This is a genomic window from Pseudomonas frederiksbergensis, assembly GCF_017114915.1.
Taxonomy (GTDB): Bacteria; Pseudomonadota; Gammaproteobacteria; order Pseudomonadales; family Pseudomonadaceae; genus Aquipseudomonas; species Aquipseudomonas frederiksbergensis_I.
Genome location: NZ_JAAUOE010000007.1, coordinates 112,227 through 198,113 on the forward strand (window position 1 = coordinate 112,227; position 85,887 = coordinate 198,113).

Here is an 85,887-nt window from a genome sequence, read left to right on the forward strand (position 1 = left end):
CCCATTGCTTCGCCGCCCCGGTCAAAGACCCGAACGGTGTGGCCATCGCGACCCTGTGCATCGTCGCTCCACGGGCCGATGCGAAGAACAATTACAACGACTATCGCCGGGTGCTGATCGACAGCGCCAACAGCCTTGCCCGGCGTATCAACGAATAACAGCGGCTGCCTGCGGCCGCGTGTGTGAGGAGATCGACCATGTACTCCAAAAATACTGCCGCCGTGGAAAAGGGTTTTGCCCACACTGGCGCCAACCTGGTGCGTGACGTCAGCCTACCGGCGCTGGTGCTGCACCGCGACGCGCTGGAACACAACATTCGCTGGATGCAGGACTTCGTCAGCCATAGCGGCGCGGAACTGGCGCCCCACGGCAAAACCAGCATGACCCCGGCGCTGTTTCGTCGCCAACTGGACGCCGGTGCCTGGGGCATCACTCTGGCCAGTGCCACGCAAACCCGCGCGGCTTACGCCCATGGTGTGCGCCGGGTGCTGATGGCCAATCAACTGGTCGGCACGCCGAACATGGCGCTGATCGCCGATCTGCTGGCAGACCCGACCTTCGAGTTCTATTGCATGGTCGATCACCCGGATAACGTCGCCGACCTCGGCGCGTATTTCGCCTCGCGCGGCGTGCGCCTGAACGTGATGATCGAGTACGGCGTGGTCGGCGGTCGTTGCGGTTGCCGCACCGAAGCCGAAGTGCTGGCGCTGGCCAAGGCGATCGCCGCTCAACCGGCGTTGGCGCTGACCGGCATCGAGGGTTACGAAGGGGTGATTCATGGCGATCACGCCGTCAGTGGCATCCGCGAATTCGCCACCTCCCTGGTGCGTTTGGCGGTGCAGTTGCAGGACAGCGGTGCGTTCGCCATTGCCAAGCCGATCATCACCGCATCGGGTTCGGCCTGGTATGACCTGATCGCCGAGTCGTTCGAAGCGCAGAATGCCGGCGGCCGATTCCTCAGCGTGCTGCGCCCCGGCAGTTACGTGGCCCACGACCATGGCATCTACAAAGAAGCGCAATGTTGTGTGCTCGACCGTCGCAGTGACTTGCACGAAGGTTTGCGCCCGGCGCTGGAAATCTGGGCGCATGTGCAGTCGTTGCCGGAGCCGGGTTTTGCGGTGATCGCCCTGGGTAAGCGCGACGTGGCTTATGACGCCGGTTTGCCGGTGCCACTGCTGCGTTACAAGGCCGGCGTGGTGCCGGCGATCGGCGAGGATGTGAGTGCCTGCAAGGTCACGGCGGTGATGGACCAGCATGCGTTCATGACGGTGGCGCCGGGGGTTGAGTTGCGGGTGGGCGATATCATTTCGTTCGGGACTTCGCACCCGTGTTTGACGTTCGACAAGTGGCGCGTCGGGTGTCTGGTGGATGAGCAATTGAATGTCATCGAAACCATGGAAACCTGTTTTTAAGAGCCCCCACAACATGAACAACATCAGCCCTCTGGGCCCCAACATCCCGCGCATCGCTCTGATCGGCGAGTGCATGATCGAATTGCAGCAGCGCGCCGACGGCTCTCTGCAACAAAGCTTCGGCGGCGATACCCTGAACACTGCGGTCTACCTGGCCCGTGAGTTGGGCGACGGCGGCTCGGTGGATTACGTCACGGCCCTGGGTGACGACAGTTTCAGCGATGCAATGTGCCAGAGCTGGGCCAGCGAACACATCGGCTTGGGCATGGTCCAGCGTTTGCCCGGTCGCTTGCCCGGCCTGTATTGCATCCAGACCGACGCGGCCGGCGAGCGGCGTTTTCTCTACTGGCGCAACGAAGCGGCAGTGCGCGATTGTTTTACCACCCCGGCGGCCGCGCCGATCCTGGCGGCGCTGCCGGATTACGACGTGCTGTATTTCAGCGGTATCACCCTGGCGGTGCTCGGTGAGCAGGGCCGGGAGAAACTGCTGGACACCCTGATCGAAGCCCGGCAGCGGGATGCGCGGATCGTATTCGACAATAATTATCGACCACGGCTGTGGGCCTCGGTCGAGGACGCGCGGGCGGCTTATCGCAGTGTGCTGCCCTATGTCGACCTGGCGTTGCTGACGGTTGACGACGAGCAGGCACTGTTCCACTTTTCCGATTGCGCGGCGGTGTTTGCCGCTTACGAACAGATGGGCACGCCCGAAGTGGTGCTCAAGCGCGGTGCCGAGGCGTGTCTGATTCGTTGTGGTGGTGAGTCGTTCGAAGTGCCGGCGCAGGTGGTCGAACGGGTCGTGGATACCACGGCGGCGGGGGATTCATTCAGTGCGGCGTATCTGGCTTGCCGGCTCAAGGGCGGTAGCCCGGTCGAGGCCGCAGAGGCGGGGCATCGGTTGGCGAGTCGGGTGATTCAGGTGCCTGGGGCACTGATCCCCAAAGATTGAAATGCAATCTTTGGGGTTGTTGTGTTTTTTGTGGCGAGGGAGCCTCACCCTATAGATAGAGCCAACCGATCAATCCCGGTAAAACACCTGCACCAGGTGATAGCCGAACTTGCTCTTGATCGGCCCGTGCACCACCCGCAGTGGTTTTTTGAAGATCACCGCGTCGATCGCCCCGACCATCTGCCCGGGCCGCACTTCGCCAAGGTCCCCGCCGCGTTTGCCGGACGGGCACGTGGAGTATTTCTTGGCCAGCACATCGAAGGCTTCGCCCTTGGCGATGCGTTGTTTGAGCTGCTCGGCTTCTTCCGAGGTTTTCACCAGAATATGGCGGGCTTGGGCTTTCATTGGGCGTACCTTGCAACGGTGGTGGCTATGTTGGTGCCAGCGTGGGGCGCGCGATTATGCCTTAACTCAGTCGGCTTGGCCGATCATCGTGCGAATCTTGTTGGCCAACAGGTCCATGGAAAAGGGTTTGGCCACCATGTCCATGCCTTCCTCCAGGAAACCCTGACGTTCAGCGGCTTTCTCGGCATAACCGGTAATGAACAACACTTTGAGCTCTGGGCGGTGCTGACGAGCGATTTCCGCCAGCTGTCGACCGTTCATGCCCGGCAACCCGACATCGGTCACCAGCAGATCGACCCGCAGGTCGGATTCCAGCAAGGGCAGGGCGCTCTGCGCATCTTCGGCTTCATGGGCGTGATAACCCAACTCTTTGAGCAGGTCGAGCACCAGCATGCGCACCGCCGGATCGTCTTCCACCAACACCACGGTTTCGCCGGCAACTGCTGGCGGAGCTTCACCGGTGACCGGCGTCAGCGTGTGTTCCGGCACCGCGACGTGCAACCGTGGCAAATACAGACGAACGCAGGTGCCCTGGCCCGGCCGGCTTTGCAGGCTGACATGCCCGCCGGACTGCTGGGCGAAACCATAGATCATCGACAGTCCAAGGCCGGTGCCCTGGCCGATGGGTTTGGTGGTGAAGAACGGGTCGAAGGCCTTGGCCAATACCGATGGCGTCATGCCGGCGCCGTTGTCGCTGACGGCAATCATCAGGTAGTCCCCGGTCCTGACCGGTTCCAGGGTGGTGATGTCGCTGCCGTCGAGGTAAACGTTGGCGGTTTCGATCAGCAACTCGCCGCCATCGGGCATCGCGTCCCGGGCATTGATCACCAGGTTGAGCAAGGCGTTTTCCAGTTGGCTGACGTCAGTGCTGACCGGCCAGACCTCGTCGGCCAGCTTCAGTCTGAGTTCGATGTGATCGCCCTTGGTGCGGCTGAGCAAATCTTCCAGGGAATGCACCAGCTGGTTGGCGTCCAGTGGTCTGCGATCCAGTGACTGACGCCGGGAGAACGCCAGCAACCGGTGGGTCAGGGCCGCGGCGCGGTGGGCTGAAGACACCGCGGCTTCGGTAAAACGACCGATTTCATCGGCGCGACCATTGGCGATGTAACGTTGCATCAAATCGAGGCTGCCGATGATCCCGGTGAGCATGTTGTTGAAGTCATGGGCGATGCCGCCGGTGAGCTGGCCGACCGCTTCCATTTTCTGCGCATGCCGCAAGGCGTCCTCGGCGCGCTCACGCTCGAACATCTCGTTCTGCAGTCGCTGGTTGGCTTCGGCCAGTTGTTGGGTGCGGGCGCTCACGCGTTCTTCAAGGGTTTCGTTGAGGTTACGCAGAGCCTCTTCGGTCTGTTTACGCTCGGTCTCGTCGATCACGAAGATGTAGAAACCATTCACCGCACCATCCGAGCCATGACGGGGCAGGTAGTTCATCAGGGCCTGACGGGTGCTGCCATCGCGATGTGAGGTGCTGATGCTGAAACAGCAGGTTTTGCCTTTCAGCGCCTCGGCGATGTGTTCGGCGCGCAGGGCATAGGCTTCATCGCCCAGCACGTCACGGATGGTGCGGCCGTAAAGCTCCTGGGGCGTCAGGCCATACCATTCCAGGTAGGCGGCATTGTTCAGGCGAAAGCGCTCCTCGCGGTCCACGTAACTGATCAGGATCGGCATGGCGTTGATGATCAGTTGCAGCTCGGTCTGGCTCTGGCGCAGGGCTTGTTCGATGTGTTTGCGTTCGGTCAGGTCCAGGGCTGCGCCGAGGAAACGGATCGGCCGACCATGGTGATCCTTGTAGCAACGGCCCCGGGCAAACACCCAGCGCAACTGGCCGTCGGCCTGCAGCAAGCGATATTCCTCGGCGTACTCGCTGCCATGGGTGATGCAGTGCTTGATGCTGCGGGCAATCATGGCGCGGTCTTCCGGGTGCACGCCGTGCAGGTATTCGCTGATGGGCAATTGGCTGGCCATGCCCGGGGCGACGCCGTGCAATTGCGCGAAGTGGGCATCGGCGATGAAGCGGTCTTCGCCAATGTCCCAATCCCAGGTGCCGACGGCATCGGTGGCGGCCAGCGCCAGTTGCAGACGCTGCTCGGTTTCTTGCTGGGCCTTGAGGCTGGCGGCAGAGCGTTGTTCGAGCTCCAGGGCAATGCGGCGGCGTTCATTGGTTTCGATGGCGGTGACCAGAATCCCGGCCACTTCGGCGCTTTCGTTGCGAATGGGGCTGTAGGTCAAATCCAGCCAGAAGTCGGAATCCCGACCGTCGCGCTGCAAGGTGAAGCGTTGTTCGCTGTAGGTCCGCACCTGGCCCTGTAGGACGGCGCTGTAAATCGGGTCGGTAAAGTCTTTGAGTTCCGGCCAGATCAGGTGCGTCGGTTGTCCGAAAGCATGAGGATGTTTACCGCCGGCGAGGAAGGCGAAACCGTCGTTGTAGATCTGGGTGAGCTGCGGGCCCCACAGCAACAGCATGGGCATCGGTGAGTGGATCACGATGTCCACGGCGGTGCGCAGGCTCTGCGGCCAGTTTTCAGCGGCACCCAGCGGGTTGTTTGTCCAGTCCAGTCGGGCAATCAAGGCCTGGGCATCGCTGGCGGTCGGTGGTGCGTTCATCTACATGTCCTGCGCGTGAGTCAATGTGGCGGCGTCTACTATCCTTGCTGGGTGGTAGACGCTGGATGACCCGCATGGGGTCATTTTTTCCTTGAATGCTTCGCGGGTGCTTTTTGCCATGGAAATCGATGCATTGTTGCAGATTCTGGCCAGCCGAAATGGCTCTGATCTTTACCTGTCCACCGGCGCGCCACCCAGCGCGAAATTTGACGGTGTGCTTAAACCCCTGACCGATCAACCGTTCAAGCCAGGAGAGGTGGCAGCCATTGCCGCATCCATCATGGACGCCGAACAGCGCCTGGAGTTCGATCGGGAACTGGAAATGAACCTGGCGCTTTCCCTGCCCAGGGTCGGGCGTTTCCGGCTCAATATCTTCAAGCAGCGCAACGATGTGTCCATCGTGGCGCGCAACATCAAACTCGACATTCCACGCTTCGAAGACTTGAAACTACCGTCGGTGCTGCTCGAAGCCGTGATGCTCAAACAAGGGCTGATCCTGTTCGTGGGCTCGACCGGCTCGGGCAAGTCGACCTCGCTGGCGGCGCTGATCGATTACCGCAACCGTCATAGCAGCGGCCATATCATCACCATCGAAGACCCGGTCGAGTTTATCCATCGGCACAAGAAGTCGATCGTCAACCAGCGCGAGGTCGGCGTCGATACCCGCAGTTTCCACGCTGCGCTGAAAAACACCCTGCGCCAGGCGCCGGACGTGGTGCTGATCGGCGAAATTCGCGACCGCGAAACCATGGAGCATGCGTTGGCGTTTGCCGATACCGGTCATCTGGTGATTTCCACGTTGCATGCGCACAACGCCAATCAGGCGCTGGACCGGGTGATCAATTTCTTTCCGGAAGAACGCCGGGCGCAGCTGCTCCACGATCTGGGTAATAACCTCAAGGCGTTTGTTTCCCAACGCCTGGTGCGTACCCGCGATGGGCAGCGTCGGGCGGCGGTGGAGGTGATGCTCGGAACGCCGACCATCGGCGACCTGATCCGGCGCAACGAGTTTGGCGAACTCAAGGGGATCATGGAGAAGTCTTCAGAGGAGGGAATGCAGACCTTTGATGGCGCGTTGTTCACGCTGTTTGCCGAGGGCGCAATCGATGAGGCAGAGGCGTTGAAACATGCGGACTCGGTGAATAACTTGCGCCTGCGGCTGAAAATGCACGCCGAAACCACGTCCAACCCCCATGCACCGCCGGGTGAATGGGGTTTGGTGGACTAGCGCCGGCGTCAGTCATTCAGTTCGGGGCGGTCGCGAAACTGCTCCAGTGCCTCGGGGTTGGCCAGTGCATCGGTGTTCTTCACCTTCTGGCCATGCACCACGTTGCGCACCGCCAACTCGACCACCTTGCCGCTGATGGTGCGCGGAATATCCGTCACCGCGACTATCTTCGCCGGCACATGCCGCGGCGTGGTGTTGGCGCGGATGACCTGGCGAATCTGTTGTTGCAGCGCTTCGTCCAGTTTGACGCCATCGCGCAACTTCACGAACAACACCACTCGCACGTCATCCTGCCATTGCTGACCGATGGCGACGCTGTCCAGCACCTGCGGGACTTTCTCCACCTGACGGTAGATTTCCGCCGTGCCGATGCGTACCCCACCGGGGTTGAGCACCGCGTCGGAGCGGCCGTGGATCAGCATGCCGCCGTGGGGCAGTTGCTCGGCGTAATCGCCCTGGGCCCAGATGCCGGGGAACAGGCTGAAATACGAGGCGCGCAGCTTTTCCTGTTGCGGGTCGTTCCACAATCCGATGGGCATCGCCGGAAAATGCCGGGTACACACCAGTTCGCCTTTTTCACCGATCACCGACTGGCCGGCGTCGTTCCAGACCTCGACCGCCATGCCCAGGCCCTTGCATTGCATCTCTCCACGGCGCACCGGCAGCACCGGGTTGCCGAGCACAAAGCACGAAACGATATCGGTACCGCCGGACATCGAAGACAGACACAGATCGGACTTGAACCCGCGGTAGACGTAATCGAAGCTTTGCGGCGACAGCGCCGAGCCGGTGGACAGTATGGTTTTCAGGCTGCTCAGGTCATGACTGTCGCACGGCTTCAAGCCATTGCTTTCCAGCGCGGTGAGGAATTTCGGGCTGGTGCCGAAGACGTTGAGGCGTTCGTCGTCGATCAGGTCGATCAAGCGCTCCGGGCCTGGATGAAACGGCGAGCCGTCATACAGCACCACGGCGCTGCCCACGGCCAGGGCCGAGACCAGCCAGTTCCACATCATCCAGCCGCAGGTGGTGTAGTAGAACAAACGGTCGCCGGGGCCGAGATCGGTGTGCAGGCCATGTTCCTTGACGTGTTGCAGCAGCACGCCGCCGGTGCCATGCACAATGCACTTCGGCACGCCGGTGGTGCCGCTGGAGTAGAGGATGTACAGCGGATGAGCGAAGGGCACGGCAACGAATTGCGGCTCACCGCCCGGGTCGTAGAAATCCTCCCACAGGGTCACGTTGGCCTGGCTGCGGAAATCCTCGATGCGCGCTTGAGGGCGTGCGTAAGGCACAACAATCAATTGCTGCAAGGATGGCAGTTGTCCGAGGATTTCATTGACCTTGGTGGTCTGGTCGATCTCTTTGCCGGCGTAGCGGTAACCGGCGCAGGTGATCAGCACTTTCGGCTCGATCTGGCCGAAGCGGTCGATCACCCCGTGGGTGCCGAAGTCGGGCGACGAGCAGGACCAGATCGCGCCCAGACTGGTGGTGGCGAGCATGGCCACCAGGGTTTGCCAGGTGTTCGGCATGCACGCCGCCACGCGGTCGCCGAGGCCGACACCGGCGGCTTTCAGGCCGTTTTGAAAACCGGCGACTTGGCTTGCCAGTTCGGCCCAGGTCAATTGTTCCCGTTGGCCGTTTTCTCCGATGGCCACCACCGCAACAGCGTCGTCGCGACGGCGCAGCAGATGTTCGGCGAAGTTCAGCGTGGCGCCAGGGAACCACCGGGCGCTGGGCATTTGCGCACCCTCGATCAGCACCGCGTCTGGCTGATCGTGAAAACGGATGTCGAAGAAATCGACGATGGCCTGCCAGAAGGCTTCCCGCTGGTCGATGCTCCATTGGTGCAGGGCAGGGTAGTCGGCGATCTCAAGGGTGTGTCGCTGATTGACGAAGCGCCGGAAGGCCTCCATGCGGCTCTTGCCGATGCGCTCGGTGCCGGGTTGCCAGAGGATGTCGGACATGGCTTGGCCTCTTCTTGTTTATGCATCAGATCGTTCCCACGCTCTGCGTGGGAATGCAGCCCGGGACGCTCCGCGTCCCAAGAGCGGACGCAGAGCGTCCATTGAGGCATTCCCACGCGGAGCGTGGGAACGATCAACGATCAGTGAGGGCGGCAGGTTACTGCGCCAACCACCCACCATCAATATTCCACGCCGCCCCACGCACCTGGCTACCGGCTTCGCTGCATAAAAACAGTACCAACTCACCCAGTTGCGGCGGCGTCACGAATTCCAGTGACGGCTGCTTCTCGGCCAGCAAATCATGTTGCGCCTGCTGCGGGTCGATCCCGGTCGCGGCGCGATCGTCGATCTGTTTTTGCACCAGCGGCGTCAGCACCCAGCCCGGGCAAATGGCATTGCAGGTCACGTTGGTCGTAGCGGTTTCCAGACCGACCACTTTGGTCAGGCCGATCACGCCATGCTTGGCCGCGACGTACGCCGCTTTGCCCACTGAACCGACCTGGCCATGCACCGAAGCGATGTTGATGATCCGTCCCCAGCCTTTGGTACGCATGCCCGGCAGGCTCAGGCGGGTGCTGTGGAACACCGACGACAGGTTGATCGCCATGATCGAGTCCCAGCGCTCCACCGGAAACTCTTCCACCGACGCCACGTGCTGGATGCCGGCGTTGTTGACCAGGATATCCACGCCACCGAACTCGCGCCCGGCATACTCGATCATATCGGCGATCTGCGCCGGGTCGCTGACGTCGGCCGGGTGATGTCCGACCTTGCCACCGAATTGCTCGACCTCAGTGATCACCGTCGACGCATCGCCGAAACCGTTGAGGATCAGGTTGGCGCCAGCCTTGGCCAGGCTCAGGGCGATCCCCAGACCAATGCCGCTGGTGGAACCGGTGACCAGTGCGGTCTTGCCCGAAAGAGTCGTCATGAATACCTCACACAATGCCAGTGGCGTAGAAAGTACCGATCACCACAAAAACAGCGAGTGTCTTGATCAGCGTAATACAGAAAATGTCTTTGTAGGCCTCGCGGTGGGTCAATCCGGTGACCGCCAGCAAGGTAATCACCGCGCCGTTGTGCGGCAGGGTGTCCATGCCGCCACTGGCCATCGCGGCGACCCGGTGCAGCACTTCCAGCGGAATATTGGCGGCGTGGGCGGCGCTGATGAAGCTCTCGGACATCGCCGCCAAAGCGATGCTCATGCCGCCCGACGCCGAGCCGGTGATACCGGCCAGCAGGGTCACGGTAATCGCTTCGTTGACCAGCGGGTTGGGAATGCTCTTGAGCCAGCCGGACAGCACCAGAAAACCTGGCAAAGAGGCGATCACCGCGCCGAAACCGTATTCCGACGCCGTGTTCATCGCCGCCAGCAGCGCGCCGCTGACCGCACTTCTACTGCCTTCGGCCAACTTGCCGCGAATCGCCTGAAAGCCGAACACCAGCACCATGATGATGCCCACCAGCAAGGCCGCCTGGACCGCCCAGATCGCCGTCAGCTTGGCAATGTCGGTGGTTACGGGAGCGGCCATGCCCGGCAGCGCGAGGCTGTGAGTTTTGCCGTACCACACAGGAATCCAGCGGGTGAACAGCAGGTTCATCAGGCCCACCAGCAACAGCGGCGACAGCGCGATCCACGGGTTGGGCAGCTGGATGTCCGGCGCGGTTTCCGGCTCGTTGCGCAGCGCCGAGCCATAGCCTTCACCGGTGCGCTGGGCCTTGTTGCGCTGGCGTTGCAGAAACAGCATGCCGGCGCAGAACACGAAAATCGTGCCGATCACCCCCAGCCAAGGCGCCGCCCAGGCGGTGGTGTTGAAGAAGGTGCTGGGGATGATGTTCTGGATCTGCGGGGTGCCGGGCAGGGCGTCCATGGTGAACGAGAACGCGCCGAGGGCGATGGTCGCCGGGATCAGGCGCTTGGGGATATTGCTCTGGCGGAACATCTCGGCGGCAAACGGGTACACCGCAAACACCACCACAAACAGCGACACGCCGCCGTACGTGAGCAGGGCGCAGACCAACACGATCACCAGCATCGCCTGGCGAGTGCCGAGCAGGCGAATCGCCGCCGCGACGATGGAACGAGAGAAGCCCGACAACTCGATCAGCTTGCCGAACACCGCACCGAGCAGGAACACCGGGAAATACAGTTTGACGAAGCCGACCATTTTTTCCATGAACACCCCGGTGAAGACGGGGGCCACGGCGGAAGGGTCGGTAAACAGGACGGCGCCGAGGGCGGCGATCGGGGCAAAGAGGATAACGCTGTAGCCACGGTAAGCAGCGACCATCAGCAGCGCTAGGGCTGCCAAGGCAATGATCACACTCATGGTGTGTCTCTCCTGGATTGTTATTTTTGTAGGGTGAAGCTTGGTGGAGAGGGCTATAGCGGGTTTCGTGCCAGATATCTAAATTGTTGAAATTTAAGGTTATTATTGGTTTGCGAGGTGTTTTTTTTTTGATTTTTGTCTCTGTATCGAGACTTTTTTGTGGTTGTGCTGACGCTTTCGCGGGCAAGCCCGCTCCTACAGGGTTGTGGTTATTTACGAAATTGCACGACCCGTAGAAGCGGGCTTGCCCGCGATGAGTCCCTATCTACCAATAGAGATCTATGTCTCTTTATGGAGACTCGGCAATCCCCAACGCCACCATCTTCTTGTACAACGTCGACCGCCCCAGCCCCAACCGCGCCGCCGCTTCAATGACCTTCCCGCCGCATTGCGCGAGGGCGGACTCAATCAATTGTCGATCAAACCGTTCGCGAGCCTCACTGAAGGTTTCATGGGCAATCGGTTCAAGGGGCAGAGACGCCGCACGCTCCACCGGGGTAAAACTGCCAATCGCCGCGCGGATATCCGCCGCGTTCAACATCAAGTCATCACTGAGCAACGCCGCCCGTTCCAGCACGTTGCGCAGTTCACGAATGTTCCCCGGCCAGGCGTGTTGCCCCAACAAATCCAGGGCTTCGCGGTTCAATTCGTGCTGACTGCGCAGCTCTTCGAGGATGGCTTCACTGAGAGCCGGCAAGTCGTCGAGGCGATCACGCAGGGGCGGGACCTGGATCGGCAGCACGTTGAGGCGGTAATACAAATCGGCGCGAAACTCGCCGCGTTTGATCGCCGCTACCAGATCGGTGGAGGTGGCTGCAATCACTCGCACATCACTTTGAACCACTTCGTTGGAGCCCACCGGTTCGAATTCTTTTTCCTGCAATACCCGCAGCAACTTGCTTTGCAGCGGCAGCGGCATGTCGCCGATCTCGTCGAGAAACAACGTACCGCCCTGGGCGATCTGCAACTTGCCAGCGCGGCCCTTGCGGTCGGCGCCGGTGAACGCTCCGGGGGCGGTGCCGAAGAACTCGGCTTCCAGCAGCGACTCGGGAATCGCCGCGCTGTTGATGCTGACAAAGGCTTTGTGCGCCCGAGGCGATGCGCCGTGGATCGCCTGGGCCAGCAGCTCCTTGCCGGTGCCGGTTTCACCGAGCAACAGCACCGGCGACTCGGCGCTGGCACTGCGTCGGGCACGGCGTTTGACCTCAAGGCTGGCAGCGCTGGTGCCGATAAAGTGCGCGAAGTTGTATTTGGTCTGCCGCGCCCGCAATAGCGAGCGGGTCGAGGCCAGTTCTTCCTGCATGCTCAGGTAGCGCTTGAGCATCGGCGACAGGCTGCGCAGCTCGTCGAACAGGGCAAAACCGATGGCACCGATCACCGCGCCGGCATCGTCGTGAATCGGCAGGCGCATCACGATCAGCGGTTCCTTGGGGGTGTCTTGCATGTCCAGCAGAATCGGTCGGCCGGTGCGCACCACCTCGCGCAACAGGCTGCCGGGGATCACGCTTTCGCAGGCCCTGCCGATGGCACCTGCGGCCGACTCCAGGCCGAATCGCCGGGCATAACGCTCGTTCATCCAGACGATGTTCGCGTCGCGGTCGACAATCACCGTGCCTTCGCTCGATTGCTCGATGATCTCGAACAGCGAGCGGATCGCCAGGGTGCGAACGCGCTGGTAGTCCTTGAGGCTTTCGGTGGTGTTCATCGGTGTCATGTCCAGAGTGTGTGGTGTCTGTGCGGGCCTCTTCGCGGGCAAGCCTCGCTCCTACAGGGATTGTGATCTGTAGGAGCGAGGCTTGCCCGCGAAGGCCGCGACGCGGTCCAACGGCATGCCGCCGATTATGCCAACCCCGGATGCGCCGCCGCCAACAGCTCCTTGGTATACGGATGCTGCGGCGATTCAAACACATCATGGCTGGCGCCGCTTTCCACCACTTTGCCGTCCTTGATCACGATCATGTCATGGGCCAGGGCGCGCACCACCGCCAGGTCGTGGCTGATGAACAGGTAGGTCAGGCCATGTTTCTCCTGAAGCTGGCGGAGCAGGGCGACCACTTGTTTTTGCACCGTGCGATCGAGGGCCGAGGTCGGTTCGTCGAGCAGGATCAGCGCCGGTTTTAGCACCAGCGCCCGGGCAATGGCGATGCGCTGGCGTTGGCCACCGGAGAATTCGTGCGGGTAGCGATGACGGCTTTGCGGGTCGAGGCCGACTTCTTCCAGCACCCGGATCACCTGGGCTTCGCATTCGTCCGGGGTGGACTGGCTGTGCACCTCAAGGCCTTCACTGATGATCTGCGCCACCGACATTCGCGGGCTGAGGCTGCCGTAGGGGTCCTGGAACACCACCTGCATTTTCTTGCGCCACGGTCGCAGCTGCTTTTGCGTCAAGTTGTCGAGCGCCTCACCCTGAAAGCGAATGCTGCCTTCGGAATCGAGCAAGCGCAGGATCGCCTGACCGAGGGTGGACTTGCCCGAACCGGACTCACCGACGATGCCCAGGGTCTTGCCGCGTTGAACGTTCAGGCTGATGCCGTCCACGGCGCGCAGGTAAGTCTTACGCTGGAACAGCCCGCCACTGAGGGTGAACCGCACTTGCAGATTCTCCACTTCCAGCACGTTTTCACGCTCGTCCCGGGGCAGGGCTTCACCTTCCGGCTCGGCGTTCAGCAGCACGCAGCTGTAAGGGTGTTTCGGCTCGGTGAACAGCGTTTCGCAAGGCGCCTGCTCGACGATTTCCCCGGCGTGCATCACGCACACCCGTTGGGCCATGCTGCGCACCAGATTGAGGTCGTGGCTGATCAGCAGCAGCGACATGCCAAGCCGCTGTTGCAGAGATTTGAGCAGCCGCAGGATCTTGCGCTGCACCGTCACATCCAGCGCGGTGGTCGGCTCGTCGGCGATCAGCAATTCCGGTTCGCAGGCCAGGGCCATGGCGATCATCACCCGTTGCCGCTGGCCGCCGGACAGTTGGTGCGGGTAGGCCTTGAGCCGCTCTTCGGGTTTTTGGATGCCAACCAGTTGCAGCAACTCAATAATCCGCGCTTGCGCCGCTTTGCCACCCAGCCCTCTGTGCAGCAGCAGGGTTTCGCCGATCTGCTTTTCGATGCTGTGCAGCGGATTGAGGGAGGTCATCGGCTCCTGGAAGATTATCGCGATCCGGTTGCCGCGCAGCTCGCGCAAGACGTTGGCGTCGGCGCCGATCAATTCCTGGCCGCGATAGCGAATGCTGCCAGTGGTTTGCGTGCCGTTTTCGGGCAGCAGTTGCAGGATCGAGTGCGCGGTCACCGACTTGCCGGATCCAGACTCGCCGACCAGCGCCAGGCATTCGCCGGGGCGGATGTCCAGGCACAGGTTGCGCACCACGGTCTGGCCGCTGAAGGCCACGTTGAGGTCACGGATTTCGATCAGGTTGTCAGTCATATCAACAGTCCGTCTCATGATCGGGAATCAGGATCGTGGATCAAAGGCATCACGCAATGCCTCGCCAATGAACACCAGTAAAGAAAGAATCAGCGCCAGGGTGAAAAACGCCGTCAGCCCCAGCCACGGTGCTTGCAGGTTCTGCTTGCCTTGACCGATCAACTCGCCCAGGGACGCGCTGCCGGTTGGCATGCCGAAACCGAGAAAGTCCAGCGCCGTGAGGGTGGAAATCGCCCCGGTCAGGATGAACGGCAGATAACTCAGGGTGGCGTTCATTGCGTTGGGCAGAATGTGCCGCACGATCACCTTGCGGTCGGTCAGGCCCAGCGCGCGGGCGGCTTTGACGTATTCCAGGTTACGCCCACGCAGGAACTCGGCGCGCACCACGTCCACCAGGGCCAGCCAGGAAAACAGCGCCATGATCCCCAGCAGCCACCAGAAATTCGGCTCGACGAAGCCCGACAGAATGATCAGCAGGTACAGCACCGGCAACCCCGACCAGACTTCCTGCAAGCGCTGACCGAGCAGGTCGACCCAGCCGCCGTAATAGCCCTGCAATGCACCGGCGGTGATACCGATCAAGGCGCTGATGAACGTCAGCGCCAGTGCGAACAGAATCGACACACGTGCCCCGAAAATCACCCGGGCCAACACGTCCCGGGCCTGATCGTCGGTGCCCAGCCAGTTGATCTTCGACGGTGGGCTCGGCGCTGGTTGATTGAGGTCGTAATTGGGCGTGTCGTCGCTGAACGGGATCGGCGGAAACAGCATCCAGCCGCCGTCCTTGTGAATCAGCTTCTGCACGTAGTCGCTGCGGTAATCGGCCTGAAAGGGCAGTTGGCCGCCGAACGCCTGTTCGGTGTGGCGTTTGAAGGCCGGGAAGTAAAGCGAGCCCTGATAACTGACCAGCAGTGGTTTGTCGTTGGCGATCAGCTCGCCGCCCAGGGTCAGCAGGAACAGGCCGACAAACAACCACAGCGACCACCAGCCCCGGCGGTTTTTCTTGAACCGTTCGAAACGGCGACGGCCCAGCGGCGAGAGCTTGAGCATCAGGCGTTCCTCGCGGCGAAGTCGATGCGCGGGTCGACCAGGGTGTAGCAGAGGTCGCCGATGATTTTTATCAGCAGGCCGAAGAGGGTGAAGATGAACAACGAACCAAATACCACCGGATAGTCCCGCGATACCGCGGCTTCGTAACTCATGCGACCCAGGCCGTCGAGGGAGAAGATCACTTCGATCAGCAGGGATCCGGCGAAAAACACACTGATGAAGGCCTGCGGAATCCCCGACACCACCAGCAACATCGCGTTGCGAAACACATGGCCGTAAAGCACCTGGCGTTCGCTCAAACCCTTGGCCCGGGCGGTGACCACGTACTGGCGAGTGATTTCATTGAGGAAGGAATTTTTGGTGAGGATGGTCAGGGTTGCGAAACCGCCGACCACCAGCGCCGTTACCGGCAGCACCAGGTGCCAGAAGTAATCGGCGATTTTGCCGACCGTCGACAGCGATTCGAAGTTGTCCGAAACAAGGCCGCGCACCGGGAACCAGTTCAACGAGGTGCCGCCGGCGAAGACCACGATCAGGAACATCGCGAACAGGAACGCCGGCATCGCGTAACCGATAATGATTGCGGTGCTGCTCCAGATATCGAAATGGCTGCCGTGGTGCACGGCCTTGCGGATGCCCAGTGGAATGGACACCAAATAAGTGATCAGCGTCGCCCAAAGTCCGAGGGAAATGGTCACCGGCATTTTTTCCAGGATCAGGTCGGTGACCGTGGCGCCGCGGAAAAAGCTTTTGCCGAAGTCGAGCCGGGCGTAGCTCTTGAGCATCAGCCACAGGCGTTCCGGTGCGGGTTTATCGAAACCGTATTGTTTTTCGATCTCCTTGATCAGCTGCGGGTCGAGCCCTCGGCTGGCGCGCGAACTGCCATGCACGGCTTCGCTGGAACCGCCGCCGACACTTGCGCCGCCGATGCCTTGCAGCTGTGCGATAGCCTGTTCCACTGGGCCACCGGGTGCGGCCTGGACGATGACGAAATTGACCAGAAGAATGATCACCAGCGTCGGAACGATCAGCAGCAAGCGCCGCAGTACGTAAGCCCACATCAGCGTGGCCCTCCGGGTTTGCCGCGCTTGATCAGTTCGGCGGTCATCTGTTGGTTGGTCAGGGGCGTGGCGCTGACTTCCCACCAACTCTCGATGGCTTCGTCATTGCTCGCTTGCACGGAAGGAATGCCGAAGCGGTTCCACCACACGGTCGAGCTGCCTGGCGGGTAATAGTTGGGAATCCAATAGAAGTTCCATTGCAGAACCCGGTCCAGGGCATGGGCATAGCGCAGCATGTCGGCCTGGGTGGTGGCGCGAACCAGGCCGTTGATCAGCGTATCGACCGCCGGGTTCTTCAGCGCCATGTAGTTGTTGGAGCCCGGATCGGTGGCCGCCGCCGAGCCAAAGTAGTTGTACAACTCGTTGCCCGGCGAGGTGGTGACCGGGTAGCCGGTGACGATCATGTCGTAGTCCCGGGACATCAGGCGGTTGACGTACTGGGAGGCGTCGATGCGGCGAATGTTCAGGTCGATGCCGATTTGTTTCAGGGTGCGCTTGTACGGCAGCAGCAATCGGTCCATGCCGTTCTGGCTGATCAGAAAGGTGAAGGCCAGCGGTTGACCTTGGGCATTGACCAGTTGATCGCCATCGGGTTTCCAGCCGGCCTGTTCGAGCAGGTCCAGGGCCTGCAGCTGTTTGTCGCGTATCACGCCGCTGCCATCGGTTTTCGGTGCTTCGAAGACCTGAGTGAAGACTTCGTCGGGGATCTGCCCGCGCAGCGGTTCGAGGATCGCCCGCTCACCCGCGTCGGGCAGTTGTCGGGCAGCGAGGTCGGTGTTGGAAAAAAAGCTCTGCTGGCGGATGTACAGGTCGCGCATCATCTGCCGGTTGCTCCACTCGAAATCCCAGAGCATGGCCAGCGCCTGGCGCACGCGACGGTCCTGGAACATCGGGTTTTGCAGGTTGAACACAAAGCCCTGGGCCGATTGCGGTGCCTGCGTTGCCAGGTGGGCTTTTTGCAGGCGACCGTCGCTCAGGGCCGGGCTCTCGTAGCCGATGGAGTAGGCGGTGGCGGAGAATTCGCGGTTGTAGTCGTAGGCGCCGCCACGCAGGACCTGACGGGCGACGTCGGTATCGCCGAAGTACTCGATGCTGAAATGATCGAAGTTGTAGAGGCCGCGGCTGACCGGTAAATCCCTGGCCCACCAGTCGGCGTTACGCTCGAAGGTGATGCTGCGCCCGGAGTCGACCTTGCTCACGCGGTACGGCCCGCTGCCCAGTGGCGGCTCGTACCCGCCACCGTCGGCGAAGTCGCGGGTCTTCCACCAGTGTTCGGGAAACACCGGCAAGGTGGCAATGTCGAGGGGCAGGGTGCGGTTTTCGTTGCTCTTGAAGTCGAACCGAATGGTTCGCGGCGACTCCACTTCGACGCCTTTGACATCGGCGAATTGCGTGCGATAGCGCAGGCTGCCCTGGGTCATCAGCAGGTCGAAGGTGTAGCGCACGTCCTCGGCGGTGATCGGCTGGCCGTCGGCGAAACGGGCTTTCGGGTTCAGGTAGAAACGCAGCGACAGTCCGTCGTCGGAGCGCTCCATCTTTTGCGCCACCAGGCCGTACACGGTATAGGGCTCGTCCAGCGAGCGCTGGGCCAGGGGCGAGTAGATCAGGCCGTCAATCTGTGTGACGCCTATGCCTTTGTCGATGTATGGCAGGATATGGTCGAAATGACCGATTTCCACGGCCGAGCGACGCATCGTGCCGCCCTTGGGCGCTTGCGGGTTGGTGTAGGCGAAATGACTGAAACCGGCGGGATACTTCGCCGGTTCACCGTACACGGTCAGCGCCTGTTGCGGTGCAGCGTTCACACTGGCGGCGCCCAACAACAGAGCCACGGCAGTGAACAACAAGGAGGGGAAAGCCAGTCGCATTGTCAGCCTTAGAGCCGGGTGATCGATAAGCACAATTTGTACGCTAGCGGCGCGTCCCTCGCCAGCCGTATCACGTAACGAAAACACAACGGCCCACCAAAAAGGCGGGCCGTTGTGTAGAAAAACTCAAGTGTTGATCAGTCCTGACGGCTGGTCACTTCCAGCAGGTGGTAACCGAACTGGGTCTTGACCGGGCCTTGCACCACGTTGATCGGTGCGCTGAAGACCACGGTGTCGAATTCCTTGACCATCTGGCCCGGGCCGAACGAACCCAGGTCACCGCCCTGGCGGCTCGATGGGCAGGTGGAGTTGGCTTTGGCAACTTCGGCGAAATCGGCGCCGGCTTCAATCTGAGCCTTGAGTTCGTTGCACTTTGCTTCGCTGGAAACCAGGATGTGACGGGCAGTGGCTTTGGCCATGGGAAATACTCCATTCAATGTTCAGTAAAGTGCGGAGCCTACCGGATTCAGGCGGCTATTTCTTCCACAAAGTTCCGTCCGGTTTCAGGGGCATTGCTTAAAGGCCGGCATTTCTCAAGCGTTCGGCATGCTGTACATACAGGGCGATCGGGTCGATGCCCTTGCGGACCTGACCAGTGGTCTGGCTGAGGCTGTCCAGATGATCCAGCGGATAGTCCGAACGGATCACTTTACCCAGATGGGAGCTGAATCGGCCGACCATGCCGTCATTCTGCTCGGCTTCGGTGGTGAAGTAGTGGGAGAAGGCCCGAAGGAACCCGTGCAGCGGGTTTAGCGCATAGAGCCCCTCGTCGAGGGTATTTTCCTGCAGGGTGCCGCTCCAGGAATAGTAGCGTACGCCATTCACCAGTTCGCGACCCTTGCCTCCCCAGGTTTTCGGCAATCCTTGAGGGTATTTGTCGTTGAATGCGCCGACGCCTTCGGTGGTCAGCGCGTTGAGCGCGGCGATGGCATTCTGCGGCAGGTGCCGGTTGCCACTGAGCAACGACAGGAAGTCGGCGAACAGGGTGGCCACCGCCCCGGCGACCTGTTCCGGCAGGCGTCCGGGCGTCAGCGCCTTACGCAGGAAGTCGGCCAGTTCCGAGCCATGGTTCGGCCCGCTGACCGACGTCACCGAAGCGACCGCCTCTGGCGCCAGCGCCCCCGCATATCGCGCAGCCAGTGCGCCCTGGCTGTGACCGATCAGGTTGACTTTGCTGGCACCGGTTCCTTGCAGTACCCGGTCGATCTGCGCCAGCAGTTGTTCGCCGCGGGCTTCATTGCTGTGGGTCGCGGACAGGTGCGGGATAAACACCCTGGCGCCGGCATCTCTCAGGGCCAGTTTGACATCATGAAACAGTTCCAGATTGCCGATGCGATCGAAGCCAAAGAGCCCGTGGACCAGCAGGATCGGATAGTGAGTGGTTGCATTCCGTAGCATGTGAATTCCTTTTTCGCAGTAGGTCAGGTGTGTGTTCAAGGGGGGCACTCTAAAGCACGCCAACCCCTCGGCGATGTATGAAAAAGCCGCTGTAACCTGATGAAAACGGAATAGAAAAGGTGCGAAAACTCGGATGAGCATGAGGTCTTGGTCGGAATATTCGGACATCTTTTTAACGATGGTCGAGCGCGTCGTCGCAATGACCTACCTCTGAAACGTCATTTTTCCGTGCAAACCGGAGCGATTGCCCGGCATCGCGGATTGGCCCCGCGGGTTTCAATAGGCTTCGTTCGATGTCGACCTTCGAGGCGACATCTATTCCAAGGACTGGAGCGTATGAATGACCATTTATGAAGCAGACAACCTGAATATTGCAGAGCAATACATGGCGGCACCACAGCTGGACCAAGCGGATAACTCGGTGCTCGATCCGGCCGAAAACAAGGCCGTCGTCACCGTCGCGCCTTACCCGAACATGGCCTGCGGAGACAAACTGGTCATGTCCTGGTCAGGTATCGATACAGAGGGCGTTGCGTATCGGCATGAGGTGTCGCGTTTTGTCAGTGACGCCCAAGTGGGCAAGGCGGTGGTCTTTTGCGTATCGGCTGTACACATCGCCGCACTGGACGGCGGGTCACTCGAGGTTTACTACACGCTCTACAGCGCGCGCCTTCGTAAACCTGTGGAGTCCGGGCGCTTATACCTGAACATCGGTGATGTCCGGCACGATTTGCTGCCAGCGATTGTGAATGATGCGGTGGGCGGCACGCTCGATCCGGACAGGGTCGCCGAGGGCGCGCGCGTAACGATCAGACCGTATGCCCGGATGGCGATTGGCGATCGGGTCGTGCTGTCCTGGGCGGGGGGTACGACTCAAGCGAGCTTCAATGACTCATTGAACATCGAATCCTTTGCAGTGGGCGGTGAACTGTCGTTCTGGGTAAGCGCCGACTGTATTGCGCCTAACCTCGGGACAGCCGTTACGATCAGCTATTGCGTCGAGCAAACGGGGCAAGAGCCTCGTCTCTCGGAACCTGCGCAGTTGTTGATCGGGCCGTTGAAACGAGGGCCGCTTTTGCCACCCTCCGTGCTGGAAGCCGATGAGGGTTGGCTGGATATGCAGGATGCGATCGACGGTGTCACCATCGTGATCGATAACGCCCAGGCTGAAGAAGGGGAACTGGTCTATCTGAAGTGTGACGGGGAGCATTCCAGTCACCGCGATGATCGGGAGATTTCCAGGGAAATGGCCGGTCAGCCGCTGGTATTTATCGTTCCCTACAGGTTCTGGCGCGAGCATCGGGACTTGACGGTCCGAGTCGCCTATTCGGTCGAACGTCTCGACGATGTGAGCCAGCAGTCCGAAGTCACGTTGGTGCAAGTGCAGTCTTAAACTGCATAAGCCGCCTTCCAGTGATCGATTCAGAACTGGAAGGCGGGCATGGATCACTCAGGCTGTTGAGTGCAGCGTTGTGCACGAAGTCGCTCGGTTGCCTGCAGCAACAATTGTTCTGTCCCGGTCCAGCCCAGGCAGCCGTCCGTTATCGACACCCCGTAACGCAGCGACGGGCTCAACGGTTGGCAGCCTTCGAACAGATGGCTCTCAATCATCATGCCGACCAACGAGCGATCGCCTTGCAGGCGTTGTTCCAGCACGTCGTTGAACACGGCGGGCTGACGCAACGGATCTTTACCGCTGTTGGCGTGGCTGCAGTCGACCATGATCCGTGCCGGAATCTTGAGTCTGGTCAAGTCGCTGTGCACCTTGGCAATGCTGTCGCGGTCGTAGTTCGGTCCGCGATGGCCGCCACGCAATACCAGGTGGGTGTCAGGGTTGCCCGGTGTCTGGATGATCGCAGGATGCCCCTGGCTGTCGACACCGAAATGGCGATGCGGATGGGCGGCCGAGCGCATGGCGTCGCTGGCGACCGCCACACCGCCATCGGTGCCGTTCTTGAACCCTACCGGCATGCTCAGGCCGCTGGCCATTTCCCGGTGGATCTGCGATTCGGTGGTACGAGCGCCAATCGCGACCCAGCTCAGCAAGTCGTCAAAGTAGCCGGCGGCCATCGGTTGCAGCAGCTCGGTGGCAACGGGCAGGCCCAGCTGGAGCATTTCGCGCATCAATTCGCGCGACAGCGTCAAACCGCCCGCCATGTCGTCGCTGCCATCCAGGTGCGGGTCGTAGGCCAGGCCTTTCCAGCCGACCGTGGTCCGGGGTTTTTCGACGTAGGCGCGCATGACCAGCAGCATCTGATCGCTGACTTGCGCAGACAGACGGGCCAGGTTGGCGGCGTATTCGAGCGCTGAGCGGGGATCGTGAATCGAGCAGGGACCGACAATGACCAGCAGACGGGAGTCTTCACCGTTGAGGATCGCGCGGACCGCCTGACGGTGGGCGGCGACTTGCCGGGCCAGGGCGTTGCTGAGGGGTAATTGTTGCTTGAGCTGCAATGAGCTGGGCAGACGCATGGTCAGCGCTTCATTGGCAGGGCTCAGGGTGGACAGTGGCAGAGCAGAGACGGACGAGTTCATATTCGGGCTTCCTGGGCTGGCGGCGGGTTCGTTTCCGCGCGCTCGGCCCTACTGGGGTGTTCGACAATTGGCCGGATTGGCTGCGTGTGTGTGCTTGCCACCTGTGGGTGACCGATCGGAGGCGGCAGGCTGTCCCGAGCGGAGGCTGGTAAATCGCCAGGCGGTAAAACTGTCGTAACGGTAATAAGTGGTGTTGTTCATGTCGTGAATCCTCAAATTGTCAGGTGTGACGCTAAAAAATGTTCAGGGCTGAAAAAACAAAACCCCCGGTCGGGAGGCCGACCGGGGGTTGAGAATTCTCTGGTGGCGACCCGTTTAAAGTGGGCGCCGTGTGGGTATCAGGCGCGCCAGTGGCTAAACCAATACCCAAAATAAAAGTTGACCGAAGCACAAACGCCCTTCACCCGGGCAGCCGCAACCGAGCGCGGGGCGCTGGCGGTACGAAGCTGTGAGAGGGCGTTGAGCATGGTCTGTCTCCGATGAATGCGCCGAGCTTACTAGAGGCCGGTACGCGGATTCAATCAGAAAATGCTATCGATGATCACGGGGTTTTCTATCGCTTGAGTACGTCAGGGTTTGTGACACACTTTGCGCTGCGCCCAAACCACTACGTCACAAGGACGAAGCATGACGACACTGACCATCGCCGCCGCTCAATCGATCTCCATCGCCGGTGATCTTGCGGCCAATGTTGCCTGGCACTTACGTTTCATGCAGGTCGCCGCGGAGCAGGGCGTGCAATTGTTGGTGTTTCCGGAACTGTCGCTGACCGGGTACGAGCACGGCCTGGCGGCGGAGTTGGCCATAGCGCCAGACGCCAGGGTGTTGCAACCATTGCGCGATTTCGCACGGGAAGTCGGAGTGACCAGTGTCGTCGGGATGCCGATTCGTCTGTCGGAAGATTCACCGGTATTGATCGGCGCTCTGGTATTGGGCGCCGATGGTTCGCTCGGGGTTTACAGCAAACAGCATCTGCACCCGGGCGAAGAGGTGTCGTTTGCCCCGGGAACGGGTGGCTCGACATTGAAGATCGGTACCGACACCGTCGCACTGGCGGTATGCGCCGATTTTTCTCACGCCAGTCACGCAGCCGCCGCGGCTCGGCAGGGCGCTGATCTTTATGCCGCGGGCGTGCTGATCACAGAAAACGGCTACGCTCCAGATACCGCACTGTTGCAAGGCTATGCTTGCACCCATTCGATGGCGGTACTGATGGCCAACCATGGTGGCGCAACGGGTGGCTGGGCGTCGGCAGGGCGCAGTGCAATCTGGGCGGCGGACGGGGCGCTGATTGCTGCGGCGCCGGGTACGGGGAACCTTATGGTCGTTGCTCGCCGCAATGCTGACGGCTGGAAAGGGCAAATCGTGGCTGTCGCGGAGGCTTGAATGGGTTTCGAATTGCGTCCGGCAACGTCTCGTGACTTGGACTTCGCTCGTAATCTGACTTGTCGAAATATGCTCCGCTACTACATTCAGCATGAGCTGTTGTGGCTGGATGAAGCTTTCGACGTTGCCTGGGAGGGACGTGAAAACTGGCTGATTGTGCGTGATGACACGCTGATGGGGTATGTCAGTCTGAGCCGTGACGGCAACGCCTTGTATATCCGCGAATTGCATGTGCTTGAGGCGTATCAGGGGCAGGGCGCCGGTTCCTGGGCGATCGATCAGGTATTCGCCATGGCATGCAAGGAAAGACGCCCGGCATTGCGTCTGACCGTTTTTGAAAATAATCCGGCAAAAATACTCTACGAGAGAAAGGGCCTGAAGGTGGTCGGTCAAGACCAGTGTTTCCTGAGAATGCAGCGTGATATCAATGGACTGCATCGCTGAAACACACTGGCGGCAAGCCTCGCAAGAAGAATTGACACTTTTTATATGCTGCTTTGCGCTAGGTCTGCCAGTCGCTTTTTGCTAAGGTGTCCGACAACCCAATAAGACCAAATCGCGAGGTGTCTGCTTGATTAGGGTGCTAGTAGTCGATGACCATGATCTCGTTCGTACAGGCATTACACGAATGCTGGCTGACATCGATGGCCTGCAAGTAGTCGGTCAGGCCGAGTCAGGGGAGGAATCCCTGCTCAAAGCGCGTGAGTTGAAACCCGATGTGGTGTTGATGGACGTCAAGATGCCCGGGATCGGTGGTCTCGAGGCTACGCGCAAATTATTGCGCAGTCATCCGGACATCAAGGTCGTCGCAGTCACCGTGTGCGAAGAGGATCCGTTTCCTACCCGGCTGTTACAGGCAGGTGCCGCAGGTTACCTGACCAAGGGCGCCGGATTGCCGGAAATGGTTCAGGCCATTCGCCTGGTGTTTGCCGGGCAACGCTACATCAGCCCGCAGATTGCCCAGCAACTGGCGATCAAGTCGTTCCAGCCAACCAATGATTCGCCCTTCGACGCCTTGTCGGAGCGGGAAATCCAGATTGCGTTGATGATTGTCGGCTGTCAGAAGGTGCAGATCATCTCCGATAAACTGTGCCTGTCGCCCAAAACAGTGAATACCTACCGTTACCGTATTTTCGAAAAGCTTTCGATCAGCAGCGATGTCGAGTTGACGCTGTTGGCGGTTCGTCACGGCATGGTTGATGCCAGCCTCTGAAAATGACTGAAATATTCGATTCAGGTGCTTTTCTGTCTACCGTCAGTGGACGGCCGGGCGTCTATCGCATGTTCGATAGCGATGCCCGCCTGCTGTATGTCGGCAAGGCCAAAAACCTCAAAAAGCGTTTGGCGAGTTACTTCCGCAAAGCCGGACTTGCCCCCAAGACCGCCGCGCTGGTAGGCCGTATCGCCCAGGTCGAAACCACCATCACGGCCAACGAAACCGAGGCCTTGCTGCTCGAGCAGACGCTGATCAAGGAATGGCGCCCGCCGTACAACATCCTGCTGCGCGACGACAAATCCTACCCTTATGTCTTTCTCTCGGATGGCCAATTCCCGCGCTTGAGCATCCATCGCGGGGCGAAAAAGGCCAAGGGCAAATATTTCGGCCCTTACCCCAGCGCGGGTGCGATCCGCGAAAGCCTGAGCCTGCTGCAAAAGGCTTTTTTTGTTCGTCAATGCGAAGACAGCTATTACAAGAACCGCACGCGACCTTGTCTGCAATATCAGATCAAACGCTGCAAGGCACCGTGTGTCGGGCTGGTGGAGCCCGAGGTGTATGCCGAAGATGTACGCCACTCGGTGATGTTTCTTGAGGGGCGCAGCAACGCGCTGGCGGACGAGTTGTCCACAGCCATGGAAGAGGCGGCGGTCAACCTCGAGTTCGAGCGCGCCGCCGAATTGCGCGACCAGATATCACTGCTGCGCCGGGTCCAGGACCAGCAGAGCATGGAAGGCGGGACGGGCGATGTCGATGTGATCGCGGCATTCGTCAACCCGGGTGGTGCCTGCGTCCACTTGATCAGCGTGCGCGGTGGCCGGGTATTGGGGAGCAAGAACTTTTTCCCGCAGGTGGGTATTGAAGAAGACGTTTGCGAAGTCATGGCAGCGTTTCTTGGTCAATATTTCATCAGCAGTCCCGAGCGCGACTTGCCGAGCGAGCTAATCGTGAACGTGGTTCACGAAGACTTTCCGACCCTGATCGCGGCCATCGAAGAGCTGCGCGGTCGAGAGCTGACTATCAGCCATCGAGTGCGTGGCACCCGAGCGCGCTGGCAGCAATTGGCGGTCACCAATGCCGAGCAGGCGCTGGGCGCACGTCTGGCGAACCGGCAACACGTTGCGGAACGTTTCGAGGCTCTGGCCGAAGTGCTGAGCCTGGACGAGCCACCGCAACGTCTTGAATGCTACGACATCAGCCATTCCAGCGGCGAGGCCACCGTGGCGTCCTGCGTGGTGTTCGGCCCGGAAGGCCCGATCAAGTCCGACTACCGCCGCTACAACATCGAAGGTGTCACGCCGGGTGACGACTATGCCGCCATGCATCAGGCCTTGACCCGACGCTTCAGCAAGTTGAAGGACGGGGAGGGCAAACTGCCGGACATTCTGCTGGTCGACGGCGGTAAAGGTCAGTTGTCGATGGCCCGTGACGTACTTAATGAACTGGCCGTTCCAGACCTGATTCTTTTGGGCGTGGCCAAGGGGGCGACGCGCAAGGCCGGTTTTGAAACCCTGTACCTCAACGACGCCGCCCATGAATTCACCTTGCGTGGCGATTCCCCCGCGCTGCATTTGATCCAGCAGATCCGCGACGAAGCCCACCGTTTCGCCATTACCGGGCACCGTGCACGTCGGGGGAAAACGCGCCGCACCTCCACGCTTGAGGGTGTCGCCGGCGTCGGGCCGACACGTCGACGCGATTTGTTGAAACATTTTGGTGGATTGCAGGAGCTGTCTCGTGCCAGCATCGAGGAGATCGCCAAAGCACCCGGGATCAGTAAAAAGCTCGCAGAGTTGATTTATGCAAATCTGCACAGCGAGTAGAATGCCCAACTCACCTCGTAGCCAGTTGTGCCGATGAATATCCCTAATCTGATTACCGTTCTACGCGTCCTGCTCATCCCGATCTTCATTTTGCTGTTTTACTTGCCTTACCACTGGAGCTATCTGGCGTCCGCTTCGGTCTTTGCCTTTGCCGCCGCGACCGACTGGCTGGACGGGTATCTGGCCCGTCGTCTGGAACAAAGCACACCGTTCGGGGCGTTCCTCGATCCTGTTGCAGACAAGCTGATGGTCGCCGTTGCGCTGGTGCTGCTGGTGCAAGAGCATGGCAACCTGTGGCTCACGCTGCCGGCTGCCGTCATCATCGGTCGCGAAATTGTCGTCTCGGCACTGCGCGAATGGATGGCCGAACTCGGCGCCCGTGCCCAAGTAGCAGTGTCGAACCTGGGCAAATGGAAAACCGCCGCGCAAATGCTGGCGCTGGTGATCCTGCTGGCCAATCCGTCGGATTTCAGCTTCTGGGTCCTGATGGGGTATGCGTTGCTCATGGTGTCCGCTGGCCTGACCTTGTGGTCCATGGTCCAATACTTGCGGGCCGCCTGGCCGCATCTGAAGACGGATGTGGAAAAGAAATAAACTTTTTTTGAATCAAAGGGTTGACGAGGGATCTGGATTCTATAGAATGCGCCTCACCAAGACGCGGGAATAGCTCAGTTGGTAGAGCACGACCTTGCCAAGGTCGGGGTCGCGAGTTCGAGTCTCGTTTCCCGCTCCAAATACAGAAAAAACGCCACTCATTGAGTGGCGTTTTTTTTGCGCATTATTTTTGTTGTCAGCATTGAAAAGAGGCTTTTGCCTCTTTTTTTTTTCCAGTGATTTCTACTGAAAACCACCCCCAGCCATGCTTTTTTTGTACATTAAAACGTACATCGAAATCCGGTCCCAGGACGTGCCAGTTTTCAGATAGATGATGCATTGCTGGAACCCGTACATCACTCCTCAATCGATCGAGACGAGGAGATGTACATATACCTTTGACTGATACGGCTGTTCGCCACGCAAAAAACCTCGGAAGAAATTACAGCCTCAAGGATATGGACGGCTTGTACCTGTTCGTCAGTTCGACGGGTGCCAAGAGCTGGCATTTTCGTTTCACCTGGCTAGGCAAGCCGGCTCGCATCTCCTTGGGAATGTATCCGCAGCTAAGCCTTAAAGACACTCGTTTTGCACGCGACAATGCGCGTACCCAAGTCGCGAAGGGGATCGATCCTCGAGCCGCTCAAAGACAGGATCGTCTCGCTGCCTTGGCTGCTGATGAGAATTCTTTTGCTGCAGTCTTTCTTGCCTGGCGAACCTTCAAGGCGGTTACATTGAAGCTCGGACGCCAAACCTCGCTTTCTCAGATTGATCGCATTTTTGCCAAAGACGTTTTGCCTTTGCTTGGGCCTCTACCTATTGCCGAGATTTCTCGTCAGCACTTGATCGAATTGCTGCGCAGAATTGAGAGTCGTCAGGCGTTCACTACCGCGGAAAAATGCCGGACCTGGTTCAACCAATTGACAAATTCTGGTCCGACCTGTCATTCCAGAAACTGCTTGGCTATTTCATGGAAGCCATGGGGCTGTGGATGGCCGTGGACTTCCTCAAGCAGAAGCTTGCCGGCAAGAACGAAAAACTGGAGAACGACAAAGCCAACGAGAACCAAGGCAAGGAGCCTTCAAGCGATCAGGTCGCGGACGCGCAGAAATCCGGCGAGAGCATTGGCGACCAGGCGCAGAAAGCCGACCAGAGCGCCGCCGATCGTGTGTCGCCGAACGAAAAAGTCGACGTGCCGGCCAACGATGCGGAGTTTTCCAGCGTGGTGAGCGAGGTACGAGCCAGTGGCTCCTCAGCCTTCAATCAGGTGGCCAGCGACAAAGTCGGCGGCGCCATCGATAGCGGTGCCGAGCAAGTCAGCGACCTGGCGCAGATCGAAATGACTGAAAGCCTGCAGGAGGCCGAAGGCAATCTGCTGGATGCCAAGGCGAGCCTGAGCGATGGCAATATTCCCGCGGCCAATGAGAGCATCGGCGAGGTGAACACGGCGCTGCCGGATATTGTCAACGAGATGGGTACGGAGATCAGTGCCGACCTCAAGGCGCAAGTGGAGGAGGCGGTGAAGATCCAGGAAGAAGCCTCCGAGATCTCCAAGGAGGCCAGCGAAAACTCCGAAGACACCGGCAACGGCGAAGAGGAGCCGTTCGAGGACACGACCATACCGGAGATCTGATCTACCGCATCTGACACGATGGTCGCGTGACGGCGGCCATCGTGTGTTCATTGCCTGTCCTCCGCGTTCATGGGGGACTCACCTTTGCTGTTCATGGCCAGTTAACCCTTTGGGCCAGGTCGGTGATCAGTCATTAGGCAAGTGCAACTGCACTTCCATGGCGTCATGAAGGAGTCTGACGACCTCGATCACGTCGTCGTTTGCCACACGATAGAACACGATATAGCGTGAGCTTTTGACCGTCCCAGGGGGGTGTTTGGCCTGCTGGCGTGAATAGATGAGGTGATAACTGCGAAGGCCTGGTGCAAGCTCATCGCGGTCGTGGCTGGGCGTGTCGGCAATCGCTTGCAGCGCAGCGAGGATCAGTGCCTGGTAGCGCTGGCGTGCTTGATCGCCGAACTGCGTCTGGGAGAGCCTGAGGATGTCGACAATGTCGACAATGTCGGCGCGCGCCGCGTTGGAAATCCGCGGCGGCATGCTCAGTGTTTCTTACGTGCGGGGAGGGTGGCCTCCAGGCTCAAGCCCTCGAGGTAGTGCTCCAGATCCCCTTCGTTCAACTGAGTAAAGCGCCCGTGCTCAAGGTCCATGATGCCGATCGAGGTCGCCTGACGCAGGGCCTCAATTTTGGCGGTGTCTTCGGCGACGCGCTGTTCCAATAGACGCCAACCTTCTCGCATCACTTCGCTGGCATTCTGATAACGGCCGGACTGCACCAGGTCCTGGATAACCTGTTCCTGGTGAGGGGTGAGCACAACGTTTCGCGTCGCCATAATTAGCTTCAGCTCTGGGCAAACGTGATCTTTCGATCATTGGCATATTATGCCATTTTGCCCATCGTTTGAGATTTGTATCTGACGGGCTCATCCGCCGCTCCAGACAGCGCACGCTGGTTCCGGAGGGTATGTGCAAACGCCCAGTGGAGTATGGTAGGCCGGGTAAGGGGCGGCCTTGATCGGTGTGGGCCTGGATTCTTAGTCTGGCAAAGCGGACATTTATAAGGTGATTTTTTGATTCCTCACCGGCTTCCTCATTGCTGCCCCTCAATCAGGATCCTTACCCGCTGTAGCGCTCAAATTGGAAGCTCCCAAGAAGTAAAACAATCCACCGGCAACAATGAAGAGCGCGAGCATGTAGAAGATGTAGTGGGGAGGCTGGGTCGCCAATACGACGCCGCAAAGCACCGGCCCCAGTGCCGCACCGAGGCTGGACAGGTTTTGCGCTCCGTAATACATGCCGCGCAGGTTGTCCGGAGCGATTTTGTCGATGAACATGTACTCGGCGGGGAAAACGATGATTTCGCCGACCGTGAAAATGGCCATGGAAATCACCCAGTGCAGAACAGAGGTCGACAGGGCAAAACCCGCCAACCCCATCATGAACATACTCAGTCCCGCCGCCAGCCACAGACGCAGATGTCCGTGAGAGATCTTCCTGCCTATGGAGTATTGCAAGCTGATCACCATCAGCGCGTTGGTCGCCACGACGGTGCTGATGATCTGGTAGGTGGATTCTGGCGTAGTCGTGATCACCAGATACTGCGAGAGATAAGCGGTAAACTGGCCGAAGACCACTGCGCTGAGCAACCCGCCAAGGGTGAAGCACACCAGCCGATAATCCTGGAGCAGCAGTTTTCCCACGGCCAGAAACGGTGCGGTTTTTCGAGCTTCATCGGTGGCTTTCAGTTCTCTTTCGCCCCAAACGAAATAGATGAAGAAGAATCCTGCCCCAAGCCCGGCAGACAGCAGGAATGGCAAGCTGATATCCAGCTTGGCCATTCCCGCCCCAAGAAATGGACCTACTGCATACCCGATGTTGGTCAGTGTGTATTTGATCGAGAACACTTCGCTGCGACCCGTGACTGGAAGCAGGCTGCCAAACCCTGATTTGATGGCGATATCAATGACGGCATAAGCCAGGTTGATCAACACCAGGCAGCTGTAGAACAACCAAAGCTCGCGAACAAGAAACGTCCCGAGAAAACCCAGCGTGAACAGACCGCTGAAGACCAGGATGAGCCGGTAACTGGACATTTTGTCGACCAGAAACCCTCCATAAAGGCTCAATAACGATCCGATGATCAGTGTGCTGCCAATGACCAGGCCGATATCGGCGACGCTCAAGCTGAACCTGTCGGATAGGTAGATGACCAGATAAGGCAGGGTGATGGCTCGCGCCAGGGTCAATATCAGGGACGCCGAAAGCAGCAAATTTACTGTCGTTGGATAGTTTTTTAGCGTGGTCAGCATCCTTGCCCTCGTCGTTAAGCCGGTAATTTTTATGGATTCGCTAGTCGCATAGAGTTGATTGGTGCGTTCGAATCCAAGCTTACTGGAGAAACTGGTTCTGACTTGTGATGGTTTTTATTGAATTGGCGGAACTGAATTCATGAATACGGAACGTCTATGTTTTCCTCCGAACGATTAAAGGGCATTGATGTATTTGTCAGCGTTGCGGACTGCGGCAGTTTCAAAGCCGCCGCCGAGCGGATGAGTCTGACACCTTCTGCAATTAGCAAAGGTATCGCTCGATTGGAGAGCAGGCTGGGTACTCGGTTGTTCCATCGCACCACTCGAAGTTTGTCACTGACGGATGCGGGGATTGCGTTCTATCGGACGTGCACAGGGGTGCTGGCGGACCTCGAAGAGGCTGAGTGGTCTCTACATGCCGAAAACACCGAGCCTCGTGGCAGGGTTCACATTGGCCTTCCGGGTGCCTTCGGCCGTTTGCAGGCACTTCCAGTCATTCTGCGGTTTGCCCAGGAGCACGCTCTGCTGTTACCGCACATCTCATTTTCCGACCGTTTCATCGACCCTATCGAAGAAAGTGTCGATATCGTCGTGCGCATCGGTGGTTCGGACGTTTGGCCCGACACATTGGGGCATCGTTACCTGGGCCGTGAGTGGCATATCTTTTGTGCGTCGCCCGCGTATTTGAGCAGCCATGGCACGCCCGTGACCGATCACGATCTGGAGCAACATCAGTGCATCGCATACGGCTGGGCGGATGGAACGATTAGCCCTTGGAGTTTTGCAGGAACGCAGGCAGGCGAAATTGAACGCAGGGCGATAGCCGCAAGGTTCGTCGTGGGAGATGGCGAAGGTCTGGTGATCGCTGTATCAGCGGGATGCGGGATCGCGCAGTTACCTTCGTGGTTGGTCAAGCGTCAGCTTGAAGAGGGGACATTGGTTGAAGTGCTTCCCCACTTGGCAACCGATGGCCTGGCGATCAATCTGGTTTGGGTCAAAAGTCGACAAGCGCTTCCCAAGGTCAGTGCATTGCTGGAGGCACTTGCCGCTGGGTTGGTGCCGTCTGGTAGCAAAATCCAATGACCACTTTTGGCGGTAGCGGTCTGTCAGGAAGTGCCCGCTTTCACCCAAAGCCCGTCGTAGCAGTTGGCCAAAAACCAATTCGACGAACATGGATCAACTTCCTCGCGGTGACGTTTCATCCAGCGCAATGACGTCCAGCATCACGCCCGTGCGCGCCACCACCCGGACCTGTTGGCCCAGGTGCAGGGGCGAGCGGCTCTGAACTTGCCATTTTTCGCCCTGCAGTTGCACCCAGCCGCTCATAGGCAGACCTGGCAGCAGCCCCGTCACCGTGGCCAGGCTGCCGACTAAGCCCGCATCGCCGCTGACCAAGGCACGGCGTCTGGCCTTGAGCGCCATGCCGACCAGAGTCATAAGCAACAGGGCGCTAATTAGTGCCATGCCGATGATCAGCGTCAACGGAATGCCGAAGCCCGGTACATCGGTGTCCATCAAAATCACTGCGCCAACTACAAAAGCAACCACCCCTCCGAAGCCGATTACACCGAAACTCGGTAGAAACGCCTCGGCGATCATGAAGGCGATCCCTAGCAGAATCAGTCCGACCCCGGCGTAATTCACGGGCAACAGTTGCAGGGCATACAGCCCCAGCAACAGGCAGATGCCGCCTAGCACCCCACCAACGCCCGCCCCAGGGTTCATGAACTCGAATATCAAGCCATAGACCCCGAACATGATCAGCAGCAACGCCACGCTGGGGTTGGTGATCACCGCCAGCAGTTGTGTGCGCCAATCAGGCGCATGGTCGATGAGCGCAACCCCGGCGGTGCTCAGTCTCAACGTTTGACCGGAGACATTTAGGCTCTTGCCGTTCAATTGCTTGAGCAGGTCTGCCACGTCATTGGCCACATAATCGACCACCTTGAGTTTGAGCGCTTCGTGGGCCGACAGGCTGAGCGATTCACGTACCGCTTGTTCGGCCCAGTCGGCATTGCGTCCGCGTAGTTGCGCAAGGCCACGGATGTAAGCCGCCGCATCGTTGATCTGTTTTCGAGTCAAGGTGTCCTGCAACTCTCTCGGAGAATTCTGGTCGGTGGTGGGTGGGCCCGACGGTTCGGGCGCGGTCCCGGGCAGGCCGCCGATCTGCACCGGTGTAGCGGCGCCCAGGTTGGTGCCCGGGGTCATCGCGGCAATGTGGCTGGCATACAAAATATAGGTGCCGGCGCTGGCCGCACGTGCGCCACTAGGGGCGACGAAACTGGCCACTGGCAAGGGGCTGGCCAGAATCGCCTTTACAATCAAACGCATTGAGGTGTCCAGCCCGCCGGGGGTGTCGAGGCTGATGATCACCAACTGCGCGCCCTCGGTCACCGCACGCGCCAGGCCGCGCGACACGTAGTCGGCACTGGCTGGACCGATAGCATCGTTGACGGTCAGTACCACGACACTGCCTGCTGCCGTCGTCGAACCCATCGGTAACCCGATCAGTATTATTAGCAAGAGCAGGCGGCACCACAAATGACTGTTCACGGGACCTCCCGGTTGCGGGTATGACAGCCTGCAACCCTGACTTAAAGCGTAGTTGAGTCAGTCATGGGTGATGCAGGCGCGGCGGTTAGTCCGTTGCCTGTGGAGATAGGGGCGATTCTGAACATGTCGAACGACATACCCTGTCGTCATTGGTTGGCAGATCGATCAGAGCGATCATGCTGCTGGTGAACTCGTCGCCGTTACACTGATAAGCGTCACGGCTACGGTTCACCTGGCTGGCTACCGAAGGTATTACAGAGGAGATCGTTCGATCGTGGAATTCTATCGAAAATATGGAGCGCTGCTCCCGAGGCAAATGGGGGGTGGGCAAAGCCGCACTGCGCGCTCTGAATGCTCGGAACCGCTTACAATCACTCTCGCGGTCGGGGTTCGAGCGATGGCCCGTCGCAATGTCATTGTTCGCCGCCTGCCTGCGATTGAACGTTGGGTTCGCCCAGACTCACCTCGTGACTCGGGCCGCTGCCTTGCGTGGTGCCGTCGGCAATCACCAGGACCTGATCGGCGAAACGCAGTGCCTGATTCAGGTCGTGGATGGCGATGAACACAATGACGTCGCGTTTTCGGGCCAGGCGGCGCATGAAGTTCAGCACCTGAACCTGCCGATGCATATCGAGGGCACTGGTCGGTTCGTCCATCAGCAGTATTTCCGGTTCGCCCACCAGGGTTTGCGCGATGGACACCAACTGTTGCTGACCGCCGCTGAGTTCACCGAGGTTGCGAAAGGACAATCCGGTGATGCCCAGCGCCGCGAGAATCTCATCGACCAGTTTCAATTCATCATCGTGAACGACCCAGCCCGGCGTCAGTTGCTTGCGCGCCAGCAGCACCGACTCGTACACCGTCAACCGGGCGCTGGCATTCAGCCCCTGGGGCATGTAACTGATGCCCGACGGGCCTCTTTTCGACTCTTGCAAGATCACCTGTCCGGGGCCGTCGATCAGGCCGGCCATGCGCTTGAATAGCGTCGATTTGCCGGCCGCGTTGGGCCCGACCACGGCGACCACCTGAGCGCAGAAGAACGTCGCCGTCGAGACACCACGAATGATCTCGCGCTGGCCGTAGCGGGCACCGAGGTTCTCCAGCAGCAGCTTCACCGTGAGTTTTTCTTCCCGCCGAGAATCAGAGATATGAAGAACGGTACGCCGATCAGCGATCGTGACCACGCACCCATCAGCCGTGTGCGCGAAGTGCTTAAACGCCTGTGCGACGAGGGCGTGATCCTGCTTCAGGCCGACAAGAACTGCCGTATCACCGACGAAGCCTGGGCGATGCTGAAGCAGTACCTGGATGGCTGAAAAGGTTCCAGCAGGCTCCACTCGAAACCACTACCAGCCGTAAGCGGACTGGCGAACACCGATTGAGGGGCGGGGCTGCTTGACTCGCTCTGAATAAGGGGCAAGTCCAGGCACTTACAGTGGCAAGGTATTGCAGTGCTTGATCTCCTTGAGCGAAAACCCGGTGTACATTTCCTTGATATTGCCGAGCGTACGTATGCGATGCATGGCGAGTTCATGGAATGCCTCCATGTCTTTGACGACGACTTGCAAGAGGTAGTCGTATTTCCCCGACACTTTGTGACAGGCAATGATGTGGGGCAGCGCCAGAACGCCTGCTTCGAAATGCTCCATGGCGTCCTCGGAGTGACTATCGAGGGTGACGCTGATGAAAGCAAAAAGTCCCAGCCCCACGGTCTTTGGGTTCAAGTGCGCGTGATACCCGACAATCACCTCCTCTTCCAGGCGCTTCAGGCGCTTCCAGCAGGCTGGCGCTGACAGGCAAACACGAACGGCGATCTCGGCGTTCGTCAGGCGACCATTCATTTGCAGAATTTCCAGAATTGAACGATCAACCTTATCCATTTCCGCCATGTGTTCTCTCCGTTTAACAATGAGTACGCGGTAGGGCGATTGGCCCCATCCCGCAGGTCCTTGATCAAGCATCCATTTCTAGAAGCGGCAAATATTAGAAAGAAAATTACATAAAGAGCACGTTTTGGATAATTAACGACTGAAAAAAAATCAAATACAGACCCGTTTCGAAAGCTAATTTTCGAGGCACTGAAATACAATTTCTTGTCGTTTCCGACACCCAGGCCACTGGCTCTGACAATAAAAATAAGTAACAACGGAGGCAATATTGAGCATTTTCAGAACAAAAGACCTGGACGCAATGATTGCTGCTGCCCGAGCTCCTGCCGGGTTGAAAAAAGTGCTGGGGCCGATGGATCTGGTCCTGATTGGTATCGGTGCAATCGTGGGGACGGGCATCTTTGTATTGACCGGAACCGGCGCATTGACTGCGGGACCGGCCCTCATGGTTTCATTCCTGATAGCGGCGTTGGCCTGTGGGTTTGCAGCGCTCTGTTATGCCGAGTTCGCCTCATCTGTACCGGTAGCAGGCTCGATTTACACCTACAGCTACGCGACGCTGGGAGAGTTGGTGGCCTGGATGATCGGCTGGGATCTGATGCTCGAATACGGACTGGCCAGTTCGGCTGTGTCTGTTGGGTGGTCGGGTTACTTCCAGTCCCTGCTGAGCGGGTTTGGGCTGAATCTTCCGGTTGTGCTTACGGCGGCTCCAGGCTCTTTGCCCAGTGTGGAAACCTGGTTCAATCTACCCGCGCTGGTGATTATGCTGGCAGTTACCTGGATGCTTTCCATGGGCATCAAGGAATCCGCGCGCGTAAACAACGTGATGGTGATTATCAAGATCGCCGTGGTGCTGCTCTTCATCGCCGTTGGTGTGCGGCATGTTCAGCCGGCTAACTGGCAACCTTTCGCTCCCTTTGGTGGCCATGGCATCTTGAGTGCTTCGGCCTTGGTTTTTTTTGCTTTTATTGGTTTCGATGCGGTTTCCTCTGCCGCCGAAGAAGTGAAAAAACCGGCGCGTGACCTCCCCATCGGTATTATCGGTTCCTTGGCCGTTTGTGCAGTGTTGTACGTTGCCGTTTCAATGATCATGACCGGCATCGTGCCCTATGCCCAATTCCTTGGCGTTGATCATCCGGTCTCATTGGCGTTGCAACATGCCGGTGAAAACTGGGTTGCCGGGTTCGTTGATTTAGGCGCAATCGTTGGCATGACGACTGTCATTCTGGTTATGGCTTACGGTCAAACCAGGATCATCTACGCGATGTCGCGCGACGGGCTGCTTCCCCAGCGCCTTTCCAGGGTTCATCCACGATTCGGCACACCATTTTTCGCCACCTGGATGGTCGGAATAGTCTTCGGGCTGATCTCGGCACTGATTCCGCTGAACGTCCTCGCCGAGCTGATCAACATCGGTACGTTGGCCGCATTCAGTCTGATCTCGGTGGCAGTGATCGTATTGCGCAAGACCCGACCCGATCTCCCTCGCGCATTCAGATGCCCGGGCGTGCCCGTTGTTCCGTTGCTCGCCATCGCGTTCTGCGTAACCTTGATGACCTTCCTCAAGCAGGCGACCTGGCTGGCATTTGCGGCGTGGTTGGCAATTGGCCTGGTGATCTACTTCGCCTACGCGAGGCGCCGCTCGTTGTTGCATTGATCCTGCGTTTCGTCAGGTCTCTTTGGAGTGTCAATCAACCTCCAATAGTTTTCAGGTGCGAAATTGTATTCCAGTTGCGCACCTGAGCACGAAGCTGATAGCGAGGACGTCTGCTGTTCTATCGCCAGGGCCGGGGCGCAGCGGGTTGGAGGGATGTGCACCGATGCGTTCGGTGCGCAATCGCCCGGATAAAGCCACGGATTCAGCTTCGGAATCTGAGCGTCGTTGAAGGTGCCTCGCCAAAACGGTTTTAATATTCCTGGGCAAAAGAAAAGCCGCGACCGCTGAAGGCGGGCCGCGGCTTTTTCCTGTTGCATCGATGAAGCCTGGGGCAGTTATTTCTGGCTAAGAGCAGCGATGGAAAGTCCTGACACGATGAAGGTCAATCCCGCGCCGAGGTTGAGTCCGTTAGCAAGGCGCGGGCGTTGACAAATGTATTGCGACAGGCGCGTGGCGAAGACGCCCATCAGCGAGAACCCCACGGCCGTCAGCAGGGCGAACCAGAACCCATAGACCAGCATCTGTAGAGTGACCGAGCCGAGCGTGGGATTGATGAATTGAGGGATGAACGCCAGTACGAACAACCCTGGCTTGGGATTGAGCGCCGCCGAAAGGAAGCCAGTGAGTAAAATGCTGCGCAGTGGCTGCCGCGCGGCGGGAGCGAAGGTCACCAGGCTTCTGGAGCGCAGCACCTTGACCCCGAGCCAGAGCAGGTAGGCGGCCCCCACCAACTTGACGACCCAGAAGGCGACTGTCGAGGTCTGGATCAATAGCGTCAGCCCCAGCGAAGCGGTGGTGACGTGAAACAGGATGCCCATGCCAGACGATAGGCCTGACACGATGGCTGCCAGGCGACCCTGGCTTAGTCCGCGCCCTATCGCCAGAAGATTGTCAGGGCCTGGAGACAGGACCAGCAGTAAGCAGGCTGTGGTGTAGGTGAGCCAGATATCCATTGGAAACACGGTGATGCTCCTTGTGAGGTATGAGTTGGGTCAACTGATGATGCCCAGGACGGCTGCCCTGACCACCGCTGCGGTTTTGTTAGTTTCGGCGAGCCAGCGCATCTTGAGTTCCTTGGCATTGAGTTCGGTCACATTCAGCGTGGAGCCGCTGCGGGCGAGCGTCAACATGCTCTGGTGACGCGAGGCAATAGGTGAATGAAACAGCCGGAGCGTGGGAAAGAAGGGGAGTGTGCCCCTCCTGGCGGATCACTGGCGCACGTGTTCCAGGTACTGGCTGATGATAAAGACGAAGCTATCGTAGGCATCGATCAGCAATACTTTCACAGTGCGATCTCCTTGCCGGTCACCGCCCGGTATACAGAACCCATCTTGTATAACGTCTCTTTCCACTCCATTTCGGGAACCGAGTCGGCGACTACCCCGGCGGATGCACGCAAGTGGTAGGTACCTTCGTCGAAGACCGTCGAGCGAATGCACAATGCGGTATTGACGCTGCCATCAAAACCCACCAGGCCCAGGGCTCCGGCGTAGATGCCCCGGCGGTTGCTTTCCATCCCCTCGATCAGCTCCATCGCTCTTATCTTGGGAGCGCCGGACATGGTTCCAGCGGGGAACGAGGCCTTGATCACGTCGTAGGCATCCAGGCCCGGACGGAGCAGACCGCGAACGTTCGACACCATGTGATAGAGGTGCGAGTACTCCTCCACCAACATGAACTCGTCGACCTCCAGCGAGCCGGCCTGGCACACGCGACCGATATCATTGCGACACAGATCGATGAGCATCAGGTGCTCGGCGCGTTCCTTCTCTGAGCGTGTCAACTCCAGGACCAGTTGAGTCGGATCGACGCCAGGTTTCTTGCCGACGGTACCGGCGATCGGACGCATCTCTATCAAATCGTCCTTGATCCTGACAAACAGCTCAGGACTGGCGCCGATCAGGTCGATACCGCCCACATGGGCCAGGTACATGTAAGGAGAGGGGTTGCGAAGGCGCAGGTTCTGGTACACATCGAACGGAGAAACCTGCGAGCGGATCCGAATCTCATGGCCGAGCTGGATCTGGTAGACGTCGCCGGCTCGGATGTGCTCCATCGCTACTTCGACACGTTCGAAGAATTGCTCCGGGGTGACCGTGAGGACTTCCTCGAATGTCTCTGGATACGGTGGCAGTTCCACCGCCTCGCAGGCTGAGGGGCTTGCCAGGAAAGGGTAATCCTCCAAAGTACGGGGCGCCCACAGGGAGTGGTTGTTGATCAGGGTTTCGACAATGCCATTGCTGTGGAAATAAACCAGTGTCTGATAGACCGACAGGGCGATGAGCGGGTAGCTGTAGGTCTGTTCGGCCAGATCGGGAAGCTGCTCAATCAGGCGAACACAGTCATAGGAGAAATAGCCGAAGAATGCCAGGCTGGAAGGGGCATTGGATGCAGGCTGGAACGTAACCTGGACAGCCCGGAGCAGGTTCCACGCGGCCTCGCTGTCCGGTAGATGGATCTTGTGCTCGTGATCTATCTGCACGCCCACTTGTCGCAGGCTGGCGGACAAATGTTCGCAAAGCGCAGGACAGCCTCGCAGTTGTGCCTGGCCCTGATCGATAAGAACTTCGAAAAGGGGATCGAGCCCGATGATCGTCGCCCGGCGATCACGGCGTGGACCGGAAAGTGATTCAAGAATGAAGACAGACTTACGACCCAGTTGCGCCAGTGCATTTGCATATATGCCAAGTGCATCCATAGATCGACGTTTCTCGTGGCGAAGAACATTCACGTTAATTAAATTTTTATTCACGGTTAATACCATTTTCAAGGTGCAACGATTCAGGCGCTTCATTAAGAAAGCGCCACGGAAATACAAAGTGCGCAGGCACTTTAAATAGGTATTGTCGGATGTCCTGAATGTTCGGGGCGGACGCTTTTCATGCCGCGCGCAATACAAGGCTTGCAACGGGTTGCAGCCAAGCGATGTGCAGGGCACAAGGCGCGAGCGCCTTCGATTTCATTGGAGAATGATCAGGACGTTGCTGGCAGGGCAGCAGACAGGCTCCGGTCTTCGCTTGATTAGCGACGCCAGATATTGCTTTTGAAGATGGCCAGAATGGCCCGGGAACAGCTGTTGAGGTAGCTGTGGGAAGAGCTGATAGCAGAAAGGTGATAGTACATTTTAGACATCCCAGTCTTGGCTAAGCACTGCAAGGGTATGATCGGCAGTTCGGCGAAATTACCAGTGTGCCCCGGGGGTGTCAACTTCTGTGCGGATATTAATCTTTTATTAATTTCTCAGTGTCGAGGGGCCAAGAACTATCTGCGCATGTCGCGCGTGCCTTTAACAAGAAGCTCGTGCGCGCACGACTGTGGGATGGCGCAGCTGGGTCTTTGTAACTTCTGTCTCTAACGTAGCGGCCGTTGAGTTCCAGTAACCCATAGAACCTGAGCGGCTGAAATGAAAGAACGTCTAGAGACATTCAGGAAACGGTGCGATCCGATTCATCATGCCTATTGGACCGACGTCCTCAGCGACACCGCACCGGCGGCATGGCGCCAGGAACACTTTCGAACCACCGTATCCCACGCTTTTTCTCCGTGAACCGAGCCTTCCTGACACAAGTGTATCTCTGTGTATCCAGGTTGTATGCCGAGACGGACTGTTTCTTTGTGGGCCGTTTTTGACACATCCGGGATACCTGATCGGCGTCAAATGAACCCCATCGAGACAGCACATGCCGTCTCACAGGATCACTCAACGTCTGGAGATGTCGTCATGAGCTGGAAGAACCTCAGCACCGCTTCATTGTTTGCCGTGCTCAGTCTTGGCGCCTTAGCGGCCAACGCCCAAGACAGCGTCAAATCTCACAGCTACATGTATGGCGATCACCTGGACATCGCCAAAGTGCTGTCGATCAACGAAGCATCGTCCTCGGGCTGTGGCGTCGTGGAGACTCGTATGACTTACCTCGACTCGCTCGGCAAGATCCAGTCTCTGAATGACAGCACGATTGCTCAAGATTGCGGCCAAGGCAGTTGATAGGTTGTGCAGGGCAGGCCGCCAACACTCCGGCTGACGGCCACGCTCGGCAGCATTACCAGGCGCGAGTACAGAACCGCGATTTTGTCTTCACGCGATTGGCTCAATAGTCCAACCCCCCAAGGAGTTCCCAATGAAAAAAGTCATGGCCGCTCTGGCCTGCACCGCCAGCCTGATCATCGGTGCCAACGCGTCGGCGCAAACTGAAAAACCTACAGTCGTTCTCGTGCACGGTGCCTTTGCCGATGCTTCGAGCTGGAATGGCGTGGTGAAGATCCTCGAAAAAGATGGTTACCCCGTTGTGGCCGCGGCCAATCCATTGCGCAGTGTGAAGAGCGATGGCGCTGCTGTTTCCGCATTGCTGGCAGGCATCAAGTCGCCTGTTGTTCTGGTCGGCCATTCCTACGGCGGCAACGTCATCAGCGAAGCGGCCAACGACCGTGCCAATGTAAAGGCACTTGTTTACGTCGCCGCCTTCGCACCCGAGGCGGGTGAAACCGTCGCCGGGCTAGCCGGCAAATTCCCGGGGAGTACCCTCGGCCCAGCCCTGGCGGCGCCGGTCGCGCTGGCTGATGGCGGCAAGGATTTGTACATCCGGCAGGATAAGTTCCACGACCAGTTCGCCGCTGACGTCCCTGCCGCGCAGGCGGCATTGATGGCGGCGACTCAGCGCCCGGTCACCGAAGCGGCGCTGAACGAGCAGGCAGGTACACCAGCCTGGAAGCATATTCCGTCCTGGTACATCTATGGCGACAAGGACAAGAACATTCCACCGCAGGCCATGGAATTCATGGCCAAGCGGGCTGAGGCCAAGGCGGTGAAAGTCGTTAAAGGGGCTTCCCATGTCGTGATGGTTTCACATCCGGAGCCGGTAGCCCGACTGATTGAAAAAGCGGCTGCGGCGATGTGATTCCTGCCCTTATTCAGGACGGGACAACAGCCATAAAAAAGGGCAGCTCAAAGCTGCCCTTTTCCCAACCTACTCCTTAGGCCGCGGTAAACAGCTTGTGCGGATCCATGACGAATTTCTTCGGCGCCCCGGCATCGAACTCGTGGTAACCACGCGGCGCGTCGTCCAGGCTGATCACCTGCACGCCGACGACCTCGGCAATGTTGATCCGGTCCCACATGATCGCCTGCATCAACTGACGGTTGTACTTCATCGTCGGGGTCTGGCCGGTGTGGAAGCTGTGGGACTTGGCCCAGCCGAGGCCGAAACGGATGTTCAGGCTGCCATGCTTGGCGGCTTTGTTGACCGCGCCCGGGTCTTCGGTGACATACAGACCGGGGATACCGATATTGCCGGCGACCCGCACCACACCCATCAGCGCGTTGAGCACATCGGCCGGGGCCTCGTGCTGCGCGCCGTCATGGCCGTGGCCACGGGCTTCGAAGCCGACCGCGTCGACCGCACAATCGACTTCCGGCTCACCGAGCAGATTGGCGATTTGCTCGTGCAGCGGAGTGTCCAGGGTCAGGTCGGCGATCTCGAAGCCCTGGGCCTTGGCATGCGCCAGACGCAGCGGATTGACATCGCCGACTATCACCACCGCCGCACCTAGCAGACGTGCGGAGGCGGCGGCAGCCAGTCCGACCGGACCGGCTCCGGCGATATACACCGTGCTGCCAGGGCCGACACCGGCGGTCACCGCGCCATGGTAGCCGGTCGGCAGGATATCGGAGAGGCAGGTCAGGTCGCGGATTTTCTCCATTGCCTTGTCGCGGTCGGGCAGCTTCAGCAGGTTGAAGTCGGCATACGGCACCAGCACGTATTCGGCCTGGCCGCCGACCCAGTCGCCCATGTCCACATAGCCATAGGCACCGCCGGGGCGCGCCGGGTTGACTGTCAAGCAGACGCCGGTGTGCTGTTCCTTGCAACTGCGACAACGGCCGCAGGCGACGTTGAACGGCACCGAGACCAGGTCACCGATCTGCACGTTTTCTACATCACGGCCCTTCTCGATCACCTCACCAGTAATTTCATGACCCAGCACCAGCCCGACCTGGGCCGTGGTTCGGCCACGCACCATATGCTGGTCGGAGCCGCAGATATTGGTCGAGACCACGCGCAGGATCACGCCATGGTCAATGCGTTTGCCGCGCGGGTCTTCCATTTTCGGATAGGGGATGGTCTGCACTTCGACCTTTCCTGCGCCGAGATACACGACACCACGATTACCAGACATGTTTTCACCTCGCTTTGGTTGTTGTGAGAACACGGCCCTTGTACTGCGAAGGGTCGCGCGGCCTTACAGTGCGGCGGTATATGTCTTGCGTTTGCGCGTGAATGCAGATGGGTTGGAAGTCACCTTCCAACCACGCGTGATTAGCAGTCGTCGTATCGATCCTACGCTTGGTATCAGCACTCTGCGAGGGCGTTTAGTCGCAAGTCGGGCCCTACAAATCACCGCTACCGACCACCAGTAAGTCGCGAGCACTGCTTGCGCTCAATCACCAACCCCTTAGCCTTTTCGACGAGTAAATCGACCTGGTTGCCGTGTTTGCCTCATCAAAGCACAGTGATCAGAATGTTTTAATCAGTAAAAATGTTTTATTGACTAAAAAATAATACCGGGTAATTATTTCCCTGCATCTGCTTCCACGCAGAGTCATTTTTCAGGGGCAACCCGATGAATCAGAACACCGTGCCGTTGCTGGCCAGTCTTTACATCGAGACGAGTGAATCGTCGCTCGACGGGCGCATGACGCCTTTGCTGATGCAGGGTTTTCCGGCCGAACCGGAACGCCGCGTTACGTGGAACAACTGGATGCGTCCACCGTTCAATCAGTGGGGGTTCCGCAATCTGGCGCGCCTGCGTCCCTCCATTGATGTGGAGGCGGGTGGCGGACCGGTCAGTGTCCTGAAGGAAGCACCGCAAGCGCTGGATGAACTGCACTTCGACAGTGAATGTGGTCTGAGCGTCAGCGTCATCGATCACCTGGTAGCCAGTCAGACCGACGCCTTTTTGGTGATGCAGGGCGACACCGTGCTGTTCGAGCGTTACTTCAACGGCCAGCGTCCCCGGGACCGGCACGTCATGTTCTCGGTGACCAAGTCGCTGATCGGCACCCTGGGGGAGCAACTGGTCTGCGATGGCTTCCTCAATCCGCAATTGCCGGCGGCGTATTACGTGCCTGAACTGTTGGGCAGCGCATTTGGCGATGCCACGGTGCGCCAGCTGTTCGACATGGCTGTGGGCATCGACTACAGCGAGGTCTATGACGATCCCTACTCCGAAAGTTCGCAGTACGGCTACGCCTGCGGTTTCCAGCCGGCACCTGCGCAGTACGCTCAGTTCGAGTCGCTGTATCAGTACTTGCCGTCGCTGAAAAAACGCGGCAACCACGGCGGCTTTTTCCATTACGTGACCGCCACCACCGAAGCCCTGGCCTGGGTCATGGAGCGTGCCTCGGGCAAGGCTTGCAATCAGTTGCTACAAGACATCTGGAGCCAGTTGGGATGTGAGCGCGACGGCTACTTCATGGCCGACCCTTGGGGCCGCAGCGTCGCCGGTGCCGGTTTCAACGCTACCTTGCGAGACATGGCGCGGTTCGGTCGGCTGCTGGCCAACGACGGCCGCCATAAGGGGCAGCAGTTGCTGTCGACCGAGACGGTTGCACGCATTTGCGTCGGGTCCGATCCGGTGATCTACGCCAAGAACTCCGAGTTCTCCAAATGGACCCCCGGCGCTTCCTACCGCAGCCAGTGGTACGTCTTCAACGACCACAGCCAGGCGACCATGGCCGGTGGTATCCACGGTCAATACCTGTTTGTCGACAAGCCGTCCGGCGTGGTGATCGTCAAGCAGTCATCGCTGACCGAGGCTGTCGGCCCATTCGATGCTGACAGCGTGCGCATGCTGCGTGCCATCGCCGCGCACCTGACTCACTGAAACGCCCCATAACGACAAGAAATTTGCGTCCTATTCGCCTGGCTCGGCCAGGTGTTGGCGGCGCTTTGCGCCGCCATTCACTGCCCTGTAACAACAATAATCACACAGGAGCTTCATATGGTTTTCATGACGCGTTTCTCTCGAGCGCTCTTGGCGGTCGGTTTACCCCTGACCACCCAAGTCGCGCTGGCGGGCTACACCTTCGAGGACGGCAACCTCAAGGGTGAGGTCAACCTCACCGCCGGTGGGGCGACTCTTTCCACCCGTAACGTCAACTTCGGCAGCGGCCGCGTCGATGCGCGCAGCGGTAAGAATGGCGGCACGAAAATCGACTGGCAGGAGTTCTACGTCAAGCCCGGCGTCAAGCTGGAATACGCCCTGCAGCCAGACTTCAGCCTGCTGGCCGGTGGCTCGCTGGTGGCAGCGACCACCTTCGGCGATGGCGATGCCGGCGGCTTCACTCGCAGCTCTGATGGTGACGTGGCCACCGAAGAACTCTACGGCGGTTTCCGGGCTGGGGAGTGGACGCTCACTGCCGGCCGTCAGAATTACATGATCGGTACCGGCTTCATTGTCATGGACGGTAACCTCGACCAACTCAATGACGGCGCCTACTGGCTCGGCCCCAGAACCGCCTTCAAGGATTCGGCCGTCCTGGCCTGGGATCATGGCGCGTTGAAGACCCAGGCCTTCACCTTGCGAGTCGACGACGATCTGGGTGACTTCCGCATGACCGGCGCTAACCTGGATTACAACCTCGACGATCAGGTGACGCTGGGGGCCATGGCGATGAAGGTCGACGCGCTGGGGCCCAAGGGCAGCACTTTCCCTCGACACCGGGACGGGATGCAGGTGTACAACGTGCGTGCGTTGAAGGCCAAAGTACCGGGCGTGCCGGACCTGACCCTGAATGCCGAATTCGCCGTGGAGCGGGTCAGTGGTGAGGGCGTGGATTACGATGCCAACGCCTGGTACGGCCAGGCGGATTACGCCTTTAACACGTTGCCGCTGACCCCGGTGATCGGCTATCGCTACGCCAGTTTTTCCGGCGACGACAACCTCGCCGACAACCGGCAAAAAGCCTGGGAGTCATTGAGCAAGGGCTTCGTCGACTGGAGCACCTGGCTGGTGGGGGATGTCGTCGGCAACTACCTGCTGTTCAACAGCAACGAGAACGTTCAACAGTTCTCGCTCAAGACCCACCTCAATCAGACGCTGACCCTCGGCGCGATCCACTATCAGTTCTGGCTGGACGAGAAAAACTACATGGGTGCGCCGGTCAGTGATCGGCGATTTGCGGATGAGAGTGTGGTTTTCCTCGACTGGACCCCGACGCCGTCGTTCTATACGTCGCTCTCCTATAACTGGGTCAAGCCGCTGGCCGCCGCCAAGCAGGTGTTCGGCGATGACCAGAAATTCAGCGCGCTGGAACTGTACTTCACCTACCGCTATTAAGTGCCGCGAGCCTTCGCGGCCGCGCAGGAGTGCTTCACCATGAACACGTTTTTGCGTAACACCTTGCTGGGTGCTGTGGTTTCGTTGCTGGCCAGCGGTTTGTGCCTGGCTGAAGAGCGCACGGTGCGGATCTACAACTGGATCGAATACCTGCCACCTGAGGTGCTCAAGAGCTTCCAGGAGGAAACGGGTATCCGTCCGGTCTACGACGTTTTTGACAGTGTCGAAACCCTGGAGTCCAAACTGCTGACCGGCAATTCCGGGTATGACGTGGTGTACCCGGGCAGCGCCAACCTGAGTCACTTGATCGCTGCCGGTGCCGTCCAGCCACTGGACCGCAGCCAGCTGCCGAACTGGCAGCACCTGGACCCGGAGTTCATGAAAACCCTGGAAGCAGCGGGTGACACGGGCAACCGCTACGCGGCACCGTATCTGTGGGGCACCACGTTGATCGGCTACAACGTCGACAAGGTTCAGCAAGTCCTGGGCGCCAATGTGCAGATGAACACCTGGGACATGATCTTCAAGGAAGAGAATCTCGCCAAACTCGCCAGTTGCGGTGTCGGTTTCCTCGACGCGGCCAACGAAATCGTGCCCATCGCCTTGCACTACAAGGGCCTCGACCCCAACAGCCAGAAGCGCGAGGACTACCCGCAGGCCCAGGCGGCGATGATGAAGATTCGCCCGCACATCACCTACTTCAACTCCTCACGCTACGGCATGGACCTGGCCAACGGTGACATTTGCGTAGCCGTCGGCTGGTCGGGTGGCGTGGCGCTGGCCAAGCAACTGGCCGATGCTGCCGGCAAGGGCGTCAAGGTGGAGATGGCGTTACCCAAGGAAGGTGCGCCGATGTGGTCGGACGTGATGATGGTGCCGGCCAACGCTCCCCATACCAAAGAGGCCTATGAGTTCATCAACTACATCCTGCGCCCTGACGTCATTGCCCGGATCAGCAACAAGATCGGTTACCCCAATTCAAACAAGGACGCCACCGCGCTGGTGAACGCCGACATCCGTAATAACCCCAACATGTATGTGCCGGACGAAGCGCGCAAAACCCTGTTCGCTTTGCAGCCCATGCCGGCAGCCGTGGAGCGGATCCGCACCCGCACCTGGACCAGCATCAAGACCAATCGCTGATCATCGTGGCCCGGCGTCGTGACGCCGGGCTCGCCAGCAACGACGCGCCTCGGCTATGGCAGCAAGCCAGTCTGGAGACTGGCGTTCTCAGGCCCGCATTCCGTAAAAGAGCAGTTCAGTGATACGCCTTACCTGGGCGGAGTGTGACTCGATATCCGGCTGTTCCTGGTTGACCAGTCTGAACAACAGCAGGTGTGAGTAGTCGTTCAACAGGAAGGCGGCCAGGTCGACGTTGAGGTCGGCGCGCAGTTTGCCGGCCTGCTGCAGTTCTCTGAGCAACCCGCTGATTTCGGCCCTGAGCGCATCGTTCATGGCCCGATAACCTTCGGGCAGTCCGTTATCACCACCAAACAGAATCAACGGCAGCAGTTCACGCCAGAGGCTGGGGTGCATGACTTCCAGGGCGTAACCGGTCAGCAGACGTTCCAGGTAGCACAGGGCCTCGACCGGATCTTCTATTTCAGGAATCTGACTGCGGGTGTCCTTGAGGGCGCGCTGGTCGGCCTCGTGGAGGATTTCCAGGATGATTTCCTGTTTGTTGCCGAAGTACTTGAACACGGTGGGCGCCGATACCCCAGCCTGGCTGGCGATCTGTTCGATGGTGGTGTTCTGGAAACCTTGACGCTCGAACAGTTCGATCGCCGCCTTGCTGATGGCTTGGCGTCGTTCGACTTTCTGGCGTTCACGCAGTCCGCTCACGGGAGATCCTTGTCGCTATGAATAAAGGGGGCGCCTGTCGCCCAATCATTCATGCAAAATACTTAATCGAGTAAAACTTTTAAAGCGATAATTTCTTTAGTGCGAATCAAGCCGGTGCCTGTCGGTATTTTTTCAGTCGATAGGCAAACTGCGCACGACTCAACCCCAACAGTCGCGCGGCAGCGGCCAGATTGCCTTCGCTTTTTTGCAGCGCTTCATCGATCAGGCGCGACTCCAGTCCTTCAATGGAGAAGCCGTGTTCCAGGCGAGCCAGGGTTTCCAGCAAGGCTGGGCGAGGCTGTGTGTCGGCGGGGCTCTGGTCGGTGGCGGTGAGGCTGCCATTGTCGTCCAGAGAGTACGCTTCCTGCGGCATCGGTTCGTTGCGAAACAGGTGGACCAGATCGATGGCCTGGCCGTCTTCGCTGGCGATCAGGCCGCGCTCCACCAGGTTCTGCAATTCCCGTACGTTGCCGGGAAAGTCATAGCGCAACAACACCTTGAGTGCGCGCATGGTCAGGCCGGCGGGTTTGCGGGCATAGGCCTGACAGAAGCGCCGCAGGAACGCGTTGACCAGCAATGGAATGTCGTCGCGACGTTCGCGCAGTGGCGGCAGCATGATGGGGTAGACATTCAGCCGGTAGAACAAGTCTTCGCGAAACTCTCCCGCCACCACGGCTTTGCGCAGGTCGACATTGGTGGCCGCCACCACCCGGACGTCGACCTTGATTGCCTGACCACCGCCGATGCGCTCGATCTCCCGCTCCTGCAATGCGCGCAGCAGCTTGCCCTGACCCGGCAGGCTGAGGCTGGCGATTTCGTCGAGAAACAGGGTGCCGCCCTGGGCGCGCTCGAAGCGTCCGGGGCGCGAATGGGTCGCGCCGGTGTAGGCGCCACGCTCGACACCGAACAGTTCAGCCTCGATCAGATTATCCGGGATCGCGGCGCAGTTGAGCGCCACGAAAGGTGCTTGATGACGTGGGCTGAACTGATGTAACTGACGGGCGAACAACTCTTTGCCGACCCCGGACTCGCCGCTGAACAACACCGTGGCGGGCGTCGGCGCCACGCGCTGCAAGGCGAGGGTAGCGGCATTGAAGGCCGCGCTGGCGCCGATGGGTGTTGGCCCGCCGGGGTTTTCGCTGTCGTCGTCCAGAGGCGCGGACGCCGGGGTTGAGCGCTCACTGGGGGCGACGCTGGAGGGGGAGGCGGTGAGATAACTCAGATCCTGTTCGACATCGCCCCATTGCTCGGCGGTCTTGCCGATCACCCGGCAGCACTCATGGCCCATGCCCCGGCATTCGGTTTCGCGGAAGATCACCAGGCGGCCGAACAGCCCGCTGACGTAGCCGATGGCATAGCCCAGTTCGGTCCAGCACACCGGATCCTGACCGATGCCGAAGGCGGCGATATGTTCGTCGGCCTCACAGGAGTGGTGCCAGAGGAATTCACCCTCATAGAAGCCTGAGTCGGCGTCGAACTTGAAGTGCAGGGGTTCGACCTTGGTCATGCCTTCGAGTGTGTGCAGACGCGTGCCGGCCGAGAAAACCGCCGCGGCGTCGGCGTCTGGCCAGCGCTCGCGGATCAGTCGCGCATCCCGTGCGCCGGAGAGATAGCCGGTACGGGTAAACAGGCCGCGGGTCTGTTCCAGTCCCTGGCGCTCGATAATCTCGCGCCGCAGCGCGCCGAAGGATGAACTGTGCAAGAGCAGCATGCGCTGGTCGTTGAGCCAGATGCGTCCGTCAACGGGGGAAAAGAACAGGCATTCGGCTAACTCGGCCAGGGTCGGTGAGTTGCCTTCGGCCAGTTGTGTGCTGTCTCCTCGGGGCGAGAAATGCTCCTCCTGCACCGCGAGATGAGGAAGCAGCGAATGGGGATTGTTCATTGTTATGCCCCTTTGCGAGTCGACTGATCGAAATGATCAATTAGCAAAACAGTTATTAAACATAACTTTATCATTTGGACAAGTGACGAGCTGCCAGCGGTACACCAAGCACCTTGCCTTACTCGCAAACGCCCCTCTAAAGCCCGCAGGCCAGAGCCTTCACCACCTGAAATGCGGCGCAACGCAAGAAATCGGCACAGCCCTTGCTCTACCGCTTTCACCACGCAGACGCCTTGCATCGTTTTAGCAAGGCCGCGTCAGGCAACGACAAACACAAGAGCCGGGAGACCGAAATGTCGGTAAGTGAACCATTTGATTTTCTGCGGGACGAGCCCTGGCGCGAGCGCATCTTCAATGGCGACTGGATACGTCCGTTGGGCGGCAGCCATAGCGTCATCGAACCGGCCACCGGCGAGGTGTTGACCAGCACCGGTTTGGCCGATGCAGCGGACATGGCGTTGGCTGGCCTGAGCGCTGCCCGTGTTCAACCGGCCTGGGCCGCATTGGGCCCCCGGGAACGCGCAGAGATTTTTCGCAAAGCCGCCGCACTGGCCCAGCAACACTTTGCCGAACTGGCGTTGTACATCGCCCGGGAAAGCGGCGGCAGCCTGTTCAAGGGTGAACATGAGGTCCGTGAGGCGATCGTGTTGCTGCATCAGGCGGCCGGGCTGCTGTCGCAACCCCATGGTCTGGTTCTGCCGAGCGAAGCGGGGCGCTTGTCCTATGCACGCCGCTTGCCCCATGGCGTGGTCGGGGTGATCTCGCCATTCAACTTCCCCCTGGTGCTCTCGCTGCGTTCGGTGGCGCCGGCGCTGGCGGCGGGCAACGCCGTGGTGCTCAAGCCCGACCCGCAGACCCCGGTCAGTGGCGGTTTCATCATTGCCCGGTTGTTCGAGGCGGCCGGTCTGCCCAAGGGCTTGCTGCAGGTGTTGCCGGGTGCGGCGCCAGCCGGAGAAGCGCTGTGCCGCGATCCGCATGTGCGGATGATCGCGTTCACCGGCTCCACCGCAGCGGGGCGCAAAGTCGCGGAGCTGGCTGGGCGTCATCTGAAAAAAGTCGCCCTGGAGCTGGGCGGCAAGAACTCGTTGATCGTGCTCGAAGACGCCGATCTCGAACTGGCGGCCAGCAACGCCGCGTGGGGTGCCTGGCTGCATCAGGGGCAGATTTGCATGGCCACCGGACGCATCCTGGCCCATGAGTCGATTGCACAAGAACTGGTCCGCCGCCTGGCAGAAAAGGCAAGGGCAATCACGGTCGGCAATGCCGCTCGCGGCGAGGCGGTGCTGGGGCCGTTGATCAACAAGCGCCAGTTGTTGCGAGTGCATGAAATCGTCACGGAGAGTGTGGCGGCCGGGGCAACACTGCAAGCCGGTGGCGAGTATGAGCAGCTCTTCTACCAACCCACGGTGCTTTCCGGTGTGCGCCCGGGCATGCGCGCATTCGACGAGGAGATCTTCGGCCCGGTCGCCACGGTGGTGAGTTTTACCAGCGACGATGAGGCCATCGACCTGGCCAACCGCACCGAGTATGGCTTGTCCGCAGGGATCATTTCGCCTTCGGTCGGGCACGCGATGGCGATGGGCGAGCAGCTCAATTGCGGTCTGCTGCACATCAACGACCAGACGGTTGCCGACGAGTGCATCAACCCGTTCGGTGGGCGCGGTAACTCGGGCAATGCCGGCAGCGTAGGCGGCCCGGCCGACTGGGATGAATACACCCAATGGCAATGGGTGACGGTCAAGGATAAGGCGCCGCGTTACCCGTTCTGACGGGCCGGTTTTACCGGGGTCGACGAGGTGAGTCAGCCCACCGAGTACACAAAAATAATAAGAGGACTCAACATGAAACTCGACAACAAGCTTGTGCTGGTGACCGGCGTCTCCTCGGGAATCGGCGCCGCCACGGCAAGCCTGCTGCGCGGCCACGGCGCCCAGGTGATTGGCGTGGACCTCAAGGCTCCGCACATGACCCTGGACGGTTTTGTTCAGGGCGATCTGAGCAGTGCCGAGAACATCGACCGGTTGCTGACGCACCTACCGGCACGGATCGACAGCCTGTGCAATATCGCCGGGGTGCCGGGCACTGCAAACCCGCAACTGCTGGCGCGGGTCAACTACCTGGGATTGCGCCATTTGAGCAGCGCGCTACTGCCACGTATCACCGCTGGTGGCAGCATCGTCAATATCGCCTCGATCCTCGGCGCCGAGTGGCCGTTACGCCTGGAACAGCACAAGGCGCTGGCGCGCGTCGAAGGTTTCGCCGCCGGGCAAGCCTGGCTGGCCGAGCACCCGGTACCGGACCAGACCTGTTACCAGTATTTCAAGGAAGCCTTGATCGTCTGGAATTACCTGCAGGCCCAACCCTGGTTTCTCGAACATTCGGTGCGCATGAACAGCGTGGCGCCAGGTCCGGTTTTCACACCGATCCTCGGCGACTTCGTGAGCATGCTCGGCGAGGCCCGAACCCAGGCCGATGCCCATCGCATGAAACGCCCCGCTTACGCCGATGAGGTAGCGGCGGTGATCGCTTTCCTGTGTGCCGACGAGTCGCGCTGGATCAACGGCGTCAACCTGGCGGTCGATGGCGGATTGGCTTCCACCTACATCTGAAACGCATACCTAGACAGCGGCGCAAGCCGCGCCCCGAGCGTGTTGGCTGGCGCCATGCGTGCAAAGCCATGCCAAAAATAAAAATAATGAGGAGCGTCCATGGACAACGTTAAACGTTGCTTTCGTTTCAAGCATTGCACCCTGTTCCTGGCGTTATGCGGCGCCGGAGTGATAGTCGAAAGGGCCGATGCCATGCAAATGGACCTGGGGGATTCCGACTGGAAACTGCGTTGGGACAACACCATCAAGTACAGCCAGGCCTGGCGGCTGCAAGGGCAGGACAGCCGATTGATCAACGCACCGACCGCCAACGGCCTGTATCCCTCGATCCAGAGTCAGGGCGATAAAAACTTCAGCAGCGGTCTGGTCTCCAACCGTCTGGACCTGTTTTCCGAAATGGACCTCAGCCGGCAAAACTATGGGCTGCGCGTGAGCGGCGCAGCCTGGTACGACGATATCTACAACCAGGACACCGACAGCAGCGAACAAACGCATTTCCTCAGCGAAACCCGAAAGCTTCACGGTCGCGACGCGGAAATTCTCGACGCCTTCGTGTTCCTGCGCGGTGACCTCGGTGAAGACTCCCAGGGCGTGGCGCGTCTGGGCCGACACAGCCTGATCTACGGCGAAAGCCTGTTCTACGGTGGCAACGGCATCGCCAATGCCCAGGGCCCGACCGATGTGGTCAAGTTGCTCAGCGTGCCGGGGACCCAGTTCAAGGAGATCCTGCGTCCGGTCAATCAGATTTCCGGGCAGTTGCAGATCAACCCGCAGTTGTCGGTGGGCGCTTACTACCAGTTCGAGTGGGAGCGTTCCAATGTGCCCGGCGCCGGCAGCTACCTGAGCGACGTCGATGCCATCGGTTACGGCAGCGGTTCACTGCGCGAAGTGTTCGGCAACGACACGGTGAACGCCGGCGATCTGAAACCGAGAAATTCGGGGCAGGGTGGTATGCAGATCCGCTTCAAGCCGACCGGCACCGAGCTGGAGCTGGGTTTCTACGCCGCGCAGTATCACGACAAAACGCCGACTGGCCTGTACGCCTACCTCGACGGTGCGGCTGCGGCGGCCACTGGGCTGCCGATCCTCAGTTCCTATCGTCAGGTCTACGCCGAAGACATCAAGACCGCCGGCGTCAGCTTCTCCACCGCTTATGGGCCGTTTAACTTTGCCGGTGAAACCTCCATACGCTGGAATGCGCCGCTGGTGAGCAATCTGCAGGTGGTGACCCCTGGCATGGAGGCCGATGGCGGCGATGATGTGCTGTTTGCCCGGGGCAAAACCGCTCACGCCAACCTGTCGGCGATTTACCTGTTATCGCCAACCGCTTTCTGGGATGGCGGCTCGGCACTGGCCGAACTGGCGTGGAACCGCACCTTGAGCGTCACCAAGAACGCCGCAGCGCTGGATTCCAACACCACCCGCGATGCCACGGCGCTGCGGGTATTGGTGGAGCCGGCGTACTTCCAGATCGTCGACGGGATCGACCTGACCGTGCCGATCGGCCTGGGCGTGGTACTCGATGGGCGTTCTTCGGCGGTCAACAAATCGGGCTTCGGCAATACCCATTCCGGCGACTGGAGTGTCGGGCTCAAGGCCACCTACCTGCAACGCTGGGATGTCGGCCTGAACTACGTGAACTTCTTTGGCGCCCCGAAAGCCGGGCTGCGCGAGGACGGCAATTTCAGTTACGGACAGTCGCTGGCCGACCGCGATTTCGTCTCGCTCTACGTGAAAACCTCATTCTAATAAGGTGGATTCGCCATGCAGAACAAAGCATTTCTGAACATTTGCGTCCTCACCCTGGCCCTTGCCGGCATGAGCCTGGCGCAGGCAGCGGTGTCACCTGAGCAGGCTGCCCGTTTGAAGACTGAACTGACCCCCCTTGGCGGCGAGCGCGCCGGCAATGCCGACGGCAGCATCCCGGCCTGGGATGGCGGCTACACCAAGGTCGCGCCGGGCTACAAGCCAGGTGACAAACGTCCCGATCCATTCGCTGGTGAAAAACCGCTGTATTCGATCAAGGCCTCGAACATGGAGCAGTACGCCAATGTACTGGCCGAAGGCACCAAGTTGCTGCTCAAGAAATACCCGGACTATCGCCTGGACGTGTACCCGACCCATCGCTCGGCGGCGGCTCCGCAATGGGTGTATGACAACACCGGCAAGAATGCCACCCGCGCCACGCTGGACGTGGCGAGCGAGAAAGTTGCCAGCGCTTATGGCGGCATCCCGTTCCCGATCCCGGAAAACGGCGCCCAAGTGCTGTGGAACTATCGGTTGTCCTGGCAGGGCGGCGACACCATCAGCTCGCCTTTCGATACCTGGCTGATGACCGCCGGCGGCAAGAAAGTCCAGGCGACCCGGGCCCAATACACCTACCAGTTTCCCTACTACGTCGAAGGCGGCAGCCTGGAAAACTTTTCCGGCAAGTACCTGGTGGGCAAGCTGCTGACCGAGTTGCCGTCGTCCAAGGCCGGCGAAGGCCTGATGACCCATTGGGACCTGGACCCGGCCAACCGTGCGGCCTGGCAGTATCTGGTCGGCCAGCGCCGGGTGCGTCGGGCGCCGAACATTGCCTACGACACCCCGGACTTCGTGACCTCGGGGGTCGGTCTGTTCGACGAAGCGTTCATGCTGTTCGGGCCTACCGATCGCTACGACCTCAAGCTGATGGGCAAGAAAGAACTGATCGTCGCCTACAACAATAACCGCGCCGCTCTGGCCAAGAGCGACGACCTGGTCAAACAGAACTTCCTCAATCCTGACCTGGTGCGCTGGGAGAAACATCGGGTCTGGGTGGTCGAGGCCACGCTCAAATCCGGCAAGCGCCATGTGGTACCGCGTCGCACTTACTACATCGACGAAGACTCCTGGCAGATCCTGATGGCCGACGGGTATGACGCCCAGGGCAAACTCGGACGGCAGATGTATTCGCTGACGCTGCTGGCGCCGGACCTGCCGGCCCTCACCGCACAGGTTATGTGGGGCAGCTACAACCTCGACACCGGCGCCTACTTCCTCAACTCATCGAGCAACGACCTGACGGTCCAGTACCAGAAAGTCGCGAAACCTTCGGCGTCCTACTTCACGCCGGATGCCATGGCCAACGAAAACATGCGTTGAACCTGAGGGAGGCCGCGGCGGGTGAGGGTGCGCGCTGCGGTCGCCTGTGACTTTGCGAGTGGGATACAGACATGATGGGGCAAAAACGCTATGCGGGCTTCGGCCTGCGCCGGGGCGCGTGCGTCCTGGCATTGGGCTTGATGGCGTGTGTGTTCAACGCCCAGGCGAGCACGTTTGCAGTACTGCAGCAGCCGGCACTGTCGACCGCCAAGGCCCAGCGCGCGGCATTGCTCGGGCTGACCCGGGCCGGTGAGCGGCTGGTGGCGGTCGGCGAGCGCGGGATTGTGCTGCTCTCGGATGACGCTGGAGTCAATTGGCGCCAGGCCCGTGTGCCGGTCAGCGTCAGCTTGACGGCGGTGCAATTCGTCGATGCCGAGCAAGGCTGGGCGGTCGGTCATCTGGGCGTGGTGTTGCACACCGAGGACGGCGGTGAAACCTGGCACAAGCAACTCGACGGTGAGCGTGCCGCCGCGCTGGCGGTGCAGGCCGCTGAGCGCGATGCCAATCAACCGGACGGCGCCAGCGATCTGGCGCAGGCCCGGCAGATGCTCGACGACGGACCGGATAAACCGTTTCTCGACCTGTACTTCAGTGACCGCCAGCATGGCTACGTCGTTGGCGCCTACAACCAGATCTACCGCACCGACGACGGCGGGCGAAGCTGGCAGCCGTGGATGCAGCATGTGGACAATCCGCAGGGCCTGAACCTGTATGGCATTCGCGTCTCGGGCAACGACCTGCTGCTGGTGGGGGAGCGCGGTTTGCTGTTGCGTTCGACCGATGCCGGGCATTCGTTCCAGGCCTTGAAGTCACCTTATGAAGGCAGCTTTTTCGGGTTGCTCGGCACCCGTGGCGGCGCCTTGATTGCCTATGGTTTGCGCGGTAATGCCTGGTGGTCCGATGACCGTGGCGGCAGTTGGCGACGCCTGGACACCGGCATCGAATCAACGCTGGCGAGCGCCATCGAACTGCGCGATGGCAGCCTGCTGTTAGCCAGCCAGGGCGGCGAACTTTTATTCAGTCATGACCAGGGTCGCAGCTTCGACAAACGTCAGAGCCGCAGCGGCGGGACGGTCGCGGCCGTGCAACAGGCGGCCGACGGCAGCCTGGCCAGCGTCGGTTTGAGCGGCGTGGCCGCTGACCAGGATCCGCGGGGCTTGGGCAAACCTTGAAACTTCACGGTGTAGCGCTATCGGGCCATGGCCCGTGCAACAGGAGTCAGACTTGAAAGACGACAAAACCCAAACCGTGATCGGCCGCCTGGCAGACTTCGACCAGGCATCGGGCAACTTCGCCGAGCGGGCGATCTTCAACCATCGACCGCTGGTGATCCTGCTGTGTCTGCTGGTGACGCTGGTGCTCGGCTGGCAAGCCACGCGCATCGGCATCAATGCCAGTTATGAGAAGACCATTCCCACCGGGCATCCCTACGTCGCCAACTTTCTGGAGAATCGCAGCGAGTTGAGCGGTCTGGGCAACTCGCTGCGGATCGCCGTGGAGGTCAAACAGGGCAGCATTTTCACCAAGGACTACCTCGACACCCTGGCCAGGCTCAACGACGAGCTCTATCTGCTGCCGGGTGTCGACCGACCGTACATGAAATCGTTATGGACCCCGACCACGCGCTGGACCGCCGTGACCGAGGAGGGGCTCGATGGCGGCACCGTGATCCCCGACGACTACGATGGCTCGACGGCCAGCATCGAGCAGGTGCGGACCAACGTCGCCCGTTCCGGTGAGGTCGGTCAATTGGTGGCCGGCAACTTCAAGTCCAGCGTGATCTTCGTGCCGTTGCTGGACATCAGTCCGCAGACCGGCAAGGCCCTGGACTACGGCGAGTTTTCCCGGCAACTGGAAGCCCTGCGGGACAAGTACCAGACCGATGACCTGCGGATTCACATCACCGGTTTCACCAAAATCGTCGGCGACTTGATCGAGGGGTTGACCCAAGTCTTGTTGTTCTTCGTGGTGGCGGTGCTGGTGACGGTGTTGGTGCTGTTTGGCTACACCCGTTGCGCGCGCAGCACTCTGGTGGTGGTGACCTGTTCGCTGGTGGCGGTGCTCTGGCAGCTGGGTCTGCTCGCCATCCTCGGTTATGAGCTGGACCCCTACTCGGCGCTGGTGCCGTTTCTGGTGTTCGCCATCGGCATGAGCCATGGCGCGCAGAAGATGAACGGCATCATGCAGGACGTCGGTCGCGGCACCCACCGGGTGGTGGCCGCGCGTTATACCTTCCGCCGACTGTTCGCCGCCGGCATGACCGCGTTGCTCTGTGATGCGGTGGGCTTCGCCGTGTTGCTGCTGATCAACATCCGGGTGATTCAGGAACTGGCGATCACCGCCAGCCTCGGCGTGGCGGTGCTGATCTTCACCAACCTGATCTTGTTGCCGATCCTGCTCAGCTATATCGGCGTCAGCCCGGCAGCGGCGCAACGCAGCCTGAGTTCGGAAACCGCCGAGCTGCAGGCGCAGATCAAGCATCCGTTGTGGCGCGTGCTCGATTTGTTCACCCAACGGCGTTGGGCCATCGGCGCGATGCTGGGCGGTCTGCTGCTGGCAGTGTTCGGTTTTGCCGTGAGCCTGCACCTGAAGATCGGCGATCTCGATCCCGGCGCCCCGGAGTTGCGCGCCGACTCACGCTACAACCGCGACGCGCTGTTCATGACCCAGAACTATGCGGCCAGCTCGGATATTTTCGTGGTCATGATCAAAACGCCGGAAGATCAGTGCACCCGCTACGCGAGCCTGTCCGCGGTGGATGCGTTGGCCTGGCAACTGGAGCAATTGCCCGGCGTGGAATCGACCACCTCGATGGCGGCGCTGAGCAAGATCGCCACGGCCGGTTACAACGAAGGCAACTTCAAATGGTTCGAGCTGATCCCCAATGACGGCGCGCTGGGCGCCGTGCAAACCCGTGCACCGCGGGAGCTGTTCAATCAGGGCTGCTCGATGTTGTCGCTGTACGTTTACCTGGCCGATCACAAGGCCGATACCTTGAATCGGGTGGTGCAGGCCAGCGAGAAATTTATCGCTGAGCATCAGGTGCCAGAGGTCAAGTTCATGCTGGCCGCCGGCAGCGCCGGGATCGAAGCCGCGACCAATATCGTGGTGAAAAAATCCATGCGCGAGATGCTGTTCTGGGTCTACGGCGCGGTCAGCCTGTTATGCCTGCTGACCTTCCGCAGCTGGCGCGCAACCCTGTGCGCGATGCTGCCGCTGATGCTTACCTCGATTCTGTGCGAGGCGCTGATGGTGGGGCTGGGCATGGGGGTGAAAGTCGCGACACTGCCGGTCATCGCACTGGGCGTGGGCATTGGCATCGACTACGCGCTCTATGTCTTGAGTGTGATCCTGGCTCGAATGCGTGCCGGCGACACCCTGGCCCAGGCGTATTACCAGGCGCTGTTGTTCACCGGCAAAGTGGTGTTGCTGACCGGCATGACCCTGGCGGTCGCGGTGTCGACCTGGGCCTTCTCGCCGATCAAGTTCCAGGCTGACATGGGTATCCTGCTGGCCTTCATGTTCCTGGTGAACATGCTCGGTGCCTTGATCCTGCTGCCGGCCTTGGCCTGGTTGCTGCTGCCGCAGAAGGTCTTTGCAAAAAAGCCTGAAGCGAGCCGGCATGGGCAGTGGGTCAAGGAGAGCTGAAGGGCAGCGGTACACCGTCTGTAGCAGCAGCCTCGCAGGCTCGGCAGCTGCTACAAGGCGTTCACCCCGGTCAGGTTTTATCCGCAACCGGGTTCGCCGTACGCAACTGCGGCTCGGCCGACCGGGCAATCACGCTGATGACCGCCAGTGCTGCGATCAACAACCCAGGAGACGTCGCCAGCAGCACCCCAGTGGTGCCAGCCCCGGCCGCCAGAATCTGCCCCGCGGCCAAGGGGCCGGCCACCGATCCGAGGCGACCGATAGCCACCGCCGCGCCGACGCCGGTGGCGCGCACCGAAGTCGGGTACGACGGCGGTGCCAGGGCGTAAAGCACCAACTGCGCAGCCATCACAAACAACCCGGCGGAAAAACCGGCGATGGCCATGGGGACGATGCCCACCGACAGGCCGACCCCGGCCAGCGCCGCCAGCAACCCGGCGTAGACAAACAGCACCACTTTGATGCCGTTGCAGCGATCCAGCAGCAGCCCGCCGAGCAGGGAGCCGAGGGCGCCGCCGATGTTGAACAGCATCTGCACCAGTCCCGCCTGGGGTTTGCTGAAACCCTGTTCCAGCAACAGCGATGGCAGCCAGTTGAGCAGCATGTACATCACGGTCAGGGTGAAGAAGTAGCTTAGCCACAACGCCAAGGTGACGCGGGCCCGGTCCTCGCTGAACAGTGCCTGGCCGGTTGAAGCGCGCGCCAGGTTGACGCTGCCTTGTTGCTGGCGAAAGGCGCTGGACTCGGGCAGCAGCAGGACCATCAGTGGCACCACCAGCAAGGGCGCGAGACCACCGATGATGAAGGTCGTCTGCCAATGCTCGGTGAAGAGCATGGCGACCACCGCCGCCAGTGCGCCGCCCAACGGCACGCCGGCATACATGATGCTGATCGCAGTACCGCGACGTTGCTCACCCACGGCTTCGGCACACAAGGCAATTAGGTTGGGCAGGGCAGCGCCCAGGCCGAGGCCGGTCATGAAGCGCGCCAGTAGTAGGGTTGAGAAACTGCTGACGTAGGCGGTGCTGAGGGAGAACACGCCGAACAGCAGCACCGCCGCGATGAGGATTTTCTTGCGGCCGATGCGATCGGCGATCCAGCCGCCGAAAAAGGCGCCCGGCAGCAAGCCGATAATGCCGGCGCTGAATACCCAGCCCATCATTTTCGGGTCCAGGGCAAAGGTCTGGCGCAGGCCCGCGGCGGCGGTGCCGGCGGCTTGCAGGTCGAAGCCTTCGATCAGTGCAACGATAAAACACAGGGCGATGGTCAGCGTCGTGCGACGTGATGGGGTGTCCATGGCGAACCTCGTTATTGTTTTTGTTGGGGGCTGAGGGGGAACGCGAGCCTGCTCGCAGCAGGCGATAACAGGCTGGAATTAAGATTAACAAAGATAACTAAAAAATGAATGGGTAAGGTTCTCGGCTTAAAAATGCCATTAATTTCATTAAAATCAATGTGATGGCGTGGAGTTGAGGATGAATTTATAAAATAGATAATAATATTAATGTTCGTTTATCGGTCATTGTGGGTTGACGCCGCCTTCAGGCGTTTCCATTCTCTGGCCGGAGATCCTTGGGACAAGCCCGACGATCCCGTTCAAAAAACAACAACAATAAGTGGACATCGAACATGCCAAACCTCCCTCGGGACGCCCTTGCGGCGACCTCAGCCTTACCTGTTCGCGCACGTTGCCTGGCCCTGTTGGGCTTGAGTGTGATTGCTACTCCGGCGCTGGCCGAAGGCTTCATCGATGACAGCCACGGCACCTTGACCTTGCGCAATTACTACCTGGATCGGGACTACAAGGACGACGGTGCGAAGACCGCGGCCCGGGAATGGGCCCAGGGTTTCATCATGAATGTGGAGTCAGGCTTTACCCCGGGGACTGTCGGTTTCGGTCTGGACACCCGCGGCTTGATGGGGGTCAAGCTGGACTCGTCGCCAGACCGCAGCGGCACCGAGTTGCTGCCGGTGTCCGCCAGCGACAAGCGGGCGGCGGACGAATATTCGCGCCTGGCCATGACCGCCAAAATGCGCTTTGCCCAGACCACAGTGAAGACCGGCGATGTGTCGATCTTCCTGCCGTTCGCGTTCGCCAGCCCGTCACGGCTGCTGCCGCAGACGTTTCGCGGCACCACGCTCAGTTCGAAGGACTTCGACGGACTGACCTTCAATACCGGCTACATCGATCGCATCAACAAGCGTGATTCCACCGACTATCAGGCGATGAGCATCGCCTCGCCGAACCGGCGTTTCAACGGCGCGGCCACCTCGTCGCACATGGCCTATGTAGGCGGCGATTACCAGGTGAACAAGGACCTGAGCCTGCGTGCCTATCATGCTGAAGTGGCGGACTTGTATCAGCAGAACACCCTGGCGCTGCTGCACAATCTACAGGTGGGCGAGGGCACGTTGACCACTGACTTGCGCAGTTTTTTCAGCGACGAGGACGGCAGCGCCAAGGCCGGCAAGGTGGACAACCGCAACCTCTCGGCGTTGTTCGGTTATCGCTTTGGCGGCCATCGCCTGAGCCTGGGCTATATGCACTCCAGTGGTGACACCGCGACGCCTTACGTGTCGGGCACCGAGTTGATGGGCATGAGTGAGCTGACCATGAGCTCGGACTTTCTCAATGCCAAGGAGCGGACCTGGCAGGCGATCTACGACTATGACTTCGCCGCCGCCGGGGTGCCCGGCCTGAAGAGCCGGCTGCGTTATGTGCGCGGTGACCATATCGAACTGGCGGCGCTGAATGCCGACGACCGCAAGGAGCGGGAGTTCCAGATGGAGCTGGGGTATGTGATCCAGAGTGGCCCGCTGAAGAACGTCGGGCTGATGGCGCGCAAGTCGATCTATCGCAATGACTTCCCCACCGGCGCGGCGTTTCGCGATGAAAACCAGACCCGCTTTCTGGTGCTCTACACCGTGCCGATCTGGTAAGTCGTTTCAGGCCTGATAGACCTTCTTCAGCAACCTGAGCAGTTCTTCGCGTTCCTGACTGTCGAGGGCGGACGTGGCATCCATGTCGCTCTCGGCAGCGATCAGTTTCAGCTCCTTGAGCAGGGTTTCGCCGGTCTTGCTGAGAAAAATCCCGTAGGAGCGTTTGTCCGGTTTGCAGCGCACTCGCACCGCCAGCGCCCGGCTTTCCAGTTTGTTCAGCAGCGGCACCACTTGCGGTGGCTCGATGGCCAGCGCCTTGGCCAGGTCGGCCTGCATCAGCCCGGGGTTCTGGTCGATGATCGCCAGGGCCGAGAACTGCGCCGGGCGCAAGTCGTGGGCCGAGAGCCGGCCAATCAGGTTCTGGAACAGTTTCAGCTGCGCTCGGCGCATGGCGTAACCGATCAGGTCGTCGAGGGCTGCGTCCAGCGACGCCTGGGTTTCGGGGCTGTCGGCAGACGCCTCGGGGGCGGCGGCAATCTTGGAAGACTTGGCCATTGCAGGGTGAATCCTCGGGGGGCGGTTAAGAAGGCTATCTAGTTTGCCGAGATTGGTCGGGGATAGCCACGACCTCTTTCAGATTTCTGGGCGCTGCGCCCGTTTCAGGCACGAAAACAACTCGGTTAATTTTATTAATAGTTAATTGACATAACTATATTTGCAGTTTAGTTTTTACCCATCGTCAAGCCAAGAACAAGAGAGCATCGCCATGAGCAATTACGAAGGTCGCTGGACAACCGTCAAAGTGGAAATCGAGGAAGGCATCGCCTGGGTCATTCTCAATCGCCCGGAAAAACGCAACGCCATGAGCCCGACCCTGAACCGCGAGATGATCGACGTTCTGGAAACCCTGGAGCAGGATCCGGACGCCGGTGTACTGGTGCTGACCGGTGCGGGCGAAGCCTGGACTGCGGGCATGGACCTCAAGGAATACTTCCGCGAAGTGGACGCCGGCCCGGAAATCCTTCAGGAAAAAATCCGCCGCGAAGCTTCTCAATGGCAATGGAAACTGCTGCGCATGTACGCCAAACCGACCATCGCCATGGTCAACGGCTGGTGCTTCGGTGGCGGTTTCAGCCCGCTGGTGGCCTGCGATTTGGCGATCTGCGCCGATGAAGCGACCTTCGGCCTGTCGGAAATCAACTGGGGCATTCCGCCAGGCAACCTGGTGAGCAAGGCCATGGCCGATACCGTGGGCCATCGCCAATCGCTGTACTACATCATGACCGGCAAGACCTTCGGTGGGCAGAAAGCCGCCGAGATGGGCCTGGTCAACGAGAGTGTTCCGCTGGCGCAATTGCGTGAAGTGACGATCGAGCTGGCGCGCAACCTGCTGGAGAAAAACCCGGTGGTGCTGCGGGCGGCCAAGCACGGCTTCAAGCGTTGCCGCGAACTGACCTGGGAGCAGAACGAAGATTACCTGTACGCCAAGCTCGATCAGTCGCGCCTGCTGGACACCGAAGGTGGCCGCGAGCAGGGCATGAAGCAGTTCCTCGACGACAAGAGCATCAAGCCCGGTTTGCAGGCTTACAAGCGCTGAGCTCCAGCGTTGAGAAGCGGCGTTGAGAACAAGGCGAGCTGGCCGGGCGATCGAGCGTCCGCCAGCTGTTCGCCCCGGCGCCCAGGCGCTACTGTGAGCCCCTCGAACGTATTCCCGATAAAGACAATAAAGAGGAATCACCATGCTGGACGTGCCCCTGCTGATCGGCGGCCAGTCGTGCCCCGCCCGAGACGGTCGAACCTTCGAACGGCGTAATCCGGTGACCGGCGAAATCGTGTCGCGGGTTGCCGCCGCCACCCTGGAAGATGCCGATGCCGCCGTGGCTGCGGCCAAAGCGGCATTCCCCGCCTGGGCGGCCCTGGCCCCCAATGAGCGACGCACCCGCTTGCTGCGCGCCGCCGAGCAGTTGCAGGCCCGCAGCGCGGAATTCATCGCCGCCGCCGGCGAGACCGGTGCCATGGCCAACTGGTACGGTTTCAATGTGCATCTGGCGTCGAACATGCTGCGTGAAGCGGCATCCATGACGACCCAGATCAACGGCGAAGTCATTCCTTCGGATGTGCCCGGCAGCTTCGCCATGGCCCTGCGGCAACCCTGCGGCGTGGTGCTGGGCATCGCGCCGTGGAACGCGCCGGTGATCCTCGCCACCCGCGCCATCGCCATGCCGCTGGCCTGCGGCAACACCGTGGTGCTCAAGGCGTCGGAACTGAGCCCGGCGGTGCACCGGCTGATCGGCCAGGTGTTGCAGGACGCCGGCCTCGGCGATGGCGTGGTCAACGTCATCAGCAACGCGCCCCAGGATGCCCCGGCGATTGTCGAGCGGCTGATCGCCAACCCGGCGGTGCGTCGGGTCAACTTCACTGGCTCGACCCATGTCGGGCGAATCGTCGGTGAACTGTCGGCGCGTCATCTCAAACCGGCGTTGCTGGAACTGGGCGGCAAGGCGCCGTTCCTGGTGCTGGAGGATGCCGACCTGGACGCGGCGGTAGAGGCGGCGGCCTTCGGCGCCTTCTTCAACCAGGGACAGATTTGCATGTCCACCGAGCGCCTGATCGTCGATGCCAAAGTGGCCGATGCCTTTGTCGCCAAACTGGCGGCAAAGATCGCCACTTTGCCCGCCGGCAACCCCAATGCCGAAGGTTCGGTGCTCGGTTCGCTGGTGGACAGCAACGCTGGCGAACGGATCAAGCTGATGATCGACGACGCCCTCGGCAAGGGCGCAACCCTGGTCGCGGGTGGCCGGCTGGAGGGCAGCATTCTGCAGCCGACCTTGCTCGATGGCGTCACCGACGCCATGCGTCTGTACCGCGAAGAGTCCTTTGGCCCGGTGGCGGTGGTGCTGCGTGGCGAGGGTGATGAAGAACTGCTGCGCCTGGCCAATGATTCCGAGTTCGGTTTGTCGGCGGCGATCTTCAGTCGCGACACCGGCCGCGCGTTGGCCTTGGCCCAGCGAGTCGAGTCGGGCATCTGCCATATCAACGGCCCGACCGTGCACGACGAGGCGCAGATGCCTTTCGGCGGGGTCAAGTCCAGCGGCTATGGCAGTTTTGGCGGCAAGGCGTCCATCGAGCACTTCACCCAATTGCGCTGGGTGACCTTGCAGAACGGACCGCGGCACTACCCGATCTGAGCATCCGCCGCACCGTCGGGCGACGAGCGCTTGAGAGCGATCGCCGCCCGCGTGCAGGCCAGATATAACAATAACAAGGCTGCAGCCACAGGCTGCCATGCCCCGGTTGAACGCATCGCTGCGAGCCGGTGGCGTGCCTTGATGGAGGACAAGCACGTGAGTTCCGAATTCAGATCGCCACCCCAGACCGAAGCCAAGACGCCGCGCTATCGCCAGGTGTCCATCGGTCATCCTGCGGTCGAGGTCAGCGAAGAGCAGGGCATCCTGCATATGCGCTCCCTGGAGCCCTTGGCCAAGTTGCCTGTACGTTTGCTCGATCGCCTGGTGCATTGGGCCCGGGTGCGCCCGCAACAGACCTTTATCGCTGCTCGCCAGGGCGGCGGCGACTGGCGCCGGGTGAGTTACGCCGAAATGCTGACCAGCGTCCGCGCCATTGCCCAGAGCCTGCTGAGTTACGGTCTGTCGGCCGAGCGACCATTGGCGATTCTCTCGGGCAACGACATCGAGCATTTGCAGATGGCCCTGGGCGCGATGTACGCCGGCATTCCCTATAGCCCGATCTCACCGGCCTATTCGTTGTTGTCCCAGGATTTCGCCAAGCTGCGGCATGTCTGCGACTTGCTGCAACCGGGCCTGGTATTCGTCAGTGACGCCGCGACCTATCAGCGGGCGATCGACGCGGTGCTGCCGGCCGAAACGCCGCTGATTACCGTGCATGGCCAAGTACCGGGCCGCCGTCAGGTGAGTTTTGCCAGCCTGCTGGAACAACCCGGCGGTGCCGAGGCCGATTGCGCCTTTACGGCCACCGGGCCGGACAGCATCGCCAAATTCCTGTTTACCTCAGGTTCCACCAAACTGCCCAAGGCGGTGGTCACCACCCAGCGCATGCTCTGCGCCAACCAGCAGATGCTGTTGCAAACCTTCCCGGTGTTCGGCGAAGAACCTCCGGTACTGATGGACTGGCTGCCGTGGAATCACACCTTCGGTGGCAGCCACAACGTCGGCATCGTGCTGTACAACGGCGGCACCTTTTACCTGGACGACGGCAAGCCCACCGTTCAGGGTTTTGCTGAAACGCTGCGCAACCTCAAGGAAATATCGCCCACCGCCTACCTGACTGTGCCCAAGGGCTGGGAAGAACTGGTCAACGCCCTGGAGCAGGACGGCGAGTTGCGCGAATGTTTCTTCTCGCGCATGAAGCTGTTCTTTTTCGCCGCCGCCGGCTTGTCCCAGAGGATTTGGGATCGCCTGGACCGGGTCGCCGAACAGCATTGTGGCGAACGCATTCGCATGATGGCCGGGCTCGGCATGACAGAGGCGTCGCCGTCCTGCACGTTCACCACTGGGCCGCTGTCCATGGCCGGGTACATCGGCCTGCCGGCACCCGGTTGCGAAGTGCGCTTGGTGCCGGTAGACGGCAAGCTGGAAGGACGTTTTCGCGGGCCGCACATCATGCCGGGCTACTGGCGCGCGCCGCAGCAGACCGCCGAGGTGTTCGACGAACAGGGTTTCTATTGCTCCGGCGATGCGCTGAAACTGGCTGACCCCCGTGATCCGCAACTGGGGCTGATGTTCGACGGGCGCATCGCCGAGGACTTCAAGCTGAGCTCCGGCGTGTTTGTCAGCGTCGGCCCGCTGCGCAATCGCGCGGTGCTTGAAGGTTCGCCCTATGTTCAGGACCTGGTGGTGGCCGCGCCGGACCGCGAGTGCCTGGGTGCACTGGTCTTTCCCCGGTTGTATGAATGCCGACGTCTGGCCGGTTTGAGTGCCCAGGCCAGCGATGCCGAGGTTCTGGCCAGCGCGCCGGTGCGTCAGTGGTTTGGCGATTGGCTGCAACGGCTCAACCGCGACGCCACCGGTAATGCCAGCCGCCTGGAATGGATCGCGCTGCTCGACGAACCTGCTTCCATCGACCGTGGTGAAATCACCGACAAGGGCTCGATCAATCAGCGTGCGGTGTTGCAATGGCGCGCCGACAAGGTCGAGGCGCTGTATCGCGGCGAGGAGCCTTCCATCCTGCGTGCAGGACTTCTTCTGTAAACGGCGTGGGGTAATACTTGGCGCCCTGCAGTCAACCCAATCCTTGGGTCACCCTCTTTGCGTTACTATGCAGGCCCACCTTTCTGGAAGTTGCCTGGATGAGTAAGCCCGGTCAAACGGTGCTGGTCGCGTTGCGCAAGATGATCGCCTCGGGCGAGCTGGCGGCGGGCGAGCGGTTGATGGAAATCCCCACGGCGCAGCTGTTCGGTGTTTCGCGGATGCCGGTGCGCATGGCGTTCCGCACGCTGGAGCAGGAAGGCTTGCTGGTGCGTTTTGGCGGGCGCGGGTTTCAGGTGCGCTCAGTCAGCCCCGATGACATTGCCGGTGCGGTCGAAGTGCGGGGCGTACTCGAAGGCCTGGCGGCGCGTCAGACCGCCGAGCGCGGGCTCTCGGACGAAGCCCGGGCGACCCTCGAACAGTGCCTGATGCAGGGCGATCAGCTGTTCGACAAAGGGTACGTGACCATAGAAGACCTGGAGGTCTATCACGACCTCAACATGCGTTTTCACGAGGTGATCGTCGAAGGCAGCCACAACCCGGCGATCGCCGACGCCCTGGCGCGCAACGATCATTTGCCCTTCGCTTCAGTGACCGCCCTGGCCGTGGACCGCAACGACATGGTCCGGGAATACCGACGCTTCAACTATGCCCACATGCAACACCATTCGGTGTTCGATGCCCTGGTCAACCGCCAGGGCGCGCGTGCCGAAGCGATCATGCGCGAACACGCCAATGCCACGTTGCGCTATGCCGAGATCTTCGGCTCGGCGACGGCTGACGAGCGGATGAAGGTCATTCTCCGCTCGGAATAAGCGCGGTTTATCAGATATCCAGCACCAGCAGCGGTGTTTTCGAGCGCGAGCAGCAAGGGGTGAACTGGTCGTTGCAGGCCTGTTCATCCTCGGTGAGGAACAGGTCGCGATGCTCCGGCACACCCTCCAGAACCCGCGTCAGGCAAGTGCCACAAATGCCTTGTTCACAGGAAATGGCGATCTCGATGCCCTGGTTTTGCAACACTTGCACCACGCTCTTGTCGGCCGGCACCTCAAAGACCTGACCGCTGCTGGCGACCTTGATCGAGAAACTGCCATCGGCGCCCGTGTCGACGGGCGCGGCGGCGAAGTACTCGCGATGCAGGCATTGCTCCTGCCAGCCTTCGGCCTTGGCCGTGTCCAGCACATGTTGCATAAAGCCGCCGGGGCCACACACATATAAATGAACGTCGCTCTGAGGCATGGCCAGGACCTTGGCCGCGTCCAGCGCAGTCTCGGGCTCTTGATCGAAATGCAGGAACACCCGGTCGGCAAAAGACGAGTGTTGCAGGCGTTCGACAAAGGCTGCACGGTCCCGTGATCGGGCACAGTAATGCAGCTCGAAATCCGCGCCGCTGTGGGCCAGGCGCTCGGCCATGCACAGGATCGGCGTGATCCCGATACCGCCCGCAAACAGCAGACTGCGCCTGGCCTCATGGACCAGCGGGAACAGGTTGCGCGGTTCACTGATCGGCAGGCGCGTGCCGGGCTGGATCTGCTCGTGCATGGCCAGTGATCCGCCCCGGGAGGTCGGGTCCTTGAGCACACCGATCAGGTAGCGATGGCGTTCTTCGGGGTGGTTGCACAGGGAGTATTGCCGGATCAAGCCGCCGGGCAGGTGCACATCGATATGCGCACCGGCGCTGAAGGCCGGCAGCGGTCGGTCATCGACACTGGCCAGCTCATAGCTGCAGATGTCCTGGGCTTCGTTGTTGCGCGATACCACCAGCACTTCGATCATGCCATTGACTCCTGCGGGGCTTGTTCCTTGGCGATCAGACGCTCCAGAACGCGACGCGACTGCACGCCGCCAGCGTCGATATTGAGCTTGAGCAAGTTGCGCGCGGGATGGCTGAGCAGGTTCTGTTGCTGGCGTTCGAGCATCTCCAGGTCTTCGCTGAAAATCTTGCCCTGTCCCTCGCGAATGCTCGCGGTCAGGGCTTCATCCTGCGGGTTGAAATTGCGCGCCATGCCCCAGAAGTACCAGATCGAGGTTTCGGTTTGCGGGGTGATGAAGTCGACGACGATGCTCGACGCCTTGAACTGCTGAGGCGCGTGATAACCGCCATGGCCGGCATGGGCCACGCCGACTTCGATCAGCACATGGCTAGGCGGGGTGAAGCGGCAGATCTGCCAGCGGTCCACCGGCACATCGTCGGCCAGGTTATTGCCGCGCAGGGCCATGCGCCAGAAGGGCGGGGCCATGATGTTTTCCATGTGGCGGGCAGTGACCACCTCGTCGCCGTCGACCGTGGTCACCGGCGGCGCTTCGTCGATTTCCTTCTGGCCGATGCTGGACGCATGAACGTAGGTTTCATGAGTCAAGTCCATCAGGTTGTCGATCATTAGCCGGTAGTCGCACTGGATGTGGAACAGGCCGCCGCCATAGGCCCACTCGTCACTGACCGCCCATTCCAGATGATGGATCAGCGCCGGATCCGCCAACGCCTGATCGCCAGGCCAGACCCAGATGAAGCCATAGCGCTCGACCACGGCAAAGGTCTTGTTGCAGGGAAAGCCGCGAACCCGCTGCCCGGGCATGTCCACGGTCTTGCCGTCGCACCCCATCACCAGGCCGTGATAGCCGCACACCAGATTGCCGTTTTCCACATAGCCCAAGGACAGCGGCGCGCCACGATGGGGGCAGAAGTCCTCGACAGCCGCCACCTTGCCCTCATGCCCGCGGTAAAAAACCATCTTTTCACCACAGATCTGACGGCCCAGCGGCTTGTCGGCGATTTCATCGGGCGTGCAGGCGACGTACCAGGTGTTCTTGGGGTACATGGAGATTCTCCAAGGTTGTTTGTTGTTATTTAGTGGATCCATTAATGGTGGTTTGCGGGGTGTTGTCAAATTAATTCTGGTTTTTAATGATTTAATGGATCCATATGTGAGTTGTGAGCCCTTCCGGTCGCCAGGAAATCGAGCGCGCGCTAAGATCGCCTGCAAACGTTTCGACCGCCATCGAGGCAACTTCACGGGGCCCTGTAGTGAACATCGACACCCGCATCAAATTCCGTCACCTCGTGTGCTTTCTTGAAATGGCTCGTCAGGGCAGCCTGGCGCGGGCGGCGGATACTTTGGCAGTCAGTCAGCCAGCGATGTCGAAGACGCTCAAGGAACTGGAGGAGCTGCTGGCGGCAAGCCTGTTTGTACGCAGTAAAAGTGGTGTGAACCTGACCGAAGCCGGGGTTGCCTTTCTGCGTTATGCCGGGCCCTCGGTGCAGGCGCTGCGTGATGGGGTCAATACCTTGCGCGGTGGCGAATATGCGGCGGGCAAAGTCCGACTCGGTGTGTTGTCGACGGTGGAAAGCTTGCTGGTGCCTGAGGTTGTACGGCGCTTGCACGAGCGCCATTCGGCGCTGGTGGTGAGTGTGGTGACCGGGCCAAGCGCCTATTTGTTGTCGCAGTTGCGGGTGGGCGATGTGGATCTGGTGGTCGGCCGTATGACCGATAGCCCGGAGATTCAGGGGCTGACTTTCGAGCATCTGTACAGTGAATCCATGACGCTGGTGGTGCGTCCCGATCATCCTTTGCTGGCCGAGCCATTGGAGCGTAGCGCTCTGGAAGATTTCCCGCTGGTGCTGCCGCTGGCAGGGACGACGATTCGCAAATTTGCCGACAGCCTGTTCGTGCAATGCGGCATCAGCCAATCGCGGCAGCGTCTGGAAACCTTGTCCGTGACTCTGAGCCGTCGTTATGTGTTGTCCAGCGAGGCGATCTGGATCGCGCCACTGGATGCCGTGCGCCTGGATCTGGCAAGCGGCGAACTGGTTGAGATCAATCTGGGGCAGCGTGAACCGGGTGGTTCGGTGGGGATTTCCAGTAACGCCAGTTTGCCCTTGTCTCTGGCGGCCCAGTGGTGTGTCGAGGTGCTGCGCGAGGTAGGGCAGGCGTATCGCGAAGGGGTTTATCCATAACCATTTGGTTATGTGTCGAGGGCGGTTTTTCAATGTTCCCCAGCCTTCTGTTGTTTGAAACTGCGCAAGCAGTGCTCCATAAATCAAACAACAGGAGATCGACATGTCTGATGCAGACAGCAGTCGTTTCGTTATTCGTGACCGTAATTGGCACCCCAAAGCCCTGACCCCTGATTACAAAACCTCTGTCGCCCGTTCTCCACGCCAAGCCTTGGTGAGCATTCCCCAGTCGGCCAGCGAAACCAGCGGCCCGGATTTCTCTCATCTGAAGATGGGCCGGTTCGATAACGACCTGCTGCTCAACTTCAATAACGGTGGGTTGCCGGTGGGGGAGCGGATCATCGTTTCCGGCCGGGTCTGTGATCAATATGGCAAGCCCATCCCGCATACCCTGGTGGAGATGTGGCAGGCCAACGCCGGCGGTCGCTACCGGCACAAGAATGATCGCTACCTGGCGCCACTGGACCCGAATTTCGGCGGTGTCGGCCGGGCCCTGACCGACCGTGACGGCTACTACAGCTTCCGCACCATCAAGCCCGGTCCTTACCCATGGCGCAATGGCCCGAACGAGTGGCGCCCGGCGCACATCCATTTCTCCATCAGCGGGCCATCGATCGCCACGCGCCTGATCACCCAGCTGTATTTCGAAGGCGATCCGTTGATCCCGATGTGCCCGATTGTCAAGTCGATCGCCAACCCAGACGCGGTTCAGAGCCTGATCGCCCGGCTCGACATGGGTAATGCCAATCCGATGGATTGCCTGGCCTATCGCTTCGACATCGTGCTGCGCGGTCAGCGCAAGACCCACTTCGAAAACTGCTGAGGAGTCCGTCCATGCCTATCGAACTGCTACCCGAAACCCCTTCGCAAACGGCCGGCCCTTACGTGCATATCGGTCTGGCGCTGGCGGCTGCCGGCAACCCGACACGGCCTGAGGAAATCTGGAATCAGATGGCCAAGTCGGGTGCCGAGGGCGAACAGATCCTGCTGATCGGTCATGTCTATGACGGCAACGGTCACCTGGTGCGAGACTCGTTTCTGGAGTTTTGGCAGGCCAATCATGAAGGTGTTTACGACCCGGTCTTCGACTCGGAAAAAGCCTTCAACAGCTTCGGCCGAACCGCCACCACCTTCGATGCAGGGGAGTGGACACTCAATACCATCAAGCCTGGCGTGGTGAAGAATGCCGCCGGGGTGCCGATGGCGCCGCACATCAATGTGTCGCTGTTTGCCCGCGGGATCAATATTCACCTGCAAACCCGGCTGTACTTTGCCGATGAGCCACAAGCCAACGCGAAGTGCCCGGTGCTTAATCTGATCGAGCAACCGCAGCGTCGCGAAACGCTGATAGCGCAGCGTTGCGAGGTGGATGGCAAGGCGGCTTATCGTTTCGACATACGTATTCAGGGGGAGGGTGAAACGGTGTTCTTCGATTTTTGAAGGCAACAAAAAACCGCTGCCACGCTCACACGGCGGCAGCGGTTTCAGGTGTTACTGGCTTACTTGCTGTCAGGCAGCGCGTAAGCGATCACATAATCGCCGCGATCGGGCGACTGACGCGCACCACCCGCGGTGATGACAATGTACTGCTTGCCTGTTTTCGGCGACACATACGTCATCGGGCCACCCTGGCTGCCCACGGGCAGCCGGGCTTTCCAGGCCTCTTCGCCGTTGGCGGAGTTGAAGGCGCGCAAGTAGTAGTCCTGTGTACCGGCAATGAACACCAGGCCGCCCTGGGTGGAGAGCGTACCGCCCAGCGTCGGCATGCCGATCGGCAAAGGCAGATGCATCTTGATACCCAACGGGCCAGTGTCCTGGACGGTGCCAACCGGCACTTGCCACGCGACTTTCTGGGTTTTCATGTCGATCGCGGTGAGTGTGCCAAAGGGCGGTGCCTGGCAAGGGATACCGGCGACAGACAGGAAGCGGTTCTTGTTCACTGCATACGGGGTGCCTTTGAGCGGTACCGCGCCCATGCCGGTGTTCAGTGCTTCACCACCGGAAGAGGCCTTGGCATCTTTCTTCGCCGCAATCATCTGGATCCACAGGCCCAGACGCATGTCGTTGACGAAGATAAAACCGTGTACCGGGTCAGTCGAGATACCGCCCCAGTTCATCCCTCCCAGCGAACCCGGGAAGCTCAGCGAGATATCGGTGCCGGGTGCGGTGTACAGCCCGTCGTAACGCATTTTCTTGAACGAGATACGGCAGAGCAGTTGATCGAACGGCGTCGCCCCCCACATGTCCGACTCGGTCAGCGTCTGCGCGCCAATCTCTGGCATGCCCACCGATTTCGGTTGAGTCAGCGAGTAAGGTTCGTTCGGGATGTTCGACGCTTTGACCGGCACCTCTTCCACCTTGGTCAGCGGTTTGCCGGTGGCGCGGTCAAGCACGAAGATCTGACCGGCCTTGGTGCCGATCACGACGGCGGGCACCTTGCTGCCGTCAGCTTTGGTGAAGTCGATCAGGCTTGGCTGCATGGGCAGGTCGAAGTCCCACAGGTCGTTGTGGACGGTTTGGTAGACCCACTTTTCTTCGCCCGTGGTTGCGTTCAGTGCAAGCACGGAAGCGCCGTACTTGTGGTTCAGTGCGGTACGTTCAACACCGTAGATGTCGGTGGACGAACTGCCCATCGGCAAGAACACGGTATTCATCGCCGGATCGTAAGACATCGGTGCCCAACTGTTGGGGGTGCTGCGCACATACGTGCTGCCGGCAGCCGGAGCCTGCTTGTCTTCGGGGTTTCCCGGGTCGAATGCCCAGCGCATTTCGCCGGTGACGACGTCGAAACCACGGATCACGCCACCTGGCATGTCGGTCTGGACGTTGTCGGCGACACGGCCGCCTACGACCACGGTGGTCCCGGCCATCAGCGGTGCCGATGACAGCTGGTAATAGGCGTCAGGGACGTCGCCGAGACCGGCTTTCAGATCAACCTGGCCATTGTTGCCGAAGCCCTGGCAGAACGCCCCTGTGTCGGCGTCCACTGCGATCAGGCGCGCATCGATGGTGTTGGTCAGCAGACGGCGCTGGCAATTGGCGCCGGCCGGTACCGACACGGGCTTGGCAGGTGTGCTGCCGTCCGCAGGCTGGGCGACCGCGGCGGTAGCGTCGAAGTAGGCGACACCGCGGCAACGTTGCCAAACACGTGCCTTGGCGTTTATCTCATTTTTCCATAGCTGTTTACCGGTGTCGGCATCCAGTGCGATGAGGTTGTTGTGCGGGGTGCAGATGAACACCTTGTCGCCAACCTGCAACGGCGTCAGCTGATCTTCGGCGCCATTGCCGTCGCTGATCGCGATGTCCCCGGTTTGGTAGGTCCATGCCGGCACCAGCTTCGAGACGTTGCTACGGTTTATCTGGTCCAGCGCGGCGAAGCGGCTGCCGCCTTCGTCGTTACCGTAGTGTTCCCAGTTTTTCTGGGCCTTGGCAGGGTCGACCTTTGTCAGGCCTGGGCCGTCACCGGTCGGCGAGACAGGGGCATGGGGGACGAACATACCGGCTCCACCTGCAACCACGGCGATTGCCAGCACACCGCTCAGAGCGTAGCCACTGCGACCGCTGGCCAGGCTATTGGCCTTGCGCAGGTGGGGGTAGACCAACGCCACCAACAGGCTCAGCACGCCCAAGGCGAACAAGCGAGAGATCAGTGGCCAGAAGTTCAGCCCGACATCGGCCAGCGCCCAGATCACGGTCAGCACCATCACCGCCGCGAACAGCCAGGCACCCTGCAGACGCTGCTTGAAAAGCAGTACGGCCGATACGATCAAACCGAAACCGGCGAGCAGGAAGTACCAGCTGCCACCCAGCGTGGCGAGGTAACCACCACCTGCCGCGAAGAATAATCCAAATACCAGCACGCCGAAGGCGACGACCCAGATGGGCCAGCGACTGACGGATGCCGAAGGTCGAGACTTAGCCATGTTGCATGATCCTACTGACGCATGAACGTTTGTGGGGAGGGTTAAGAGCAGTGAAGGCAACAGCCTTGGGAGCTGTTTCCTGGACAGCAGTTGCAGAGGGAGCTTTCAAGGCCTGCGCATCGTCGCTGACACGGCCCAAGGCGATGCATTCAGGGAAGTCTGAAAGCTGTTAACTAACTAGTTAATTGCGCAAAGATATCAAAAAAAACGGGCCCTGCGACAAATTGTCATTTGCCGAAAAGGAGAAACACTGTTGCAGTGATGGTAACAATCGAGAGGGAAGGCTCTGAACACTCGGTGGCGAGCTGGTGAAGTCTCCACCGTCGACCCAAGCGCACGGGCCTTTGCCGTCACTAAAACGCGGCGGGTGTCTGGATTTTTTTGGATGTTTTTTCTAAAGGTGGGGCGAGGCTTATCGCCTCATGTGTGCGTCTTGGCGACAGCAACCGCTCGATGGCGCCACTCACCATGGTTTCCATCAGGTTATCGCGCTCTCGCTCATCCAGCGAATAGTGCGTCAGCCAACTGGGCGCGCTGTTGAGCAAGGAGGCAATGGCGTGACCGGCGGCCAACAGGCCCTGTTCACTGAGTCGGGGGCGGACACCCAGGATCAGCAGCAACTTGCGTTCGTACTGCTCGCGCAGTTGCCGGACCTGTGCCTGCTGCTCTTCATTCAGGCAGCCGCTGTCACGCTCCACCAGACGAAAATGCCAGGGCATTTCCTGATGCATATTCAGGTGCGCGCGGATCAAATGGTTGAGTCTGTCGCGTTTTGCCGGCGACTGTTGCTCGAGGCGACCCAGAGTGGCCAATAGCTCTTCATAGAACTCCTCGATCAGGTCGAACAGCAAGTGCTGCTTGCTGGGGTAATGGTGATACAGCGAGCCCGGGGTGAGCCCCAGGCTCGTCGCGAGCTCACGCATGCCGACCTGACCGAAACCCTTGCTGGCAAAGAGCTCCAGCACCTTGTCCCGGTATTCGGCGAAACGTGAGCAACGCTCAGGCATAGGCATGGAAGCCACGCCCCGTTTTGCGTCCCAGGTAGCCGGCGGCGACCATTTCCTTGAGCAGTGGAGCGGGGCGGTATTTGCTGTCATTGAAGCCGTCGTAGAAGGCTTCAAGAATCGCCAGCACGGTGTCCAGGCCGATCAGATCGGCCAGAGCCAGGGGGCCGATGGGCTGGTTGCAACCCAGGCGCATGCCGGCGTCAATGTCTTCGGCGCTGGCCAGGCCTTCCTGAAACACCAGGATCGCTTCGTTGATCATCGGTACCAGAATCCGGTTGACCACGAAGCCCGGACGGTTGCCCGCGGTGATCGCGGTCTTGCCCAGGGTCGTGGCCATGTCCAGCGCCAGGGCGTGGGTGGCGTCGCTGGTTTGCAGGCCACGAATCACTTCGATCAGGCCCATCACCGGCACCGGGTTGAAAAAGTGCAGACCAATGAAGCGCTCAGGCCGGCTCACGCTGGCGGCCAATTGGGTAATGGACAGCGATGACGTGTTGGAGGCGATCACGCACTCGGCGCTGACCTGCGCGGCGATTTGTTGCAGCACGCGCAGTTTCAGGTCGAGGTTTTCGGTGGCGGCTTCGATCACCAGTTGCACGTTTTGCAGGCTGTTGTAATCGGTACTGGTACGAATCCTGTCGAGGGCAGCGAGCTTTTGCTCTGGGGTCAGCGTGTCCTTGGCAACTTGCCGATCGAGGTTTTTGTCCACGGTTACGAGAGCCTTTTGCAAGGCACTCTCCGAGATGTCGATCAAGGTCACATTGAAGCCGGCCAGGGCGCAGACTTGCGCGATGCCATTGCCCATGGTGCCGGCGCCGATGACGCCGATGTTCTGTAGGTTCATGTGCATGTCCTTGTGATCAAACCCGTTCAAACAACACGGCGATGCCTTGGCCGCCGCCGATGCACATGGTCGCCAGGGCATAACGACCCTGACAGCGATGCAGTTCGTGAATGGCTTTGGTGGCGATGATCGCGCCAGTGGCGCCCACCGGATGGCCCAGCGAGATGCCCGAACCGTTGGGGTTGACCTTCTGCGGATCGAAGCCCAGCGCTTGCGCTACGGCACAGGCCTGGGCGGCGAAGGCTTCGTTGGACTCGATCACGTCAAGGTCGGCAACGGTCAGGCCGGCGCGCTTGAGTACCAGGCGGGTGGCGGGAATCGGTCCCAGCCCCATCATTGAAGGCTCAACGCCTGCGTGGGCATAACCCACCAGTCGGGCCATGGGCTTGAGGCCTTGTTCCTGAACGGTTTGGCCCGTGGCCATGATCAGTGCGCCGGCACCATCATTGAGGCCGGACGCATTGCCGGCGGTGACGCTACCGTCCTTTTTGAAGGCGGGTTTCATGCGGCTCAATTGCTCGGCGTTGACCTCAGCCCGTACATGCTCATCCGTCGCGAACGAAACCGTCCCTTTGCGGGTCGCTACTTCGATCGGCACGATCTGCCCGGAAAAACGCCCTTCGGCAATCGCCCGGGCCGCACGCTGCTGGCTCAGAAGCGCCAATTCATCCTGGGTCTGACGCGTGATGCCATAGTGCTCGGCGATATTTTCAGCGGTGATACCCATGTGGAAACCGGCAAACGGGTCTTGCAGTACCCCAAGCATGTAATCGATGGCCTGCATGTCGCCCATTCGTGCGCCCCAACGCGCCTGCGGCAACAAGTACGCGCCTCGGCTCATGGACTCGACGCCACCGGCCAGCGCAGCGCCCGCATCCCCCAGCATCAGACTTTGCGCGGCACTGACTATCGCCTGCAAACCCGAACCGCAGAGACGGTTGACGTTAAACGCAGGGGTTTCTTTCGGCAGGCCGGCATTCATCGCTACGGCCCGGGAGATGTAGGCATCGCGCGCCTCGGTCGGGATCACATGCCCCATCACCGCATGACCGATGTGTTCGGGCGCCAGGCCTGATCGTTCGATAGCGGCGCGGCAAACGTCGGTTGCCAACTGAATAGGCGGCACATCCTTGAGTGAGCCGCCAAAGCTGCCGATGGCAGAACGGACAGCGCTCACTACAAAAATATCGGAATGGTTCATGTTGGTTCCCTGAAGAGGTCTTTTTTGTTGGGCATGAGTCTAGAATCAGCGGCGCCACTGGCCTATGCCAAAACTGTTCAAGGGTGATGGCGTTTTTTGCCATGTTCAGATGTGAGAGAGGCGTTCAAATGCGGGAAACGGATTCGGTGGCGGTTTACTTCATGTATCCCATGATCCATGCGCTGCGTGATAAGCCGCAGCGTCTGCGGTCAGTCCTTGAACAGGTGGGCATTGATCCGGCACTGATGGAGCAGCCGACGGCACGGGTGCCGGCCACGGCTTTCGCCGCGTTGTGGCTGGTGCAGATTCGAGAGTTGAACGACGAATTTTTCCAGCTGGACTCCCATGGTATGCCGCCGGGCGGTTTTGCCTTGATCTGTCGGGCATTGATTCAGGAGCCGACGCTGGAAAAAGCCCTGCGTCAGTGCCTGGCCAATTTCGCCCTGTTCCTGCGTGATTTTCGCGGCACGTTGAGTGTGCGTGGCAAGCGTGCGGTCATCACCTTGCAGACCCGCTCGCAGAACAGCGAGCTCAGCCGGCTGGGTGAAGAAACCTTCTTGGTGTTGATGATCAGCCTGCTGTGCTGGTTGGGCGGGCGACGCATTCCTATCGATCGCGCGGACTTTCGCCATCAGCGTTTGTCGCTGCGTGATGATGCCTTGCTCTGGGGCCCCAACCTGACCTTTGGCACCGAATGCACTGAAATCGAGTTCGCCAGTGACTACCTGCAACTGCCGGTGGTTCAGGACCTTGCCTCGCTGAAAGTGTTTTTGCGCACCGCGCCGCAATGGCTGGTGATCCGCTTCCGCAACCAACATGGGCTGGCGTCGCAGGTCCATCAGCGCCTGCGCCACAGCCAGTACAGCGAATGGCCGACCTTGCAGACCTTCGCCCTGGAACTGAGCCTGAGCCCCAGCACCTTTCGCCGCAAACTGGGACGTGAAGGCTGTTCGTATCAGGAAATCAAGGATGAAGTGCGGCGCGGGGTGGCGCTTGAACGGTTGCGCCAGAGCAAGGCGAGCATCAGCGATATTGCCGAACAGTTGGGGTTTCAGGAGCCGAGTGCGTTTCATCGGGCGTTCAAGAAGTGGACGGGGGAGAGCCCGGGGCGGTATCGGGCGCGGTTTCAGGATCGTTCTGAATGAGCGTTGCCCTGTCCATTGCTGCGCACAGTCCTTCGGCATGATCTAAGCTCCACGGAGTACGGCTTTTCGAGCAGGGGTTTCAATGCAAAGCACACCTGAAAACAGTCTGCAAACTGCGTTGAAAGCCTGTAGGGACAGCTTTGTTTCTGTTGGCTTTTTCAGCTTCTTCATCAATGCGCTAATGCTCGTTCCTACCTTCTATATGCTTCAGGTGTATGGGCGAGTGATAACCAGCGGCAGTCTGACGACCCTGGCCATGCTGACACTGATCATGACCGGGCTGGTGATCACGCTCGGCTCACTGGAATGGATCCGCTCGCGCATCATGGTTCGGGTCAGTACCCGGTTGGATGTGTTGCTCAGTCGCCAGGTCTATAAGGCCAGTTTCAAACGGGCTCTGGAAAGTGGCGGCATGGATGCTTCGGCCCAGTCGCTCAACGACTTGACGGGCTTGAGGCAGTTTCTCTCCGGTAATGGATTGTTCGCCTTTTTCGATGCGCCCTGGTTGCCTATCTATATCGCTGTGATGTTCATGTTTCATCCCTGGTTTGGCTGGGTAGCGACGGGCAGTGCGCTGTTGTTGTTAATGCTCGCGTTTATCAATGAGAAGCTGACGGGGCCGGCACTTGCCCAGGCTAACAAGGAGCATATCGGCGCGACGCTCTACACCACGAAAAATCTGCGCAACGCCGAAGTCATCGAGTCCATGGGCATGCTTGAAACCCTTATCGACCGTTGGGGGCGTCGTCAAAAAAACGTCCTGTCGCTGCAGTCCGGGGCGAGCGATAGAGGTTCCATCATCAGCGCACTTTCCAGGACCTTCCGGATCCTGGTGCAATCACTGGTCCTGGGTCTGGGGGCGTATCTGGCCGTGGACAATCAGGTAGGGGCTGGCATGGTGTTTGCCGGGGCCATACTGCTAGGGCGCGCATTGGCCCCCATCGATCTGATCATCGGCAGCTGGAAGGGCTTTATTGCGGCCCGTTCGCAGTACAGCCGTCTCAACGACATCCTCGACAAACAACAGGCTGAGCCCGAGCGTATGTCATTGCCTGCGCCTCAGGGGCACGTGCAGGTGGAGAATCTAGTCGTCGCGGCACCCGGCTCGAAAACCCCGATCATCAACAACGTAAGTTTCAGCGTACCTGCCGGCTGCGTTGTTGGAATCATCGGTCCAAGTGCCGCGGGCAAGTCCACACTGGCCAGGGCGCTGATGGGGGTATGGGCGCCGCAGCATGGCGTGGTCCGGCTCGATGGGGCGGACATCAGCGCGTGGGACAAACGCGAGCTTGGGCCGCATATAGGTTACTTGCCCCAGGACATTGAATTGTTCGAAGGCAGCGTCAGCGAGAACATTGCCCGCTTCGCCGAAGTCGATTCCGAGAAAGTCATTCAGGCGGCCAGGATTGCTGGCGTTCACGAAATGATTCTGCTGCTGCCCGATGGCTATGACACCGTCATTGGCAGCGAGGGCGTCATGCTTTCGGGAGGGCAGCGCCAACGCATCGGCCTGGCCCGTGCGCTGTATGGCAACCCGCGGCTGATTATCCTGGACGAGCCCAATTCCAATCTCGACGAAGTTGGGGATCGCGCCCTGGTGGCGGCCATCCAGCAGCTCAAGCAGACCGGAGCAACCCTTTTTGTGATTACCCACCGAACCAACATCGTGTCCCAGCTTGACCGGCTCATGGTGATGAGCGGTGGCACCATCAGTCTCTATGGGCCACGCGAGCAGGTGCTGGCCGAACTCACGCAACTGGCGAAAAAGCATGCAACCCAGGCAGGCGCTAGCATTGCTTCGGTCGCTACCTGTAAGGGCGATGTCAATGAACCCTATGATTCCCAGTCCTCAAACGGATAGCTTCGCCGACCTGGCAGTATCCGATCGAAAAATACGTCGCCTGGGTTTTGGCATTGTATTGGCGATCTTCGGCGTGTTCGGCACCTGGGCGGCGGTCGCGCCGCTCGACGGTGCTGTTTACGCGCCTGGGGTGGTCACCGTGCAGGCTTACCGAAAAACGGTCCAGCATCTTGAAGGTGGCATCGTCAAAGAGGTACTGGCCCGTGACGGCGACATCGTCGAGCGTGGTGCTCCGCTGATCATTCTTGATGATGCTCAGCTGCGCTTCGAATACGAGATGACCCGAAGCCAACTGATCGCGACCAGAGCCATGGAGGCAAGACTCAGAGCCGAGCGCGATACGCTGCCGGCGATCGGCTTTGGAGAAAAAGCCGATCCCGCCAGTCTGCGAGTAGTGGAAGCGCGCCACAGCGAGACGCAGGTATTCAACGCTCGGCAGCGTTCGCGGCTGGGCCAGATATCGGTGCTGCGCGAGCGTATTGGCCAGTTGAATCAACAGATCAAGGGGCTGGAATCGATGATCGGTGTCAAGGTTCATCTGGAGAAGTCCTACAGCGGTGAAATCAACGAGTTGACCGACATGCTGAAACAAGGGTTCGTTGACAAACAACGTCTGCTCGAGCAGGAGCGCAAGCTGGGGATGCTCAGGTCGGAGGTGGCTGATCACCGTTCCACGATTAACAGGACCCGTCTGCAGATCAACGAAACACAGCTGCAAATTCTGCAAATCGACAAGGATTTCAGTGCCGAGGTCGTCAAGGAGCTGACCGAGGTTCAGACCAGAATGTATGACCTGCAAGAGAAAACCTCGGCCCTGGAAGACCGGCTCAGTCGTATCGTCATCCGGGCACCCGAGGCGGGTATGGTCATTGGCATGACAGTGCACACCAATGGTGGTGTCGTCAGCCCGGCGACGCCGCTGCTGGACATCGTTCCATCGGTTTCCGAACTGGTCATAGAGGCCCAGGTAGCCCCGGTCGATATTGATCGTGTCGCCATCGGCAAACGCGCCGATATCCGTTTCGGCGCGTTCAACAGCTCGACCACTCCGGTGATCGAAGGCGAAGTCATCAGCGTATCGGCTGACCGGCTGACCAACGAAAAGACCGGCACCGCTTACTACCTGTCGCGGGTCCGGGTAACCGAGGCCGGTGTGCGTACTTTGGGTGAGCGCAAGTTGTTGCCGGGGATGCCGGCGGACGTATTGATCATCACCGGGGAACGAACGCTGCTGCAGTACTTGATGCAGCCGGCCCGTGATGCCATCTCTCAATCGATGATCGAGGAATGACCGTGAGCGCGCCGGTAGTTCTGATGGGCGGTGCATTCATGCTTGCAGCGGGTGTCGTCCTGGCGCAAACCTCTGCCGCAACGCCGACCGCGGTCAGTGCCTCGACGTTTTCCACCGACCTCATGCAGTTGTATCGCGAGGCCCGGCTGGAAGATCCGCGGGTATTGGCCTCCTATTCGCGAGCTAAGGCGGGCCAGGAACATCAGCGCGAGGCCTTGGGTGCGCTGTTGCCGCAGGTATCGCTCAACGCCGGGACGAATCGGATCCATCAGGAAAGCGATCTGGTGCAGCAGAGTTACGATAGCGAAAACTACAGCCTGGTGCTGCGTCAGTACCTCTACAACAAGGCCGCGTGGGAGAACTACCAAAAATTTAAAAGCCTGGCCAAGCAGTCCGAATCGGAAGCGCTGGAAACCCAGGCCGAGGCCACGGTGGAACTGGCGCAGCGTTACTTTGCCGCGTTGGCGGCCGAGGATGAACTGGAGTTGGTGAGGGCGGAGCGTCAAACCACGCAAAAGAGTCTGGACAGGGTCAATGCGTTGTACGAAAAGCAGATGGCAATGATCACCGATCAGCTCGACCTCAAGGCCCGGGTAGATTTGCTGGCGGCGCAGGAGCTCGATGCCCGGAACCAGGCCAGTATCAGTCGCGAGGCACTGGCGGAGATCGTCGGCCGGCCGGTCAAGGAAAAGCTCAACCGGATTCGCGATGACGTGCAATTACGGGTTTCGGCGCAGAGCCTTGAAAGCTGGGTGCGCGAGGGCATGGCGCTGAACCCGGCGCTCAAGGCCAACGAAAGCGGTGTCGAAGCAGCGGGCGCAGCGTTGCGCAGCGGCAAGGGCGGGCACTATCCGACCTTGAGCCTTACCCTGAGCGCGCAGCAGACCAACGAGGGCTACAACAACGCTCTGGCGCCGCGTACCGACAGTTACGTCGCCGGTATTGGTGTGCAAGTGCCGCTGTATAGCGGCGGCTCAACCTCAGCGAGGGTGCGTGGGCTCTACCAGGATCAGATTACGGCCGAGCAGCAGCTGGAATCGGTCCAGCGCCGGGTGGTCAAGGAGATCACCAGCGCTTACCTGACCGCCAATTCGAGCGCAGAGAAGATCAGTGCAAGCCGCAATGCCCTGGCCTCGGCGCAGCTGTCCAGAGTGGCGGCGGAGAAAGCGCTCACCTACGGCATGGTCAATGCCGTCGATGTACTGACCAGCGTACGCAACGAATTCCGGGCTCGTCGTGATCTGCTCAAGACGCAATACGACTTCATTACCAATGTCCTGACGCTCAATCGCTGGGCAGGAAAGCCGCCCGCCGAGGGTGTCGAAAACGTCAATGCCTGGTTGAGCCCCGGCAGCCCCGCCCAAAACCTCACTTCCCCCTGATCCCGCCAGACAATACCGATGTTGTATCCCCGGCCTGACTGGACGCTGCCAGGCCGGTTTTTCAATGCGCGTCCCACTCACCGGCGAGGCAGATTTCGCCGATAAATTGACGCCATTATTATTTCTGTAATTGTTCATGCACCATTCGTCGGTTAATTGACGATTTTGATCGGAAACAGACGTTGCTCGCAGGTGGTCCCAGTGAGCCTAAGACCTTGATTTTCTAGGGGTGAGGAGCTCTCGGGAGTGTCGGCCGGGCTACCCGCATGAGGCGTGAGTCGACGACCGGCGGAAGGGCGGGCCGGCAGCGCGCTGTGCTGGCCTAGACTCAGTTGAGCGGCTGGTAGCAGCCCATCATCATGCGCAAGCCATTGATGATTATTCCTATTTATGTTGTTTTCGATGGCTTTGCCCGGCGAGCTGCTGATCCAGAAAGGCCAGCGTTTGCAGTCCATAGTCCATTGTTCACGGGAGTCAGGAAAGTAATGACGGCCCAAAGAAAACCAATACGTGTGATGCTGATCGATTGTCGTCCCCTCGTTCTCATGGGTCTTCAAGACGTGATCAATGCCAGGAAGCCTCAGATGGAAGTGAGCGGCCAGGCCACCACCTATACCAATGCGCTGGACCTTGCCGATCAGTTGCGTCCCGATGTCATTTTTTTCAGTTTCTTTCCGGATGCGCTGAACCCGCTGGCGGTCATCACGGGGCTCGCCCGTAGCGCCGAAATGAAAGTGCTGGTGCTCAAGGGCCTGTACGAAACCATCCCCGTTGCCCAGGCGATAGAAGCGGGCGCACGTGGCATCGTGCTGGCAGAAGACCCGACGGAATCGATCATCCGCGCCATCGTCAAGGTCCACCATCGTGACATCGGACTGAACAGATCCTGGGCCGTTGGGCTTTCCGGCTATGCCGCGACCGGGCATATGCCCTTGAAACGCAGTTTGGAGCAGGTGAAACAGGCGCAGTTGACGCTGCGCGAGAGGGAACTGATTCGCGCCATCGTGGGGGATCCGTCCGCCAAATACATGTGCATCGCCGGGCGCCTGGGCATCAGCGAGCACACCGTGCACAACCACCTCAGCAACATCTATCAAAAGCTTCATCTCGTTAATCGCATTGATTTGCTGATGTACGCGCAGAAACACGGGCTCACCGACAATAACGAAGACCCTCCCGAGTCCACTCGGGCGCAATCGGACTGACCGGACTGACGGGTGCGTGCCAATGTGCGGCGCACGCAGTCATGGGGCAGGGGACAAACGTGTTCCTGTACGCCCGGCAATGGCGGTAATAGCCTCTATCCGACCCAAAACACCCTGACCCATTGTTTAGATGTGCAGCAGCACCAGGGGCTGTTTGCGGCGGCGTTGGTGTGCCTGGTGTCAAAGGCTTCGCACCCCTTGAACCCGGGAAACTCGTCGGGTCTTGTTGGCTCAGGAACGAAACGGCCCAAATGAAAACGGCCTGGCCCCTTATGGGAGCCAGGCCGTTTGCCCTCAGTGATGTTTAGACAATGTCGCCGCTATCGATGTTGGTCACACCGACCAACTGGATGATGGCGGTGATGCC

At 60.0% G+C, this 85,887-nt stretch carries 70 protein-coding genes, 1 tRNA gene and 3 pseudogenes (1 of these 74 cut by a window edge); 40 read left to right on the forward strand and 34 right to left on the reverse strand.

The window, feature by feature from the left end; translation table 11 throughout:
* The 3 genes in view from HCU66_RS07925 to HCU66_RS07935 are tightly spaced (at most 39 nt apart) and all read left to right on the forward strand, a layout consistent with a single transcriptional unit that may run on beyond the window.
* On the forward strand, nucleotides 1–158 hold the end of the coding sequence (locus HCU66_RS07925) for an IclR family transcriptional regulator (protein WP_205887952.1). The gene continues 607 nt to the left of window position 1, outside the view; only the last 158 of its 765 coding nucleotides appear in the window; its start codon lies beyond the left edge, outside the window; it ends in the stop codon at nucleotides 156–158.
* A gap of 39 nt (nucleotides 159–197) precedes the next feature.
* The gene (locus HCU66_RS07930; protein ID WP_205887953.1) at nucleotides 198–1,412 is read left to right on the forward strand and encodes an amino acid deaminase; all 1,215 of its coding nucleotides are present in this window, start codon (nucleotides 198–200) and stop codon (nucleotides 1,410–1,412) included.
* Between the two features lie 13 nt (nucleotides 1,413–1,425).
* On the forward strand, nucleotides 1,426–2,361 hold the full coding sequence (locus HCU66_RS07935) for a sugar kinase (protein ID WP_205887954.1): 936 nt from the start codon (nucleotides 1,426–1,428) through the stop codon (nucleotides 2,359–2,361).
* A 69-nt stretch (nucleotides 2,362–2,430) separates the two neighbouring features.
* Here HCU66_RS07935 and HCU66_RS07940 read toward each other — a convergent pair whose 3' ends face one another.
* Both HCU66_RS07940 and HCU66_RS07945 read right to left on the reverse strand, forming a co-directional pair.
* A complete protein-coding gene (locus HCU66_RS07940; protein ID WP_007933743.1) occupies nucleotides 2,431–2,706 on the reverse strand; it encodes a peptidylprolyl isomerase in 276 nt (91 codons plus the stop codon).
* Nucleotides 2,707–2,772: 66 nt separating this feature from the next.
* A complete protein-coding gene (locus tag HCU66_RS07945; RefSeq protein ID WP_205887955.1) occupies nucleotides 2,773–5,310 on the reverse strand; it encodes a PAS domain-containing hybrid sensor histidine kinase/response regulator in 2,538 nt (845 codons plus the stop codon).
* A 118-nt stretch (nucleotides 5,311–5,428) separates the two neighbouring features.
* Between HCU66_RS07945 and HCU66_RS07950 the strand changes: the two genes are divergently transcribed.
* Nucleotides 5,429–6,538: a PilT/PilU family type 4a pilus ATPase gene (locus tag HCU66_RS07950; RefSeq protein ID WP_205887956.1), complete on the forward strand. Its 1,110-nt coding sequence runs from the start codon at nucleotides 5,429–5,431 to the stop codon at nucleotides 6,536–6,538.
* Between the two features lie 8 nt (nucleotides 6,539–6,546).
* Here the strand turns inward: HCU66_RS07950 and HCU66_RS07955 are convergent, their stop codons facing one another.
* From HCU66_RS07955 to HCU66_RS08000, 10 genes are all read right to left on the reverse strand, one after another.
* Nucleotides 6,547–8,502 (reverse strand): acetoacetate--CoA ligase, encoded by a 1,956-nt coding sequence (locus HCU66_RS07955; protein WP_205887957.1) that lies wholly within the window; start codon nucleotides 8,500–8,502, stop codon nucleotides 6,547–6,549.
* 157 nt (nucleotides 8,503–8,659) lie between these two features.
* On the reverse strand, nucleotides 8,660–9,433 hold the full coding sequence (locus HCU66_RS07960) for a 3-hydroxybutyrate dehydrogenase (RefSeq protein ID WP_205887958.1): 774 nt from the start codon (nucleotides 9,431–9,433) through the stop codon (nucleotides 8,660–8,662).
* A 7-nt stretch (nucleotides 9,434–9,440) separates the two neighbouring features.
* A complete protein-coding gene (locus tag HCU66_RS07965) occupies nucleotides 9,441–10,832 on the reverse strand; it encodes a GntP family permease (protein WP_205887959.1) in 1,392 nt (463 codons plus the stop codon).
* Nucleotides 10,833–11,121: 289 nt separating this feature from the next.
* Nucleotides 11,122–12,537: a sigma-54 interaction domain-containing protein gene (locus tag HCU66_RS07970; RefSeq protein ID WP_205887960.1), complete on the reverse strand. Its 1,416-nt coding sequence runs from the start codon at nucleotides 12,535–12,537 to the stop codon at nucleotides 11,122–11,124.
* A 134-nt stretch (nucleotides 12,538–12,671) separates the two neighbouring features.
* The gene (locus tag HCU66_RS07975; protein ID WP_205887961.1) at nucleotides 12,672–14,252 is read right to left on the reverse strand and encodes an ABC transporter ATP-binding protein; all 1,581 of its coding nucleotides are present in this window, start codon (nucleotides 14,250–14,252) and stop codon (nucleotides 12,672–12,674) included.
* A gap of 27 nt (nucleotides 14,253–14,279) precedes the next feature.
* Entirely contained in the window at nucleotides 14,280–15,302 is a 1,023-nt protein-coding gene (locus HCU66_RS07980; protein ID WP_205887962.1) for an ABC transporter permease, read from the reverse strand.
* Nucleotides 15,302–16,363, reverse strand: a complete 1,062-nt coding sequence (locus tag HCU66_RS07985) for a microcin C ABC transporter permease YejB (RefSeq protein WP_205887963.1) — start codon at nucleotides 16,361–16,363, stop codon at nucleotides 15,302–15,304. Before HCU66_RS07985 ends, HCU66_RS07980 begins: the two co-directional genes overlap by 1 nt.
* The gene (locus tag HCU66_RS07990; protein ID WP_205887964.1) at nucleotides 16,363–18,231 is read right to left on the reverse strand and encodes an extracellular solute-binding protein; all 1,869 of its coding nucleotides are present in this window, start codon (nucleotides 18,229–18,231) and stop codon (nucleotides 16,363–16,365) included. The genes HCU66_RS07985 and HCU66_RS07990 overlap by 1 nt, the downstream gene beginning before the upstream one ends.
* A gap of 137 nt (nucleotides 18,232–18,368) precedes the next feature.
* Nucleotides 18,369–18,650, reverse strand: coding sequence for a peptidylprolyl isomerase (locus HCU66_RS07995; RefSeq protein ID WP_175378130.1), 282 nt, complete (start codon nucleotides 18,648–18,650; stop codon nucleotides 18,369–18,371).
* A 97-nt stretch (nucleotides 18,651–18,747) separates the two neighbouring features.
* Complete coding sequence (locus tag HCU66_RS08000) at nucleotides 18,748–19,629, reverse strand: esterase/lipase family protein (protein ID WP_205887965.1); 882 nt, start codon at nucleotides 19,627–19,629, stop codon at nucleotides 18,748–18,750.
* Nucleotides 19,630–19,969: 340 nt separating this feature from the next.
* On the opposite strand from HCU66_RS08000, the gene HCU66_RS08005 reads away from it, so the two are divergent.
* The gene (locus HCU66_RS08005) at nucleotides 19,970–21,022 is read left to right on the forward strand and encodes a hypothetical protein (RefSeq protein ID WP_205887966.1); all 1,053 of its coding nucleotides are present in this window, start codon (nucleotides 19,970–19,972) and stop codon (nucleotides 21,020–21,022) included.
* Between the two features lie 53 nt (nucleotides 21,023–21,075).
* On the opposite strand, the gene HCU66_RS08010 is transcribed toward HCU66_RS08005, so the two are convergent.
* Nucleotides 21,076–22,164 (reverse strand): 3-deoxy-7-phosphoheptulonate synthase, encoded by a 1,089-nt coding sequence (locus tag HCU66_RS08010; RefSeq protein ID WP_205887967.1) that lies wholly within the window; start codon nucleotides 22,162–22,164, stop codon nucleotides 21,076–21,078.
* A gap of 627 nt (nucleotides 22,165–22,791) precedes the next feature.
* Between HCU66_RS08010 and HCU66_RS08015 the strand changes: the two genes are divergently transcribed.
* The 8 genes and pseudogenes from HCU66_RS08015 to HCU66_RS27075 all read left to right on the forward strand — a co-directional run bounded on the left by HCU66_RS08015 (nucleotide 22,792) and on the right by HCU66_RS27075 (nucleotide 28,816).
* Entirely contained in the window at nucleotides 22,792–23,550 is a 759-nt protein-coding gene (locus tag HCU66_RS08015; protein ID WP_205887968.1) for a carbon-nitrogen hydrolase family protein, read from the forward strand.
* On the forward strand, nucleotides 23,551–23,994 hold the full coding sequence (locus tag HCU66_RS08020; protein ID WP_205887969.1) for a GNAT family N-acetyltransferase: 444 nt from the start codon (nucleotides 23,551–23,553) through the stop codon (nucleotides 23,992–23,994).
* Between the two features lie 127 nt (nucleotides 23,995–24,121).
* Nucleotides 24,122–24,763 carry a response regulator transcription factor GacA gene (gene gacA, locus HCU66_RS08025; protein WP_008015884.1) on the forward strand — a complete coding sequence of 214 codons (642 nt, stop codon included), beginning with the start codon at nucleotides 24,122–24,124 and terminating at the stop codon, nucleotides 24,761–24,763.
* Between the two features lie 2 nt (nucleotides 24,764–24,765).
* Entirely contained in the window at nucleotides 24,766–26,589 is a 1,824-nt protein-coding gene (gene uvrC, locus HCU66_RS08030) for an excinuclease ABC subunit UvrC (protein WP_205887970.1), read from the forward strand.
* Between the two features lie 33 nt (nucleotides 26,590–26,622).
* On the forward strand, nucleotides 26,623–27,183 hold the full coding sequence (gene pgsA, locus HCU66_RS08035; RefSeq protein ID WP_205887971.1) for a CDP-diacylglycerol--glycerol-3-phosphate 3-phosphatidyltransferase: 561 nt from the start codon (nucleotides 26,623–26,625) through the stop codon (nucleotides 27,181–27,183).
* A 63-nt stretch (nucleotides 27,184–27,246) separates the two neighbouring features.
* Nucleotides 27,247–27,322, forward strand: a tRNA-Gly gene (locus tag HCU66_RS08040).
* A gap of 259 nt (nucleotides 27,323–27,581) precedes the next feature.
* Nucleotides 27,582–28,046: pseudogene (locus tag HCU66_RS27480) on the forward strand (tyrosine-type recombinase/integrase); the annotation flags it as partial.
* Between the two features lie 35 nt (nucleotides 28,047–28,081).
* Nucleotides 28,082–28,816 (forward strand): hypothetical protein, encoded by a 735-nt coding sequence (locus tag HCU66_RS27075; RefSeq protein WP_241015406.1) that lies wholly within the window; start codon nucleotides 28,082–28,084, stop codon nucleotides 28,814–28,816.
* Between the two features lie 126 nt (nucleotides 28,817–28,942).
* On the opposite strand, the gene HCU66_RS08050 is transcribed toward HCU66_RS27075, so the two are convergent.
* The 3 genes from HCU66_RS08050 to HCU66_RS08060 all read right to left on the reverse strand — a co-directional run bounded on the left by HCU66_RS08050 (nucleotide 28,943) and on the right by HCU66_RS08060 (nucleotide 31,062).
* Entirely contained in the window at nucleotides 28,943–29,293 is a 351-nt protein-coding gene (locus tag HCU66_RS08050) for a type II toxin-antitoxin system RelE/ParE family toxin (protein ID WP_205887972.1), read from the reverse strand.
* Nucleotides 29,294–29,295: 2 nt separating this feature from the next.
* A complete protein-coding gene (locus HCU66_RS08055; protein WP_205887973.1) occupies nucleotides 29,296–29,586 on the reverse strand; it encodes a type II toxin-antitoxin system ParD family antitoxin in 291 nt (96 codons plus the stop codon).
* A gap of 270 nt (nucleotides 29,587–29,856) precedes the next feature.
* Nucleotides 29,857–31,062 (reverse strand): MFS transporter, encoded by a 1,206-nt coding sequence (locus HCU66_RS08060; protein WP_205887974.1) that lies wholly within the window; start codon nucleotides 31,060–31,062, stop codon nucleotides 29,857–29,859.
* Nucleotides 31,063–31,218: 156 nt separating this feature from the next.
* On the opposite strand from HCU66_RS08060, the gene HCU66_RS08065 reads away from it, so the two are divergent.
* Nucleotides 31,219–32,145, forward strand: coding sequence for a LysR family transcriptional regulator (locus tag HCU66_RS08065; RefSeq protein ID WP_205887975.1), 927 nt, complete (start codon nucleotides 31,219–31,221; stop codon nucleotides 32,143–32,145).
* A gap of 93 nt (nucleotides 32,146–32,238) precedes the next feature.
* On the opposite strand, the gene HCU66_RS08070 is transcribed toward HCU66_RS08065, so the two are convergent.
* Together HCU66_RS08070 and HCU66_RS08075 are read right to left on the reverse strand one after the other, a co-directional pair.
* The gene (locus tag HCU66_RS08070; RefSeq protein WP_205887976.1) at nucleotides 32,239–33,615 is read right to left on the reverse strand and encodes an NfeD family protein; all 1,377 of its coding nucleotides are present in this window, start codon (nucleotides 33,613–33,615) and stop codon (nucleotides 32,239–32,241) included.
* 413 nt (nucleotides 33,616–34,028) lie between these two features.
* Nucleotides 34,029–34,730, reverse strand: coding sequence for an ATP-binding cassette domain-containing protein (locus HCU66_RS08075; protein ID WP_205887977.1), 702 nt, complete (start codon nucleotides 34,728–34,730; stop codon nucleotides 34,029–34,031).
* Nucleotides 34,731–34,814: 84 nt separating this feature from the next.
* On the opposite strand from HCU66_RS08075, the pseudogene HCU66_RS08080 reads away from it, so the two are divergent.
* Nucleotides 34,815–34,931 (forward strand): annotated as a pseudogene (locus HCU66_RS08080) (fe2+ zn2+ uptake regulation protein); the annotation flags it as partial.
* Nucleotides 34,932–35,045: 114 nt separating this feature from the next.
* Here HCU66_RS08080 and HCU66_RS08085 read toward each other — a convergent pair.
* A complete protein-coding gene (locus HCU66_RS08085; RefSeq protein ID WP_205887979.1) occupies nucleotides 35,046–35,504 on the reverse strand; it encodes an Lrp/AsnC family transcriptional regulator in 459 nt (152 codons plus the stop codon).
* Between the two features lie 268 nt (nucleotides 35,505–35,772).
* Here HCU66_RS08085 and HCU66_RS08090 point away from each other — a divergent pair, with 268 nt between their 5' ends.
* On the forward strand, nucleotides 35,773–37,161 hold the full coding sequence (locus tag HCU66_RS08090) for a branched-chain amino acid transporter BcaP (RefSeq protein WP_277397053.1): 1,389 nt from the start codon (nucleotides 35,773–35,775) through the stop codon (nucleotides 37,159–37,161).
* Nucleotides 37,162–37,496: 335 nt separating this feature from the next.
* Here HCU66_RS08090 and HCU66_RS08095 read toward each other — a convergent pair whose 3' ends face one another.
* From HCU66_RS08095 to HCU66_RS08110, 4 genes and pseudogenes are all read right to left on the reverse strand, one after another.
* A complete protein-coding gene (locus HCU66_RS08095) occupies nucleotides 37,497–38,123 on the reverse strand; it encodes a LysE family translocator (protein ID WP_338136417.1) in 627 nt (208 codons plus the stop codon).
* Nucleotides 38,124–38,153: 30 nt separating this feature from the next.
* Nucleotides 38,154–38,291: a hypothetical protein gene (locus tag HCU66_RS08100; RefSeq protein WP_205887980.1), complete on the reverse strand. Its 138-nt coding sequence runs from the start codon at nucleotides 38,289–38,291 to the stop codon at nucleotides 38,154–38,156.
* An 87-nt stretch (nucleotides 38,292–38,378) separates the two neighbouring features.
* Nucleotides 38,379–38,447, reverse strand: a pseudogene (locus HCU66_RS27370) (aminodeoxychorismate/anthranilate synthase component II); the annotation flags it as partial.
* Complete coding sequence (locus HCU66_RS08110) at nucleotides 38,444–39,925, reverse strand: anthranilate synthase component I family protein (RefSeq protein WP_420908046.1); 1,482 nt, start codon at nucleotides 39,923–39,925, stop codon at nucleotides 38,444–38,446. The gene HCU66_RS08110 and the pseudogene HCU66_RS27370, both read right to left, overlap by 4 nt.
* Nucleotides 39,926–40,882: 957 nt before the next feature.
* Between HCU66_RS08110 and HCU66_RS08115 the strand changes: the two genes are divergently transcribed.
* Together HCU66_RS08115 and HCU66_RS08120 are read left to right on the forward strand one after the other, a co-directional pair.
* The gene (locus tag HCU66_RS08115; RefSeq protein WP_205887981.1) at nucleotides 40,883–41,146 is read left to right on the forward strand and encodes a DUF2790 domain-containing protein; all 264 of its coding nucleotides are present in this window, start codon (nucleotides 40,883–40,885) and stop codon (nucleotides 41,144–41,146) included.
* A 133-nt stretch (nucleotides 41,147–41,279) separates the two neighbouring features.
* Nucleotides 41,280–42,056: an alpha/beta fold hydrolase gene (locus HCU66_RS08120; protein ID WP_205887982.1), complete on the forward strand. Its 777-nt coding sequence runs from the start codon at nucleotides 41,280–41,282 to the stop codon at nucleotides 42,054–42,056.
* 76 nt (nucleotides 42,057–42,132) lie between these two features.
* Here the strand turns inward: HCU66_RS08120 and fdhA are convergent, their stop codons facing one another.
* Nucleotides 42,133–43,332 carry a formaldehyde dehydrogenase, glutathione-independent gene (gene fdhA, locus HCU66_RS08125; protein WP_205887983.1) on the reverse strand — a complete coding sequence of 400 codons (1,200 nt, stop codon included), beginning with the start codon at nucleotides 43,330–43,332 and terminating at the stop codon, nucleotides 42,133–42,135.
* A gap of 444 nt (nucleotides 43,333–43,776) precedes the next feature.
* Here fdhA and HCU66_RS08130 point away from each other — a divergent pair, with 444 nt between their 5' ends.
* The 3 genes from HCU66_RS08130 to HCU66_RS08140 all read left to right on the forward strand — a co-directional run bounded on the left by HCU66_RS08130 (nucleotide 43,777) and on the right by HCU66_RS08140 (nucleotide 47,637).
* Entirely contained in the window at nucleotides 43,777–45,039 is a 1,263-nt protein-coding gene (locus HCU66_RS08130) for a serine hydrolase domain-containing protein (protein WP_205887984.1), read from the forward strand.
* 117 nt (nucleotides 45,040–45,156) lie between these two features.
* Nucleotides 45,157–46,494 (forward strand): alginate export family protein, encoded by a 1,338-nt coding sequence (locus HCU66_RS08135; protein WP_205887985.1) that lies wholly within the window; start codon nucleotides 45,157–45,159, stop codon nucleotides 46,492–46,494.
* Between the two features lie 39 nt (nucleotides 46,495–46,533).
* Complete coding sequence (locus tag HCU66_RS08140) at nucleotides 46,534–47,637, forward strand: polyamine ABC transporter substrate-binding protein (protein WP_205887986.1); 1,104 nt, start codon at nucleotides 46,534–46,536, stop codon at nucleotides 47,635–47,637.
* An 87-nt stretch (nucleotides 47,638–47,724) separates the two neighbouring features.
* On the opposite strand, the gene HCU66_RS08145 is transcribed toward HCU66_RS08140, so the two are convergent.
* Both HCU66_RS08145 and HCU66_RS08150 read right to left on the reverse strand, forming a co-directional pair.
* Nucleotides 47,725–48,336 (reverse strand): TetR family transcriptional regulator, encoded by a 612-nt coding sequence (locus tag HCU66_RS08145; protein ID WP_205887987.1) that lies wholly within the window; start codon nucleotides 48,334–48,336, stop codon nucleotides 47,725–47,727.
* Between the two features lie 106 nt (nucleotides 48,337–48,442).
* Nucleotides 48,443–50,218, reverse strand: a complete 1,776-nt coding sequence (locus HCU66_RS08150) for a sigma-54-dependent Fis family transcriptional regulator (protein WP_205887988.1) — start codon at nucleotides 50,216–50,218, stop codon at nucleotides 48,443–48,445.
* Nucleotides 50,219–50,511: 293 nt separating this feature from the next.
* Between HCU66_RS08150 and HCU66_RS08155 the strand changes: the two genes are divergently transcribed.
* The 6 genes from HCU66_RS08155 (at nucleotide 50,512) to HCU66_RS08180 (ending at nucleotide 59,601) form a co-directional block, all read left to right on the forward strand.
* Nucleotides 50,512–51,987, forward strand: a complete 1,476-nt coding sequence (locus tag HCU66_RS08155) for a benzaldehyde dehydrogenase (RefSeq protein WP_205887989.1) — start codon at nucleotides 50,512–50,514, stop codon at nucleotides 51,985–51,987.
* A gap of 72 nt (nucleotides 51,988–52,059) precedes the next feature.
* A complete protein-coding gene (locus tag HCU66_RS08160) occupies nucleotides 52,060–52,827 on the forward strand; it encodes a coniferyl-alcohol dehydrogenase (RefSeq protein ID WP_205887990.1) in 768 nt (255 codons plus the stop codon).
* A gap of 99 nt (nucleotides 52,828–52,926) precedes the next feature.
* Nucleotides 52,927–54,576 carry a DUF1302 domain-containing protein gene (locus HCU66_RS08165; protein ID WP_205887991.1) on the forward strand — a complete coding sequence of 550 codons (1,650 nt, stop codon included), beginning with the start codon at nucleotides 52,927–52,929 and terminating at the stop codon, nucleotides 54,574–54,576.
* Between the two features lie 15 nt (nucleotides 54,577–54,591).
* The gene (locus HCU66_RS08170; protein WP_205887992.1) at nucleotides 54,592–55,953 is read left to right on the forward strand and encodes a DUF1329 domain-containing protein; all 1,362 of its coding nucleotides are present in this window, start codon (nucleotides 54,592–54,594) and stop codon (nucleotides 55,951–55,953) included.
* A 71-nt stretch (nucleotides 55,954–56,024) separates the two neighbouring features.
* On the forward strand, nucleotides 56,025–57,125 hold the full coding sequence (locus HCU66_RS08175) for a WD40/YVTN/BNR-like repeat-containing protein (RefSeq protein ID WP_205887993.1): 1,101 nt from the start codon (nucleotides 56,025–56,027) through the stop codon (nucleotides 57,123–57,125).
* Between the two features lie 52 nt (nucleotides 57,126–57,177).
* On the forward strand, nucleotides 57,178–59,601 hold the full coding sequence (locus HCU66_RS08180; protein WP_205887994.1) for an efflux RND transporter permease subunit: 2,424 nt from the start codon (nucleotides 57,178–57,180) through the stop codon (nucleotides 59,599–59,601).
* A gap of 70 nt (nucleotides 59,602–59,671) precedes the next feature.
* On the opposite strand, the gene mhpT is transcribed toward HCU66_RS08180, so the two are convergent.
* Nucleotides 59,672–60,898 (reverse strand): 3-(3-hydroxy-phenyl)propionate transporter MhpT, encoded by a 1,227-nt coding sequence (gene mhpT / locus HCU66_RS08185; RefSeq protein WP_205887995.1) that lies wholly within the window; start codon nucleotides 60,896–60,898, stop codon nucleotides 59,672–59,674.
* 332 nt (nucleotides 60,899–61,230) lie between these two features.
* Between mhpT and HCU66_RS08190 the strand changes: the two genes are divergently transcribed.
* The gene (locus tag HCU66_RS08190) at nucleotides 61,231–62,541 is read left to right on the forward strand and encodes an OprD family porin (RefSeq protein ID WP_205887996.1); all 1,311 of its coding nucleotides are present in this window, start codon (nucleotides 61,231–61,233) and stop codon (nucleotides 62,539–62,541) included.
* Nucleotides 62,542–62,547: 6 nt separating this feature from the next.
* Here HCU66_RS08190 and HCU66_RS08195 read toward each other — a convergent pair whose 3' ends face one another.
* Nucleotides 62,548–63,036 (reverse strand): MarR family winged helix-turn-helix transcriptional regulator, encoded by a 489-nt coding sequence (locus HCU66_RS08195; protein ID WP_205887997.1) that lies wholly within the window; start codon nucleotides 63,034–63,036, stop codon nucleotides 62,548–62,550.
* 211 nt (nucleotides 63,037–63,247) lie between these two features.
* Between HCU66_RS08195 and HCU66_RS08200 the strand changes: the two genes are divergently transcribed.
* The 4 genes from HCU66_RS08200 (at nucleotide 63,248) to HCU66_RS08215 (ending at nucleotide 68,521) form a co-directional block, all read left to right on the forward strand.
* Nucleotides 63,248–64,078, forward strand: a complete 831-nt coding sequence (locus HCU66_RS08200) for a p-hydroxycinnamoyl CoA hydratase/lyase (protein WP_007895816.1) — start codon at nucleotides 63,248–63,250, stop codon at nucleotides 64,076–64,078.
* 142 nt (nucleotides 64,079–64,220) lie between these two features.
* Entirely contained in the window at nucleotides 64,221–65,669 is a 1,449-nt protein-coding gene (locus tag HCU66_RS08205) for an aldehyde dehydrogenase (RefSeq protein ID WP_205887998.1), read from the forward strand.
* Between the two features lie 156 nt (nucleotides 65,670–65,825).
* Nucleotides 65,826–67,709, forward strand: coding sequence for an AMP-binding protein (locus HCU66_RS08210; RefSeq protein WP_205887999.1), 1,884 nt, complete (start codon nucleotides 65,826–65,828; stop codon nucleotides 67,707–67,709).
* 98 nt (nucleotides 67,710–67,807) lie between these two features.
* The gene (locus tag HCU66_RS08215; RefSeq protein ID WP_205888000.1) at nucleotides 67,808–68,521 is read left to right on the forward strand and encodes a GntR family transcriptional regulator; all 714 of its coding nucleotides are present in this window, start codon (nucleotides 67,808–67,810) and stop codon (nucleotides 68,519–68,521) included.
* Between the two features lie 10 nt (nucleotides 68,522–68,531).
* On the opposite strand, the gene HCU66_RS08220 is transcribed toward HCU66_RS08215, so the two are convergent.
* Complete coding sequence (locus HCU66_RS08220) at nucleotides 68,532–69,482, reverse strand: PDR/VanB family oxidoreductase (RefSeq protein WP_205888001.1); 951 nt, start codon at nucleotides 69,480–69,482, stop codon at nucleotides 68,532–68,534.
* Nucleotides 69,479–70,525, reverse strand: coding sequence for an aromatic ring-hydroxylating oxygenase subunit alpha (locus tag HCU66_RS08225; protein ID WP_205888002.1), 1,047 nt, complete (start codon nucleotides 70,523–70,525; stop codon nucleotides 69,479–69,481). The genes HCU66_RS08220 and HCU66_RS08225 overlap by 4 nt, the downstream gene beginning before the upstream one ends.
* A gap of 206 nt (nucleotides 70,526–70,731) precedes the next feature.
* Between HCU66_RS08225 and pcaQ the strand changes: the two genes are divergently transcribed.
* The 3 genes from pcaQ to pcaG all read left to right on the forward strand — a co-directional run bounded on the left by pcaQ (nucleotide 70,732) and on the right by pcaG (nucleotide 73,101).
* Complete coding sequence (pcaQ, locus tag HCU66_RS08230) at nucleotides 70,732–71,661, forward strand: pca operon transcription factor PcaQ (RefSeq protein WP_205888003.1); 930 nt, start codon at nucleotides 70,732–70,734, stop codon at nucleotides 71,659–71,661.
* A gap of 103 nt (nucleotides 71,662–71,764) precedes the next feature.
* Nucleotides 71,765–72,484, forward strand: coding sequence for a protocatechuate 3,4-dioxygenase subunit beta (pcaH, locus tag HCU66_RS08235; RefSeq protein ID WP_205888004.1), 720 nt, complete (start codon nucleotides 71,765–71,767; stop codon nucleotides 72,482–72,484).
* An 11-nt stretch (nucleotides 72,485–72,495) separates the two neighbouring features.
* Entirely contained in the window at nucleotides 72,496–73,101 is a 606-nt protein-coding gene (gene pcaG, locus HCU66_RS08240; protein WP_205888005.1) for a protocatechuate 3,4-dioxygenase subunit alpha, read from the forward strand.
* 59 nt (nucleotides 73,102–73,160) lie between these two features.
* Here pcaG and HCU66_RS08245 read toward each other — a convergent pair whose 3' ends face one another.
* From HCU66_RS08245 to HCU66_RS08260, 4 genes are all read right to left on the reverse strand, one after another.
* On the reverse strand, nucleotides 73,161–75,584 hold the full coding sequence (locus HCU66_RS08245) for a glucose/quinate/shikimate family membrane-bound PQQ-dependent dehydrogenase (RefSeq protein ID WP_205888006.1): 2,424 nt from the start codon (nucleotides 75,582–75,584) through the stop codon (nucleotides 73,161–73,163).
* A 353-nt stretch (nucleotides 75,585–75,937) separates the two neighbouring features.
* On the reverse strand, nucleotides 75,938–76,597 hold the full coding sequence (locus HCU66_RS08250; protein ID WP_205888007.1) for a TetR/AcrR family transcriptional regulator: 660 nt from the start codon (nucleotides 76,595–76,597) through the stop codon (nucleotides 75,938–75,940).
* Nucleotides 76,584–77,435, reverse strand: coding sequence for a 3-hydroxybutyryl-CoA dehydrogenase (locus tag HCU66_RS08255; RefSeq protein WP_205888008.1), 852 nt, complete (start codon nucleotides 77,433–77,435; stop codon nucleotides 76,584–76,586). Before HCU66_RS08255 ends, HCU66_RS08250 begins: the two co-directional genes overlap by 14 nt.
* A 16-nt stretch (nucleotides 77,436–77,451) precedes the next feature.
* Nucleotides 77,452–78,636, reverse strand: coding sequence for an acetyl-CoA C-acyltransferase family protein (locus tag HCU66_RS08260; RefSeq protein ID WP_205888009.1), 1,185 nt, complete (start codon nucleotides 78,634–78,636; stop codon nucleotides 77,452–77,454).
* 128 nt (nucleotides 78,637–78,764) lie between these two features.
* Here HCU66_RS08260 and HCU66_RS08265 point away from each other — a divergent pair, with 128 nt between their 5' ends.
* The 5 genes from HCU66_RS08265 (at nucleotide 78,765) to HCU66_RS08285 (ending at nucleotide 85,520) form a co-directional block, all read left to right on the forward strand.
* The gene (locus HCU66_RS08265) at nucleotides 78,765–79,781 is read left to right on the forward strand and encodes an AraC family transcriptional regulator (protein WP_205888010.1); all 1,017 of its coding nucleotides are present in this window, start codon (nucleotides 78,765–78,767) and stop codon (nucleotides 79,779–79,781) included.
* A gap of 82 nt (nucleotides 79,782–79,863) precedes the next feature.
* Complete coding sequence (locus HCU66_RS08270) at nucleotides 79,864–81,642, forward strand: type I secretion system permease/ATPase (protein ID WP_205888011.1); 1,779 nt, start codon at nucleotides 79,864–79,866, stop codon at nucleotides 81,640–81,642.
* On the forward strand, nucleotides 81,608–82,933 hold the full coding sequence (locus tag HCU66_RS08275; RefSeq protein ID WP_205888021.1) for an HlyD family type I secretion periplasmic adaptor subunit: 1,326 nt from the start codon (nucleotides 81,608–81,610) through the stop codon (nucleotides 82,931–82,933). The genes HCU66_RS08270 and HCU66_RS08275 overlap by 35 nt, the downstream gene beginning before the upstream one ends.
* A gap of 2 nt (nucleotides 82,934–82,935) precedes the next feature.
* Nucleotides 82,936–84,315 (forward strand): TolC family outer membrane protein, encoded by a 1,380-nt coding sequence (locus HCU66_RS08280; protein WP_205888012.1) that lies wholly within the window; start codon nucleotides 82,936–82,938, stop codon nucleotides 84,313–84,315.
* A gap of 485 nt (nucleotides 84,316–84,800) precedes the next feature.
* Nucleotides 84,801–85,520 carry a response regulator transcription factor gene (locus tag HCU66_RS08285; RefSeq protein ID WP_205888022.1) on the forward strand — a complete coding sequence of 240 codons (720 nt, stop codon included), beginning with the start codon at nucleotides 84,801–84,803 and terminating at the stop codon, nucleotides 85,518–85,520.
* The last annotated feature ends 367 nt before the right edge of the window (nucleotides 85,521–85,887 follow it).

Coding starts and splice junctions, on each gene's coding strand:
- HCU66_RS07930 (WP_205887953.1), top strand. CDS start 198: ATGTACTCCAAAAATACTGCCGCCGTGGAAAAGGGTTTTGCCCACACT.
- HCU66_RS07935 (WP_205887954.1), top strand. CDS start 1,426: ATGAACAACATCAGCCCTCTGGGCCCCAACATCCCGCGCATCGCTCTG.
- HCU66_RS07940 (WP_007933743.1), bottom strand. CDS start 2,706: ATGAAAGCCCAAGCCCGCCATATTCTGGTGAAAACCTCGGAAGAAGCC.
- HCU66_RS07945 (WP_205887955.1), bottom strand. CDS start 5,310: ATGAACGCACCACCGACCGCCAGCGATGCCCAGGCCTTGATTGCCCGA.
- HCU66_RS07950 (WP_205887956.1), top strand. CDS start 5,429: ATGGAAATCGATGCATTGTTGCAGATTCTGGCCAGCCGAAATGGCTCT.
- HCU66_RS07955 (WP_205887957.1), bottom strand. CDS start 8,502: ATGTCCGACATCCTCTGGCAACCCGGCACCGAGCGCATCGGCAAGAGC.
- HCU66_RS07960 (WP_205887958.1), bottom strand. CDS start 9,433: ATGACGACTCTTTCGGGCAAGACCGCACTGGTCACCGGTTCCACCAGC.
- HCU66_RS07965 (WP_205887959.1), bottom strand. CDS start 10,832: ATGAGTGTGATCATTGCCTTGGCAGCCCTAGCGCTGCTGATGGTCGCT.
- HCU66_RS07970 (WP_205887960.1), bottom strand. CDS start 12,537: ATGAACACCACCGAAAGCCTCAAGGACTACCAGCGCGTTCGCACCCTG.
- HCU66_RS07975 (WP_205887961.1), bottom strand. CDS start 14,252: ATGACTGACAACCTGATCGAAATCCGTGACCTCAACGTGGCCTTCAGC.
- HCU66_RS07980 (WP_205887962.1), bottom strand. CDS start 15,302: ATGCTCAAGCTCTCGCCGCTGGGCCGTCGCCGTTTCGAACGGTTCAAG.
- HCU66_RS07985 (WP_205887963.1), bottom strand. CDS start 16,363: ATGTGGGCTTACGTACTGCGGCGCTTGCTGCTGATCGTTCCGACGCTG.
- HCU66_RS07990 (WP_205887964.1), bottom strand. CDS start 18,231: ATGCGACTGGCTTTCCCCTCCTTGTTGTTCACTGCCGTGGCTCTGTTG.
- HCU66_RS07995 (WP_175378130.1), bottom strand. CDS start 18,650: ATGGCCAAAGCCACTGCCCGTCACATCCTGGTTTCCAGCGAAGCAAAG.
- HCU66_RS08000 (WP_205887965.1), bottom strand. CDS start 19,629: ATGCTACGGAATGCAACCACTCACTATCCGATCCTGCTGGTCCACGGG.
- HCU66_RS08005 (WP_205887966.1), top strand. CDS start 19,970: ATGACCATTTATGAAGCAGACAACCTGAATATTGCAGAGCAATACATG.
- HCU66_RS08010 (WP_205887967.1), bottom strand. CDS start 22,164: ATGAACTCGTCCGTCTCTGCTCTGCCACTGTCCACCCTGAGCCCTGCC.
- HCU66_RS08015 (WP_205887968.1), top strand. CDS start 22,792: ATGACGACACTGACCATCGCCGCCGCTCAATCGATCTCCATCGCCGGT.
- HCU66_RS08020 (WP_205887969.1), top strand. CDS start 23,551: ATGGGTTTCGAATTGCGTCCGGCAACGTCTCGTGACTTGGACTTCGCT.
- uvrC (WP_205887970.1), top strand. CDS start 24,766: ATGACTGAAATATTCGATTCAGGTGCTTTTCTGTCTACCGTCAGTGGA.
- pgsA (WP_205887971.1), top strand. CDS start 26,623: ATGAATATCCCTAATCTGATTACCGTTCTACGCGTCCTGCTCATCCCG.
- HCU66_RS27075 (WP_241015406.1), top strand. CDS start 28,082: ATGCCGGACCTGGTTCAACCAATTGACAAATTCTGGTCCGACCTGTCA.
- HCU66_RS08050 (WP_205887972.1), bottom strand. CDS start 29,293: ATGCCGCCGCGGATTTCCAACGCGGCGCGCGCCGACATTGTCGACATT.
- HCU66_RS08055 (WP_205887973.1), bottom strand. CDS start 29,586: ATGGCGACGCGAAACGTTGTGCTCACCCCTCACCAGGAACAGGTTATC.
- HCU66_RS08060 (WP_205887974.1), bottom strand. CDS start 31,062: ATGCTGACCACGCTAAAAAACTATCCAACGACAGTAAATTTGCTGCTT.
- HCU66_RS08065 (WP_205887975.1), top strand. CDS start 31,219: ATGTTTTCCTCCGAACGATTAAAGGGCATTGATGTATTTGTCAGCGTT.
- HCU66_RS08085 (WP_205887979.1), bottom strand. CDS start 35,504: ATGGCGGAAATGGATAAGGTTGATCGTTCAATTCTGGAAATTCTGCAA.
- HCU66_RS08100 (WP_205887980.1), bottom strand. CDS start 38,291: ATGTTGACGCTCGCCCGCAGCGGCTCCACGCTGAATGTGACCGAACTC.
- HCU66_RS08110 (WP_420908046.1), bottom strand. CDS start 39,925: ATGGTATTAACCGTGAATAAAAATTTAATTAACGTGAATGTTCTTCGC.
- HCU66_RS08115 (WP_205887981.1), top strand. CDS start 40,883: ATGAGCTGGAAGAACCTCAGCACCGCTTCATTGTTTGCCGTGCTCAGT.
- HCU66_RS08120 (WP_205887982.1), top strand. CDS start 41,280: ATGAAAAAAGTCATGGCCGCTCTGGCCTGCACCGCCAGCCTGATCATC.
- fdhA (WP_205887983.1), bottom strand. CDS start 43,332: ATGTCTGGTAATCGTGGTGTCGTGTATCTCGGCGCAGGAAAGGTCGAA.
- HCU66_RS08130 (WP_205887984.1), top strand. CDS start 43,777: ATGAATCAGAACACCGTGCCGTTGCTGGCCAGTCTTTACATCGAGACG.
- HCU66_RS08135 (WP_205887985.1), top strand. CDS start 45,157: ATGGTTTTCATGACGCGTTTCTCTCGAGCGCTCTTGGCGGTCGGTTTA.
- HCU66_RS08140 (WP_205887986.1), top strand. CDS start 46,534: ATGAACACGTTTTTGCGTAACACCTTGCTGGGTGCTGTGGTTTCGTTG.
- HCU66_RS08150 (WP_205887988.1), bottom strand. CDS start 50,218: ATGAACAATCCCCATTCGCTGCTTCCTCATCTCGCGGTGCAGGAGGAG.
- HCU66_RS08155 (WP_205887989.1), top strand. CDS start 50,512: ATGTCGGTAAGTGAACCATTTGATTTTCTGCGGGACGAGCCCTGGCGC.
- HCU66_RS08160 (WP_205887990.1), top strand. CDS start 52,060: ATGAAACTCGACAACAAGCTTGTGCTGGTGACCGGCGTCTCCTCGGGA.
- HCU66_RS08165 (WP_205887991.1), top strand. CDS start 52,927: ATGGACAACGTTAAACGTTGCTTTCGTTTCAAGCATTGCACCCTGTTC.
- HCU66_RS08170 (WP_205887992.1), top strand. CDS start 54,592: ATGCAGAACAAAGCATTTCTGAACATTTGCGTCCTCACCCTGGCCCTT.
- HCU66_RS08175 (WP_205887993.1), top strand. CDS start 56,025: ATGATGGGGCAAAAACGCTATGCGGGCTTCGGCCTGCGCCGGGGCGCG.
- mhpT (WP_205887995.1), bottom strand. CDS start 60,898: ATGGACACCCCATCACGTCGCACGACGCTGACCATCGCCCTGTGTTTT.
- HCU66_RS08190 (WP_205887996.1), top strand. CDS start 61,231: ATGCCAAACCTCCCTCGGGACGCCCTTGCGGCGACCTCAGCCTTACCT.
- HCU66_RS08195 (WP_205887997.1), bottom strand. CDS start 63,036: ATGGCCAAGTCTTCCAAGATTGCCGCCGCCCCCGAGGCGTCTGCCGAC.
- HCU66_RS08200 (WP_007895816.1), top strand. CDS start 63,248: ATGAGCAATTACGAAGGTCGCTGGACAACCGTCAAAGTGGAAATCGAG.
- HCU66_RS08205 (WP_205887998.1), top strand. CDS start 64,221: ATGCTGGACGTGCCCCTGCTGATCGGCGGCCAGTCGTGCCCCGCCCGA.
- HCU66_RS08215 (WP_205888000.1), top strand. CDS start 67,808: ATGAGTAAGCCCGGTCAAACGGTGCTGGTCGCGTTGCGCAAGATGATC.
- HCU66_RS08220 (WP_205888001.1), bottom strand. CDS start 69,482: ATGATCGAAGTGCTGGTGGTATCGCGCAACAACGAAGCCCAGGACATC.
- HCU66_RS08225 (WP_205888002.1), bottom strand. CDS start 70,525: ATGTACCCCAAGAACACCTGGTACGTCGCCTGCACGCCCGATGAAATC.
- pcaH (WP_205888004.1), top strand. CDS start 71,765: ATGTCTGATGCAGACAGCAGTCGTTTCGTTATTCGTGACCGTAATTGG.
- pcaG (WP_205888005.1), top strand. CDS start 72,496: ATGCCTATCGAACTGCTACCCGAAACCCCTTCGCAAACGGCCGGCCCT.
- HCU66_RS08245 (WP_205888006.1), bottom strand. CDS start 75,584: ATGGCTAAGTCTCGACCTTCGGCATCCGTCAGTCGCTGGCCCATCTGG.
- HCU66_RS08250 (WP_205888007.1), bottom strand. CDS start 76,597: ATGCCTATGCCTGAGCGTTGCTCACGTTTCGCCGAATACCGGGACAAG.
- HCU66_RS08255 (WP_205888008.1), bottom strand. CDS start 77,435: ATGAACCTACAGAACATCGGCGTCATCGGCGCCGGCACCATGGGCAAT.
- HCU66_RS08260 (WP_205888009.1), bottom strand. CDS start 78,636: ATGAACCATTCCGATATTTTTGTAGTGAGCGCTGTCCGTTCTGCCATC.
- HCU66_RS08265 (WP_205888010.1), top strand. CDS start 78,765: ATGCGGGAAACGGATTCGGTGGCGGTTTACTTCATGTATCCCATGATC.
- HCU66_RS08270 (WP_205888011.1), top strand. CDS start 79,864: ATGCAAAGCACACCTGAAAACAGTCTGCAAACTGCGTTGAAAGCCTGT.
- HCU66_RS08275 (WP_205888021.1), top strand. CDS start 81,608: ATGAACCCTATGATTCCCAGTCCTCAAACGGATAGCTTCGCCGACCTG.
- HCU66_RS08285 (WP_205888022.1), top strand. CDS start 84,801: ATGACGGCCCAAAGAAAACCAATACGTGTGATGCTGATCGATTGTCGT.